Here is a 115,093-nt window from a genome sequence, read left to right on the forward strand (position 1 = left end):
GCCAGCCCCGACCACAGCGAGAAGGCCGACCTGTTCCAGATGCTCGACGCCGAGTCCTTCGGCATGGCCCTGACCGAGTCCTACGCCATGACCCCGGCGGCCAGCGTCAGCGGCCTGATCTTCGCCCACCCGGAGTCGAAGTACTTCACGGTCGGCCGCCTTGGCCGGGACCAGATCGAGGACTACGCCACCCGCCGCGGCCTGCCCCTGTCCGTCGTCGAGCGCTGGCTCCGCCCCAACCTCGCCTACGACGCCACCTGATCCCTTCACCCGGTGAGCGGACGCGCCGGACAAGATCGACGTCCATTCGGCCGATGCCCGGGCATCGGGTGGCCGGGCCGCCGTGACGACTTGCGTGATCGCCCCACCGCAGGGCCGTTCATCGCCTAACTTCCTTCCCAGCCCCCAGATCAGGCGGGGCCGGACGGTCTGCGGGTAGCACGCGACCGGGCAGCTCGGAGAAGGGACGTCACGTGCTCAACCGGACGGTGAAGGCCGCGGTGGTGGTGGCCACCGGCACATTGGCGCTGGCCGCCTGCGGCACCAACAGGACCGAGAGCGGTGCAGACGGCGCCGGCTGCGACACCAGCAAGGGCACCGTGACCGTGGGCGTCATCGCCCCGCTCAGCGGGAACCTGTCCGCGATCGGCCTTGGCGTCAGGTATTCCGCCCAACTCGCCGTGGATCAGGCGAACGCCAAGTGCGCCGTGAAGGGCTACAAGGTGGTCCTCGCCCCCGAGGACGACCAGGCATCACCGCAGATCGGACAGCAGGCCGCGACCAAGCTCAGCACCGACCCGACGGTTGTCGGCGTGGTCGGCACGCTCAACTCCTCGGTCGCGCAGTCCGTGCAGCCGGTGCTATCGCAGAAGAAGATCGTGATGGTCTCGCCGGCCAACACCACTCCGTCGCTGACCAAGGGAACGGATCCGAGCAACCCGAAGCGGCAGTTCGACAACTACTTCCGCGTCTGCACCACCGACGACCTGCAGGGGCCGTACGCGGCTGACTACCTGGTCAAGAAAGCCAGCAAGAAGAACATCGCCGTCATCCAGGACGGCAAGACCTACGGCCGGGGCCTGGCCGACGCCTTCACGGCGCAGGCAACCAAGGACGGCGCGAAGATCGTCGACCAGGAGCAGGTCGGCGAGAAGGACACCGACTTCTCCGGTCTGATCTCGAAGGTCCAGGCGACCAAGCCGGACGCCATCTACTACGGCGGCGAGTACGCCGTCGCCGGGCCGCTCAGCAAGCAGGCGGCCAGTCTTGGCATCACCATCCCGGTGATGGGCGGCGACGGCCTCTACGACCAGAAGTTCATCGACCTCGGCGGCAAGGAGGGCGACCTGGCGACCTCGGTCGGCGCGCCCACCGAGAAGCTGCAGAGCGCCAAGGACTTCGTGAAGGCCTACACCGCGAGCAAGTTCGCCGGTGAGTACGGCCCGGACGGCGCGTTCGCCTACGACGCCGCGAACGCGATCATCACCAGCGTGGCCAAGACGTTGGGCGACAACGGCAGGTGGGGCGCGGACCAGCACGACGCACTGCTGCGCAACGTCGGTTCGTACCAGGCCGCCGGCGCGACCGGGAACATCGCCTTCGACCAGTACGGCGACAGCACGAACAAGGTGCTGACCGTCTACCAGGTGACCAGCGGCAAGTGGGTGCCGGCGCAGACCGGCACCTTCGAGGGCTGACACACAACGGTGTGGGCGGCCGGCTTCGGCCGGCCGCCCACACCGTGGCAGAACACGCCGAGCTCAGTCGTCGACCGGCTTGGGCAGTTCGGTGAGCTTCGGGATCTCGGAACGGAACAGCGGCACCAGCGCGAGGATCGAGGCCACGCCGGCGACCCACAGGGCGCCGTGCAGGCCGAGCCAGACGGACAGGAATCCGCCCGCCGGCGAACCGAGTGCGGCGATGCCGAACATCAGCATCCGCATGGCGGCGTTCATCCGGCCCATCAGCCGGCGCGGCGTGACGGCCTGGCGCAGCGTGATCACGATGACGTTCGCCGTGCCGATACCAAGGCTGGTCAGGAAAAACGCGGCGACGAGCACCCCGGCCACGAACAGCTGCGGGCCGCCGGCCAGCGGGATCAGCACCGGAGCGGCGAACGCGACGAGCACACTGACCGAGTAGACCCGGCCGAGGCCGAACCGGGTGAGCGCGGTGTTGGCCAGCATGGCCCCCAGCAGGCCGCCGATGCCGCCCGCGGAGAGCACGATGCCGATGACTTCGACCGACAAGTTCAGGGTGCGCACCGCGTAGACGAGGAACACCGTCTCGATGAAGGTGAGGAAGAAGTTGTACGAGCCGCCCAGCAGCGCCAGCACCCGCAGGTAGCTGTTGCCGAACACCCAGACCAGGCCCTCGCGGGCGTCCCGGAGCAGGTTTCCCTTCTCCTTGGTGGGTTCCGGCCGCTGCTCCGGGGTGCGAATGGCCAGCAGCGAGATCACCGAGAGCAGGTAGGAGCCGGCGTTGACGGCAAGCGCGTACGGCGCGCTGAGCACCTGGATCAGCGCGCCGGCGAGACCGGGACCGGCGATCTCGGCCGCCGATGACGACGTGCCGAGCTTGCTGTTCGCCTCGACCAGCAGCCGGCGGTCGGCGACGACGGTGGGGATGTAGGACAGCCAGCAGACGTCGAACATGACCGCGCCGATGCCGACGAGCAGCGCGATGACGTCCAGCAGGCCGATGTTCAGCTGGTGCACCACCGTGAGCACGGGGACGAGGCCGAGAGCGGTGGCCCGCAACAGGTTCGACGCGATCATCAGCGGGCGGCGGGGATTGCGGTCGGCGACGATCCCGAACAACAGCGCCAGGAACAGATACGGCAACAGTTGCAGCAGCCTGAGCAGGCCGAGTTCCTCCGCGCCCGCGTTCAGCACGAGCACCGCCGTCAGCGGCAGACCGAGCAGACTGATCTGGGCACCGGCCAGCGACAGCGACTCACCCGCCCAGAACTTCAGGAAGTCGGCGTTGCGCCATAACTCGCCGAATCGTCTTCGCCCGCCGGCCGGCGCTTCCGGCGCGGGCTCGACGACCGTGCTCTCGCCACCCTCATCGCTTTGCACGCTGATTACTCCCCTCAGCGCGGAACCCTTACGTCCCGCGGACCTCACAGACCTGTACCCCGCGAATCACTCGCCCACCGGGGTGCCCGGCACCGCTGGGATGTCGGCGGGCAGCACCACAATAGTGGAATGGTCGTCCCGAAGGCCCAGTTCTCGGGGGGAACACATCATACCCTCGGACACCCTGCCGTACGTGGTGCGCGCCTCGATCGTGAAGCCGTCGGGAAAACGGGTTCCCGGCAGGGCCACCACCACGAGGTCGCCCACCGCGAAGTTCCGCGCGCCGCAAATGATCGACGCCGGCTCGGCCGTGCCGACGTCCACCCGGGAGTACCGAATGGGCTTCTTGAATCCGGTCAGCTCCTCGATCTCGAGCACCCGGCCCACCACCAGTGGTCCGACGATCTCGGCGGTGTGCACGTCGACCGCACCCGGCTGACCCTCGCCGTCGGCTTCGCGCAGGTCCGACAAACTCACTCGCATGGCGTGCGCCTCTCCACTTGCTTTGTGTCACTTCCGGATTCCCGCCGGGCCGCACACCATCCGGATCGGTGCGCGAACACACCAGGGGTCACCGACAGCGTAGCAAGCACGTTCCCGGCCACCCCCGTTCGGTGCGGTGAATCCGTCCCGGCCGGAAAGCGTAGCCGGGTCCGTTCTTCGCCGTATTTACGACCTGCCCTTCTCCAACATCAGCGCGGTCTTCTCCAGCACGTCGTCCGGGACCGAGAAGCAGGCCCGGACGATCGGCGTCCCGGGATCGTTCAGGCAGAACGCCTCGCCGGGGATGGTGGCGACCCCGGCGTGTTCGAGCAGATGGTCGGCGGCCTCCCAGCCGCTGGACACGCCGAGGCCTGAACAGTCGACGAACAGGTAGTACGCGCCTTCGGGCTCATTGGGCCGCATGCCCGCCGCGGTGAACGCGTCGGCCAGCAGGCGCCGCTTGCCGTCGTACATGGATCGCAACTGCTCGTAGTAGGAGTCGGGCAGCGCGAGCGCGTATCGGGCAAGTTGCTGCAGCGGTGTCGGCGCGCAGACCGACAACGTGTCGGCGGCCACCTGAATGGGAGCGAGGATCTCCGCCGGAGCGGTGACATAGCCGAGCCGCCAGCCCGGAATGCTGTACGACTTGGACAGCCCCGAAATCGTCACCGTGCGCTCGGCGAGCCCCGGCAGAGAACCCGGCGACAGGTGCGGCTGGTCGCCGTAGTAGATGTACTCGTAGATCTCGTCGGTGATGACCAGCAGGTCGTGTTCCCCGGCGATTTCGGCGATGTGGCCGAGTTCCTCGCGGTCGAACCGCCGACCGCTGGGATTGGCCGGCGTGCAGACGACGATGGCCCTGGTCCGGTCGGTCACCGCCGCGCGCAGCGAGTCCCGCTCCAGCCGGAAGTCGGGCGCGGCCAGCCGCACCGGCTGTGGCGTCAGCTCGAACAGCCGGATCGCCGAGAGGTGGTAGCCGTAGCACGGCTCCAGCACCAGGATGCCGTCACCCGGGTTGAACAGGGCGGCCAGGGTCGCGGTGAACGCGCCGGTCGCGCCGACCGTCGCCACGATCTGGTTGGCCGGGTCGGCCGTGATGCCGTTGTCCTTCGCGAGTTTCGCGGAGATCGCCTCCAGCAGGCCCGCGTCCCCGCGTGCGTAGCTGTAGGAGTGGTTCAGCTCCTCGAACCGAGCCGTCCCATGTTCGAGCAGCGAACTGGGCGGGGCCACCTGACACAGGCCCTGACCGAGGTTGATGCCGCCGACGGCCTCGCAACGGGCGGTCATGGATCGGATGGTGGACTGCTGCAGGCCCGCCATCCGGTTCGCGATACGTGTCATGAACTGCACTTCTCCTTCTGCTGAAGCCACCGACCGACGTGCCCGTCAGGCGGCCATCCACCCGCCGTCGACGGCGAGCACCGACCCGGTGACGTAGGACGACGCGTCCGAACTCAGGAAGACGGTGGCACCGACGAGGTCCTCGCCGGTGCCCCATCTGCCGGCCGGAATGCGGCTCAACAGGCCCTGTGCGCGGTCGGGGTCCGCCCGCAGCTCGGCGGTCAGCTCGGTCGCGATGTAGCCGGCGGCGATGGCGTTGACCGTGACCCCGTGCCGGGACCACTCGGCGGCCAGTGACCGGGTGAGCTGGATCAGCCCGCCCTTCGCCGTCGTGTACGCCACGACGTTGCGTCCGCCGGAGAAGCCCAGCACGGAGGCCATGTTGATGATGCGCCCGTAGCCGCGGTCGATCATCGCCCGGCCCGCGGCCTGAGACAGCACGAACGCGCCGGTGAGGTTGGTGGTCAGCACGCGCTGCCAGGTCTCGAGCGGGAACTCCGCCGCGGGGGCCCGCTCGATGATCCCGGCGTTGTTGATCACGATGTCGAGTGCGCCATGCTCGGCGCGCACGGCGTCGACGATCTCCTGCGCCCGTTCGTGTTCGGTGACGTCCCAGGCCACGCCGGTCGCATCGATCTGCAGTGCGCGCAGGCCGTCGACCGCTTCGTCAACGCCCTCCTTGGTGCGGCCGGTGATCACGACCCGTGCGCCGGCCGCGCCGACGCCCTCGGCCAACGCCCGCCCGATTCCCCTGGTGCCGCCGGTGATCAGCGCCGTTCTGCCGTGCAGGTCGAACGAGACACCCGCCATGTCGTGCCGCCACCCTTCCGGTTTCGCCGTGCCCGCCGCGGTCAGCCCGCCTTGCGTTCGGCTTCGATGGTCGTGCTGTGGTACCAGGGGTTTCCGGCCGCTTCGGAGATCAACTCACGGGAGGCGACGTTGGTGTAGCGGCCCAGTTCGAGGGTCAGCCGCTGGATGAAGTCGAGCGCACCGAAGAAATTGCGCAGGAAGCCCTGCTGGTTCAGTTCGACGCGGTGCACGAACACGTTCTTGTTCTGCGGGACCGGCGCGGTCAGCAGCCGTTCGAGGTTGTCGGTCTTCTTCTGCGTGTACTCGTCGCTGTCCGCGTCGCAGAACAGCAGGACGGTGTGCCGACGCTCGGGATCGCTCAGCGACGCGATCTCGCTGTGGCAGAACTCGTGGAAGTAGTTGCGGGTCGCCGGCACCATCGCGATCTCGTTGAGGTGCATCTTGCACAGCTTCAACAGGCTCTCGTGCCACTTCGGCGGGGCGACCAGGATGATGTTGGCGTCCCGGCTCGCCTCGGCGACCTGGCGCACGATCTCCGACTTCTCCTCGTCGAAGTCGGCCCGCAACTGCTCGGGCAGCACCGGCAGCTCGTCAAGGTGTTCCGGACCGAGCAGGCCGAACTTGACGAAGACGTCGACCAGGATCGCGAAGTACTGGGCGACGTGGAACAGCGGGTACTCGCGGTCGGGCTCGCGCAGCCGCCAGTACATGATGGAGATGTTGTTCTCCTTGCCCACCTCGGCCAGCCGGCCGCCGGAGGTCAGCAGCAGGACGCGGTGCCCGACGTGCAGCAGGCGCTGAACAGCGATGACGGGTTCGCTCGAGTGGCCGCTGTAGGAGCTGACGATGATGAGCGTCGCCTCGTCCTCGATCACCGAGTCCGGCACGAGGAAGTGGAAGTCGTAGTCGTTGACGACGTAGATGTCGAGGGCGAGGCCACGTTCGATGAGGTAGCCGCGAATCACGTCCGAGACGATCGCAGAGCAGCCCATTCCGGTGAAGACAATGCGTCTGAACTGACCGCTCATGATCTTCTTCACGAGCACGTCGTCCATGTCTTCGAGCGAGTACTCGTCGCCCTTGAGGAACCCGGCAAGGAACTCGTTATTGATGAATGAGTCGTACCTGACGATGCGTGATTCGTAGGACACAGTGAAGCCTTTCTTGCAGTGTTGTACGGCGCACTGGACGCCGGTCGCAGTCAGCGCCCGACGGTGTAGAACGGCACACCTCACCGGCCGACCACGGGCATGGGTCGACCTGGCGCGACCGCGTCACGAATCCTTGCGTTCACAGTGGATCGTCATAGATCCGAATCAGAAGCCTATTGTCGTGCAGGTCACGACGACAGAAGCGGCAGAAGACAAGAAGATAGGCATCAACCACCGCCTCCCCATGGCGGGAACCATTCTCGAAGATGGACGACGCCCCCACTTCCCCAGATTCGAACGAGGCCCAACTCCGGTACGGAGATTAGCAGCCGGGCTCACACCGTTCAAGACCGCGTCACGTCGTCATCCTTGCGGACGCAAGGGTGCCGACCGCACCCGTACACCACCATGCACAGTGTCAACAATGCCCCAGCCCTACCCGGAACGGCCGAACCCGCCGGCCGATTCAGCGACCCCGTCACCGCCGGCCGACCATGGGGCGACCCCAACCCTGGACCGCGGCCGCCACCACCATGGATGAGAAATCTTCGACGAAAGCGTGACCTTTGAGGGCCAACCGCAATGGTCGACGGCACTCTTGGGCCGAGCGGATCAACGGGGTGACCGCCATACGACAGCGTGACTATTTCAAGGGTGAGCATTTCTACGGACACCGAGCCCGCAACAGATCCGTAGTCATTCGACCTCGAACAGTGATCGGTCGGGCGCAACCCGCCGTGAACCTGCGACAGGTGGGATGACCATCGGCATACATATTACCTAGATTTAACCGAACACCCAACCTTTGATGACTGTACGTGTCCGCCTGATTACGAGATTCACATACCGGAACCAGGTAGCTGCTCAGCTACCGGAATGACCGCCCCTGATACGCTGGACGTGGTCGGTTCAGCTGGGGTGCTAACCAATCCTGCGCGCGTACCCGGGCATCCGTGCACCCGTTGTGGTCCGGAACCGCCGACCTATCACAGGCGTTGGAAGAGCCTTGTCGTGTCGACCTTCGGAGGGGGACGAACCAAGTGGCACGCCGGATACCTCTATCATTCGGACAAGAGCAGTTGTGGTTTCTGGAGCAGTTGAGACCGGGCACACCGACCTACAACATCGCGGTACTGTACCGGCTGCGCGGCCAGCTGGACCGGGGCTGGCTGAACCGGGCGCTGACCAGGGTGGTCGACCGGCACGACGTGCTGCGGGCCAGTTTCGGCGCTCAGGACGGCACGCCGTTTCAGACCATCGCCGCGCCCGGCCCGGTCACGCTGGCCTTCGACGACCTGACCGGCTTGCCCGTCGACGAACGTGATCCCGCTGCGCTGCGGGAGGCGGCGCTGGAGGCGGCGGAACCATTCGATCTGCGGATCGGGCCGCTCTTTCGGTTCCGGCTGATCCGCATCGACGCCGAGCACCACCTGCTGTCGATCGTCATTCATCACATCGTGTCGGACGGTTGGTCCTTCGGACTGTTCAACGCCGAGCTCTCCCAGGCCTACGAACAGTTGTCGCGTGGCGAGGAGTTCGGCACCGCCGCGTCGACCTCGCAGTATGAGGACTTCGTCAGCGCGCAGCGCGCCGCGGTGCGGGACAACCGCTACGAGTCCCAGCTGACCTACTGGGAGAACCAGTTGCGAGGACTGCCGGTCCTCGACCTGACCGCCGACCGGCCACGGCCGGCGCTGGCCGGTCACCAGGGCAGTGAGTGCCTCGTCGAGTTCCCCGGCGAGCTGCGCGAGGGGCTGCACACCCTCGCCCGCGCCCACGGCGTCTCGCCGTTCATGGTGCTCGTCTCGGTGTTCGGCCTGGTGCTCAGCCGGTACACCGGCGCCGAGGACATCCCGATCGGCACGACGATGCTCGGCCGCGTCGAGCCGATGTTCGAGCGGCTGATCGGCATGTTCGTCAACATGGTCGTGCTGCGGCTCGACCTGTCCAAGGACCCGACGTTCGGCGAGCTGCTCGACCGGGTCCGCGAGGTGACCCTCGCCTCGTACGACAACCAGGGCGTGCCGTTCGAGAAGGTGGTCAACCGGCTCAACCTGCCGCGTGACCCGAGCCGCAACCCGCTGTTCCAGGTCTGCGTCCAGACGCTGGACGACAACACCGGCGGTGACACACTGGCGTTGCCGGGAATCACGGCCACTCCCGTCGAGCAGCGCACCGACCGGTCGCGGTTCGACCTGTCGGTGACGTTCACCGACTCCTCGCGCGGCCTGAGCGCGTCGATGGAGTACTCCACTGAACTGTTCGACGCCTGGCGCATGGAGCAGTTGGGCCGCCACCTCAGCCGGGTGCTGGCCGCCGTCGTCGACGACCCGTCGGTGCGGCTGTCGGAGGTCCAGCTGGTCACCGCCGACGAGCGCGCCGAACTGCTGACGGCGGGCATCGGCCCGCACGACGAGCTGCGCGCCGCGCCGGTGCACGTGATCGTGGCGGAGCAGGCCGCGGCCACGCCGGACGCCGTCGCTGTCATGTTCGAGGGCGGCGAGCTGACCTACGGCGACCTCGATCGGCGTGCCGAGGTGGTGGCGCGCCACCTGCGCGCCGTCGGCGTGCAGCACGAGGAGATCGTCGGCGTGGCCATCGACCGGGGACTCGACGTCCTCGTCGCGGTGCTCGGCGTGCTCAAGGCCGGCGCGTGCTTTGTCATGCTGGACACCGATCACCCGATGAACCGGTTGCAGACCATTCTGGACGACGGCGACGTGACCGTCGTGCTCACCCGCTCCGACCTGGTGCCCTCCCTGCCGGAACCGGGGCGGCGACGGTACATCCGCGTCGACCTGGACTGGTCGGTCGTCGAAGAGGTGACGATCACCGGCGAGCTGTCGGAGTGGGCCACCCCGGACTCGCTCGTCTACGCCCTCTACACCTCGGGGTCGACCGGCAAGCCGAAGGGCGTGCCCATCGAGCACCGGGCGCTGATCTCGTACCTGACTTCGTTCGTCGAGATGTTCGGTCTCGGGCCCGGCGACCGGATGCTGCAGTTCGCCTCGCTCTCGTTCGACCTGTCCCAGGCCGAGATCTTCTCGGCGCTGATCACCGGCGCGACCCTCGTGTTCGCCCGCAGGGACACGCTGCTCTCGCCGGAGGCGCTCGCCACGCTGATCCGCCGCGAGCGGGTCACCTACATCGGCGCGCCGCCGGCCATGTTGGCGCTGCTCGAGCCGGAGCCCTACCCGGATCTGCGCAACGTGCTGGTCGGCGGCGAGGCGTGCCCTCCGGACCTGGTCAACCGCTGGAACCTGGAGGGCCGCAAGTTCGTCAACGGCTACGGGCCGACCGAAGCCACCATCGGCTGCACGATGTACGCGGCGCCGCGGATCACGTGGCGATCCTCCCCGCCCATCGGCCGACCGCTGCAGCACCGCAGGCTCTACGTCGTCGACCGCTGGGGTGCGTTGGCGCCCAAGGGAATACCGGGCGAACTGCTCATCGGCGGCGACGAAGGCCTTGCCCGCGGCTACATCAACCGCCCGGAGCTGACCGGCGAGCGGTTCGTCAAGGACCCGTTCTGGCCGGAAGGCCGCGTGTACCACAGCGGCGACCTGGTGCGCTGGACGTCGGACTGGCAGGTGGACTTCCTCGGCCGGGTGGACAACCAGGTCAAGCTCCGCGGCCTGCGCATCGAGCTGGAGGAGATCGAGACCGTGCTCGCCACGCACCCCGGTGTCGAACACGCCGCGGTGGCCCTGCGCGAGGACGCCGCGGGGCAGAAGGCGTTGTGCGGATATTTCGTCGCTTCCGCCGCCGGCGCGCCCTCACTGACCGAGCTGCGGTCCTACCTGGGCGAGCACCTGCCGTCCTACATGGTGCCGTCGGCCTGGACCGTGCTCGACGCGCTCCCGCTGTCAACGGCCGGCAAGATCAACCGTGCGGCGCTGCCGGCGCCCACCTCGTTCGTGGACGCCGAACGGGAGGTCATCGCGCCGGAAACCGTTGCGGAGCGCCATGTCGCGGCGGCCTTCGCCGAGGTGCTGGACGTGCCGACGGACCGGATCAGCGTCAACGACGACTTCTTCGAGCTGGGCGGCAACTCGCTGCAGGCGATGCGCGTGATCAGCCGGATCAACCGCGCGTTCGCCCTTGACCTCGGGGTCCGCGCGCTGTACGGGGCGCCGCGGCTACGGGACATCGCCGAGCGGATCGCCGACACCGCGACGGTCGCGCCGGCCGACCCGGACGATCCGGGCCTGACCGGCACCCCGATGACCACGGTCGAGCAGATCAGCGCGATCTTCGCCGAGGTCCTCGGCGATTCGGTGGCGACGGGCTCGGTGTCCAACAACAGCAACCTTTTCGACCTGGGCGGCGACGAGTCGTCGGCGCGCGCGGTGCTGGGGCTGATCGCGGACCGCACCGGGATCGTGCTCACCGAGCACAGCTTCTACCGGGTCGCGACGCTGGCCAACGCCGTTGAGGCGGAGCGCACCGCGCTGCAGGCCAGGGATGCGGCGGCGACCGCCGCCAAGGCACTGCTGGTGCCGCTGAACACGGTCGCCGGTGACGAACCCGCGCTGTTCTGCGTGCCTGGTGCTTCCGGGTCCGCGTACCAGTATGTCGGTCTCGCCCGGGAACTGGGCCGCGACCGGCAGATCATCGGTCTGGAGGCGCCCAGCCCCGAACAACACTGGACGCCGCTGGACACGGTGCCGGCGCTCGCGGCGGCGTTCGTCGCCGCGATCCGGACCCGGCAGCCGCACGGCCCGTACCACCTGCTGGGTTGGTCGACCGGCGGGCTGGTCGCCTACGAGATCGCCTGCCAGCTCGAGGCGCGGGGCGAGCGGGTGGCGTACCTCGCGGCGCTCGACACGCAGTTGCCGACCGGCTCGGACGTTCCCACGACACAGGAACTTCTCGAGCGGTTCGTCAACGACCTGGCCGACGCGGCACGGCAGCCGGCTCCCGACCTGGCCACCGTGCTCGCCGAGCCCAACGCGCAGCGGCGGTCCGACCTGCTCTTCGATCTGCTCAGCGGCACAGTGCTGCCGACCGAGATCGAACGGCACCGGCTGCGGCACCAACTGGCCGTGTTCCTGGCCAGCGGACTCGCGGCGCACACCTACCGTCCGACGAACGGCTTCACCGGCCGACTCACGGTGATCCGGACGGCCGACGCGCTGACCGTGGCCGAGGACTGGGCGGCGGTGACCGGCGGAGACGTCGCCGAGCTGATCGTTCCCGGTGGGCACCACTCGATGTGGGAGCCCAAGCACCTCGGCGATCTGGCGTCGACCGTCCGCGACAGCATCACCGTCGAGGCCCGGCCCGAAGGATGATCGTGACGCCCGTGGACACCTGCCGTCGGGTGTCCACGGTCGTCCACAATGGACTACGACGGTGCCCGAACCGCGTTGCCCGACTCGGTGCGGCCGAGGCGCTCGTGCACCATGTCGCTGACCGTCGGCCGGTCGATCTTGCCGTGGTTTCCCGTCGCGGGCAGCGAATCCTCCAGCAGCAGGAACCGGGGCACCATGTGCCTCGGCAGCTGATCCTTGAGGAACAGCCGGAACTCAGCCTCGTCCACAACCTCGGACGCCGTGTACGCGAGCGCGATGTCCTGCCCGATCTCGATGTTCGCCACTCCGACGGCGGCGCACGCCAGTATCCCGGGGAAGCGCACGGCGACCTCCTCGACCTCCGTGGGACTGACCCGGAAGCCGGACGACTTCATCATCGCGTCGCGACGGCCGACGAAATAGAGATATCCGTCCTCGTCCCTGGTGACGATGTCCCCGCTGAACACCACGGTCTCACCGGGAAACTGCGGCAGCGAGCGGAAACGCTTCGCGGTCTCCGCCGGGGCGTTCCAGTAGCCCTTGGCGACACAGCCGCCGCGGTGCACGAGTTCGCCGCGCTCGCCCGGCGCCACTTCGCGCAGTTCGTCGTCCAGTACGAGGATCTCGACGTCGGGAATCGCGCGCCCGATCGAGCCGGGGCGCCGGGACAGTTGCTCCGGTTCGAGGAACGTCGACCGGAACGCCTCGGTGAGCCCGTACATGAGGAACACTCGCGCCGCTGGGAACGTGCCGGTGACCTGCTCGATCATCCGCTCGGACACCGCGCCGCCCGACGAGCAGACGCAGCGGACCGCGGACAGGTCGTGCTCCGGCTTGCGCCGCAACAACCGCGGATCGAACATCCGGGTGATGATGACCGGCATCACCGGCAGCACGGTGATCCGCTCGGCCTCGACGAACCGGAACAGATCGGCGGGGAAGACCAGTTCGTACAGGCACAGCCGGGCTCCGGTGTGCAGCGACTGCCAGAGCTGGTTGAGGCCGTAGTCGAAGTTCAGCGACAGCACGCAGCCGATGCGGTCGTCCTGGCGGGTGCCGAGGTAGCGCGCGACGATCTGCGCGCCGTGCCAGATGTTGCGGTGGGTCACCATGATTCCCTTGGGGCGACCCGTCGACCCGGAGGAGTAGATGATCGCCGCCAGGTCCTCGCTGATGGCCCGCTGCGGCACGGCGTCGCCGCGGCCGCGCAGCCGGGGCAGCACGACCGCCGGCTCCGCGTCGGCGTCGGTGCCGAACAGCAACGGCAGTTCGGGCACCGAGTCCCGCAACTCGTCGGCCCTGATCTCGTCGGTGATCGACAGCCGCATGCCGGCGTCCCGGACGATGTGCTGGATGTTGTCGCGCCGCAGACCCGGCAGGATCGGCACGATCACCGCGTCGGCGAGCAGGATGGCCAGGATCGCCACCACCTGGTCGACCGATTTCGCCATGCAGACGCCGACCCGGTCGCCGCGCGCGACGCCGTTGGCCCGCAGTGCGGCAGCCGTGGCCAGCGACACCTCTTGCAGCTCCGCGAAGGTGAGCGACGCCGCGCCGTCGCTCACGGCCGTCGTGCTGCCGAAGGTGTCCGCGGCGCTGTGCACCAACGCATGCACAGTGAACAAGTGGGGCGTAGTCACCGAGACAACCTACCGTCAGCCCGTGGACGGCGACAGGAGAAAGTGGCGATCGCCGTGACGGTCAGCCGTGGGTGCCGACCTTCGAGAACTGGACCGGCTTCGGCAACGCGGTGGTGGTCAGCTGCCAGGAACCGACCAGTTCGTCGCCGTCGAACACCAACTCCGGCGGCGCCGGGCGGCTGAGGAACGCGGTCAGGCTGGCGGTGGGGCCGTATGCGCCGACGTTGGGCACGCTGAGCACGTCGCCGACCTGCGGCGTGGCGAGTTCGGTGCGCATCGCGAGCCGGTCGAGCGGGGTGCACAGCGGCCCGACCACGTCGGCCGTGAGCGGATCGCGGTCGCCGTCGGCGGAAAGGTTGTCGAACGTGGCGTTCGGCCGCAGCACCCGGCCGAGCCCGGCCATCCCACCGAGCACGTTGATGCCGGCGTCCACCACGATCACCACGCCGCCGGCGCGTTCCTTCACGTCGACGACGGTGGTGAGCAGGTGCCCGGCGGACGCGGTGATCCGCCTGCCGGTCTCGAACGCCACCCGTGGAGCGGATCCGGCGGTCCAGTCGGCGAGCAGGTCGGTGAGCCCGGTACGCAGGTCGGTCAGCTCGCATCCGGTCCCCCGCACCGCATACGGCCATGGGAACCCGCCACCGAGGTCGACGAACCTCGGCGCGGCGCCCGCGGCGTCGGACACCTTGTCGATGACCTGCTTGGCATGCGCGAACCCGGCCAGCAGGTGCTCGACGGTGCCCAGCTGCGAGCCGAGGTAGACGTGGCAACCCTCCACGACCAGCGCGCCGGCGCCGGCCGCCCGCCATGCGGTCACGGCTTCCTCGGGCTCGAAGCCGAACTGTCGGCCGTCGGCCATGGACAGCCCGGACGCGGGACGATCGGTCGGCTGCAACCGAAGCAGCACCCGCAGCGCCGATCCCGACCCGGTCGCGGCCCGGCCCAGTCGCGCCAACTCTACCGACGACTCGGCGGAGAAGTAGGTGACACCGCGCTCGACAGCGGCGGCCACCTCGGCATCGGACTTGCCGGGGCCGGTGTAGAGCACCTCGGCCGCGTCGAAGCCCGCGGCGAGCGCCACGTCCAACTCGCCGAGCGAGGAGACTTCCGCACCGCAGCCGGCGGCCCGCACCTGTGACACCAGCGGTTCGAGCGGGTTCGCCTTGAGCGAATAGAGCAGCTTGGAACGTTCCGGCAACGCGGCGAGCAACTCGGCGGTACGGGCCCGCACTTCGGCAAGATCGTAAACGTACAGGGGAGTTCCACAAAATTGCGCCGCGTGGAGTAGTCCGACCTGATCCATGCAGGGCACACCCTTCCAGGGGTCTTTACCATCCGTTACAACTCAAACATCTTGCGTCGCATGCACGGCGGAGTGTAGCGTGTAACATAACGATATTTCGTATCGGACTTTGGGGGGTCTGTGGCGTTCAAGTCGTTAGAGATGGCCAAGGTCGGCGCCGGCAATTTGCGGGCTCTTGAAATCGGCGTCACGTCCCGGTGCAACTTCCGGTGCGACTACTGCGGGGCCTACGACCTGCTCGAGCGAAAGATCCTCTCGGTCGACGACGTCGCCAGGGTGATCGACAGCCTGCCCGATCTCGAACGAGTCAAGCTCTCCGGCGGCGAGGTGCTGCTCGAGTTCGATATCTGCGAAGGTATCGTGAAGTACTGCACCGAGCGCGGAATCGCGACCCAGATCAACTCGAATGGCACAGTGCTCGACGACTCGAAGTTCGACCGGCTCGAGGCGGCCGGGCTCGGCGTGCTGCATTTTTCGCTGAACCACGTCGACGCGGCCAGCCATTCGGCATTCTACCGGGTGACCGAAAAGATGTTCCCGAAGATCGTCAAGGCGATCAAGCGGGCCGTCGAATCGACGTCCATCGACGCGGTCGTCGAGACGATCTTGTTCAACGAGACCGAGCACACCATGGCCGAGGTGCACACGTTCGCCGCGCAGGAACTCGGCGTCCGCAAGCACGAGATCCAGATGGAGATCCCGAGCCTGCACCAGGGCTACGAGAACACCCTCTCGCACGACCGGATCTGCGATTCCATCGCCCGGCTGGTCGAGAACCGCGACCCGAACTGCACACTGTTCTTCAGCTGCCTGTCGGCCTACTTCCGGCCGGGCACCGAGCACTGGAAGCGGCTGCAGCCACTGTTCCAGGACCCCGGCGTGATCTACTCGAGCTGCATCGAGGGCAAGGCGCAGCTGCACCTGCACTCCAACGGCGACGTGATGATCTGCGAGCTGGGCAACCCGGACGTGATCGGCAACGTGCTCACGACCGACATGTTGACGATCTACGAGTCCAGCCCGCGGCTGCAGGCGTTCATCCAGGCCAAGCACGAGGAGGAGACCTTCTCCTGCTTCCGGCACTTCGACAAGCCGGGGCAGAAGGAGGGCAGGACGGACGGTCCGAAACTGCTCGGCCTGCCGACACTGCGGAAATAGTGGCGCGGGAGCAGCCATCCGGGCCTGGCGTGATCCTCGGGTTGGTCGGCCACGACATCCACGTGGTCGCCAACCGGATCCTGGCCATCGGCATGGCGGAGAACGGGTTCCGGCCGTACAACATCGGCACCAACAACGACGTCGACGACTTCGCCGACGCGGTGCTGGAGACCGGAGCCCGTGCCGTGCTGGTGGCCTCGATCAATGGTGAGGGCGAGAAGTCGTGCGCCGGTTTCGGCGCACGCTTCGCCGAACGCGGACTCTCGGACATCTTGCTGTACATTGGCGGAAACCTGGTGATCGGCATCAGGCCCGCCGAACAGATCCAGCAGGTGTTCCGGTCCCACGGCTTCCATCGCGTGTTCCACCAACCGTCGAGCTTCCGGACGGTGTTCGACGCGCTCAAGCAGGATCTGGGTCATGTCGCCGCCAACTGACCGCGCGTGCATCGGGCACATCGCCGACGAACGCGCGCGGCTGATCGGGCGGTACGGCGCCGATGATCTGCACGTCGGCACCGCGGACGAGCACCTGCGCGCGCTGTCCCGCGCCAGGTTCGCGTCGCTGGCCTACCGGCGGCCACGGAAGCGGCCGTTCATCCAGCCGCGCGGCGGATTCCCGTCCGTGGCCAAGCAACGTGCGCTGACTGTGGCGTTCGACGAGGCAGGCGCCGACTTCCTCCCGCTCACCATCGACAGCCACACCCGGCACAACGACTACCGGACCGCATCGGACCTGCTGGCCGCCGGCCTGGCCGAGGACCGTGACCTGCTCAATGGCTACCCGTTGGCAAGTCACGGGGTCGAGCTGACCCGGCGCGTCTTCGAGGGCATCGAGCGGCCGATCAGCCTGCGACACGGCACACCGGACGCCCGGCTGCTGGCCGAGATCGCGCTCGCCGCCGGCATCACCGAGATCGAGGGCGGTGGACTGAGCTACACGCTGCCGTACTCCCGGGGGTTCCCGCTGGAACGGGCGCTGGTGCACTGGCAGTACGTCGACCGGCTCTGCGCGGTCACCGGCCCGGCGGACGCCCCGGTGCACCGCGAGTCGTTCGGACCGCTGACCGCGACGCTGGTCCCGCCGGTGATCACCGCCGTGGTCCAGCTCTGCGAGCTGCTGTTGGCCGCTGAACAGGGCGTGCGCTCGTTCGCGGTGAGCTTCGGGCAGACCGGCAGCTTCGAGCAGGATGTCGCGTTGGCCGACGTGCTCCGGCACATGTCGGCGAAGCTGTTGGCGCGCTTCGGTTTTCCCGATGTCCACGTCAGCCTCGTCTACCACCAGTGGATGGGTGCGTTCCCCACCGAGGCGTCGCTGGCCTGGCAGCTGATCGCGGTGTCCGCGGCGGTCAGCCGGCTGGCCGGCGCGGATAAGGTCGTGATCAAGACGCCGGAGGAGGCGCTGGGCATCCCGAGCATCGACGGCAACGCGGCCGCCGTTCGCGCGGTCCGCTACGTGCTCGACATGTTTCCGGACGCCACCACTGTCGACAACGACGCGATCGACGAGGAGCGGGACCTGATCGGCAGCGAGGTCGAACACGTGCTGGAGCACATCTTCGCGCTGCCGACGACCGCGCTGCTGTCGTCGGTGCACCAGGCGGTGCTCACCGGGGCGATCGACGTGCCGTTCGCGCCGCACGAGCAGAACGCCGGCCGGCTGATCACCGGACGCGGCTGCGACCGTCGGATCCGGATCCTCGACGCCGCCGCCGTGCCGATCTCCGCCGAGGACCTGCGGCGCGAGCGCCGGCTGCACGGCCAGCGGTCACCGGAGCAGGGCCAACTGTGGGAGCAACTGTTGCGCGACATCCGGCTACTGGTATGAGGACCTTGCTGGTCGACGTCGGCAGCACCGTGGTCAAGCTGTGCGAGCACGAACCGGGTCGCGGACTCGGCGCGGTGGAGATCGTTGCGCGCGAACCGGATCTGGTGCCCGGCGACCAGGTGCGCGCGCTGATCGAGGACCGCCGGGCGGGTGGTGCCGCCCCGACGGACCTGCGGATCTGCAGCTCGGCCAACGGCGGGGTGCGAGTCGGTGTCCTCGGCCTGTCCCGTCGGCACAGCGTGGCCGCGGCGAGCAGGGCCGTGGTGGCCGCCGGCGCCAACGTCGGGTACGAACGGCTGCTCGGCGCGGATCACCAGGCCGAGCCGGTGCCGGCGGTCGACCTGCTGGTGCTGGTCGGCGGCGTGGACGGCGCCGACCACCGGTACCTGTGCGAAGCCCTTGCCGACGCCAAGCTCGCCGACTTCCCGCACGACGTGCTGGTCTGGGCCGGGGCGGACGCGCCGGACATCGTCGCCGGGCTGCCGGTCGACCATGTGGTGGCCAACGTGCTCGACGGGCGGCTGAGTCCCGTCATGCAAGGACTCACCGACCTGCTGCACCACATATATCTCAGCGATCTCGTCGACCGCAAAGGACTGCGGGCGCTGGCCGGCATCTGCGACACGCCGATCTGGCCAACGCCAGCGGTGGTCGGACTGGCCGCGACGAGGCTGACCACCGAGCCGATAGTGCCGGCCGCGACGCCGTTCGTGCTGGTCGACGTCGGCGGCGCGACCACGGATGTCGTGTACTGCGCGGAACTTCGCGTCGAGCACACGATGCGGATCTCGCCCGGTGAGTCGATCGTCCGCCAGGTGTTCACCGACCTCGGCGTGGCCGGTTCACTGCCCGGACTCCGGCACCGGCTAGCCACCGACCCCGGCCTGTTCGAGTTGGTTGCCGCGGTGGCATCGGACCGGCATCGGGCGCTGTACCAGGACATCTGCGAGGGCGTCGAGGATGCGCTCACGCCGTCGACGGCGTTCCTGGCCTGTCTGTTCCTGGCACTTCGACGGATGACCGACGGCGCGGGACCGCACCTGCTCGATCCGGGCCGGGCCGCAGGCTTCGTGATCACCGGCGGGGCCTGGACCGGCACCCCTGAGCCGGCCATCCGCCAGGTGATCAGCGCCGCCTGCCGGCTGCCCGACGACCGGTGGAGCCTGCATGTCGACCGTGCCTACGAACTGTGGGCACACGGCCTGCTCGCCGTGCCCGCCGGTCCGCAGCCCGACCTGGCGGATCGACACGGGCGCGCCGCCGCACAGCAGCGCACCGCAGGTACTCGCGCCGGGCTGCGCCGGCCATGACGACAGGGCGGGATCGCGGAAGATTGGCGTATCCCCTCGACGGGCGAAAGCCAGTCGGTAACGTGAACCCATGGCCGATGACTTACTCGCTGACTTTCCTTGCCTGCGCGACATTCTGGACGCCGAGCTGGCCGAGGGTCCGGACGCGGGCGTCCAGCTGTCGATCTCGCACGCCGGCGTGACGCACGACATCTCGGTCGGTGGCAACGGCAACGGCGCGGCAATGACCGCGGCCACCGTCGTCCCGTGGACCTGCTCGTCGAAACCGATCGGCGCGATCGCGTTCGGCCGGGCCTGGGACGCCGGTCGGCTGCGCCCGGACGACCTCGTCGCCGACCACCTGCCCGACTACGCGGCCGCCGGCAAGCAGGCGGTGCGGATCCGAGATCTGCTCACCCACACCAGCGGTGTGCCGGACCCGCTGCTGAGCCTGGACACCGGCGACGCCACACTGCCGTCCTGGGCGGAGCTGGAGCCGATGATCTGGTCGGTGATCACCGCGTCCGAGCCGGTGCGGCCGCCGGGCACCGGGATGAACTACAGCCCGATCGCCAACTGGTTCACCCTGGACCGGCTGCTGGCCGCGATCGACGGCGGCGCGCCGGGCGACAGCTACCGCGCCACCTGCCGGCTGCTCGGGCTGTCCGCCACCCTCGGCGCCCCCGACCTGGATCCGGCGGCGATCGTGCGCTGTGTCGCCGTGCCCGAGGAGGAGACCAACCTGCGGCGGACGTCGGTCGCGGGCGCGCTGCCGCTGCCCGGCACCGGTGTCTGGGGCACCATGCGCGACCTGCGCGTCGTCGGCGACGCGCTGCTCGCCTGCGCCGAGGACGACGCGAACCCGTTGCTCGCGCCGGCCACGGTCGAGGCGATGACCTCCACACACTGGCTCGGCCAGTCCCGGCGGGTGCTGTCCACCACCGACTTCGACTACGGCCTCGGTTTCATGACGCTGCCGCACCTGTTCGGCAAGGAATGCTCGTACCGCACCTACGGTCACGCCGGTGGCAACAACTCCACCCTCCTGGTCGATCCGCAGTGGAACATCGTGATCGCCGTGTACTGGAACCGCAGGCTCTCCGACGTCCGTGCGGTCACCCGTCGGATCGCCCTGGTGGACGCCGTCTACCGCGACCTGCGGGCTCGGTGCTAGGCCGAGCCCGCGGCCCGTGTCGACCGGCGCCCTTACGGCGAAACGGTGAAGATCTGGCCGGAGATCCCGTCGGCGATGTCGATGTGCGCACGCGGCGGCACCGACTCGGGGGTGGCGTCCGGCCAGAAGCACTCCACGTAGCCCTCGCGGTCCGTGTAGTTGGCCTGGGTCCCGCTGGATGTCTTGCCGGGCACGGCGGACACCTCGTACGTGGTCACCGCCTCGTCGACCACAGAGGCTGAGCCGACCGCGTCGACCCGCCCCGGCGCGGCCTTGAGCACGGCGACAGCCGCCAGCCCGGTCGGTGTCAACGCCGGCAGTCCGGGCAGCTCGCCGTCCAACTGATCCAGATAGGACCGAACGTGCAGCTCGTACGGCGAGATCCCGTACGCGAGCTCGATCAGGTCGGGGATGCCGTCGCCGGCGGTGCGGGCGCCGACCTCCATGATCTGCGGCGGTGCGTCGCCCTCCAGCCGGATCTCCACGTGTGCCACGCCGTGGTCGAGGCCGATGGCCGCGCAGGCGCGCAGCGCGAGGTCCAGCACGTCCGCACGGCCGGAGTACACGCTCGGCACCCGGTGGCCGATCTCGGCGAAGTACGGCTTGGGGCCGAGGGTCTTGTCGGTCACCCCGATCACGGTCCGCCGCTCGTGGTGGTTGAGCACCTCGACCGACACCTCGTCGGCCAGCGTGCAGAACTCCTCCAGCTGGATCGCCCGGTTCTTCACGGTGAACACCGAGGAGTGCTCGTCGATGATCCGCTTGGCGTAGGCGTAGGCCTCCTCGGCCTCGCGCTCGTCGTTGACCAGTTGCACGCCGAGGCTGCCGCCGAACGCGGACGGCTTGACGACGCACGGCAGACCGATGTCGGCGACGGCCTTGCGCACCGCTTCGAGCCCGTCCACCTGGATGTAGCGCGGAGTGGCGACGCCCGCGGCGAGCAGCCGGTCCTTCATCCGGTTCTTGTTGATGGACGAGTCCTCGACGGCCGCGCGGGACAGGAACGGGATCCCGTAGTGCTCGGCGATGGCCAGCCCCGGCAGCAGGCCGGGGTCGAAGAACGGGACCACGCCGGCCGGGGTCATCCCGGTCCGCCGCTCGAACTCCAGTGTCGCGCGCAGCGAGTCGTCCGCGTCGCTGAAGTCGCCGATCAGGACGTGGTCGAAGAACTTGGCGCCGCGCACGGCGGGCGTGCGGGCGATCGTGGCGATCGGACCGTCGAACACCCGCAGGGCAGCTACGGCCGCGCGTTCCCGTTGTGCTGAGGCCGCACCGAACAACAGCAGGTATTGGCCGTTTTCCCGGGGAGATGAAGCCATGCGCCGTACAGTAGTACAGCGCCTGTGCACCAAGTATCACGCAAAGGGGGCTGAGTTGGACTACTTCACCGACCCGCTCGGCGGCCAGACCGACGGCCAGTGGGACGAGCTCGCCGACAACCGCTTCTACTCGTCGGCCTTCTGGCTGCGACTGGTCGCGCTGGAGCCGGGGGCGGTGTCGGGCGGCATCCACCTGGACGTGAGCAGCGGTGGCCGGGCGGCGGTTCCGGTCGCCGCGGTGGCCGATGTCGACGACCTGCCCAACCCACACCTGAAGTGGCCGCAACTGTTGGCCGAGCGCGGTCTGCCGAGCCCACCGGCGCACGGGCTGCTCGTCGGGCAACGCCGGGGCTACCTCGCGCACCTGCTGCGCACACCGGGAACCGACGAGGCGACGGCGGCCGCCGAACTGCTCGACGCGGTGCGGTCGCTGCCACTGCCGTCCGCCGACGGCGCACGCGTCGCGCTGTACCTGACGACTCCGGACGTGCTGGCGCTGCGCGCCGCCGGCGTGCGGACCATGCCGGTGGCACTGGCCGCCGATGCCTGGATCGAGATTCCGCAAGGCGGCTGGGAAGGCTGGCTCGCCGCCCGCTCGGGTAAGCTGCGACGCCGGATCCGCACGGAGGTCCGTAGGTTCGAGGAGGCCGGCTACCGGGTTGAGCGCCGTGCCCTGCCCGACGCGTACGCCGAGGTCGGCAGGCTGACCGCGCGCACCGAGCAGCGCTACGGCATTCCGGCCGACCCGGAGTCCTACATCGAGGGCTTCCGCAAGCACGCGGAGTTGGCCGGAGACCGGGCGGAGGTTCTGCTGTGCGCCGTCGGCGACGAGCAGCCGGTCGGCTGCATCCTCTACGTCCGCGACGGCGACACGGTCTACCTGCGGGCAGCGGGCTTCGATTACGACCGCCTGCGCGGCGTCGCCGAGTACTTCAACCTGGCGTACTACACGCCCGCGCACATGCCGGGCGTGCGCTGGCTACACGCCGGCATCGGCACCCCCGACGGAAAAGCCTTGCGGGGAGCCGAACTGCGCGCCCTGTGGCTCCTCGATCTCACCGAGGACAGTCCGCTTCTCGGTCGGGACGACGAGGTGCTGGCGCACAACAGCACGTTTCGGGCCCAGCTCGCCGACATGTCCCCGGTCGTCGCGGGTGCGCTGACCGAGGAGGACTGGAAACCCTTCTGCTGACGTCCGCCCCCGTCAGCGCAGGCGGAGCGGCAGCGTCTGCAGGCCGCGCATCAGCGTGCTGGGCCGCCAACGCAGTTCCCCGGGATCCCGGGCGAAGGCCAGCTTCGGGAACCGGTCCAGCAGCTTGCCGATCGCGATCTCGCCCTCCATCCTGGCGAGCTGGGCGCCGACGCAGTAGTGGATGCCGTAGCCGAACGCCATGTGGCCGGTCGCGTTGCGGGTGATGTCGAACCGGTCGGCGTCGTCGAACACGGCGGGGTCCCGGTTCGCCGACGCCAGCGAGACCATCACGAACTCCCCCGCCGGGATCAGCACGTCACCGAGCTGGAGCGGTTGCGTGGTGTACCGGTATGTCGCGATGTTCAACGGGCCTTCGTGCCGCAGCATCTCGTCGACGGCGCCGGGCATCAGCGACGGGTCGGCACGCAGCGCCGCCAACTGCTCCGGGTCGCGCAGCAGCATCGCCACGCCGTTGCCGATCAGGTTCACCGTCGTCTCGTGTCCGGCGACCAGCAGCAGGAACGCCGTCGACTGCAGCTCGGCCGAGGTCATCCGTTCGTTGTCGTCGCTGGGATTCACCAGTGCGGAAAGTAGGTCGTCGGCCGGGTTTTCCCGTTTCGACTCGACCAACCGGGTGAGATAGGCGGCCATCCGCATGGCGGCGTCCGCCATCTCCTCGTGTTGCGCGGCCGAGGTCATCGTGATGGAGACGTCGCGGAACTCGTCCTTGTCGCTGTCCGGCACGCCGAGCAGCTGACAGATGACCGTGGTCGGCAACGGAAACGCGTAGGCCGGCAGCAGGTCGACCTCGTCCTGGTCGGCCATGGCGTCCAGCAACTCGTCGGCAGCCTGCTCGACCCGGCCGCGCAGCTGCTCGACCCGGCGGCCGGTGAACGCCTTGTTCACCAGCGCGCGCAGCCGGGTGTGGTCCGGTGGATCGGTGTTGAGCATGTGTCCGGCCAGCGCCAGCTCGGCCTCGTAGGACTGGGGTTCCTCGGCCGTGGTGTGCCGTTCCAGCAACGGCACGGCGCTGACGATGTCCTTGCTGATGGTCGGCTCGGTCAGCACGGTGTGCACGTCGTCGTAGCGCGTCACGAGCCACACCTTGATGCCGCGCGGTAGGATCACCTCGTGCACTGGCTGCTCCGAGCGCAGCCGCCCGTACAGTTCGTGCGGGTTCTGCAGGAACTGCTCGTCCAGCGTCAGCAACGTCGCGAATCGTGCGTCACGCAACGGTTCCTCCCCCACACCGTGGACCCGACCAGGCGCATTTCTACCCCGGGACCGCCGGAGTTGTCGACCACACCCCGACCGCGCGACAGCGCACGGCACTTCGCCCAACAGGACGCTGGTCCGGCCCGTCGCACGCTATGTTCGCGGGAACGTATCGGGAGGTTGGCTCGACCATGGCAGACAGGCGCCAACACGGCTCACTGAGCCGGCAGCGGCTGGCCGGCGTCGCATTCGGCTGGCTGCCGGCCCAGCCGGCCACCCGGCGGCTGCTGGTCGTGTCGTTCATCGACTCACTCGGCACCGGCATGTTCCTCACCGGCTCCGCGCTGTTCTTCACCAGGGGCGTCGGCCTCACCGCGGGCCAGGTCGGCTTCGGCCTGTCACTGGCCAGCGTGGTCGGCTTCCTCTGCTCGGTGCCGATCGGCCGGTTCTCCGACCGGGTCGGCGCCCGGCCCATGCTGGTGGGACTGCAGTTCTGGCGCGGGTCGTGCTTCATCGCCTATCCGTTCGTGCACGACTTCGGCTCGTTCCTGCTGGTGGCCTGCCTGGCCGGGGCCGGGGAATGGGCCGCGCCGCCGGTGGTGCAGAGCCTGGTCGGCTCGCTGGTCGGCGACAAGTCCAGGGTGCGCACCATGTCCACGATCATGATCGTGCGCAACGTCGGCTTCACCCTCGGCGCGGCGACCGCGGCGTGGGCCATCGCGGTCGGCGGTGGATCGGTCTACCAGGTGTTGGTCTTCGGCTACGCCGCCACGTTCGTGGTTTCCGGACTGACGCTGCTGTTGCTGCGCGTGGACACGGCCAAGCTCGAGCGGACCGGCCCGGTGGCCAAGGACAGGCCCAGGAACCGGCCCGGACCACGGTATCTGGTACTGGCCGGGCTCAACGGCCTGCTGTACCTGCACGCGGTGATCCTCACCATCGGCCTGCCGCTGTGGGTGGCCACCGCGACGAAGGGTCCACCTCCGCTGATCGGCGCAATTGTCGTGACCAACACGCTGCTCGCGGTGGGGCTGCAGATGCGCCTGAGCCGTGGCGTCGAAGGCTTGCGATCGGCGGCGACGCGGCAACGCCGCGCGGGAATCGCCTTGGCCGTGTGCTGCCTGCTGGTCGCGTTGACCGGGACCACCAACCCCGCCGTGACCGTAGTTCTCGTGCTGGTCGCGACGGTCGCGCTGACCATCGGCGAGGTGTACCAGGCGATCGGTGGCTGGGGACTGTCCTTCGAGCTGTCGCCGGAGGCCAGTCGCGGCTATTTCCTTTCGGTGTACGGCCTCGGCTCCACCGGCGCGATGATCATCGGACCGTGGCTGCTGACGGCCGTGGTCATGCCGGCCGGCGAGATCGGCTGGGCGGGCCTGGCCGCTATGCTCGCGATCGTGGGGGCATGCGTGCCGATGATCGTAAGCCGGGTGTCCGTCGCCCCGCCGGCGCAACCCCTCCACCAGGGAGAGGACCAGATGGTCGCGAGGAAGGACCCCAGTGCCTGAACTGCTCCTCATCGGCGTCGGCATCACCGGCCGGCCGTATCTGGACGTCGCGCACCGGCTGGGCCTGCGGGTGCACGCCGTCGAAGCGCCGAGCCGGGCGGCCGCCCTCGACGGTGCGGTCGAGCATCTGACGCTGACCAGGGGCGAGACCGACGAGTGCTGGGTGGAAGCGGCCACGGCGGCGGCCGCGATCCGCCGGCCGGACGGTGTGGTGGCGTTCTCCGAACCACAGGTCCTGGCCGCCGCGCTGCTGACCGAGGAGCTGTCGCTGCCCGGCCCGTCGCTGCGTGCCACCGTGCTGTCCCGGAACAAGGCGCTGCAACGGGGTTGTTTCGCGGCAGCCGGGATTCGCCAGCCCGAATACCTGATCGCGCCGAGCCTCGCCGAGGCCGCCGACTGGGCCCGTGACCGTTTTCCCGTAGTGCTCAAGCCGCTGTCGTCCAGCGGCAGCCTCGGCGTCGAGCTGGTGGTCGACGAATCCGGTTTCGCCGACGCCGTCGAGCGCAGGGCCGGCGAGACACTGCTGGTGGAGCAGGCGATCGACGGGCCGGAGTACAGCTGGGAAGCGCTGGTCCGGGACGGGAAGGTCTGGCTGAGCAACCTCACCGCCAAGGAGACCACCGGCCCGCCGCACTTCATCGAGACGGGCCACCGGATGGGCCTGCCGGTTGACGACGCCGTCACCACGGCGGCGAACGAACTGGGCGGTAACGTACTCGCCGCGCTCGGCATGAGCACCGGCATCGTGCACCTGGAGTTCCGGCTCGCCGATGCCGGGCCCACGCTGATGGAGATCGCCGTGCGCACGCCCGGTGACCGCCTCATGGAGCTGCTCGGCCCCGTGTACGGCATCGACTGGTTCGAGATGGTGGTGCGGCTCGCCATGGGCATGCTGCTGCCGGACGCGCCGACCGGTCCGCTCGGCAGCGCCGCGGCCCACATCCCGCTGAGCGAGCCGGGTCGGATCACCGCCATCGACGGCGTGGACGCCGTCCGCGCGCATCCGGCGGTGATCCGGGCCGACGTGCTGGCCGAGGTCGGTGACGTGATTCCGACGGCCAAGTGGTCCGCGGACCGCCGGATCGTGGTGCTGGCGTCCGCCGCGGATCCGGACACGGTGGACGACGCCCTGTCCTTTGCCCGCCGGACCCTGCGGATCCACACCCGACCGAGCTGATCGGCGCCTACCGCGGTGAGAACACCGCGCCGAGGTGCTCGTACTCGGCCACGGTCGGCGGCAGGTCGACGATGATGTCGGTGACGCCGATGTCGGCGCAGGAACGCAGCCACTCGCGTACCTGCGCCGCGGAGCCGACCAGTTTGGGGGCATCGATGCCGCGGGTCGGCGCGCCGTACCAGAGCCGCTCGTCGTGCACGTCCTGCTGCTCGCCGAGGGCATAGCTGGCGGCGTGCTCGCTAGACACCACCTGGGACATGAACATCCGGCCGGCGATCACCTGCCGCCGGTCGTGCGGGTACAACTCGGCGGCGGCCGCCCAGGCCTGCTCCTCGGTGTCGCGCACCACAAAGCCGACCAACAGGGAAACGCGCTCGCCCCCTTGCTCCGATCGGACCCTGGCGATGTCCTTGGCCAGGGTTTCCCTCGGCCGGGCCATCATCAGCACGATGTCCGACGGCACCACACCCGGCGTCGACGAGGACGGCGTGACCACCAGCGGGCGCTCGACGTCCGCGTCGATCCGGCGGTCGATTTCGGCGCCCAGGTCGACCGAGAACTGGCCGAGCACGCGCCGTGCCGCCGCCTTGTCCTCGGCGCCGCCGCCCGCCCGGGACGACTTGGTCGCCCCCGCGACGATGTTCACGTGGGTGGGCCTGCCGAAGCGATAGCCGAGGTCAACCACCCGACGTGCCACCGATTCCGCGCTCTCCTGGTGCGGCCGGACCGCGACTATCGGCTGCAGCGCGGTGGAACAGGCGAGCACGTCGAACGCGGCCAGCCACGGGTCCATGGCGACCGGGAAGTCATAGACGAACGCGCCGACGATGCCGATCTTCTCCGCAGCGGCCAGATAGGCGGTCAACCGGTCGAGGTAGGTCCGCATCGGCAGCTTGCCGCCGACCCCGAAGTTCTCGGTGTGCGGCGGAACGATCAGGCTCACGGTGTTCCATTCGGTCACCACCATTACCTTACCAATCAAGGCGGTCCCGGATAAGCTTGCGTGCCAGGGGCGCCGTGACTTCGGGGGTGGGCATGCTCGTCGAGCACCGGAACTTCAGCATGGTCGAGTTCCCGGCGCGGGTGCTCACCATCGGCTCGGCCGACCCGGCCGCCGGCGGCCAGCCGCCGCACGAGGTGGAGCTGGACGCGTTCGCGCTGGGCGACAGGTGTGTCTCCGCGGCCGACTTCCACGCGTTTCTGCGCGATGCGCCCGCCGACGTCGATCACACGATGATCGACTGCATCGACCCGGGCTTTGTCGTCCACCGCGCCGACGGTTTCCGGCTGCGTCCGGGCTGCGCGGACTACCCGATGATCCAGATCAGCTTCTGGGCGTCGGCCGCGTACTGCAACTGGCTGTCCAGGACCGAGGGACTGCGTCCCGTCTACGACATCGGTGCGCGCGGCGCGGATCTCGACCGGGACGGCTACCGGCTACCCACCGAGGCCGAGTGGGAGGCGGCCTGCCTGGCAGGCCGGCGCGACGGCACGGACGTCGACCCGGACAGCTGGAACTGCGCGGACGCCGGCCCGACCGTGGTCAAGCTCCGCGCCGGCGAGACGCTGGCCGGTAACTTCCTGCCGGGGCACGGCGCGCCTGTGCCGGTGGGCAGCCTGCCGCCGGACGCCGCCGGTCTGTACGAGATGCTCGGCAACCTGCGCGAGTGGTGCCAGGACCGCTACGGCGCCTACTCCCCCGACCGTCAGCGCAATCCCAGCGGCGCGGCCCGTGGCGCGTTTCGGGTGGTGCGCGGCGGTTCGTTCATCGACCCGGCCGACTCGCTCGGGCCGGCCAACAGGCTGGCCGCCTATGAGGACACCAAGTGCGAGGTCTACGGCTTCCGGGTGGCGCTGCCCCGATGAGCGCCGACGTCACCACCGCAGAACTGCCGCTGTTCGCCGACGTGCCGCCGGGTGCCCTGCCCGGCGCGGCACCGACCGTCGGGTTCCGACTCGCGGTCGTGCCGACGACGGTCGCGCAGTACTGGTCTTACCTGGTCGACCAGGACCTGCACCGGGCAGCTTCGCCGTTGCTACACGGCTTTCCGGCCACCAGGGGCACCGGTCTGCGGAGTACCGCGACCGGCGCGGTGGAGTTCGACCGTGACCTGGCCGAACTGCCGGCCACGGGCGTGACCTGGGTCGGGGCGATGGCCTACTGCGAATGGTTGGGCGACCGCATCGGTACGCCGTGCCGGCTGCCCACCGTCGTGGAGTGGCACTACGCGGCGGCCGGTTCGCGCGGCCTGCGCTGGTCGCTCGGCGACGAATTCGACCGCAAGACCTACGCGCCGGCCGCGAGTCTGCCGCGCCCGGTCGGCGCCACGCCGGCGAACACGTTCGGCCTGAGGGACATGACCGGCAACGTGTTCGAGTGGTGCGCCGACCCGGTGACCGCGCCGGAGTCCGCCGGCGGCGGCATGCTCGGCTCCCGGATGATCAAGGGCGGTGCCTACACCGTGCGTAACCCGGAGAGCTTCGAGAACGCCACCGTGTTCTCCGCCGACGAGCTGAGCACCGTGCCATACATAGGTTTTCGTGTGCTCGGCGACACCGCCGACGGCTAGGGTGACCACGACGTGGTGGCCGCACGGCGAGGTCGGCCACAGCCATACCGCACAGCAGCGTTTTTTCACCGCATTGTTCTTCCCAATGGGACGGGGGACCGCAGATGGACGGTGTCGAGGTAACGCGAAGGCCCGTCTCCGACACATTGCGCGAGGTGCTGGTACGACACCTGCGGCGGGTGCCCGCCGACGTGGACTGGACCACGGTCACCCTCCCGGACCTGGGCCTGGACTCCATGGTGGCGATCGAGCTCGTCCTCGACCTCGAGGACACCTTCGGCGCGCAGTTCCCCGAGGACGCGTTGGTGCGCGAGACGTTCGAGACGTTCCAGTCGCTGGAGGCCGTGGTCAAGTGGATGGTCGACGGGTCATGACCGGGCAACGCCCCAGCTTCGATGAGTTCGTGGCCCCGCTGCGCGCGGATGCGCCCGCCCCGGACCGGATGCCATTGGCCGAGCTGCCCGTCGGCGACTACGCCCTGGTGACCTGGCTCGACGACGTGCACGCCCACAACCCGTTCGACGTCGCCGTCGAGGCGGAGATCGTCGCCAGGTGGGACACCGCGTCGCTGCGCGATGTCTACGCGCTGGTCTTCCCCGACGCCGACACCGACCTGCCAGGAGCCCCGTCGTCATGACCGTCGGCATCGACCTCGACCTGAGCACCGTTCGCGCCCTGTTCGACGCGGAGATCGAACACGGCCTGCAGTCCGGCGTGCAGCTGTCGATGTCCTACCGCGGCGAAGTGGTGGACATCGCCGCCGGGGACAACGGTGCGGGCGCGGCGATGACCATGGCCACCACGGTGCCGTGGACCTGCTCGTCCAAGCCGCTCGGCGCCATCGCCTTCGCCGCCGCGTGGGAGGCGGGCACGATCGACCTGGACACGCCGGTCGTCGAGGTGCTGCCGGAGTTCACCGGCGGTGGCAAGGAACTCGTCCGGGTGCGCGACCTGCTTACGCACACCACCGGCATTCCCGAGCCGATGATGTCGGTCGACCCGTCCGGCGCGAACGTGACGTCGTGGGCGGACATCGACGCGCTGATCTGGGCGGCGATCTGCGCCGCCAGGACCACGACGCTGCCCGGCGCCGCCATGATCTACAACCCGGTGACCAACTGGTTCGTGCTGGACCGCGTGCTGAACACGCTCGGCGGCGGCAGCTCCGGCGACAGCTACCGCGCCCTGTTCGACCAGCTCGGGCTGTCCGCCACCCTGGGCGCGGACTGGGCGCTGCCGGCCGAGCAGCGGGTGACCGTGGTCGCCGCGCCCGACCAGCAGTCCGGGCTGGAGGCGATGCAGTTGGCCAGCGCGCTGCCGCTGCCCGGTGTCGGGGTCTGGGGCTCGACGCGCGACCTGCGCGTGGTCGGCGAGGTGCTGCTGAACCGCGGCGCGCACAACGGCGGTTCGGTCATCGGCCGGGCGAGCGTCGAGGCGCTGACCGCGACGCACTGGCCCGGCACACCGTACCGATCGGTGGTCGACACCGACTTCGCGTACGGGCTCGGGGTGATGACGCAGCCGCTGGTGCTCGGCCGCCGCTGCTCCGCCCGCAGCTACGGCCATGCCGGCGGCAACACCTCCACCCTGCTGGTCGACCCGTTGTTCGACCTGGTGGTCGCCGTCTACTGGAACGGCCGGCTGAATGACGTCAAGACCGTCGCCCGGCGGTACGCGCTGGTCCGGGCCCTGTACACCGATCTCGGTATACAGCGGCTGCCGGTCACCAACGGCCCGGCCGCCGCACAGGAGTGGGAGGGCGAGAGATGAGCGCCGACAGCGCGACCGGCCGGCTGCCGGGTCCGAGCCTGGCCGGGCATGCCCGCTACCTCAAGGGACTGCTCGGCAATCCCTACGACGCCCTGCTCGAACTGCACCGCGTCTACGGTCCGGTGTGCCAGTTCGGCTTCGGCAACACCAAGTACGTGATGATGTTCGGCGCCGAGGCGAACCAGCTGCTGCTGTCCGACTCGCCGACGAAGCCGAGGTTCCTGCTGCGGGACGTGCTGGGCCTGCTCATCCCGGTGGTCGGCAGCTGCGCGATGGTGGTCAGCGACGGCGACGACCACCGGCGGCGGCGGTCGCTGGTCCAGCCCGCGTTCGCCTACCGGCGGCTGCAGAACTACGTGCCGACCATGCTCGACGAGATCCACCGGATGATCGACACCTGGCAGGTCGGCGAGACGGTCAACGCCTTCGCCGACGTGCGCTCGTGCATCCGCCGGATCGCCATCCGGTCGCTGTTCGGCGAGCGCCTCAAGCAGCACACCGACGAGATCGGCCACGACCTGCAGATCGCGCTGAACTACATCAACAGGTCGCCGTTCATGCGGTTCGACCACGACTGGCCGGGCACCGCATACCGGCGCGCGATGATCGCCCGTGGCCGGGTGGTCGCGCTGGTCGACGACGAGATCCGCCGGCGCAAGGCCGCGCCGGACGACCAGGGCGACGTGCTCGACGTGCTGGTCGGATCGTGCACGCACGGCGGCGAGAAGCTCAACGACATCGAGGTGCGCGACCAGGTGATCAGCCTGATCGCCTCCGGCTACGACTCCAGCAGTTCGGCCGCCGGGTGGGCGATCTCCGCGCTGCTCACCCATCCCGAGGTCTACGCCAAGGTGCGGGCCGAGGTGGATCGGGTGGCCGGCGACGACGTGCTGACCCACGAGCACCTCGAGGCGATGGACTACGTCGGCTGGACCATCAAGGAGATCCTGCGCCTCTACACGCCGGGCGTGCTGACCGGGCGGACCTCGGTGCAGGACTTCGAGTTCGCCGGGCACACCATCCGCAAGGGCACCAAGGTGCTCTACTCGCAGTACGTCACGCACCGGATGCCGCAGCTGTGGCCGGACGCCCTGGAACTCCGGCCGGAGCGGTGGGACCCGTCAGCGCCGGACTACCGGGAACCGGTGCCCTACAGCTGGGTTCCGTTCGGCGGCGGTCCCCGGCACTGCATCGGATTCACCTTCGCCGAGCTGGAGCTTCGCGCGCTGATCGCCGAGCTGGCCCGCCGGACCGAGCTGGCCCCGGTCGGCGACCCGATCCAGCCCACTGGCGTGGCGACCATGTGGCCCAAGGGCGGGGTTCCCGTTGCCGTAAGGGAAATCCGCCCGCCGGTGCTGGAGACCAGAACCCGCGCCTGAGTCCACTTCGGACGGAATCCGCGCCGATCAGTCAACGTGCAGCGCCGGCGTGCCCGCACGAGCACTGTGGGCCTGTGGGGTTCCAGAAGTCGGTCCACGCGTTCGACCTGCGGTAACGGACACGCGACGGGCAGGGCATGATCGCCAGCCGTGGCGTTGCGTCTGCTCTATCTGATCTTTCTCCGGCTGGTGGGCCTGGTGGTGCTGCTCGGCAGATCGTCGGCGTCCAAGGATGTCGAGTTGCTGGTGCTGCGCCACGAGGTCGCCGTGCTGCGCAGGGGTAACCCGAGACCTCGCTTGGACTGGGCTGACCGGGCTGTGGTCGCCGCGTTGGTCCGTCTGTTGCCTGCGAGGCTGCGGCTGCACCGGTTGGTCACCCCGGGCACGGTCCTGCGCTGGCATCGGCGCCTGGTAGCGGCGAAGTGGACCTATCCACACCGCCATGGCCGTCCACCCGTCGACGACGCGATCGCGGGGCTGATCGAGCGGATGGCCGCCGAGAACCACAACTGGGGTTACAAGCGGATTCAGGGTGAGCTGCTCAAGCTCGGCCACCGGGTCGGCGCTTCGACCATCCAGCGGATCCTGAAACGAGCACGCGTACCTCCCGCGCCGGACAGGCACACTGACACGACCTGGCGGCAGTTCCTGCGCACCCAGGCATCGACGATGCTGGCGTGTGACTTCTTCCACGTCGACTGCGCACTCACCCTGAAGCGCATCTACGTGTTCTTCGTGCTGGAGGTCGGCAGTCGCTACATCCACATCCTCGGCACCACAACGAATCCGGACGGCGGGTGGACCACGCAGCAGATCCGCAACCTCGTGATGGACCTGGGGGAGCGGGTCGGCAAGTTCCGGTTTCTCGTCCGCGACCAGGCTGGCCAGTTCGCGGCCTCATTCGACGCTGTTCTGGCTGATGTTGGCATCAAGGCGGTCAAGATTCCGCCGCGTTGTCCGCGGGCGAACTGCTATGCCGAACGGTTCGTCCGCACGGTCCGATCCGAGCTCACCGATCGCGTGCTGGTCCTGAACCGGCGGCATCTGGACACCCTGCTCGCCGAGTACGTCCGGCACTACAACGGTCGACGGCCGCACCGGTCCCGCGAGCTTCGCCCACCGTGGCCGGACTACCCCGTAGCGAACCTCGACTTCCAGCGGATCAAGCGACAGCGGCTCCTCGGAGGCCTGATCAACGAGTACGAACGGGCCGCGTAAAGCTACTGGTCAGCACCAGTGGCTGACTTTTGGAACCCCACAGGGCCAGCATCGCGTCCCGCGTGCCCAGATGACGATCGACTTCCCGAACGGTGTAGGCCCTGACGTGGCCACACCGGCCCTGAACGCCACCATCTAGATAGGCGGGTACCGGCGGGGCATTCAAACGCATCAGGCAGCGCGTCAGAGATACGCTGCAAAGAATCCCCAAGTGGGTGACACGAGTCTGGAGCAAAACGTTGACCCTGTTTCGCACAGGGTCAGGGCCGTGCTCCAGATTTGCTCCAGTTGAGCGTGCGACTGTCCACTTGGGACGGAGATACAAGATCGCCCCCAGTCCCGGGATTCCCAGGTCAGGGGGCGTATCTGTTGTATTCATATTGGGTGGAGCTGAGGGGACTCGAACCCCTGACCCTCACACTGCCAGTGTGATGCGCTACCAGCTGCGCCACAGCCCCGAAACGAGATTCGAAACCCGGGTTGGTAGGTCCCTCATCTCGTAGGGCAAACACTACACGACGGGGCCCGGGAAAGTGAAATCGGGGGGTGGGGTGGGGCGTTCACGCAGGTCAGGTGGGTGAACGCCCCGGGGCCCTGGGTCAGGCGTTGAGGAGCTTGTCGAGCCACTGGGGATCTTGGAGGGCCTGGATGGCGGTGGTGCCCTGCATGACGGTGGGGGTGCCCTGAAGGTTGACGGGCGGGGCGGAGGCGGTGGTGACCTGCTGGGTGACGAGGTTGTTGTACGCCCCCTTGTTCACGTCGTCGGCGAACTGGGGGGCGGTGATGCCCAGGCGCTTGCCGAGGCTGATGAGCTGGTCGTTGGTGTAGCCGGGTCCGCCTTCCTTGGGCTGCGCGGCGTAGAGGCTGGCGTGGAAGTCGGCGAACTTGCCCTGCTTGGCGGCGGCGATGGCGGCGTTGGCGGCCAGGGTGGAGTAGCCGGCGGGCTTGGTGTTGGCGTCGAGGATGTTGAGCAGGTGGTACTTGACCTGCAGCTGACCGTCGGCCATGGCCTTGGCCATCTGGGCCCCGCTGGCGGTCTCGAGCTCGCCGCAGTAGGGGCAGGTGAAGTCCTCGTAGACGTCGATCTTGACCTTGGCGGTGTCGGGCCCGCCAATGACGGTGCCGTCGTCGCCGACGGTGGTGGTGTACTGGCTGCTGGAGTTTGTGATCTTGATCCCGTCGGTGCCGGAGGCGGCCGGGGGCGCGGACTGCTGGGTGGTGATGATCACAGCGGCGATCACGGCCACGGCCACGACGATCACGGCGACGACGCCGATGGCGATGTTGCGGCGGTCGTTGCGGGCGCCGCGGGCGGCGGCGACGGCCCGGGCGGCGTTGGCCTTGTTCCGGTCGCGCTTGTGATTCTGGCCCGGGGCCGACTTCTGCTGACCCGCATTGGCCTTGTTCTGGTTTCGCTTGTTGTTCTGGGCCGCGCCCACGGTGAACCGTCCTCCTCGTCGCCGGCCGGCCCACTCGGCGGCCGAGTACCTGGCGAAATGCTACCGACGGAATCTTGGCGTTAGCTGAGAAGACCTTTTCGCAACGCCGATATGCACCGTTCGAGCGCGTCGGCGGCCGCCGGGATCAGGGGCGCGTAGCTGGCGAACGAGTGCACGAGGTGATCGAATCGCACGACCTCGGCCGGCACACCGGCCGCCTGGAGCAACCGGCCGTAGGCCTCGGCCTCGTCCCGCAGCGGATCGTGCCAGACGGTGGCGATGAAGGCCGGCGGCAGCCCGGAGAGATCCGGGACCAGCGCGGGGGCGAGGGTGGCGGGCGGCGGCCCGTCGACGTGCCCGGCGTAATGCCGCAGGAAGGCCTCGATGTCGGCGGTGCAGAGCACGGGCGCGTCGGTGTTCTCGGCCCGCGACGGAAAGTCGCCGACGCCGCCGGTCGACGGGTAGAGCAGCAGCTGGAACCGCAGGTCGGGCCCGCCCTGATCCCGGGCAAGCAGGGCGATGGCGGCGGCGAGGTTGCCGCCGGCGCTGTCCCCGGCGACGCCGATCCGGTTCGGGTCCCCGCCGATTTCGGCGGCGTGTTCGGCGACCCAGCGCAGCACGGCGTAGGAATCGTCGACGGCGGCCGGATAAGGGTGTTCGGGGGCCAGCCGATAGTCGACGGCGACGACAACGGCCTGGGCGGAGCGGCTGATTCGACGGCACAGATCGTCATGGGTGACCAGACCGCCGGTGCACCAGCCGCCACCGTGCATGAACACCACGACGGGCAGCCCGACGGCGCCGCGGACCGGCTTGTAGACGCGGACCGGCGCCGGCGTGGTTGTCAGGTCGGTCACCTCGCCGACCTGCACGACCGGGGTCATCCGCTGCCAGCGGCGGTTGAGGTCCTCGCGGACTTCGACCACGTCGGCGCCGGGAGCCGACACCCGGGCCACCGGGAAGGCCTCGACGAACTGGGCGAGTTCAGGATCGATCTGTGGCATGACGCTAAGGCTAGGCAACGCTTCCCAAGGCTTTCCTCAGAACCCCGGGTGGCTATTACCCTCCAATCGTGACCCAGGTTGACGAAACTGTGCAGAACGAGGTCGGCCACACCCACAACGACCTGTCCGGCGGCTGGCTGCGGCCGGCGGTGTTCGGCGCGATGGACGGCCTGGTGACCAACATCTCACTGGTGGCCGGGGTCGGCGGCGGTGGCGCGAGTGCGCACGTCATCGTGCTGACGGGCATGGCCGGCCTGGTCGCCGGGGCCTTCTCGATGGCCCTGGGCGAATACGCCTCGGTGCAGACGCAGAACGACTCGGTGCAGGCCGAGGTGGCCACCGAGCGCCGGGAACTGCGCGAGAATCCGGCCGCGGAAAAGGCCGAGCTGGTGCAGATGTTCACCGAAATGGGGTTGACGGAGTCGACCGCGACCCAAGTGGCCGAGGAAATTCACGCCGACGAGGAATTGGCCGTCCGGGTGCACATCGAGCAGGAGCTGGGCGTCAATCCGGACGACCAGCCCTCGCCGCTGGTGGCGGCGATCTCCTCGTTCCTGTGTTTCTCGATCGGCGCGCTGTTCCCGCTGCTGCCGTTCCTGTTCGGCTGGGAGTCGCTGCCGGCCGGCCTGGGCATCGGCGGCATCGGCCTGTTCGCGGCGGGCGCGGTGGTGGCCCGCTTCACGACCCGCCAGTGGTGGTTCAACGGCCTGCGCCAGCTGGGCTTCGGCGTGATCGCGGCCGGCGCGACCTACCTGGTGGGCATGCTGATCGGCGTGTCTGCGGCAGGCTAGCGGGGTGCGACTCCCCGATCTTCCGGTCCGAGCGGTGCTGGACGAGCTCAACGCCGCCCTGGCCGATCACGGCACGACGGTGCTGGTGGCCCCGCCGGGCACCGGCAAGACGACGCTGGTGCCGCTGGCGTTGCCGGGCCGGGTCGTCGTCGCGGAGCCGCGACGGCTGGCGGCCCGGGCGGCGGCGGCCCGGATGTCGGAGCTGCTGGGCGAGTCGGTCGGCGGCACGGTCGGCTACGCGGTGCGGGGCGACCGCCGGACCTCGAAGCAGACCCGGATCGAGGTGGTGACCTCGGGCCTGCTGCTGCGCCGCCTGCAACACGACCCGGAGCTGGCCGGCGTCGACGTGGTGTTGCTGGACGAGTGCCACGAGCGCCACCTCGACGCCGACCTGCTGCTGGCGCTGCTGCTCGACGCCCGGGCCGGCCTGCGCCCCGATCTCCACGTCCTGGCGACCAGCGCAACCGTTGCGGCGCAACGACTGGCGCAGATCCTCGGGCCCGACACCCCGGTCATCGAGGCCCACGCGCGGACGTTCCCGATCACCACGACGTACGTGCCGCCGGCGAGGAACGAGCGCCTGGAGCACCACGTGGCGCGGACAATCCACCTGGCACTGTCCGAAACGGACGGTGACGTTCTGGTTTTCCTGCCCGGTGTGGGGGAAATCCGCCGCGTCACGCAGCAACTGCCGAACCTCAACGTCCTCCCCCTGCACGGCCGGCTGGCGGCCAGGGCCCAGGACGAGGCGCTGCGCAAGACCGTCGAAAGACGGATCGTGCTGGCCACCGCGGTGGCGGAGTCGAGCCTGACGGTGCCGGGCGTCCGGGCGGTGGTCGACGCCGGCCTGGCCCGGTCGCCGCGGGCCGATCACCGCCGCGGCCTGTCCGGCCTGGTCACCACCCGCGTCTCCCAGGCGGTCGCCGACCAGCGGGCCGGTCGCGCCGGCCGTGAGGCCCCGGGCCACGTCTACCGGTGCTGGCCGGAGCACGAGCAGGCGACGCTCCCCCGCTACCCCGAGCCGGAGATCCGCACCGCCGAGCTGACCCGACTGGCCCTGGAGCTGGCCTGCTGGGGCACTCCGGACGGCAGCGACCTGGCCTGGTGGGACGCGCCGCCGCCGGGCGCCCTCGCCGCCGGCCAGCAGACGCTGCGGGCCCTGGGCGCCCTCGATGCCCACGGCGTCACCGACCGCGGCCGCCGGATCGCCGAGCTGGGCCTGCATCCCCGCCTGGGCCGGGCCCTGCTCGACGGGGCGCAGGCGCTTGGCACCCGGCCGGCGGCCGAGGTCGTAGCGCTGCTGGACGACGACAGCCAGGCCACCTCCAACGACGTCGAGACGGCCGTCCAGAGACTCCGCCGGGAGCAGCCGAAGGCCTGGCAGCGTGAGGCCACCAGGCTGGCCAAGCTGGTCGAGGGGCCGAAGAAGACCACCGACGACCCGGCCCTGATCGTCGCCCTTGCCCATCCGGAGCGGCTGGCGCGGCGGCGTGACCAGGGCTCGCGCAGCTACCTGATGGCCGGCGGCACCGCGGTCGAGACCGACGGCCCGAACGACAGTGAGTGGCTGGCCGTGGCGATCGCCGACCGGGAGCCGGGCCGCGCGCACGGCCGGATCCGGCTCGCCGCCCGGGCCGACCAGGAGCTGGCCGAACGGGCGGCCCCGGCGCTGCTGACCGAGGCCGACGAGGTGACCTGGGCCAACGGCGACGTCGTCGCCCGCCATGTCCGCAAGCTCGGGGCGATCGTGCTCGCCGAACGCCCGTTGGCCAATCCTGACCCGGATCAACTGCGCAAAGCGCTCACCGAGGGCCTGACCAGAGAGGGCATCGGCCTGCTCGGCTGGAGCCAGGACGCGACCCGGCAGCGGCAGCGCATGGAGTTCCTGCACGCCGCCCTCGGCGAGCCCTGGCCCGCGGTCTCGGATGACGACATCATCCGGAATGTCGACCTGTCGACCGCCCGTCGGCGCGCTGACCTGGGCCGGATCAGCGCCCAGCACGTGCTTCAGACCATGCTGCCCTGGCCGGCGGCGGCCCGCCTGGACGAGCTGGCCCCGGACCGGATCGAGGTGCCGTCGGGCTCCCGGATCCGCGTCGACTACACCGACGAGGGCCCGGTGCTGCCGGTGAAGGTGCAGGAGACGTTCGGCTGGACCGACACGCCCCGCATCGCCGACGGCCGCGTCCCGGTCCGGCTGCACCTGCTGTCCCCGGCCGGCCGCCCGGTGGCGGTCACCGGCGACCTGGCCTCGTTCTGGCGGCAGGGCTACCCGCAGGTGCGGGCCGAGCTGCGCGGGCGCTACCCCAAGCACCCGTGGCCGGACGATCCGCTCACCGCCACCCCTACTCGCCGCACGAAACCGCGCTGACCAGAGCATCCTGGTCGACGTGACGAACACGACCACCACCGACAAGCTGTTCCGGGTCGCCATCGCGATCAAGGGGCTGGACGGCCTTGGCCAGCTCGTGCTGGGCATCGTGCTGATCTTCGTCCCGCCCATGCTGATCACCGGGCTGGCCAACGAGGTGGTCACCCGGGACCTGCTCGGTGACCCGAACGGCACGCTGTCCACGCACCTGGAGACCGCCGCCCACAACTTCGCCGACGGCAGCAGCCGCGGCTTCGCCATCGGCTACCTGCTGCTGCACGCCGTCATCAAGCTCGGGCTGGTGGCGGCGCTGCTGCGCAAGATCATGCCGCTCTACCCGGTGGCCGTCGTCGTGCTCGGGGCCTTTGTCGTCTATGAGGTCTATCGGGCCGTTCGGACCCATTCGATCGCGCTGCCGATCTTCGCCGCCGTCGATGTGGTGATCATCGTGCTCGTCGTCCGCGAATACCTCCAGCTGCGCCGTGAGCGCTCCGCATCCGCGACGGAAGCTCACAACTGAACTGTCAACCAACCTGGCGCGTAATGGAGTGTGACGTAGTCGAGCACTGATCGATTGGACTCGGCCGCCTTGGATTTGTTAGGCAGTGCAGGCCGCCTCGACCTGAAGGGGACCTCTGACATGCGCCTGCGGGGATCATTGCGAGCGACCGCCGCACTCGCCGCGCTGGCACTGCTGGCCGCCTGCGGCGCCGGTGGTCCGGCCGACTCCCTGTCCGGGGCTGCCGCGCAGGGCAAGCTGACCATCGGCATCCGGTACGACCAGCCGGGCATCGGCGAGAAGACCCTCAACGGCCTGTACCAGGGCTTCGACGTGGACGTGGCCAGGTACGTGGCCAACGAGCTGGGCGTGGCCCCGGCCGACATCACCTGGAAGGAAGCCGAGCCCGCCGACCGGGAGACGCTGCTGACCAGCGGCAAGGTCGACATGGTTGTGGCCGCGTACACGATCAACGACAAGCGCAAGAAGCTGGTCGACTTCGCCGGCCCGTACTTCACTGTGGGCCAGGACCTGCTGGTGCGGCTGGACGACCCCACGATCACCGGGCCGCAGTCGCTCAACGGCAAGAAGCTCTGCTCGGTCGCCGGCTCCACCTCGGCCCAGCAGGTGAAGGACAAGTTCGCCCAGCAGACCCAGCTGGTGGAGTACAGCCGCTACTCCGACTGCGTCACCGCGCTGCTGGCCCGCATCGTCGACGCCGTCACCACCGACGACGTGATCCTGGCCGGTTACGCCGCGCAGAACCCCGAGCTGCTGCGGGTGGTCGGCAAGCCGTTCACCAAGGACTCCTACGGCATCGGCCTGCGCAAGGGCGACACCGACGGACAGCGCAAGGTGGACGCCGCGCTACAGAAGATGATCTCCAGTGGGGCCTGGCGGTCGGCGTTGCAGAGCAACGTCGGCAGCTCCGGCTACCAGATGCCCTCGCCGCCGGCCATCACCGAGGGCTGATCCGGAGTTAGGTTGGGGGCATGCGACTCCTGATCGGCTTCGACCAGTACCCGTTGGAACCGTTCGCCACGCTGCTGCCGGGCTGGGAGGTGGTCAAGACCTCCCCGGACCGCTTCGCCGAGCTGGCCGACGGCATGGACGTGCTGACCCCGATCGGGGCCAAGATCGACGCCGACCTGCTGGCCGGCGGCACCTTCCGGCTGGTCCAGCAGTTCGGCGTGGGCCTGGAGACGGTCGACATCGAGGCCGCGACCGCGGCCGGGGTGCTGGTGTCGCGGCTGCCCGGCGACGTCACCGGCAACGCCGACAGCGTGGCCGAGCACGCCGTGCTGCTGGCGCTGGCGCTGAGCCGCGAGCTGGACGGGGCCCGGCAGGCCCTGCGGGAGGGCCGGTGGTCGCAGCCGGTGTCGCGGGCGCTGTTCGACGGCACGGTGGCGATCATCGGGCTGGGCGCGATCGGCATCGCCACGGCCAAGCGGCTGGCCGGCTTCGGCCCCCGGCTGATCGCCGTGCGGGCGCGGCCGGAGCTGGGCGGCCCGGCCGAGGTCGATCAGGTGTACGGCGTGGACCAGCTGCCGGAGGTGCTGGCCCAGGCCGATGTGGTGATCAGCGCCCTGATGTTCGGCGAGCACAACCGGAACTTCTTCGACTCCAGCGCTTTCGCGGCGATGAAGCCGGGCGCGCTGTTCGTGAACGTGGCCCGCGGCGGGCTGGTCGACGAGGCAGCCCTGTTGGCGGCGCTGGAATCCGGGCATCTGGGCGGGGCCGGCCTGGACGTGCACGCGGTCGAGCCGGCCGATCCGGCCAGCCCGTTGGTCAATCACCCCAAGGTGATCGCCACCCCGCACATCGCCGGCGTGACCCAGCAGATGATGCTGCGCTCGCTGATCGCCTTCACCGACAACCTGAAGCGCTACGCGGCCGGCGAGCCTCTACTGTGGACGGTGAACGAGCCGTCACAGGGCGCGCAGGGCCGGCCACAGCACTGACCACGGCTGGTCGCGGCCGGCGCACAGGTAGATCGGCGAGCCCTGGTTGCTGTTGCGAATGCCCAGCTCGTTGTCCACCTTGCCCACCTGGGTGACCGTGGCGAAGTGCGGGCGGAAGTCGGCCATGCGGTAGGTGCCGACGTAGAGCACGGTGGTCGCGCTCTCCGGCGGCGTCCCGAAGTACCAGTAGCCGCGGTTGGCGCTGTAGGGCGCGGGCAGACCGCGGTCGGGGCCGTAGTGCGCCAGCGCGCTGGCCGCCCAGTAGGAGCCGCCCACGATGGCCGTGTGCTGGCGGACATCGGCGGGCAGCGCCTGGTAGGCGGCGGCGACGTCGTCGGCCATTTCCGGCCAGCCGATGCTCTCCATGCTCGTGTAGTACATGATGTCGCTCGCGCTGGCGGCGCGCAGGGCGTCGACCGGCCGGATCGGCAGCGAGACCAGCACCAGCGCGGCCGACACCAGGACCGCCGGCCACGCCACCCAGGGCAGCCAGCGCCGCCGGCCGTCCAGCCCGACCGCGCCGAACGCCCACAGCACCGGCAGGACGCCGGCCGGGTAGTACTGCCGGCCACCGGCGGCGATGAACACCACGACGATCGCGATCGCGGTGATGCCGAGGAACCGGAACTCCGGCGTTCGCAGCGTCCGCCACAGGCCGAACAGGCCGAGCGGGATGCCGATGAGGCCGGCGAACAGACCGAAGACCAGCAGGAAGCCGACGGGGCCGCCGCCGGTGGCCCGCACCTCGGCCGCGATCACGCCGCTCATCTCCAGCTGCGGCCAGCCGTGGGCGGCCTGCCACAGCAGCTGCGGCGCGGAGGTCAGTGCGGCGATCGCCGCGCCCAGCCACAACATCTTGCTGCGCAACAGATCCCGTGGCCCGGTGAGCAGGACGGCCACGCCGGCGACGAGCCAGAAGAAAACGATCAGCCACTTCACCTGCAACGCGACCGCGGTGACCACACCGGCCCACAGCAGCAGGATGTCGGCGCGGGTGCGGACCCAGCGCACCACCAACCAGATGATCACCGTCCACAGGAACGGATCCACTGTGGACGTCGCGAGCAGATGTCCGCTGGGACCCAACAACGGTGAGAGGGCGTAGCTGCCGGCCGCGATGGTCTGCGCCCGGCGGCTGCCGCCGAGCTCGCGGGCGATCATCGCCGTGACGAAGACACCGCCGACGGTCGCGAGAATCACCGGAACACGCAGCGCCACCAGGGATCCCGGCGCGAGAGTGTCGGCGGTCAACGCCAGGAACGGCACCAGCGGCGGCTGATCGACATAGCCCCAGTCCAGGTGATGACCGGCGGCCACGAAGTACAGCTCGTCGCCGAAGTAGCCGTAACGGCCGCTGGTCGCCAGCAACGCGACGGCCAGCAGGCCCGCGACGATCGCGACCGGCCGCACGGCCAGCGCGGAGACGGCCACGGCCGGCTTGGCGATGATGGTCATGGTGTCCTCGATCCGGGCCGCCCCCGCGCACCATCTAACGGGGACGATCCGAACCCGGACAACCCCTATAAACTCACAGGAAACGGAGAGTCGGCCACAGAACCGACCACGGCTCACCCCGGCCGGCGCACAGGTAGATCGGCGAGCCCTGGTAGCCGTTGTCGATGCCGAGCTTGTTGTCCACAGTCGCCACCCGGGTGACCGTGGCGAAGTGCGGGCGGATGTCGGCCACGTGGTTGTCGCCGACGTAGAGCACAGTGGTGGCGCTCTCCGGCGGCGTCCCGAAGTACCAGTAGCCGCGGTTGGCGCTGTAGGGGGCGGGCAGGCCGTGCGCCGGGCCGTAGAGCGCCAGCGCGCTGGCCGACCAGTAGGTGTCGCCGACGATGGCCGTGTGCGCGCGGACATCGTCGGGCAGCGCCCGGTACGCGGCGGCGACCTCGTCGGCCATCTCCGGCCAGCCGACGGTCTCCAGGTCGATGGCGTAGAAGCTCTTGTCGGCGCCGCGCAGCGAGGTCACCGGCATGAACGGCAGCGAGGCCACCGCCAGCGCGACCGAGGCCAGGAAGGCCGGCCAGACCACCCACGGCACCCAGCGCCGCCGGCCGTCCAGGCCGACCGCGCCGAACGCCCACAGCACCGGCAGGATGCCGCCGGCGTAGTACGGCCGGCCGCCGGTGACGATGAACACGACGATCAGCCCGATCGCCGTCAGGCCGAGAAACCTGAACTGCGGCAGGGAAAGCGTGCGCCACAGGCCATACAGGCCGAGCGGGATGCCCACGATGCCGGCGAAGAGCGCGAACACCATGAGGAAACCGACGGGCCCGCCGACCGTGCCCCGCACCTCGTCGGCGATCGCGCCGCTCATCGCCAGCTGCGGCCAGCCGCGGGCGGCCTGCCACAGCAGCTGCGGCACGGAGGTCAGCGCCACGATGGCCAACCCGAGCCACATCATCTTGCTACGCAACAGATCCCGTGGACCGGCCAGCAGGGCGGCCACGCCGGCGACGAGCCAGAAGAAGACGATCAGCCACTTCGCCTGGAGCGTGACGGCGGTGACAAGTCCGGCCCAGAGCAGGAGAGTGTCGGCGCGGGTGCGAACCCAGCGCACCAGCAGCCAGGTGATCACCGTCCACAGGAACGGGTCCACTGTGGACGTCGCCAGCAGATGTCCGCCGGTGACCAGGAACGGCGCGACGGCGTAACTGGCGGCCGAGATGACCTGGGCCCGACGGCTGCCGCCGAGCTCCCAGGCGATCATCGCCGCGACGAAGACGCCGCCGATGGTCACCAGCATCGCCGGAATTCGCAGCGTCACCACGGATCCCGGCGCGAGAGTGTCGGCGATCAACGCCAGGAACGGCACCAGCGGCGGCTGATCGACATAGCCCCAGTCCAGATGATGACCGGCGGCCACGAAGTACAGCTCGTCCCCGAAGTAGCCGTAACGGCCGCTGGTGGCCACCAAGGCGACACCGAGCAGGCCCGCGACGATCGCGACGGGCCGGACGGCAAGTGCGGCGACCGCCACGACCGGCTTGGGGGGTGTGGCCGTGGTCTCCTCGATCTGCCGCACTTGCCGTAGCCCCCCGATTCCGGCCGTCCCGAACAACCACCATCCAACTCGGACGGCCGGGCCCGCGGACAGCCCGAAAAGTGGTCGGCCGCCGATACTTTGGTAGGTCCCGCGCCGACTTATGTCGGATTGCCGCGCTGGGTATCGTCGGACGGTGACCGCACCACGCTGGCGCGACGCCTTTTTCCTGCTGTCGCCGTTCGCCACAGTGGTCCTGGTCATGCTCATGATCTGGATCGGTTACGGTCCGCCGCGCACGTTCTACGACTGGTCGCAGTCCCTGATCCAGGCGCCGGCGGCGATCGCGCTGCTCTGGCACCGCCGGTTCCCGCTGGTGGCGCTGGCGCTGTGCGTGGCCACGGCGATCGCCCAGGTGTGCTCGGCCTACACCGATCCGCTGCTGTTCGTCGGCTACTCGACCTCCAGCACCCAGTGGGTGCCGCTGGCCACCCCGTTCGCCATCGGCATCGCGGTCAAGCGGCAGCCGCGCTCATGGCCGACGTGGATCATGGTCGCGGCGCTGGTGGCGATCTCCACCCGGCCGTGGATCCCCTCCTTCGACACGGTCACCGGCGGCGTGTTCTTCACCGTGCTGCCGGCGCTGTTCGGGCTGTACATCCAGAACCGGGGCCAGCTGATCCAGGCCCTGACCGAACGGGCCGAGCGGGCCGAGCGGGAGCAGGAGCTGCTGGCCGAGCAGGCCCGGGCCGACGAGCGGGTGAAGCTGGCCGGCGAGATGCACGACGTGGTCACGCACCGGGTGAGCCTGATGGTGTTGCAGGCCGGGGCGCTGCGGATCACCGCCTCCGACGACGCCACCCGGGCCGCCGCCGAGGAGTTGCGCGAGGCCGGCTGCCAGGCCCTGACCGAGCTGCGGGACCTGGTCGGCGTGCTCCGCACGCACGCGGAGTCGGACGTGGCCGGGCCGACCGACGCCGTGCGGATGCCAGACCTGGCCGAGCTGGTCGCCGAGTCCGAGGGCGTCGGCATGGCCGTCGAGCTCATTGTGGACGGCAATCCCCTGCTCACGGCCCCGGTCGTGGGCCGCACCGCGTACCGCGTGGTGCAGGAGGCGCTGACCAACGTCCGCAAGCACGCGCCCGGGGCCCGGACCCGGGTGCACGTCCGCTACGGGGCCGACCGGGTCCGTCTCACCGTGCGCAACAGCGCGCCCGGCCAGGCCGTCGACCACGAGCTCGGCGACAGCGGCTCCGGCACCGGGCTGCTCGGCCTGCGGCAGCGGGTCGAGCTGGTCAGCGGCCGCTTCACCGCCGCCGCGCGACCCGACGGCGGCTTCGAGATCGATGCCGTACTGCCCGTGTTCGTACCAACAGCGGAGAGTCATGGCGGCTGACGAGATCAAGGTCCTGGTGGTGGACGACGAGCCCATGGTGTGCGCCCACCTGCGCACCATTCTCGGCTCCGCCCCCGACATCACCGTGGTCGAGACGGCCAACGACGGCGCCGCGGCGGTGGAGGCGGTGATCCGGCACCAGCCGCACGTCGTGCTGATGGACCTGCGCATGCCCGGAGTGGACGGCCTGACGGCCATCGAGCGCATCGCGGGCCTGCCGGCGCCGCCGGTGGTCGTGGCGCTCACGACCTTCGACGCCGACCAGTACGTCATCCGGTCGCTGCGGGCGGGGGCGGCCGGCTTCCTGCTCAAGTCGACGCCGCCGGAGGACCTGATCAGCCTGGTGCGGGTGGCGGCGGACGGGCACACGGTGCTGTCCCCGGCCGCGACCAAGCGGCTGGTCGCGGCCTCGGCGACCGAGATGGCGGCCCGGGACAAGGCCCTGTCGCTGGTCGCCGACCTGACCGAGCGGGAGGTCAACGTGCTGACCTGCCTCGGCGAGGGCCTGTCCAACGCCCAGATCGCGACCCGGCTGCACCTGTCGGAGGCGACGGTGAAGGGCTACGTGTCGAGGATGCTGGTGAAGCTGGACTGTGCCAACCGCACCCAGATCGGCCTGCTCGCCTACGACGCGGGGCTCGTCACCCGCTGAATCCCGTCGATCATCACGGCCAGCAGCCGGTCGAACAGCTCGGGCTCGTTCTTGGTGGCCTGCACCAGGCCGTGCACGAGGGCGGTGAGGTGGGCCCGCGTGATGTCGGGCCGCGCCACGCCGGCGGCCTGGGCCCGGCGCAGCACGCGGTCGCCGGCGGCCTGCGAGGCCGTGCAGGCCTCGTCGAACTCGACCAGGGCCTTGTCGCGCTCGCCGTCGCCGAGCAGCTGGGCCATCGCACCGGCGGCGACGCCGTGGTAGATCTTGCCGTGGTCGCAGATGGCGTTGATCCAGTTGATCAGCGCCTCGCATGGTTCCTGCTGGTCCAGCTCCTGTTCGGCGTACGCGGTGAGGCCGCGCAGCCGGTCGGCCAGCAGCGCCGCCAGCAGAACTTCGCGGGTGGGGAAGTGCCGGTAGAGCGTGCCGATGCCGACCCCGGCCCGGCGGGCGATGTCCTCCAGCGCGGCATCCTCCCCGCGCTCGGTGAACGCCTCGTGGGCGCAGGCCAGCAGCCGCTCGTAGTTGCGCCGGGCGTCGGCACGCATCGAATACTCCTTGCGCAAGCGGAGGCAGCCTCCGTATCGTGTTATCCGGAGGCCACCTCAGCTTAGGGGGACGAGCATGGATCTGGGCAGCATCGGCGTGTGGACGTTCGCGTTCGAGGGGCAGCCGGCCGGCGCGGTGCGGGCGGCGGCCGCGGAGATCGAGGAGCTCGGCTACGGGGCGATCTGGTTCGGGGAGGCGTTCGGGCGGGAGGCCCTCACCCAGGCCTCGCTGCTCCTGCACGCCACCGACCGGATCGCGGTGGCGACGGGCATCGCCCGGGCCTCGCTGCGTGACCCGCTGGCCATGGCGGCGGCGCAGCTGACGCTCACGGAGGCGTTCCCGGAGCGTTTCCTGCTGGGTATCGGCGGGCACCGGTCACCCAAGCAGCAGGCGGTGCCCATACTGAACGGGCTCATCGAGAACGACCCGCAGCCGCTGGAGACCATGCGGGACTACCTGGAGGCGATGGACAAGGCGCCGTTGTCGGGTTTCGACGTGCAGCCAAGGCGGGCCCTCGCGGCGCTGGGGCCGCGAATGCTGCGCTTGGCGGCGGACAAGACCATGGGCGCGCACCCGTACTTCGTGCCGGTGGAGCACACGGCCAAGGCCCGCGAGATCCTCGGTCCGGAGCCGCTGCTGGCGGTGGAGCAGGCGGTGTTCCTGGGCGACGACCGCGACGTGGCCAAGGCGCACGTCGGGGGCTACCTGGCGGCCCGGCATCAGACGAACAACCTGCGGCGACTGGGATTCACCGACGCCGACTTCGCCGACGGCGGCAGCGACCGGCTGGTGGACGCGATCACCGTCACCGGTGACACCGACGCCATCGCCAAGCGGGTGCGGGAGCACCTGGACGCCGGCGCGAACCACGTCTGCGTCCAGGTGCTCACCTCCGGCCGGCGCGTTCCGCTCGCCGAATGGCGGGAGCTGGCCGGCCTTATCCCACGTCCCGCCGCCTGAACCCGGCCAGCCCGGCGGCGGTCAGCGCCACCGTGATGACCACCAGCCACACCAGCGGGGTCGCGGTGAACGCGCCGCCGGGCAGCTTGGGCAGGTGGGTGAAGGGCGAGAGGTCCAGCGCCCACTGGCTGAGCTGGAACAGCGAACCCAGCTGGCCCAGCAGCAGGAACACGACCAGCGCGGCCCAGGCCAGCGAGGTCAGCCGGGGCAGCAGCCCGAACAACGCGGTGGCGATGCCGGCCAGCACCCACACCGCCGGCGCCTGGACCATGGCCGCCCCCAGCAATCGGGGCAGCTGGCCGCCGACGTCGCCGTCGGACAGACCAACGGCCAGGCCGATGGCGGCTCCCGCCACCGCCAGCAGGAAGGCGCTGCCCAGCAGCGCGAAGGCCAGATGGCTTGCCGCCCAACGGAGTCGCGCGACGGCGCCGGCCAGCACCGGCTCGGCCCGCGACGCCGTCTCCTCGGCCCGCAGCCGCAGCGCCGCCTGGATGGCGTACACCGAGACCGCGAGGCCGATGATGTCCAGGATGGCGGCCATGAACGAGTCCACAATGGACTGCTGACCGCCGATCTGGTGCAGCGCCTGGGTGATCTGCGGGCTGCTGTCCAGAATGCCCTTCAGGCTCTGGGAGATGCCGCCCAGCGCGCCGGCCATCACCACGATGCCGAAGGTCCAGCCGATCAGGATTCCCCGTTGCAGCCGCCAGGCCAGCCCGAACGGGCCGAACCGCCCCTGGGGCCGGCCGGCGCGCTCGGGCACCAGGCCGGCGCCGATGTCCCGCCGGCCCACCAGCGCGTAGGCGATGCCCAGCAGCACAACGGAAATCGCCACGTACAGGACCAGCACCCAGAACCGCTCGCCGGCGAACGGGCGCATCTGCTGCGACCAGCCGATCGGGCTGAGCCAGGACACCCAGCGCGGCCCGTCCTCGGCCGCCGAGTCGCCGGCCGCGCGCAGCAGGTAGGCCGCGCCGATCACGATGCCGCCGGTTCCGTTGGCCGCGCGGGAGCTCGAGCTGACCTGGACGGCGACCGCGGCCACCGCCGCGAAGAACCAGACGCAGCCGCCGACGCCCAGCCCCATCGCGAACGACCCGGTCGCCGGAAGTCCTTGCGCCGTCAGGGCGAGCCCGATCAGCAGCGCGTACACCACGCCGGCCCCGAACACCACGATCAGCGTCGCGGTCAGCTTGGCGTGCCGGCCGACGACCCCGGAGCCGAGCAGCTCGTGCCGGCCGGCCTCCTCGTCGGCCCGGGTGTGCCGCACGGTCGTGAACACGGCCATCAGCCCGACCAGAACACAGGCCACGGCCCCGTATTTCCACTCGGTCATGCCGCCGATCGTGTCCAGCCCCTGGGCCGGACCGCTCAGCGCCAGCACCGACGGGTTGCCGACGATCGAGGCCGCGAACTCCTGCCGCGACTGCACGGTCGGGTACAGCCCGGCGAAGCTGGACGCCGTCGCGGCCACGATCCCGGTGACGGCCAGAATCCACACCGGCAGCGCGATCCGCTCCCGGCGCAGCACCAGCCGCACCAGGGATCCGGTGCCCACCAAGGTGTTCATGCCTGCACCTCGTAGTGCCGCAGGAACAGCTGTTCCAGCGTCGGCGGCTGGCTGATCAGGCTGCGCACGCCGAACTCGGTCAGCTTGCGCAGCACCGCGTCCAGCTCGGCGGTGTCCACCTCGAACTGAACCTTGTTGCCCTGCGCGGAATAGTCGTGCACGCCGGCCATGGTGTCCACACCGGACAGCGGCGAGCCCAGCTCGGCGGTGATCGAGGTCCGGGTCAGGTGCCGCAGCTCGGCCAGCGTGCCGGACTCGACCGTCCTGCCGTTGCGGATGATGCTGACCCGGTCGCACAACGCCTCGACCTCGGCCAGCACGTGGCTGGACAGCAGCACCGTGCGGCCGTCCTGGCGCTCGCGGGCGACGCAGTCCCGGAACACCTCTTCCATCAGCGGGTCCAGGCCGGAGGTCGGCTCGTCCAGGATGAGCAGCTCCACATCGGACGCGAGCGCGGCGACCAGCGCGACCTTCTGCCGGTTGCCCTTGGAGTAGGTCCGGCCCTTCTTGGTCGGGTCCAGGTCGAAGCGCTCCAGCAGGTCCTTGCGGCGCTTGGGATCCAGCCCGCCGCGCAGCCGGCCGAGCAGGTCGATCACCTCGCCGCCGGACAGCGTCGGCCAGAGGGTGACGTCGCCGGGCACGTAGGCCAGGCGGCGGTGCAACTCGGTGGCGTCCCGCCAGGGGTCGCCGCCCAGCAGCTCGGCGCGGCCGCCGTCGGCGCGCAGCAGGCCGAGCAGAACACGAATGGTGGTGGACTTCCCGGCGCCGTTCGGGCCCAGGAAGCCGTGGACCTCGCCGGTGTTCACGGTGAGGTCGAGTCCGTCGAGCGCCTGGGTCCGGCCGAACGCCTTGCGCAGGCCCGACACCGAGATGGCGGTTGTCATGGTGCCAAGCTACACTCATTTCACAACTTCGTGAAGACAGTGAACCCAAGCGGGTGAGAGGATGGTCGAGTGACCGAGCGTGACGACGAGGCCGTGTCGAAGTTCATCGAGCGGTTCGCCCTGATGCTGTCCGAAGGCGGCGTGCCCCGCATGCCGGCCAGGGTGTTCGTCGGCCTGCTCGCGTCCGAGGAAGGTCAACTCACCGCCGGCGAACTGGCCGAGCTGCTCTCGGTCAGCCCCGCCGCCGTCTCCGGGGCCGTGCGCTACCTCACGCAGGTGCACCTGATCGTGCGGGAGCGCGAACCCGGCTCCAAGCGGGACCACTACCGCGTCCGCGACGGCAGCTGGTACGAGTCGGCCATGGACCGCGAGCGGCTGCTCTCGCTGTGGTCCGAGGCCCTGACCGACGGCGTCTCCGCCGTCGGCGCGGACACGAGAGCCGGCGCCCGGCTACGCGAGTCGGTGGAGTTCTTCGAGTTTCTCCGGGTCGAGATCCCGATCGTGCTGGACCGCTGGCGAGCCCGTAACGCCGCGGACTGAGCCGGCGATCATGCGGTGGTCACCATCCGGACCATCACCCCGGCGAGGGGCCGGTTCCCGCCCCCAGGAACCGGTTCCTCGCACCCCTCAAGATCAAGGGACCGATCCTCTCGTTGAACGTCATGAAGGGCCCCATCATGACGTTCAACGTCAGTAAGGGGCCCTTCATGACAAAAGTCGAGGCGGGGCGGAGTCGACGCCGCCACCGTCGGCGACCTCGTGGGCCCAGCCGACCAAGCCGGCGATGTCGATTCCGTACGGCCTCTCCCCGCGGTACGGCTCGATGTTGCCGGCTCCCCGGCGCAGCAGGGACATCGCCCCGGTGCGGTTGCCGCGGGCGGCGTGGGTGAGGCCGACGGCCAGCTGGGCCATGCCCCGCCACAGCTGGCGATGCGGTTCGTCCGCGGACTTCCACGCGTCCTCCAGCACCTCGTGGGCGTGGAACGGACGGCCGCGGTCGAGCAGGTCCTGGGCCTCGGCAAGCGTTTGCGGCGGGGTGCGGACGATGCCTTCCGGCTGGCGTTCGACGCCGGAGGCGCCGTGCGCCATCGGCCGGCCGAGCCCGTCGCGCGGACGCGCGTTGCGGGCCCGACCGGCCGCGTCCCGATCCCTCTCGTCGTCCATGGCCCGATTCTGTCAGGCGCGCATGACCGTGGCGATCGGGATGCGCGCCGCCCGCAGCGCCGGCACAAAACCGCCGAGCAGGCCGGCGATCAGGCCCGCGGCCACGCCAGCAACCCCGGCCTGCCATGGGAAAGCCAGATCGTGCAGGAACGACAACCGTGAGCTGCTGCCGAAAACCACGCCGGCGGCCCGCAGACCCAGCACCCCCACGCCGATCGCCAGCGCCGAGGTGAACAGGCCGGTCAGCAACGTCTCCGCGAGCACGATGCCGGCCAGCAGCAGCCTCGGTGTGCCCAGTGCCCGGCGCAGCGCGAACTCCTCCACGCGCTCGCCCACCGTGGCCAGGCCGACGTTGAGGATGCCGGCCACGCCGATCAGCAGCACCAGCCCCGCCATGCCGAGGAAGACCCACCGCATCAGGGCCAACTGCTCGGCGACGTGCTCCTTGGAGTTGATCGTCCGCACCTGGAGCTGGTCAGCCGGCACGCCGACCGCGGCCAGCCGGGCCTTGAGCGTCTGCTGCAACGCCGTCTCGGTCGGCGACATCAGGATGCGCAGCTGGGCGTTGCCGTCGACGGGCAGCCAGTTGGCCAGCTCGTCGTAGCGGACGTAGGCGGCGGGCGAGTAGCCGCCGTCGTCGACCACGCCGATGACCTGCGGCGTCGGATCGTTGGCCGCGCCGGTGATGTGCATCCGCGCCGGGATCTGGTAGCGCTGGAACGCCTCGGCTGCCTTGGTGTTGAGCACGATGCGCGGCGCGAGCGAGGGCGGCCCGTCGAAGTCCAGCCACTGCCCGGACTGGAGGCGGTAGGGCTGGAACTGGCGGACGTCGCCGGTCATCGAGTTCAGGCCGAGTTCGATCGCCTTGCCCGGCGGGCCTTGGGCGACGTCCTGGTCGGGCCCGCAGGGGCCGTAGCCCGAACAGTAGTAGCCGCCGCTGAACAGCTCGTCGATCGGGCCGCCGCCCTTGTTGATCGGCGTGACGTTCGGTTCGCCGATGACCGCGTGCGCGCCGCCGACCGCGACCGCGTGTTGCCGTCCCTGCAAGGCATCCAGCACGACCGCCGGAGCCTTGTCGTTCTGCGGCAGGTACATCTGCTGCGTGCCGTCGACGCCTTCGATCAGCTCGATGTTGCCCAGCGCCGCCTGCTCGGCGACCTGCGAGCCGGCCTGCACGGCCACGACCGCCAGCACACCGAGGAACAGGCTCACCATGGACAGCAGCGTGCGCAGCTTGCGGGACCGGATGCCCTGCATGCCGATGATCAGGGCCGAGCGCAGCTTGCCGGACAGCCGGATCACGCGGTCACCGCCCCGAGCACGCCGTCGGACAGGTGCAGCACGCTGCCCATGCGGGCGGCGTGATCACGGTCGTGGGTCACGAGAACCAGGCCGCAGCCCCGATCCGTGGCCGATCGCAGCACCTCCACCACCAGGGCCCCGGTCTCGGTGTCCAACGCGCCGGTCGGCTCGTCGGCCAGCAGGATCTTCGGATCCCGCACCAGGGCCCGGGCGATGGCCACCCGCTGCTGCTCGCCGCCGGACAGCCGGGCCGGGCGGTGCTTGGCCAGATGGGCGATGCCGACCTGCTCCAGCGCCGCCATCACCTTGGCCCGGCGCCTGCGGCGCGGCAGCCAGCCCTGGCCGTTGACCAGCGCCATCGCCACGTTCTGGGCCGCGGTCAGGTGCTTGAGCAGGAAGAACCGCTGGAACACGAAGCCGAACTCGCGGCTGCGCAACGCGGCCGCCCTGCGTTCGGAGATCCGGGTGATGTCGGTGTCCCGTAACAGATACTGTCCACCGTCCGGCCGGTCGAACAGGCCCATCAGGGACAGCAGCGTGCTCTTGCCGGAGCCGGAGCGGCCGAGCACGGCGATGCTCTGTCCACTGTGGAGCGTCAGGTCGACGCCGTTGAGAATGGCGCGCGGCTCTTCCTGGCCGGTCAGCGTCTTGGTCACGCCGGTCAGCCGGATCAGCGGTTCGGTCATCGGGTCGGACCGCCGGCCTGCTGCTGGGGCTGCGGCAGGTTCGGGCCCGGCACCGCGACCGTCTCGTCGCCGGTCAGGCCGGTCTTGATCTCCACGACCTTGCCGTCGGTGAGGCCGAGGGTGACGTCCTTGGTCTGGCGGCGGCCGTCCACCACCACGTCCACCTTGCCGCTGCCCTGGCTGCCGGCGACCGCTTCCACCGGCAGCGTCAGCACGTTCTGGGCGATGGCCGTGACCACCTGAAGCGTCGCGGTCACGCCGTTGATCATCTTCACGCCGGCCGGCGGCGTGCAGACCAGCCGCAGGCCGGTCGGGTCCGACTGCTGCTGCTGGGTCGACGGGCCGGGCGGGGCCGGGATGTTGGACGGCTGCTGTTCCTTCGGCGGCTGGGCCGCGGTCGTCGGCGACGGCGGGGCCGGCGTGCCGGCCGGCAGGGCGGCGATAGTGCCCAGCACCGTGCACTGGAACGGGCCGGGGCCGTCCTTGATCTGCGCCTGCACCGTGCCCGGGGCGCTCGCGATGCGGTAGGCCTGCGAGCCGTCGAGGTCGGCCACGATGCCGTAGCCCGCGTACTTCGCCGACGCCACCGGCATGCCCGCGGTCACCGTCGACTTGTCATCCACCAGCCGGCCGCTGAACGTCGAACCCGCCGGCACGTCCACCCGCGTCGCCTTGCCGTTGGCCCACACGTTGGCCACCGGGGTCGCCGTCGCCGGCGTGGCGTCGGGCTGCTTCACGTCCAGGTAGCGCACCTGGCCGTCGGCCGGGGCCGGCACCCCGAACACCGGGTCCAGCGCCACCTTGCCGGTGAGGCTCACCTGGTTGCTCAGGTCCTGGTGGGCCGGCTTCACCGTGGTCATCGTCGTGTCGCGGGCGACGAGGCCCGGCGTCTCCGGCGCGGGCCCGCCGGCTGAGCAGGCGGCCGTGAGCAGGGCAGCCGCGCACACGCAGGCGAGGACAGTTGTCCGCACTGATCCCCCATGGTCGGTTCATCGGAAATGGGTAACCCAACCAGATGACGCCCACCCACGGTGATGCGTTGCTCACTTGCGCGGGCCTTCTGCCGCCCCCACCCCGCCCACCGTGGGCCACGAAGGCCCGATACTGGACCAAGGCGCAGGGAAAGGGCATTTCCTGGCGTTTGTCTAGACCGCGATGTCCAGCCCGATCGATGCCAACGCCACTACCGCCAGCGCCACGACCACAGTGATCCGCACGGGGGAATGTCAACACCGCCGACCGCCGGAACGCGTCCCCTGGTGGAATAGTGCGGGCCATGCCGAGGAAGACCGCGGCGGCGCGGCGGGCCGAGGTGCTCGACGAGACGCTCACCCAGATCCGCGCGCTGGGCATGGCCGCCGTGCGGGTCGCCGATGTGGCCGAGGCCAGCGGCGTCAGCCCCGCCTTGATCATCTACCACTTCGGCACCAAGGAGCGGCTGCTGTCCGCGGCCCTGGTGCACGCCTGCGCCCGAGATCTGTCCACTTTGGACTCCATCGTGGCCGGCCCCGGCTCGCCCGCCGCCCGCCTGCTGGCCGCGCTGGACTGGTACTCCCCCACCGGTCCGGCCCGCGGCTGGACGATCTGGATCGACGCCTGGGCCGCGGCCGTCCGCGACCGAACCCTGGCCAAGGTGCTGGCCGATCTCCAGCGGCGATGGACCGACGCCATCGCGGCCGTGATCGACGACGGAGTGGCCGCCGGCGTGTTCCGCACCGCCGACCCCTCGGCCACCGCCGTCCGCCTCACGTCCTTCTTGGACGGTCTCGCCGTGCGCACCGTGGTTCACCACAACCGGCTGCCCCGGCGAGAGCTCCGTTCGTGGCTGATCCACCAGGTGGCCAGCGAACTCTCACTGGACGCCGAACTGTTGGCCAACGCGTAGCAAACCTTTTCTTGACACCTCATCGGAACCGCTCCCATACTGAATTGCAGTTCAGTACGGGGAGGTGACGGTGGCCGCGCTGCTGGAAGTGACGTGGACCGATCCGGTCACCGAACGCCAGGGCTATCTGGTCATCGACCGGCTGGTGCGTGGCGTCTGCTCCGGCGGGCTGCGGATGCGGGCCGGCTGCACCCTCGACGAGGTGCGCGGCCTGGCCGCCGGCATGACCCGCAAGGAAGCCCTGTACTACCGGCCGAACAACCGTTACGTCCCGCTCGGCGGGGCCAAGGGCGGCATCGACTGCGACCCGCACGATCCCCGTATGCGAGGTATCCTCACCCGCTATCTCCGGGGCGTCCGGGCGTTGCTCGAACGTCACTGGACCACCGGCGAAGACCTTGGCCTGCAACAGAAACTCATCGACGAGGTGATCACCGAGATCGGCCTGGAGAGCTCCATCCAGGCCGTCTACCCGCTGCTGCCGGACAAGGCCGCCGCCACCTCCCGCCTGCGCCGCGCCTTCGCCCTGGACGTCGACGGCGTCAGCCTCGGCGACCTCTCCGGCGGCATCGGCGTCGCCGAGGCCGTGTTGACCTCGCTGGCCGAGCTCGGCCGTCCCGTCGAGGGAACCCGCGCCGTGGTCCAAGGTTTCGGCTCCATGGGCGGCTCCACCGCCCGCTATCTGGCCCGGGCCGGCCTGCGCATCGTCGCCGTCGCCGACTCGCTCGGCGTCATCGCCAATCCCGCCGGCCTCGATGTCGAGCTGCTTCTCCGCTCCCGCAACGCTTTCGGCGAGATCGCCCGCTCCGCCCTACGGCCGGCCGACCGCCAACTCCCGCTGGGCTCCTGGCTCGCCGTCGACACCGACGTCCTCGTGCCGGCGGCTGTCTCCTACTGCATCACCCCGGCCAACCAGCACGAGATCACGGCTTCGCTCATCGTCGAGGCGGCCAACCTGCCCGTGCTGCCCGCCGCCGAGTCCCTGCTCACCGGCCGCGGCGTGCACGTGGTCCCCGACTTCGTCGCCAACTCCGCCACCAATGCCTGGTGGTGGTGGACCCTCTTCGGCGACGTCGACGCCTCGGTCGCCCAGGCCACCGACCAGATCCGCGGCGAGATGCGCCGCATTCTCACCACCGTCTTCGCCCTGGCCCGCGCCACCGGCGCCCCGCTGCGCCAGGCCGCCCTGGCCTTCACCGCGCAGCAGCTGGCCGCCGTCGACACCCGCTTCGCCACGGATGTGACCTGACCGTCGGGCAACGCCCCACCGCCCACACCCTCTTGCCGGCCTCGTTTTAGTCATCTAGACTAAAAGTGGGTCGACGACGAGGGGCGCCGATCCGACTGCCGGAGGGGAGACAACGATGGGGTACGGCCACTGGGACGACAACGCCTTCCACGCGGCGCGGACGTTCCGCGCCAGCCGGGGACTGGACGACTTCGGCTATACGGCTGACCTGCGCGATCAGGACTACTCGACGTGGCGGGCGCATCCGGCGCTCGATCCGCGGGACGCGTTCCGGGAGAGCCGGGACAGCGCCGAGCACGCCAACTCGCTGCCGATCGCCGTGCTGTTCGACGTCACCGGGTCGATGGGCACGGTGCCGCGGATCATGCAGGGCAAGCTCGGCCGACTGCACGGTCTGTTGCGCAGCAAGGGATACGCCGACGACCCCCAGATCATGTTCGGCGGCATCGGCGACGCCGACAGCGACCGGGCGCCGTTGCAGGTCGGCCAGTTCGAGTCGGACAACCGGATGGACGAGCAGCTGCGGCAGATCCTGCTGGAGGGAGGCGGTGGCGGGCAGAAGTCGGAGAGCTATGAGCTGGCTGCGTACTTTGTGGTCCGGCACGTGGCGACCGACGCGTGGGACAAGCGCGGCAAGAAGGGCTACCTGTTCCTGATCGGCGACGAGCTCAACAAGCCGCGGCTGGCCTCGCGGCACATCCGGGAGGTCATCGGCGACCGGGTCCGCGACGACATCTCGGTGCCGTCGGTGTATCGCGAACTCGCCTTGCGGTGGAACGTCTTCTACGTGCTGCCCCGGCAGTCGAGCTACTACGACGACCCGGAGATCGCCGCGCACTGGGCGTCGCTGCTCGGCGAGCGGTTTTTGCGGCTGGCGGACCCGGCCGCGGTGTGCGAGCTGATCGCCCTGGTGATCGGGGTCGGGGAGGGCCGGATCGACGTCGGCGGCGGGCTGGCCGATCTGCGCGATGTCGGTTCGCACGCGGAGGCCGCCGCCGTTCGCCGGGCCCTGGCGACGCGGGGCTGAGCATGCTGCTCGGGGATCAGCACGTGATCGTCGTCGACCTCGGGTTCGGCGACGCCGGCAAGGGTGCGACCGTGGACTGGTTGTGCGCCAACCATTCCGTGAGCGCCGTGGTGCGGTTCAACGGCGGTGCGCAGGCCGCGCACAACGTCGTCGCCGACGGCCGGCACCACCGGTTCGCCCAGTTCGGCTCCGGCACTTTCTCCGGCGTGCCAACGCTTCTGTCGCGTCACATGCTGGTCGAGCCGATCGCCCTGGCCCGGGAGTCCGAGGCGCTGGCCCGGCTCGGCGTCGCCGATCCCCTGTCGCTGCTGCACATCTCCGGCGACGCCTTGCTCACGACTCCCCTCCATGTGGCGGCGAACCGGGCGCGGGAGGACGCCCGGGGCGCCGCCCGCCACGGCTCGTGCGGCCTTGGCGTCGGCGAGACCGCCGCCTACGCCCTCGACCACCGCGCCCCCACCGTCGCCGACTGCCGTGATCCCCTGCTGCTGACCCGTCTTCTCGACCAGTTGGCCCAGCACTTCGCCCCTTTGATCGGCGACCGCTTCGACTCGATCACCGACCTCGTCGCCCTCTACCGCGAGTTCGCCGCCGCCGTCCGTATCGTGGACTCGACCGCGCTCGCCCGCTTCGCCGCCCGTGGCCGCCTGGTTTTCGAAGGCGCACAAGGTGTTCTGCTCGACGAGTGGCGTGGCCTGCACCCTCACACCACTTGGTCCACCGTGGAGCCTCGCCACGCCCGTGCCATGATCGCGGGCCTCGGCCACCGCCCGTATGTTCTCGGCGTCACCCGCACCTACCTCACCCGCCACGGTGCCGGGCCCTTCCCGACCGAAGACCCCGCTCTCGCCCTGCCCGAACGCCACAACACCACCGGCGAGTACCAGGGCGCTTTCCGCGTCGGCCATTTCGATCCCATCCTGCTGCGCTACTCCATCGAGGCCTGCCACGGCATCGACGGTCTCTCCCTCACTCACCTCGACCAACACCCCGGCGTGCAGACCGCCGTCGCCTACCTCACCGCGAACGGCGTCACCAACGCCCTGCACTGCGGCCCGTGGCAGGACCTCACGTACCAACAGCACCTCACCCACCTGCTCACCTCGGCCCGCCCCGTCCTGGAGGACCTCCCTCCAGATCCCACCCACACCATCGCCAGCCTGCTCCACACACCCGTCGCGCTCACCGCCTCCGGCCCCTCGCGCGCCGACCGCGTTCCCGTCACCGTGGCCGGTGCGGCAGGATAGTTCTTCGTGCCGCCCGAGACCGACTCCCCGATCCCGCCCCAGTCGGCCGTTTCGCTCGACGTGCTGGCCCTTCGCTTCTGGCCCGAGGACGAGACCATCCAGCTCGGCATCACCCAGCGCTCCGCCGACCCTTTCCTCGGCCGACTCGCCCTGCCCGGCGTCCTCCTCGCCCGCGGCGCTCGCCTCGCCGACGACGCCCACCGCGCCGTCACCACCAAACTCGACTTGCCCGCATCCGCCATCCGCGCCGTCGGTCAGCTCATCACTTTCGACGAGCCCAACCGCGATCCCCGTGGGCCGACGCTCTCCATCGCCATGTGGGCCGTGATCACTTCCGGCTCCCCCTCCACCCACTGGTTCCCCCTGGACGCGGCCCCCGCCCTCGCCTTCGACCACAACCGCATCGTCGCCGACTGCCGCCCCCTCCTCGCCGCCAAGCTCTGGTCCGATCTCCCCTTTACCCGCGCCCTCCTCGGCGACTCCTTCTCCGCCTCCCGCGCCGTCTCCGCCACCACCTCCCTCCGCGGCGAGCCCCCCAACGCCGCCAACCTCAACCGCCTCATGGCCAACATCCCCTCCCTCACCCGCACCCAAGACCGCGCCCGCGCCCGCCCCACCGGCCGCCCCTCCACCATCTGGACCTGGACCTAGCCCCCCGCAAAGGCATACGCGCCAAGCAAAACCCACGAAAGGCCAAGCAACCCAGAGCAATGGCCGAAGGCCGAGAGCCGAAAGCCAGAAGCCGAGGAGCAAAGGCCGAAGGCCGAGCAACACGGAGCAAGCGGCCCGTCCCGCCCCAGGCACAAGCAGCAAGAGCCACCCCCAAAGCCGCACCGGGGCAAGCGCAGCGAAGCCCCCACCCCAACCAGGCGAGCGCAGCGAAGCCGACCCACCCCCAGGGCGAGCGCAGCGAAGCCGACCCACCCCCAGGGCGAGCGCAGCGAAGCCCGACCCCCAATGGCGAGCGCAGCGAAGCCCCGGGCGACGGCGAGCGCAGCGAAGCCGGAGCCCGGCCGGGGGTGCAGGGGGGCGAAGCCCGCCCTGCCTTGGGGTGTGGGGCGCGAGCCCCACAAGGATCCCGAAACGACGAACGGCTCGCGCTCTCCGCGAGCACGAGCCGTCCAAGAGTGGCCTAACGTGGCACAACCCGAACACCCTGGTGCTGGCCGAAGGCCCTGAGATCAGCATCAAGCCGCCCAACCGTCGCTACGTCGGCACAGCTGACAGCGACCATCAACCCGGCCACCACCAGGCCAAACAAGTAATCGCTGACTACCAGGCCGGCACCACCGTCTACGAACTGAGCGACCAGTTCGGCATCGACCGCAAAACCGTCAGCCGGATACTCCAACGACACAACATCCCCATGCGCCGCACCGGCCTCACCGCCGAGCAAGTCGACCAAGCCGTCCGCCTCCACGAGAACGGCTGGTCCACAGCCCAGATCGCCGAACACCTCGACACCACCCAGCGGACCGTCCAACGCCGGCTCGCCGAGCGCGGCATCACGACACGGGCCGACCAGACCGGGGACGGCGCCTGATGGCCGCACCCACTCCGATCACGCCGACTCGATCAAGCACGGATCAGGCACCAGTCGTGCAGGCCGTCACCGTCATCATGGGCACCGTCGTCGGCCTCACCTTCCTCTTCGGCTTCGGCAACGTCCTCAACCTCGCACTCCGACTCGACGTCCCCATCTGGGTCGCGCCACTCGTCGCGCCCGCAGTCGACCTGTCCATCCTCGGCCTCCTGCTCGGCACCCGGCACCTCGCCCTCCACGGCGCCACCCCCGAACAGCTTCAGCCAGCCCGGCGACTGCTCATCTTCGCCAGCCTCACCACCCTCGCCTTGAACATCGCCGACCCACTGGTCACTGGCGCCTACGGCAAGGCCGCGTTCGACGCCGTCGGCCCACTCCTACTGATCGGCTGGGCTGAAGTCGGTCCCGGACTGCTTCAGGCCATCAGCACCATCAGCCACCAACCGAAGGAAATAGTCCACGCAAAATCCAGCCGCACCGATGCTGATACCGGCCTCACCAGCATGAACACCGTCGCGGCCGGGCAGAGCGAAGGACCTGACAGCGACACCACCAGCCGACCGGCGGCCATCGCGTCCGACGGCGATCTGATTAACCGCGCCCGGCGCGAAGACACCCGCCACTGGGCCACCCACCAGCGACCCATCTCAGCCGAGACCCTCCGCAAGAACCTGCGCATCGGCGCCGCGCGCTCACGGATGCTCGTCTCGATCGTCCGAGCCGAACGATCCAGCGACCGAAACGCCGACATGGTGACGGCTGGTCAATCACCGTCGGAATGACTGGATGCCATGCCGGGTGTCATGCTGTTGTCCCGGCGGCGACTCGCCTCCCATTCGACGATCAAGATGGCCAACGCACTAACCGCCTGCTCGTACTGCTCGGCAGTCATCGGCACGGTTTCAATCTGGTCGACCACGTGGTCCCGCCGACGGCGCTCGACCCGAGAATCATCACTCACACTGCCCATCATCAGCGGCACCACAGCATCGACCCGCATTGGCAGATAACTCGTCTGGGTTACTCGCCGCTCGTGATCAACGCCGGGTCGGTGACTACGTGACTTGGGCCAGGATCCGGTCTGATCGGAGCCTCGTCTCGTTGACCTGCGGGTACGTCGTGGTGGGCGGCCATCCACTGTGCCGAGCAGGCCGATTGCGGCGACCAGGCCGCTGCCCTTGCGCAGCGACCGCTGTAGGCGCACCGCGTGCCGATCGAGATGCTGGGCGCGAGCCCGAGGTTGTTCTCCAACAGGGCATACGCCGCGCCACGGTCGCTAACAGCGCTGAACACGCCGAAACCCGGTTAGAAGGCGCACCGGTGCCTCATGCTGGCCGCACTGCGCCCTTAGCGACCGGTGCTGTCGGTGAGCTCCTGACGGACCAGGTCGGCGAACCGCTCGTTGCGCACCGCCTCCCCCAACGGCACCCCGGCGGACCGTTCAGCGTCGATGGCCCGCTGGATCACCGGTAGCAGTTCGCGGACGACAAGCTTTTCCGCGGCCTCCGCATTCCAGATTATCTTCAGAATTCGGTCGCACTCTTTCTGTGCCGCTTTATTATTGGGCGGTAGTTTCACCGAGCCGACCAGTTTCTGTCGAATCATCGCCATCAGGTGATATTGGGCGGGTCGGTAACCGCGATTGATGCGCTGGTTCCGGATCAGCCACTCCAATCGGTACCAGGTTGCCGCGGCCGTGTAGTACAGGATCGGCGACTGGCCGGTGACGAACAGTTCAGTGCCGCGCGCCTTGACCAGTTCCTGGTAGTGACCTACCCGGGACGGTTCGTTCAGGAACATCGCCAGGTACGCGCGGCTGAGTTGGGCACGGCTGATGACCCGGGTCTTCTCCACATCCTTGCGTTCGCTGTACTGTTTCGCGCGACGTTCATAGAACAGTTGGTGTGGCTTGTCCCAGCCGAGGGTGAAGAAGTCCTCCAGTTCCTTGTGGAAGTCCTCCCGTGCGGCCAGGTCCTCGTCGCTGACCGGTGTCTGCTGGTTGGTTGCAGCCACGATGCCCTGGATCACGTCCTCGTCCACCGAGTGAACGATGTGGACGCTGACGAAAACCTGGTCGGTGAGCTGATCACGCTCATGGAACAACACGTGACAGGTCTGACAGCCATTCACGATCTGAAAATCATCCAACACGAAATCGTCACCGACTCGGTCCAGTTTCCGGGTCACAATGGTGATACCATTGTTCATCACGGCGAACCGCTGCCGCTTGACCGAATCCCGCAGGGTGTCCCGAATACCGCTGTTGACCCTGTTGTAGCCCTGGAAGGCGCGTACGTTGCTCTCGAACAGGTTCTCCCGCAGCTTTCCCGATCCGTCTTCCAATATCGTGCGGACCAACTCCGGCGCGGCGATCAGTCCCACGAAAGACTGTTCAACGCCGGGGGCCGCCGGCACGGCGAACTGTTTCGGCACCGGCAGGGTGACCCGGATTGTGCTGGTCGCCTGCTGGTACAGCATGCGCAGCTCCCGCCAGTTCACGCAGCGCACGTCGGTTGTATCGAATCGGTTGAGCTTGGCCAAATGCTTCTCGGCCGACCGCGCCTTGCGATTGACCATATCCGAGATCTGATCGCCGGTGGTCACATAACGGACGTGCAGTTGCGGTAGTTGGCCGGCCAGCCGGGCCGAGTTCTCGAACACGACGTCCAGGCAGTCACGCAGGCTGGCCACGTCGGCTGATATGTCGTACGGGATTTCGCCGGACCCACACAGGTGACCAAGATTATCCGCGAGATCCGAGATCACCTTGGTCTCGAACTTGCCACTGGTCTTGGCCTGGATGATCACAAACTGCACCTGCGGTCGCCTGCGGTTCATCGCCGCCCGCACTTCCGTCGGGTCCCGATACAGGTCCCCGTCGATCAGGACCGCGTACGCGTCGATGCCGAGATCGTTGCCGCCGCCGGTACGGTACGCGTCCGGGTTGAAGGAATCGTTGTAGTACGAACTGAGCACGCAATAGGCGGCGAACGCCTCGAACGCCTCGGACTCCGGTAGTTCGGTCAGGTCCTGGTCGGCTTGGAAGCCCTTGACCAGGCTCTCGATCACCTTCTCCACGGCGGGTCCACTCCTTGCACGGGCATCAGCTCTGCCGAGCGCGGGCGATGACTTCTTCGACGGTCAGCGGGCTCGACGGGTGGTAGCTCAGGCAGATCGGGGTGCAGATCTTCTGGAATGCCAAACTCTCGGCGACGGCGTAGAACTGGCCGGCGCCCAGCCGGGAGATGTCCGGCACCGAACTGGATTTCGCGGCTGCCATTTCCTTGGCCGCAGCGATCTGCGGCGGACTGTTGAGGAAGCCGAAGAACTGAGTGGCAGCGTTACCTGAAATCCGGTTGTGGATACCGCGCGGCGCCTGCGTGGCGAACACCAGGCCGAGCCCGTACTTGCGGGCCTGCGAGGCCAATGCGAGGGTGCTGTACGTGCTTGCGGTGAGCGAACCGGACGGGGCGATGGTCTGCGCCTCGTCCATGACCAGCAGGCCGCCGAGTGGCCGGTCACCGGCGGGATGCCGCTTGATCCAGGCGAACAGGGCCATCTGGAGTTGGTTGACGAAGCTCTGCCGTTGTTCCTCGGCGGGCAGGCCGATCAGGCTGATCACCGAGATCCGGGCGCGTTTCCCGGCAGCCGGAGTGAGCAGCACGCCTGGGTCCACCGGCTCGCCAACACCTCCGAACAACGGATCGTTGATCATGGCAGCGCGCAGGGTCTGCGCCATGTCCGCGGCCATTTCGTCTGCCTTGGCCAGTGGCGTGACGCCATCGGGCAGGTCACTGAGCAGATCCAGGAAATGGCTCAGCCCTCCGCCGGTCCTGTGCGCGAAGTACTGCAACGCCTGGTTGAGAACGGCGCGGGATCGCTCGGCCTTCGCGGTTGCGCCGTCGGCACGGGCACGCGGTGCGAGCGCGGCGACGGCCGTCTCGATAGCCTGGCGGAACTCGTCTGGGTCGTCCGCGACCGCGGCGAAGTCAGGCAACGGACGGAACGTCAACGGCCGGCCCGTTTCCCGGCGGGGCGTCCAGACCACCACGTCGGTGTTGCGAAGGTAGTCGTCGGCGCGGGCCGCGTCCTCGGGTCTCCAGGCGTCCGGTGGCTGCGGCCATGAGTCGCCCAGCCTGGCCAGGTCGTTGTTGGGGTCGAGCACGATCGCGGACACGCCCCGCAGCGCGCATTCTTCGACCAAACGGCGGATCAACACTGTCTTGCCCGACCCGGACCCGGCGAAGATCGCCGTATGCTTCCGCAACGATTCCAACGCGATCGTCACCGCCGTGCCGGTGTCCATCCGGTCGCCTACGTGCAGCGTCACCGGGTCCACGGTCACCGGTGCAGCCACGGATAATAGGTTGGTCGTGTCCGGATCGGCCATCGGCCAGGACATGTCGGACAACTGCGGCCCGGGAGTCGGTTCGGGTTCGGGGTGTGGCGGCTCCACATCGTCTGGTGGATCGCCGAACACCGCGCGCAGCAACGCGGTGTGGCTGGCCGGACGGCGGCTGAGCAACCATGCGTTGAACTCGGCCGGTGGCTGGGTCGCGGCCAGTCGCTCCAATGCCGCGAACGTGCGGAGGCCGATCTCCAATGTCTCCCTCGGCAGCCGGACCACAACCCCGCCTGCCGCCTCGAATTCCTGGACCTTCTGTCGGGTCTTACCGCCGTTCGACCAATCACCGGTGCGCAGTAGGTAGACCTTACGTTTCGGCGCCGCCGGGTCCAAGCCGGTGGTATTCAGGACTCGGTCAATCCGGTTGATCACCGCTCTCGCGTCCGTCCACGCGATCGCCCGAAACGACCAATAAATCTTGTCCTCGGTGCCCTCGTCTACGATCCGTTGCAGTTCGGCGTGCAGGGCCGGATTGCCGGCGGCCATCGTCTCCGTCGGCACCTCATACTGGATACATTCTTCGCCTTGTTCGGCGACCCACCGATCCAAGGCGCGGCACAAGAGGTCCGGTATGCGCTGATCCTCCTGGTACGGGTCGAACGCCTTAGCGATCTCCGCAATCACGCCGGCATCGTTCACCAGGGCGGCCAACTGCCGGTCTATTTCGATGAGCGCGCCATGATCGACCGGAACCATTGCAGGCCCCGGGCGCGGCGCGGCTGCGTCGACGCGGCTCGACTCGGAGAAGCTGCTCAGTTCGGTGACCTCATTCGCGTCCAGGCACACCTGGATGTGGGTGTCGACCTGGCGAATGAGGCCGCGAGCGGTGAACCGGACCGCGTCGGCGAACGCCTCCCACCGTACTGGCCAACTCGGATAGGGCGGAACGAAGCCGACCTTTTTGAATTTGAGCGCGAACCGTCTTTCGATGAGCGCCTGCCCAACTGCCGCCGTCGGGATGGTGTCCAACTGCTCGGCACGGCGGAACCGTTGCTCGACAGAGCCCGGCGCATAATCCCGGATGCCCTGCCAGACCAAATCCATACAGGCGACCAGAACCAGTGACCGGCGGGTGGCTTCGCGCAGCTCCATGAGCCCGCTGCCGACATCCTCGAACAGCCGCCGCCTAGGCAATCCTATCGAGTCCGACACATTGTAGGACGCGGCTTCGGATATGACGCTGTCGGTTCCTCGTTCCGACTGTTTTATCAGTGTATCGATTTGATCCAGCGCGATCACACTTGGCCCGGTGAGCGCGATCAACTTGAACAGTTCGCCGACCATTTCGTGCGATGTCCTAGGTTCGACACGAAGGCCCCATTCGGCTCGTTCGCCAACAACCGATTCGCTTTCCGACGACAGGTAGGCTATGCCGACCTCCCGGATCGTCACCGAATCGCTTGCCAGCAACGCCAAGGCTCGCAGGGTGTGCCCGCATTCGAATGCGAGCCGCCGATCAACCTGGTCCAGCGCCTCTACCATGTCATCAAGTCCGGACCGGGTTGGTTTGTCCAGTCCCACGAGTTGCCGATGCAAGGGTTCAGGCAAATTGAGTTTCCGGGACAGTTCTCGCCGCAGGATGACGCCCTGTTCCAAACCGTCACTGCCGAGCTGGAGCAGACCGCCGAGCACGTCAAGCACGACCTTCTGCCAGAAAGATCGTTCGTGCCGTAGTTCGAGGGCGAAAAAGTAGCCGCCCGCCGCGCTGATTCGCTTCCGCACGGTGGCAACGAGATGGGTCTTGCCCGAACCGGGCCGCCCGGTGACGACCACGCCGATCGGGCTTTCCGCGTCACTGGCCTTGGCGTCGGCGAAGCCAGTCATGACCGTCCGTAACGCCCGATCGTTGAGACCGTCGACGTGCGCCGCAGGCTCCGTCCACACGCTTTCCCTAGTGGGTGCCCAGTTGGTCTTGGCCAGTTCCGTCAGTGCGGCGCGCTCGATCTCCTTCATGACTGTTCGATCGACAACAGGTGCACGTCCTCTCCGCCGGTGCGCAGCGCGGCAGCCCGGTCGGCCGGGGTCAGCGTTTTCTGGTTGAACTCGGGATTGAGCCGCACTTTCGGTTCCAAGGCTAGCTGCAGAAGGGCGGCGTCCAGATCGGAACGCGCCACGTCGGCGAAGGCGCGCCGCAGCCGAGTCAGGCTGACCCCGGCACCGGGGGCGGTAGCCAATTCGGTGTACGCGGCGCGGATTCGGTCAGTGATATCAACGGCCGGGGCGCTCGACTCGTCGTCGAGGACGAAGATGTCCGCGATACGCAGGTCGGATCGTGCCATGAAAGCGGCGAACCGGCGGGTCAGCGCGTATTGCAGCCGGGTAGCTTTGGGCGCACCCTTCGGGGTGGGGCTGCCCAGTTCGTCGCCGCAGCGCCGCCAACCCTCGTCCGTCAGTTCGTGTACCCATGCCCGGTATCGACCGGTCTGCCACGCCTTGATGTAGCCCAATTCGACCAGGTGTTCCCGCTCCTCTTTCTTGATCTTGATGCCCAGTTCGTCGGCGAGGTTGGCATTCGACGCCTCGCGGATCAGGGTCATCAGCGCGAGCAGCGCGGATCGTTCCGGCAGGGTGAGGTGCGGGTCCGCCATGGGTCCCAACGTACCTGGATACCGACATAACGGGGAGAGTCGTCGCCGGAATGACGCAATGATCTCAACGGGCCGTGATGCTAGGCATCGACACGAAAGGAGTAGTTGCGGGACGAGCCGGCGCAGGAGCCAACGCGCAGGAGCACATGGACCCGGTCGGCGGCGAGCGGACCGCGATCCGGGAGGATGCGCCTGACACCGGCGGGTGTTGAGCGGTGTTCTGCATGAGGACCTGCGAGGTGATCAGCGGCGCCTACCGTGAGGACGATCGACCGGGATGTCGACCGGTTCCTGCACGGCGGCAGTGAGCACGAACGAGCAGAACCGATGTGGACCGAGTGGTCCGCGCTTAGCGTCATGTCCACGGCGACAGCAGCCAGGTCGGGTGCGAATGTCGCGTGTGGACGGTGGTGCGCCTGGGATGGTGCAACACAAGTTGATCCCTTGGCCGGCACCACTGTGGTGGACAAGGCTCCCCGTCCGTGCAGAAAGACCGCCCCGGTGATCATGGCGCTCGATGTCGACCAGGCCGAGGTCGACCTGGCGGCCGGCGGGCTCGCGTGTCCGCGGTGTGCCGGCCGGTTGCGGCCCTGGTCGTGGGCACGGGCGCGGCGGATCCGGCTGCTCGACGGTGCCGTGGTGGCGCTGCATCCTCGGCGCGCCCAGTGCGTGGCGTGCCGCAGCACGCAACTGCTGCTGCCGGCGTCATGTCTGCCCCGGTGGGCGACGCCGGTGATGCTGGCCGTGCTCGTCGCCGTCGGCACCGGCATAGGTGTCGGCGCGCTGGTCATCCGGCTGACCGGCACCACGTTGCAGGAGGACTGGTCAGTGATCGGCGTCTTCACCGCCACCGCGCTGGTGCTGGTCTTCCTGGTGACCGCGCTGTCCTGGCCGGCCCTGCGGAGCGCCAGCGTCCCGCCGAGATGCGCGTCGAATGACGCTTTAAGCATTCACTACTCTCGGCACGTCACCCGAACGGCGCTACTTCCCGAGTCCGGGTAACGCAGCGAAGTCAAGCCTCGATGCTGGACGTGAGTTGTCACCGAGCACCGGCGACACGACCGAGACGGAATTCAGCCGGCTCCGTGCCTGCCATCCCGAACGGGGTGGTGAATGCGATGTCGCGCGCCCCAAAATGCGCTCAGGAACGGAGGACGGTCGATGTCGGAAACCGTCGATCCCCATCGCGATGACGCTGCTTCCGATGGCGCCCAGAGTGGTCACCTCAGGGACATCTGGACCCAGCCGCCGACCTTCGGCCAGCAACACCATGCCGAACTGCCACATTCCGACAACGGCTTCGCTGCGTACATCGAACCGGACGTCGTCATCGATCCGAAACAGATCCGCATCGGCCTCTGGGGATCACCGCGGTCAGGGAAGACAACCTACCTCGCCGCGCTCCGGGTCGCCGCGCTCGACGCGGTCGGGGGCTACGACTGGGTCGTGTCCGGGCGCAACCGGGCGTCGCAGGAATTCATCATCGACAAGGTGAACCAGCTGGTCGACAAGTTGGAGTTCCCGCCACCGACGCTGGGCGTGAACGAGCTGGCGTGGAACTTCCACGGCAACCGCGAGTCCCGCGCCGGCAACTGGTTCGCGCGTCTCATCGAACGCATGACCGCGAACGGATCCGGTGACCCCGACATGGACTTCGAGGTCCACCTGCAGGACGCCGCCGGCGAGACATACGGGGACAAGGCGCTCCGGGAGCACTTCGACTCGATGATGCGCCACCTCATGCACGCCCACGGGATCGTCTACCTCTTCGACCCCATCGGCAACTCGCAGGAGGACGTCACCAGCTTCAAGTTCTTCTTCTCGACACTGGAGCATCTCTCGGCCCGGATGCGCGACGAGGGCATGCTCGAACGGGGCCTCCTGCCGCAGGACGTCTCCGTCTGCGTGACCAAGTTCGACGACCCCGGCGTGCTCAAAGCCGCCATGCAGGCGGGCGTCGTGTACCAGGAGAACGAGGGCGCGATTCCCAGGGTGCCGCCCGAGATCGCGGCGGACTTCCTGGCAAGCATCTGCGTCGACGACCGGTCCCGCTTAGTACTCAACTCGCTGAAGAAATACTTCCAGAAGGACAGGATCCGCTATTTCGCGACCTCGTCCATCGGTTTCCACGTCGACCCAAAGCGCGGATTCGACTTCGACGATCTCACCAACGTGGACACCACCGACGGCGTCCCCAAGCTCCGCTCCGCGCCGAATCCGATCAACACGCTCGAACCCATCATCTCACTCGCACAGCGAATCCAACGCCGATTGGAGACGCGGTGAGGCTTGCCGTCCAAGGGCGTCCGATCGTCGCGTCCTGGTCCGTGTCGACCAAGACTCCGGGCCGGATGATGGGGTACGAGGTCGACAGCGCCGCTAGCGACACCGAATTCGCTCGTCACCTGATCGGCCTCGGCCAGATCACCACGCCCGACGGCGAGCGTCAGGGCCGCCCTGACCAGTTGCCGTGGGTGACGTTCGCCGGACGCGCGGTCGTATCCGTGAACTGGTCGGACGAACTGGACGGCACCGGCCACCACATCACCCCGACCCGTACCGTCTGGGCGAGTTGGCCGGCGATCGCCGAGGAGCCGACGAGCTACACCGCGCTGTACGAGGGCGTGGCCTCGCTGGGCTGGCCGAGAGTCGACGCAGGACCGGAGAAGGCGGACCGGCATCGGGTCGATCTCGTTCTGCCCGTCTCCGATTGGACCACGATCGCCGGAAACATCGACCAGGTGGGATTCGGGTTTTTCGCCGCCATCGCGGCGTACCTGGTGGACGCCCGGTTGGTGGCCATCGTGAACGGGAACGCGTCGCTGCACCAGCGGATCGCCTACTTCGACGCGGTGCTGGCACTGCTTCCGTACGGGGCTCGGAACTGCCTGCACGCATCCACCTGGGCCCCCTACCACGCCAGCCACCACGCTCAGCTGTCGTTCTCCGACGACGGCCGGCCGGACCAAGTCTCGATCACGTCCAACGACGTCGTCCAGCCCGATCTCCGGACCGCCAGGGCACGGGACTACTTCCGCGCGCTGACGCATGCCCACCGGGAGAACTCCACTGTGGATATCGTCCAGCACCTGCTCCGCTCGACGGCGCCACTGGCCGGTGTCGAAGAGATATCCCTGGCACAGCTGGACGAGCTGCGACTGCCAACGATCGTCCTCGACGAGGTACGCCGCGGCACCGCCACCACCGCTCGGGTGGAGCGTGTGCTGGACGAGCGGCCGGACCGGCAGGACGTTCGACCCGAGCTGCTCAGGGATCTGGCTCGCAAGACCATCGCCGCGCCAGAAGGCGAGCGGTCACATGCTCGGAAAGTCCTGGCTCGCCAATGGCGTCTCGACGCAAGCGACGCGGTCGGAAAGCTGTTCCGCGAACATGCGGACCGGGGGGAGGCCATCAACCCCGGGTGGCTCGAGCTGAGTCGTACCTCGGCCAAAGGCAACCCGAAGTCCTCGGCCGCCTTCGTGTCCGCCGCGCTCGGTCCACCCGAGGTCGCGGCGGACAGCGCGGCGCGTGCCCCACTGGTCGCGCTGGTGATCGACTACCTGTCCTCGGCCCGGCGTGGCAAGGATGCGCTGCTACCGATCCTGGCCGCCCAGCGCTACGTGGCCCTGTCGACGGTGGAGATGCTCTCGGGCGGTGCCAAGGTGCCGGGCCGATTCGGCCCGCACGCGACCCTGTTGCGGCTGCTGAAGAAGGAGGAGCGGCACTGGCTCCGTCCGGTGCTCGTAGTCGCCAAGGGCAAGCCGGACCGGATCGACGATCGTGACCTCCACGATCTCGTCGCACTGGGTGTCCCGGCGGTCGCGACCCTGTTCCGGGTCGCTGTCCGAACCCTGCCGGCGGATCAGGCGATCGAGGTCTGTTGGACGGTGCTCAACCGACACTACCTGGGCAGGTACACGGCCGACGCGATCGCGCTGGCCTGGGTGCTGCTCGGGATACCGGGTCTGGGACCCGTGCTCACAGAGATCAGCAAGGCACACATCGACTTCCTGGCCCTCGTGACCGGCGACGCGCCCCGTCACCTGCGGGTGGATGACGAGCCGTCACCGGAATATCGCACGACCCTCAGCCAAGCGGCGTCACGTGTGGACGGTGACCACCGCACCGCAATGGGCCGGGTGCTGGCCGAATATCTCGCGAACTGTTTCCAGCCGGCGACCCTGCGCGTGGTGACTGCGCTGTCGGCTGCGGTCCACGGGCTTGAGCACGGGATCCTCGACCGCTTCGCCGCGATGCTGAACAACGGCGAGATCGGCCGGATCCGCGCGTTCGCGCTGCCGCCGGAGTGGCACCGGGCGCTCATCGGTCGGCCCGACTTGCTCTGGTACCGCCAACTGACCACCTTGGACGAGCTTGTCCGCTCCGCGACGATCGACGAGATCGTCGGCAGCGTCACCGCGATCGCCCAGCACACCCACCTCGCCGACGAGGTCGTGCCGCCGCTAGTCGAGTTCGCTCGACGGCACCACGAGTCCGAAGTGGACTTAATGCTGGAGAAGCTCTTCGCCCGGAACGAGACGACCCAGGTGATCGTGACGCGGGTCCGCGACGCGATCCTGAACGGTCATTGTGGTAGCGAGGTGAGCACGCGTATGGCCACGTACATCGACAACCGCCGGAACTGGTACACCTGGCTCGGTGCCCGGTGAACGGCCTGGGCATGATGCGCGGCCTGAGCGTCGCCGGCGTCGCGGTGCTGTTGCTGGCCTCATCCGCCATCACCTCCTGGGCCGATCCGTCGCGCGCGGACATTCTGAACTCGATCGGCGCCGACGCGGTCGCGGCGGACTACGTGGTGCTGGTGGACACCTCGGGATCCATGGCGGCAGACGGCCGGTACAGCAGCGTGGTGCACTCGCTTACCGGGCTGTTCGACGCGATGTCGCCCGGCGACCACGTCTCGGTGTACACATTCGACGACGCGGTGACTCCGGTGTATCTCGGGCCGGCCGAGCCAGCGGCGACCATCCTCGGCAAGCTGCCGGCCGGGCCGAATCCCACCGGTGCAACGGACCTGGGCAAGGCGATCGGCACCGCGCTGGATACGCTGGAGCAGCCGAGCGCGGCACCAGTGGCGAACGTGGTGCTGGTGACGGACGGGGCACACGAACCGCCGCCCGGCTCGCCCTACCCGCAATCGACCGGGCCGGCGTGGGACGCGTTGCGCCAGCGGGCGAGTCGGTTCACGGCGTCGACGGTGTCCGCGTACGCGGTGCCGTTGGGTGATCATGCCTCAGGTGCGGCGCTGCTCAAGTCGGTCTTCCCCGACGCCGTGGTGCTGGATCCGGAGAACGTGCAGGACCTGCACGACTACCTGGCCCGAACCAAGGCCACAGTGGAGTTGGCGAAAGCGAGAACGCTGCTCGCCGAGGACACCGGCAAGTCACTCAACGCTTCCTGGAAATTCGCCGGTGCAAAGGTCTCGGTCACCCTGAAGTCGAAGACCAGGCACGTGCCAATCGCCGTGAGCGGGCTCGCCTTGACGGCGGGCGACGGCGACGTTGTGGCGAAGCTCGACACCAGCACCGTCCAGGTGGCACCAGGCCAAGAGGTCACGCTCAAGGGATCCGTTGCCTACCAACCGTCCAGCGGCCTGACGTATCAGCACACCGAATCCACCACCACGGCGATCACGGTGCACGGCGACCTTTCGTCACCGTGGACGGCGGGGCTCCAGCCGGACATCCGACTCGGCCTCCCGGAAAAGTTCGAGGCGGCGTCACCGCCGCAGACGTTCTCCACCGCGGTCGGCTCCCCGTGGTTCATTCCGGTCGCCGTGCTCGCACTCGCGGCGATGGCGGCCGGGATCACGGCCGTGTTGCGCCGACGCGGCCAGGTGCTAAGCGGCGTACTGGTCGTGCGGGGCGGCGACGGTGACACCGTGCTGGCCAAGTTCCCGTTGTCCGGCACGACGACGACCCTCGACAACCCGGCGCTGCCCGGACGCGGCGAGGTCGCCGCGGTCCGCCGCCGCGGCCGGACGAACATGCGGATCTCCTACAGCTCGGCGCCGGGCGCACGGCCCGCGGTCAGTGGCCTGTGCGGCCCTGGCGGATCGCTCGTGCTCGGGGGCCTCTTCTTCGCGCACGTCAAGATTGGAGGGTGAGTGATGGACATCTTCAAACTGGGTTTTTGGCTGGTCGTCTACATCGTGATGCCGGCCATCATGCTGACGATGCTGGCCGCCGGCTTCGTGGTCGCCTCCCGGGCCACGGAGCAGAGCCGGCTGTCGGCACGGGCGGGCGTTGGCGGCGGCCTGGTCGTGTTCGCGATCTACTTCGTGACCACGACGGACAGCTCGCGACCGCCTGCATTCGGCCTGGACAGCCACTTCGACGGCTCATGGCTGCCGATCGTCGCCGGCTTCGTCTGCGGTCTCGGCGTGCTGTCCGCGGTGCAGGCGACCAGGCTGCAGAGCGGGTTCGTCGGACTGCTCACGTTGTTCCTGGCCGCGACCAGCTCGATCGCGCTGTACGGCTACTTCTTCGCCTCGCCGAGCCGTGCCTTCGCCGTCTCGTTCGCCCTCAGCTCGATGCTCGGAATGATCTTGTACGTCGTACTCTTCGGCAAGGGCGTCCGAGAGCTGTTGCGCAGATAGGAGAAACGGTGTCGATGCTGCCGGAGCTGCCGAACCAGATCATCAACAGCCTGTTCAACCTCGACCAGGGCGAGCACCAGGAAAAGTACTGCCGTAACTGCGACCGGATTACCGAACAGGTCAAGATCAGCTTCAGCGACCTGCCCGGACTCCGCGACTACGAGGTCGAGCGCCTGCTCGGCCGGGTGCTGGATTTCGTCCCCGGCATCAAGCTGCTCGCCGGCCGGCCCAGCGCGTGCCGGTGCGGTGCGGTGAACAGATGAAACCGGGTGGCGTCGGCCGGGTTCGTGGTCAACAGTGGCCCCATGCACACCGCCGTGGTCGTCGATGGAGTGAGCGACCAGATCGCCGTCGAGACGCTGGCGGCGCGGCACGGGCGGGACCTGGCCGGGGAAGCCATCGTCGTGCAGGCGACCGGCGGTGCCCACGGGATGCGCCGGCACCTCAGGAGCTTTGCCGGCAAGCGGGTCGCGGGGTTGTGCGATGCCGGCGAGGAGCACGTGGCGCGACGAGCCCTCCACGAGAATCCGGAACCAGCGGCACGACCGGCCTCCCGAAGGGCGTGATGCTCGACCACGCCAACATCGACTATGGCGGACATGGGACGCCACGCCTTGGACCTCGAGCCAGCCGACCGTGCCTGCTATTCCTGCCGCTCTTCCACGTCAACGGCATCGTGGTCAGCGTCCTCATGCTGCTGCTCGCCGAGGCCAGCGTCGTCATCGCTTACCGGCTCCACCCGCAGACCTTCTCGACGTCGTCGAGCAGCACCGCCCCACCTAATTCAGCGCGGTGCCAACGATCTACACCATGCTCACGGCGCTACCCGCCGGCATGCGGCCGGACACCTCGTCCCTGCGGTTCGGGATCTGCGGCGCGGCGCCCGCCCCGCCCAAGCTACTGGCCCGGTTCCAGACCCGGTACGGGTTTCCGCTCATCGAGGGTTATGGGCTGTCCGATGGAACCTGCGCCTCGACCATCAATCCCATCGCCGGCCCCCGGCGCGCCCGGACCGCCGGGATCGCTTTCCCAGGGCAGGAAATCCGGGTCTTCGACGCGAACGGCGTCGCCGTTGAGTCCGGCATGGACGGTGAATTCGTCGTCAGAGGCCTCAACGTCATGCGCGGCTACCTCGGCCGACCGAACGACACCGTCCGGGCCGTCGTCAACGGCTGGCTGCACACCGGCGATGTCGATGTCAGCACCTCGACGCAGACAGCGGCTACAAGAGACCGACAGCGCTGATCGTTCTCGACACCATCCCGAAGAACGCGGTCGGCAAGATCAACAAGGCGGCGCTGCGGGCAGGTCACCCAGCCGCCGAACAGGCCAGACCTCCTCCAGGAGCCGCACACGTTGCGGTCCCAGCGTGTGCCAGTTCGGTGGGTTGAGCCACACGCTCCATGTAACGAAAAGGACACGAGCCGCTGGCTCGTGTCCAAAACGTCCCGTGTTCGGGTTGTGAAACATAGTGGAGGTGCCGGGAATCGAACCCGGGTCCTCTGTCGCCTCATCAGGGCTTCTCCGTGTGCAGTCCGCTGTGTCTCTGCTCGGCCCCACCGTTCACGCGGACGAGACGGTGTGACGGGCCCAGTCGCTGTGGTTGTCCCGCAGTCCCCCGCGACCGGGTTCTGCGGTTGAGCCTCCTAGCTGATGCCGGCTACCGGGTCGGAGGCGCTCCCGGGCCGACAGACTCACTCAGGCTGCTCAGGCAGCGAGAGCGAAGTCAGCGCGGCTGTTAGTCTTGGCGCTTATTTTTTTGCGGCGACGCTCAAGGTGGTCTCTCGCCTGCACCTACACGCTTCCCCTGACTCAACGCACAAAGTCGAAACCGTTCACCCCCTGGTCGTGGGTCTGTCACCGGTAAGCATAACGTCTCCGGGCTTCGGGTTCATCCCGGTTCAGGCGAGGGCGGAGCCGCCGGCGATGAGGGTGACGGAGATGGCGGCGAGGGCGAGGCCGAGGCGTTGGACGCGGCCGGTGCGTTCGCCGAGGACGAGGCGGGCCATGAGCACGGTGGCGGCGGGGTAGAGCGAGGTCAGGACGCTGACGATGGCGAGTAGGCCGGTGCGCAGGGCGAGTAGGAACGCGGTGTTGCAGACGGCGTCGAGCAGGCCGGCGGTGAGGGAGAGGGCGACGGCGGAGCGTTCCGGCATGCGGAATTGGCCGGCGGCGATGGCGGCGGCGAGGACGAGGGCGGTGGCGGTGCCGCGGGAGACGACGAGGGGCCAGAGGCCGCTGTCGTGGGGGAGCCGGTCGAGCAGCACGAAGTAGAGGGCGAAGGCGGCGCCGGAGCCGATGGTGAGCCAGCCGACGCGGGCGGTGAAGCGGACGGGGCCGGCTTCGTCGACGGCGGTGCGTTCTTCGCGGCTGACGAGGATGACGGCGATCACGGCGAGCAGGGCGCCGCCGATGGCGATGGCGCCGAGTTGTTCGCCGGTGACGAGCCCGAAGATCAGTGGCAGGCCGGCGACGAGGAGCGCGGTGAGGGGGCTGACGACGTTCATGGGCCCGGCGGCGAGCGCGCTGTAGAACCAGATGATGGCCAGGCCGTTGGCGGCGCCGCCGATCATGGCGATGAGCAGGTCGTATCCGCCCAGGTGGCCGCCGGTGATGGGGGCGACGAGCAGGAGGCCGGCGAGGCCGACGGGGTAGGTGAGCAGCACTACGCGCAGGACGTGGGTGCGGCGGGAGGCGAGTCCGCCGACGAAGTCGCTCAGTCCGTATCCCAGCGCCGCCACCAGCGCAAACACCATCGATCCCACGGTCACATCATCCAACAACCGGGGTATTTGCGGAATCCTTACCCACCTGCCGGACGGATCACACCTCGACTAGTCCATTCGAGTGAACCTGGCGGCGGCGCGTCAGAGTTGGCCGGGAAACCTGTCCTTCACAGTGAGGCCGTCCACTCCCGCATCGGGCGGCCCCAGCGGAGGCCCCCGTTCACCCCCAGGTCTACACCGGACGGGGGCTTCTTCACGCCGAGCCGCCTACAGGCCGAGCGGCCGGGCCGGCGTGTCGTGCAGGACCCGCCGCAGGAATTCGTCGCCGAGCTCCCACGACGCGATGGCCCACAGCTGGGTCGCGTAGTCGTAGGAGCCGACCTGGACATGCGCCTTCGCACACCGAGCTCCGGGTACACCAGCGGCGCGAAACCCTTTACCCCGAACGACTTCAGCACGGCCAGCCGTTCGGCCTCGGGCAGTCGGCAGTGGATCGGCCACGCCACTCCATAGTGGACGGTCGCCTGGTCGAACTAGGCCCACACCTCGTCCATCACCCGGGTGGGCAGGAAGTGCACGTGCAGGTCGACGATCCCGGCCAGTCCCAACGACTCGACCCACCCGGCGATCTCGCTGTCCCCGGCGGGTGAATCGACGACGCCGGCCGGCGGGATGTCCCCACCGGCCGGCGTCACGTCCTCGTCCGAGCTCAATCCCGGCGGCCCTTGGCCCAGCGGCCCACGGCGCGCTGGGTCTCGCGCTCGGCGTCCCGTTTGGCCAGCGACTGGCGCTTGTCCCAGGTCTTCTTGCCCTTGGCCAGGGCCAGCTCGACCTTGACCTTGCCGTCCTTGAAGTACATCGACAGCGGCACCAGGCTCAGGCCGCTCTCCTTGGTCTTGCCGATGAGCTTGAGGATCTCGGCCTTGTGCAGCAACAGCTTCCGGTTGCGGCGCGGCTCGTGGTTGGTCCACGTGCCCATCTCGTACTCGGTGATGTGCAGCCCGCGCAGCCAGACCTCGCCGTCGTCGACGGTGGCGAAGGCGTCCACAAGGGACGCCCGCCCCGCCCGCAGGCTCTTCACCTCGGTGCCCATGAGAACGACACCGCACTCATAGGTGTCCACGATGGAGTAGTCGTGGCGCGCCTTGCGGTTGGTCGCGATGGCCTTGCGGCCCTGTTCCTTGGGCATGGTCTGATTTTACGTCCGGGCGACAACCGGTTACTACAGCCGCACGTACAGCCGCAGGGTGATGTAGCCGGTGATGGCCGAGATGACCACGGCGACCCCGAGCAGGATCGGCGAGATGGCCACCACGTCCAGCAGGTCCAGCCGGGGCAGCACGCCGGAGGCGATCGGTCCGGACAGGGCGCTGTCCAGGAAGAACACCTTGGCCGCGCCCAGCCCGACGATGCCGAGGATGGAGCCGATGATGCCGGCGACCACGGCCTCGATGAGGAACGGCAGCTGCGTGTACCAGCGGGTGGCGCCGACCAGGCGCATGATGCCGACCTCGACCCGACGGGTGAACGCCGACACCTGGATCGTGTTGGATATCAGCAGCACCGCCGCCGCCGCCTGGACCAGGGCGATCAGGAACACCGCGTACCGGACGCTGTCGAGGATGCCGAAGAAGCGCTGGAGGAACACGCCCTGGTCGTCGACGGTCTTCACGCCCGGCTTGCCGGTGAACGCCTTGACCAGCACGTCGGCCTTGCTCGGATCGGTCAGCTTGACCTGAAGGGTCGCCGGCAGCGACTCGGGCCGGGTCAGCCGCAGCAGCTCCGGCTCGGCCTGGAACAGCTGCTGGAAGCGCTGGAAGCTCTGGTCCCGGTTCTGGAAGGTGACCGTCTCGACGTTGCTCGAGCCCTGGAGCTGGCGCTGGAGGTCGGCGCAGATCGACGACGAGCAGTTCTTGTCGTTGGCGCTGATGTCGTCGGTGAGGCTCACCATGACCTGCACCTTGTCGGAGTAGATCAGCTGCATCTTGTCGATCATGCGGACGATGAGCAGACCACCGCCGAGCAGGCCGAGCGAGATCGCCGTGGTCAGGATCATCGCGATGGTCATCGTGATGTTCCGGCGCAGCCCGGTGATCACTTCGCTGAAGACGAAACTGGCACGCATCGGGGTTGACGTTCCTTGGCTCGGGGATTCTCGAGCGCCCGCGGGGGACGGGCGCGGCGGTGGCTAGCGGCCGATTCCGTAGACGCCCCTGGCGTCGTCGCGGATGACCCTGCCGTGGTCGAGCTCGACCACCCGCCGCCGCATGGAGTCGACGATGGAGTGGTCGTGCGTGGCCATCAACACCGTGGTGCCGGTGCGGTTGATCCGCTCCAGCAGCAGCATGATGTCCTGGCTGGTGTCCGGGTCCAGGTTTCCGGTGGGCTCGTCGGCGATGAGCACCAACGGCCGGTTGACGAAAGCGCGGGCGATGGCCACCCGCTGCTGCTCGCCGCCGGACAGCTCCGTGGGCATCCGGTCGGCCTTGCCGTCCAGGCCGACCAGCTGGAGGACTTCGGGCACGACCTTCTGGATGGTGTGCCGGGGCTTGCCGATGACCTCAAGGGCGAAGGCGACGTTCTCGGCGACCGTCTTGGTCGGCAGCAGCCGGAAGTCCTGGAAGACGCAGCCGATGGACTGGCGCAGCCGGGGCACGCGGCGCCGGGCCATCTTGGCCACGTCGAAGTTGGACACGTAGACGCGCCCCTTGCTGGGCACCTCTTCGCGCAACAGCAGTCGAAGGAAGGTCGACTTCCCCGAGCCGGACGGGCCGATGAGGAACACGAACTCGCCCTTGCCCATCTCGACACTGACGTTGTCGAGCGCGGGCCGGGTGGAGGTCTTGTAGACCTTGCTGACGTGTTCGAGCCGGATCACGGTTGGGGAGCGTACCCGCGACCGTTATCCCGTCGACATCTAGCCCCGTCCGGGTGAGGTTTTGACAGGTTTACCTCACGCCGATTTAACGAATATCGGGCATTCGCTCACTGTCCGGAGCTGCGCCGCCACCGGATGCCGGCCTCCAGGAAACCGTCGATGTCGCCGTCGAGCACCGCGGTGGGGTTGCTCACCTCGAACTCGGTGCGCAGGTCCTTGACCATCTGGTACGGGTGCAGCACGTAGGAGCGCATCTGGTTGCCCCAGCTGGAGCCGCCGTCGCCCTTGAGCGCGTTGATCTTGGCCTGCTCCTCCTGGCGGCGGCGCTCCAGCAGCTTGGCCTGGAGCACGGCCATGGCCGAGGCCTTGTTCTGGAGCTGGGAGCGCTCGTTCTGGCAGGAGACCACGATGCCGGTGGGGATGTGGGTCAGCCGGACCGCCGAGTCGGTGGTGTTGACGCCCTGGCCGCCGGGGCCGGAGGAGCGGTAGACGTCGACCCGCAGGTCCTTCTCGTCGATGTCGACGTGGTCGGTCTGCTCGACCACCGGCACCACCTCGACCCCGGCGAAGGAGGTCTGGCGGCGGCCCTGGTTGTCGAACGGCGAGATGCGCACCAGGCGGTGCGTGCCCTGCTCGACCGACAGCGTTCCGTAGGCGTAGGGGGCCTTGACCTGGAAGGTCGCCGACTTGATGCCCGCCTCTTCGGCGTAGGAGGTGTCGTAGACCTCGGTCGGGTAGCCGTGCCGCTCGGCCCAGCGCAGGTACATGCGCATCAGCATCTCGGCGAAGTCGGCCGCGTCCACGCCGCCGGCCTCGGACCGGACGGTGACCAGGGCCTGGCGCTCGTCGTACTCGCCGGACAGCAGGGTGCGGACCTCGAGCTGGTCGATGTCCTCGCGGAGCTTGGCCCGCTCGGCGTCGGCCTCGGCCACGCTGTCGGCGTCGTCGGCGTCCTCGGCCAGCTCATAGAGCACGGAGACGTCGTCGAGGCGCTGCCGCACGCCGCTGACGCGGCGCAGCTCACCCTGCTTGTGCGACAGCTGGCTGGTGACCTGCTGCGCCTTCTCGGCGTCGTCCCACAGGTCCGGACGGGCCGCCTCGGCCTCCAGGCGCTCGATGTCCGCGCGCAGCTTGTCCAGGTCCATGACGGCCTCGACGCTGGCGAGAGTCGCGGAAAGTTCCTTGAGGTCGGCTTCGACGTCCGGGTTCACAACAAACAAGATTACGTCAGTTAGGAGTAACCCGGCGCGTTCGGGGTCCACCGCGCCGGCACCCGCATGGGGGTCCGGGGGCTTGCCCCCGGCGTGGGGGCGTGGGGGCCGGGCCCCCACAAGGCACCGAGCTGAGGCGACGTGGTCCGCGCTTTCCGCGGACACACGCCTCCTCAATCTCGGCCTCAGCTCGTGGGGATGCTCTCCAGGAGCTTCAGCACGGCCTTGGCGTGGGCCAGCGCGAACTCGGCGACCGCCTTGGCGTACGGGTCCTCCGCCGTCTTGGCGGCCGACCGGTGGGTCTCCTGCTCCGCCCCGTAGACCACCTTGGCCGACTCGACCAGACCGGCGCGCTGCTTGGGCGTCAGCGAGCTGGCGTGCACGAGCCGCAGGATCAGCGGCGAGCGCAGGTGGTCGGGTCCGGGTTCGGTGGTCAGCCAGGTCTTGAAGGCCTTCTTGCCGGCAGCGGTGATCACGTACTGCTGGCTGGAGCGCGGGCCCTGCTTGCCCAACTTGAGCAGGCCCTGCTCGGCCAGCGCCGGCAGCTCCCGGTAGACCTGGCTGCGGGTCACGCTGAAGAACGCGCCGAAGCGCTCACCGGCCGCCGTGACCAGCTGCCCGCCGGTCTTGGGACCGTCGTGCAGCAATCCGAGCAGTGCAGCGGCAGTTGCGTTCAGTTCAGACACACCACTACGGTGCCACGGCAACGAGCGGCTGTCCACAATGGTCTGCCGTTCAGTCCACAGTGGCTGATCACCGAATGGCCTTGCCGTTGCGCCGTCCGGAGCAGCGAACGCGCGCTTCGTTACCCAATCGGCGCAAGAATCCGGCTGGTGGAGGGTGGCGGGGCACTGGGGGTAAGCCGCAGAATCCCCCGGGTGACCGCTCCGACCACCACATCCTCATCCTGCCAACGACGGGCGCGGATCCGTTCCGCCGTTGGGAGGAGCTAGCCGATGTTCGGCTTCCTGGTTCGCCGACTGATCAATTACATCGTGCTCTGCGTGGTGGCGACATTCCTGTCCTTCACGCTGTCCTCGATCTCGTTCGACCCGTTGAGCCTGCTCAGGCAGCACAACCCGCCGCCGCCGGCCGCGACCATCGAGGCCAAGCGGGTGGAGCTGCACCTGGATCAGCCGATCCCGCTGCGCTTTCTGACCTGGGGCGAAGGCGTGCTGCGCGGGGACTTCGGCCAGACCACCACCGACCACAAGATCACCGACGAGCTGTGGCGCCGGGTCGGCGTGAGCCTTCGGCTGTTCCTGCTGGGCATCACCATCGGCATCGCGCTGGGCGTGCTGATCGGCGTGGGCAGCGCGGTCCGGCAGTACAAGCTCTTCGACTACATATCGACTTTCTTCTCCTATGTGATCCTGGCGACTCCGGTGCTGGTGCTCGGGCCGCTGGTGAAGCAGGTGGCGCAGGCGATCAACAACGCCACCGGCAGCGAATGGCTCCAGTTCACCGGGGAGTACAGCGGAACGCTCGACGCGGACGCCGGCTGGCTGGCCGCCTTCGACGAGCGGTTGCGCTTCCTGATCGTGCCGACGGTGACCATCGTCCTGGGCCAGATCGCCTACTACAGCCGCTATCAGCGCAGCGCGATGCTGGACGTGCTGGGCAGCGACTTCCTGCGCACCGCCCAGGCCAAGGGCCTGACCCGGCGGCGCGCGTTCTTCAAGCACGGCCTGCGCACCGCGCTGATCCCGATGGCCACGTTGTTCGCCTTCGGTTTCGGCCTGCTGGTGGTGGGCGGCGTGTTCACCGAGAGCATCTTCAACTGGCAGGGCATGGGCGCCTGGCTGGTGCAGGGCATCAACGACCAGGACACCAACGTGACCGCCACGGTGACGTTGTTCGTGGCGGTCTGCGTGCTGTTGTCCGGCTGGCTGTCCGATGTGCTGTACGCGCTGCTCGACCCGCGGATCCGGGTGTAGGGGGCAAGAGTTCATGAGCACAACTGTGAATCCGGCCGCGACGGCCGAGGCCGCGCCGAGCCGGCCGGTCTCCCGCGGCGCCCTGGTGCGCCGCCGCTTCATGCGCAACCGCTGGGCGCTGGGCGGCATCATCGTGATCGTCCTGCTGTACCTGGTGGCCTTCAGCTATCCGCTGTTCTCCCCGTACAGCTACGAGTTCCACGACACGAGCCTCACCTACGACCCGCCGTCGCTGACCCACTGGTTCGGCACCGACAACATCGGCACCGACATGTTCGTGGCCTGCATGCGCGGACTGCAGAAGTCGCTGACGATCGGCCTGCTGGTGGGCGTGATCTCGACCGCGTTGTCGGCCGTGGTCGGCGCGGCGGCGGGCTTTTTCGGCGGTGTGACCGACCGGGCCCTGATGTGGATCGTCGACCTGCTGCTGGTGCTGCCGTCGTTCCTGATCATCTCCATCGCCAGCCCGCTGTTCAAGGGATCGAGCTGGCTGATCCTGGTGGTGCTGCTGGTGCTGTTCCAGTGGATGATCACCGCCCGGATCGTGCGCGGCATGACGCTGACCCTGAAGACCCGGGAGTACGTGAGCGCCGCCCGGTTCATGGGGCAGTCGCCGTGGCGCACCATCTTCAAGCACATCGTGCCGAACATGTCCTCGCTGCTGATCGTGGACGCGACGATCAACGTGGGTAGCGCGGTGCTCCAGGAGTCCGGCCTGAGCTACTTCGGTTTCGGCGTGCAGCCGCCCGACGTCTCGCTGGGCACGCTGATCGCCACCGGCACCGGGTCCGCGCTGACCTTCCCGTGGCTGTTCTACGCGCCCGCGGTGCTGCTGATCATCACTCTGCTGTCGGTCGCCGTGGTCGGCGACGGCCTGCGCGACGCGCTGGACCCGACGGCGACCCGCGCTCGCCGCCGGGAGAAGCGAAAGGACAAGCTGGCATGAGTTCCTCGGAGATCGCGCTGGACGAGGGGCTGCTCACCGGCGCGGAAGCCGGTCCCGTGCTGGAGGTCAGCGACCTCGACGTGTCCTTCCCCAGTGAGGCCGGCCGGGTGCACGCGGTGCGCGGGCTGACCTACCAGGTGTCGCGGGGCGAGGTGCTGGGCATCGTCGGCGAGTCCGGCTCCGGCAAGTCGGTGTCCTCGCTGGCGGTCATGGGGCTGTTGCCCGAACAGGCACGGATCACCGGTTCCATCCGCTTCCAGGGCCAGCAGCTGCTAGGGCTTTCCGATGTGCAGCTGTCGAAGATCCGGGGCCGCCGGATCTCCATGGTCTTCCAGGACCCGCTGTCCGCGCTGACGCCGGTGTACACCGTGGGCGACCAGATCGCGGAGGCGCTGCTCATCCACGGCAAGGGCCGGCTGACCAGGCAGGCCGCGGCCAACCGCTCGGTGGAGCTGCTGGACCTGGTCGGCATCCCGAACGCCTCGGCGCGCTCCAAGGCGTTCCCGCACGAGTTCTCCGGCGGCATGCGCCAGCGCGCGGTGATCGCCATGGCCATCGCCAACGACCCGGACCTGATCATCGCCGACGAGCCGACCACCGCGCTGGACGTGACCGTGCAGGCGCAGGTGCTCGAGGTGCTCAAGACGGCCAAGGAGGTGACCGGGGCCGGCATCGTGATCATCACCCACGACCTGGGCGTGGTCGCCGGCTTCGCCGACCGGCTGATGGTGATGTACGCCGGCAGGGCCGTGGAGTCCGGCCACGTCAACGAGGTCTACCAGCAGCCGCGCATGCCCTACACGCTCGGCCTGCTGGGCTCGCTGCCCCGGCTGGACGCGGCCGAGAAGCTGCCGCTGGTGCCGATCTCCGGCCAGCCGCCGTCGCTGGTGGACCTGCCGACCGGCTGCCCGTTCGCGCCGCGCTGCCCGATGGCCGTCGACGACTGCCTGACCGAGGAGCCGGAACTGTCCGAAGTGGACAGCACCAGCGGTCACCGCGCGGCCTGCATCCGCAGCGCCGAGCTGGCCGCCACCGAGGCCGCGGTCGAGGAGATCGACGGCGTCGACGCCAGCAACGCGGCGGCGATCGAGGCCGCGGTGGAGGTGTTCGGCGCGGAGCTGGTCGAGGAGCCCAAGGCGGCGCTGCGGCCGCGGACCGAGCGCCCGACCGTGCTGGCGGTGGACTCGCTGGTCAAGCACTTCTCGGTGACCAAGGGCGTGGTGCTCAAGCGCAAGGTCGGCACCGTGCACGCGGTGGACGGCGTCAGCTTCGAGGTGCGCGAGCAGGAGACGCTCGGCCTGGTCGGCGAGTCCGGCTGCGGCAAGACCACCACGCTGATGCAGATCCTCGGCCTTGAGCGGCCGGCCGGCGGCAGCATCTCGGTGCTCGGCAAGGACGTGTCCACTCTGGATAGCAAGGGGCGCAAGGCGATCCGCCGGGACATGCAGGTCGTGTTCCAGGATCCGTTGGCCTCCTTGGATCCTCGGATGCCGATCGGCGACGTGCTGGCCGAACCCATGCAGGTGCACGGTTTCGACACTACGCACATCCGCAAGCGAATTCCGGAGCTGCTGGGCCTGGTCGGCCTGCGGGCCGAGCACGCCGACCGCTACCCGGCCGAGTTCTCCGGCGGGCAGCGGCAGCGCATCGGCATCGCCCGGGCGCTGGCGCTTGAGCCCAAGTTGCTGGTGCTGGACGAGCCGGTGTCGGCGCTGGACGTGTCCATCCAGGCCGGCGTGATCAACCTGCTGGACAAGCTGAAGGCCGAGCTGGGCCTGTCCTACCTGTTCGTCGCGCACGACCTGTCGGTGGTGCGGCACATCGCCGACCGGGTGGCGGTGATGTACCTGGGCAAGATCATCGAGATCGGCGACGTGGACTCGGTGTTCGGCGCGCCCAGCCACCCCTACACCCAGGCCCTGCTGTCGGCCATCCCGATCCCCGACCCGGTCAAGGAGCGCCAGCGCGAGCGCATCATCCTGTCCGGCGACCTGCCCAGCCCGGCCAATCCGCCCAGCGGCTGCCGATTCCGGTCCCGCTGCTTCCTGCACGCCACACTGTCCGATTCGGACAAGAGCAAGTGCGTCGAGGTGGAGCCGCCCCGCGAGTCCCAGGGCGACGACCACGAGGTGGCCTGTCATTTCGCCCGGACGAAACAGGTGGTCTGATCACGATGAACCGAAAGCTACTGGGGGCGCTGGCCGTGGCCGCGCTGGTGGCCACGGCCTGCGGCGGCGGGAACTCCGGCGGGGGCACGCTCAAGTCCGACGCGTCGGCCGCCGGGCACAACGACATCAATCCGCAGCCGTCGGACAAGATCAAGCAGGGCGGCATCCTGCAGTGGCCGCTGGACGCGTTGTCGGACAACTGGAACTTCTGGCAGGCCGACGGCAACACGCAGGGCACGCCGGTGATGATCAACGCCATGCTGCCGTGGCTGTTCGTGGCCAAGGCCGACAACACGCTGGAGCTGAACAAGGACTACCTGGTCTCGGCCGACCTGGTCTCGACCAGTCCGCAGGTGGTCGAGTACAAGATCAACCCGAAGGCGAAGTGGTCCAACGGCCGGGCCATCTCCTGGGAGGACTTCCAGGCCCTGTGGAAGGACTGCAACGGCAAGGACACCGCCTTCCAGTGCAACAGCACCACCGGCCTGGAGAACATCGGCGACGTCCAGCGCGGGGCCGACGACCAGGACGTGAAGGTCACCTTCGCCAAGCCGTTCGGTGAGTGGCAGAGCCTGTTCTCCCCGCTGATCCCCAAGGAGCTCGGCGTCAGCGCCGACGAGTTCAACAAGGGCTGGGTGGACGGGCCGAAGATCACCGCCGGCCCGTTCACGATCGGCAAGATCGACCTGACCGCCAAGACGGTGGCCGAGGTGCCGGATCCCGCCTGGTGGGGCCAGAAGCCGCACCTGGACCAGATCCTGTTCAAGGTGGTCGGCCGGGACGCCCTGCCGGACGCGCTGGCCAGCGGGGCGATCGACTTCTACGCCATCGGCTCCAACGTCAACCTGTACCAGCGGGCCAAGGCGCTGTCCGGCGTGACGATCCGGCAGTCCACCGAGTCCCAGTACAACCTGTTGGACTTCAACGGCTCCGAGGGCTCGGCCCTGCACGACCAGGCCACCCGGGTGGCGGTGGAGCAGGGGGTGGACACCCAGGCCATCGCCAAGGCCCTGCTCGGCCCGATCAGCGCCGACCCGACGCCGCTGGGCAACCACTTCTTCGTCAAGGGCAGCAAGAGCTACCAGGACAACTCCGCGCCGATCAAGTTCGACGCGGAGGCGGCCAAGAAGAAGCTGGACGAGCTGGGCTGGAAGCAGAACGGCGCGTTCCGGGCCAAGGACGGCAAGGAGCTCGCCCTCAACTACGTGGTCGACGCCGGCAACCCGACCAGCACCGCCGTGTTCAACCTGGTGCAGGCCCAGATGAAGGCCATCGGGGTCGACGCGAAGCTCAACAGCGTGCCGGTGGCCGAGCTGTTCAGCAACTACGTCAACCGCGGCGCCTACGACGTGGTGCTGTACCGCTTCGTCGCCCAGGCGCAGCCGCTGTCGTCCAACGCGTCGACGTTCTACTACACCCCGGGCAACACCCAGTCCAACTACAGCGCGATCGGCAACGACACCATCAACAAGCTGCTCGACGAGGCCGGCGCCGAGCTGGACGAGACCAAGCGCACGGATCTGATCCAGCAGGCCGACACCGAGATCTGGAAGGAGGGGCACATCCTGCCCACCTACCAGGTGCCCGGCGCGTACGCCGTGCGCGACACCCTGGCCAATTTCGGCGCCTTCGGCTTCGCCGTGAACCCGGTGGACTACGTCGACATCGGCTTTCTGAAGTGAGCAGACACGGGATTTCGTGACGGCCTGGCCCGGCGACCGCGAGTCGCCGGGCCAGCGTCGCGAAGGGGGAGATTTCACCCAAGGTGCGCGCCGGGCCACCGGCCGTCACCGTGGGGGCAGGCCATCCGATCGACGAGGTCGCATCGGTACCGAGTAACAACGGAGGTCAGTTCGATGGGCAGAAGGAAGGTGCTGGCGCTGGCGGCGCCGGTCCTCGCGGCGGCGCTCGCGCTGAGCGCCTGCGGCGGGGGTGGGGGCGGCGGCCAGCTGCCCCAGGCCGACACCAAGGCCGGCGTCAACGACATCAACCCGCAGCCGGACAGCAACATCAAGGACGGCGGCACGCTCCAGTTCGCCATCGACTCGCCGTCCGCGAACTGGAACCAGAACGAGGTCGACGGCAACGACGTCGCCAGCGCCCGGATGTCCAACACGATCATGCCGTGGATGTTCACCGAGGCCGCCGACGGCACGCTCAACGTGAACACGAACTACCTGACCTCGGCGGACGTGGTGTCCACCACCCCGCAGGTGCTCGAGTTCAAGATCAACCCCAAGGCCAAGTGGTCCAACGGCCGGGCCTTCTCCTGGGAGGACTTCCAGTGGCAGTGGAAGGCCCAGAACGGCACCAACAAGGACTACCAGCCCAACAGCACCACCGGCTACGAGGACATCTCGAACGTCGAGCGCGGCTCGGACGACCTCGACGTCAAGATCACCTTCTCCAAGCCGTTCGGTGAGTGGAAGTCGCTGTTCAGCCCGCTGTACCCGAAGGAGTTGAACTCCGACCCGAAGGAGTTCAACTCGGGCTGGGTGGACGAGCCGAAGATCACCGCCAACGCGTTCAAGATCGGCAAGATCGACCAGACGGCCAAGACCGTCGAGGTCGTGAAGGACCCGAACTGGTGGGGCAAGCCGGCCCACCTGGACAGCATCCTGTTCAAGGTGCTGACCCGTCCGTCGATGCCGGACGCGATGGCCTCGGGCGCGATCGACGTGGCCGACACCAACGCGCTGCTGGACGCCATCACCCGCTACAAGGCCATGCCGAACGTCACGCTGCACCAGGCCCTGGCGCCGGACACCGTGCACCTGACGCTCAACGGCGGCAAGGACCGGCTGCTGGCCGACCAGAAGCTGCGCCAGGCCGTGTTCCTCGCGGTCGACCGGCAGTCCATCGCCAACGCCGAGATCGGCAAGATCACGCCCAACCCGCCGCTGCTGGGCAACCACATCTTCGCCCAGGGCACCAAGGAGTACAAGGACAACTCCGGTGACGTGAAGTTCAGCGTGGACGCGGCCAAGAAGGCCCTGGACGACCTGGGCTGGAAGCAGAGCGGCCAGTTCCGGGCCAAGGACGGCAAGGAGCTGGACCTGACCTACGTCAGCTCAAGCACGCCGGCCTCCGACGACACCGGCAAGATCCTCCAGCAGCAGCTGGCCCAGGTCGGCATCAAGGTCACCATCAACGCGGTGCCCACCGCCGACTTCTTCTCGAAGTACATCAACGTCGGCAACTTCGACCTGACGACCTTCCGCTGGATCGCCGGCAGCTCGCCGGCCTCGGGCCAGAAGGGCGCCTACTCGATCGACCTGCAGAACCCGGCCAACGTGCAGCAGAACTTCGGGCACGTCGGCAGCGAGGCCATCAACGACGCCTTCGACAAGGCCGTGGCCGAGCTGGACGACCAGAAGCGGGTCGACGCGGTCAACGCCATCGACAAGCAGCTCTGGGACATCGCCGGCGAGCTGCCGCTGTACCAGGTGCCGGGGGCCACGGCCACCAAGAAGAACGTCGCCAACTACGGCGCGATGGGCTTCGCCACCAACCCGATCGACTACGCCGCCATCGGCTTCACCAAGTCGTAGTCGCTTCACCGACAAGCGCCCGGCCGGGTTCTCCCGGCCGGGCGCTGTGCTGTCTGTCGGCGAATCCGAGCCCTGCTTACGTCAAGGGCCGGGACGGGGGCTCAGTGACCACACCGCACCGACCCCCAGTAGTCAGTGCGGGGCGACGTGCCGCCGCGTCCCGGCGCTGTCCATGACACACAATGCCGCTGTCGGCTCGCTGTCTTGGCCCCGCCGCCCCGCGCTGACCTGGGGAATTACTTGGCCCAGCCGATGTCCTGGTAGCGGTAGTTGGCCAGGCCCGAGTTGCCGAAGTTGGCCAGGCCGTTGCGCACGGCCACGATGGAGGGCCGCTGGTAGAGCGGCAGCGAGTGGCCCAGCGCCCACACCTGCTTGTCCACCTCGTTGAGCAGGGCGTAGCGCTTGGTCTGGTCCAGTTCGGAGGACGCCTGGTCGAGCAGCTTGTTGATGCTGGCGTCGCCGATCCGGCCGGAGTTGCCCAGCGCCTGGTCGCCGGTGGTGAACCAGCTCTGGGCGTTGTTCACCGGCGGCGCGCTGTCGCCCATCTGCGCGAAGTTGGCGATGTCGAAGTCGCCGGGCGTGATGTGCTCGTCGAAGAAGGTGTTCGGGTCGTCCTGCACGATCTGCAGGTCGACGCCGATCGCCGCGAGCTGCTGCTGCACCAGCTGGGCCTCGTCCAGCCCCGACTTCACGCCGGCCGGGATGGCGTCGCGGATGGTCAGCTGCTTGCCGTTCTTGCTGCGGACCTTGGCCCCGGGGGCCAGCGTCCAGCCGTCGGCGTCGAGCTCCTTCTTGGCCTCGTCCGGGTTGTAGAGGTAGCCGGCCGAGTTGTCCTGGTAGCCGGGGAAGCCCGGCAGGAAGATGTGGTTGCCCAGCGGCTGCGCGTTCGGGATCAGCTGGCTGATCTCGGCCTTGGCGATCGGGTCGCGGTCGATGCCCTTGATGATCGCGACCCGCAGCTTCTGGTCGTTGAGGATGGAGTTGCCGGCCCCGTTGAACACGATCTCGCGGTAGTTGGGCAGGTTGGCCCGCCGCAGGGTCACGTTCTTCATGGTCGAGGTGCGCTTGTAGGCGTCGATGTTGGACGCCACGCTCGCGAAGTCGAAGGCCCCGCTGGCCAGGCCGTCCACCTCGACGGTGGCGCTGGAGTAGTACTTGAAGACGATCTTGTCCAGCTTGGGCTTGTCGCCCCACCAGTTCGGGTCGGGCACGACCGTCACGTTGTTGCCGGTCTTGTCCAGGTTGCTGACCTTGAACGGCCCGGCGGTGACCTTGGGCGCGTCGACCCAGCCGTGGTTGAACTCCTCCGGGCTGGAGGTCATCGACTTGGGGTAGAGCACGTTGAACAGGTTGGCCCACTCGGCCAGCTTGGGGCTGTAGGTGACGGTGAAGTCGTAGTCGTCACTGCCCTTGCTGATGTCGGAGATGCTCGCGTAGCCGGCCGTGCTCAGCGGCTGGTAGGCGGTGTTCTTGCCGTTGAGCGCCTGCCACTGGGACTTGTAGTCCTCCCAGGTGATGGGCGTGCCGTCGCTCCACTTGGCCTTGGGGTTGAGCTTGTACTCGGCCTTCTGCGGGTCGTTGGAGATCAGCTTGAACGACTCGACGTAGTCCGGGTTCGGGCCCCAGGTCCCGGAGGCGTCGGCGATCGCCGGCGTCGGCTCGAAGGACTGGACGACCGGCGGGATGTCGCCGCTGCTGGCGTCGATGGCCAGCATGTTGAAGTTCGCCGGATAGGCCTGCACACCCCACTGGAGGATGCCGCCGTCCTTCACCTGGTCCCGTGGCGTCGGGTTGGTGTCGTTCTGTCCGATCTGCTTGGTGGGCGGCGGCGCGGAGGAACCGGCCGATCCCCCACAGGCCGACAACAGCAGCGCGGACGCGGTTGCCGTAACGGCGACCGCGAGCAGCGCGCGTGGCGTTCTACTCACGAGCATGCCTTCCCCTTGAAGCCCCCAGTTCCCAGTTCGCCACCCTATGAGGGCGCGTGCCGAGTCTTGCGCGTTTCCCACCCTGCGGGAACCTACGGATGGCGGGCTGGGCAGGATGTCACCTCATGGGCTTTCGGACGCGCGCTGTACGCCACTGCCTGGCCGCCGTGGCCCTTGTCCTGGTCGTCTGCGGCGCTGTGGCCGCTTTCTCGGCCCTCACCCTCTCCTCGGCCCGGGCCGAGCTGGCCCCGCTCACCGCCCGCGGGCAGGCCCGTGTCGTCGCCGTCGGCCACGATGCGGAAACCGCCACCATCACGTGGACCCCGCCCGCTGCTGCCCCGGCCCAGGCCACCGTCGAGCTGGACGCCACCCCGCCCGCCGTCGGCGCCACCGTGCCCGTCGGCTACGACCCGGCGAATCCCTCGCACGCCGTCATCCCCGGCGCCGCGGCCCTCATCGCCGCCGACCGCTCCAGCGGCGAGCTCCTGTTCATCGCCATCACCGCCGTCGTCATGCTCCTCGTCACGCTGGTCCGCTTTCTCTCCCGCCTGGGCCTGACCCGCCGGGGGGCGGTCCAGGTCCCCGTCCGCCGCGTCCGCATCCAGTCCGGCCTCTTGGCCCGCTCATGGTTGGAGACCGAGGACATCCCGCGCCGCTGGGTCCCCGTCTACTTCGAGCCGGCCCTCGTCACCCTCCCCACGCCCACCACCATCACCTTCTTCGGCGACCCCCACCGCAGCCGCCTCGTCGCCGCCCGCATCGACGACACCGTTCTCTACCCCTCCGGCCGGGTCCGCCACGACGACCCTCACGGCCGCCGCGTCGACAATCCCTCGGTGGTCGACGACTCCGTCCGCGCACGCACGGCGACCACCTCCGGCCTGCTCCCCCAACTCCGGGCCGACGCCGTCCTGATCGTCCCGGCTCCCTTGATCGGCTTCCTGTGGGCTTTCCTGGACGGCGGCGGCGTCTGGAGTTGGCTCGGCGCAACCCTCATCACCGCCGCCTTGGCCCTGTGGCTTGCCGCCCTTCGGGGTTCCGACCCATCGTGACGCACACCACAGGTGGCTCTCCGCCCCAGGATTGCGGTGTTCCGGTGTCCCCGATCGGGTTGGAACGTCACCCCTCGTAGCCTCGTACGCCCATCCTGGTGTTCCGATCATCCTCCGAATCGGTGGAGTTGGCCTTGCCCTCTTCGGGCTTCGCCTTTGTCACGGGACCATCACCGCGGGTGGGCGGCTGTCCACCGGAGGTGATGGGCGGAGGTGCACCTGTGGGCATGAAGTGGATGGAGCACAAGGTCGTGAAGAACGCCCGTGCTTGGGCCTCAGGGGGCATTCCCGGCCAGGCCGGCAAGGACGAGTGCGTGGTGTGCGGCAAGCAGATCCGCAAACACCGCAAAGTCACCGGCGAGGGCCGTGTCTGCTCCGTGGCCTGCGCCCACTTCTGGGTAGAAAACATGAGCTGAGAATTTTCCCCCCGTGCGCCGGCCACCCCCGGCGCACCCTTTTTCCCCCACCAACACCCCCACCCGGCCTGCGCAGCAACGCCCCCCACGCCAGGGCGAGCGAAGCAACGCCCGACCCGCAGGCGAGCGAAGCGAAGCCCCGGGCGACGGCGAGCGAAGCGAAGCCGGAGCCCGGCCGGGGGGTGCAGGGGGGCGAAGCCCGCCCTGCCTCGGGGTCTGGGGCGGGAGCCCCAGTGTAAAAGCGAAAAATCCCTGTCTGCGCTTTTCGCAGACAGGGATCTCCCAGATTTGTAGCGGGGACAGGATTTGAACCTGCGACCTCTGGGTTATGAGCCCAGCGAGCTACCGAGCTGCTCCACCCCGCGTCGGTGTCTTGATGTTTACTACTCTAGCCGACCCGTCCAACCATTTACAAATCGCCCCCCACCACCCCACCTGACCAGCCCCAATACCAACCCAGCACCACCAGACCCAGCAACCACCCCCCAAACCAGGGCGACCGCAGCAAGCCCACACACACCAGGCGAGCGAAGCGAAGCCGACCCCCAGGCGAGCGAAGCGAAGCCGACCCTCCCTCAGGGCGAGCGAAGCAACGCCCGACCCGCAGGCGAGCGAAGCGAAGCCCCGGGCGACGGCGAGCGAAGCGAAGCCGGAGCCCGGCCGGGGGGGTGCAGGGGGGCGAAGCCCGCCCTGCCTCGGGGTCTGGGGCGGGAGCCCCAGTGTAAAAGCGAAAAATCCCTGTGCTGTCTTACAGCACAGGGATCTCCCGGATTTGTAGCGGGGACAGGATTTGAACCTGCGACCTCTGGGTTATGAGCCCAGCGAGCTACCGAGCTGCTCCACCCCGCGTCGGTAATAGGAACTATACGGGGTGGTTGCCGCTGGATGCAAATCAGGTGTCGCTCACGTGACGGAGGTCATCGTCCGCCGGTGCTGGGTGGCGGGTTGCTGCTGGTGGGGGTGCTGCCGCCGGCGGCGGTGAACTCCTTGGTGGCGTCGTCGAGGGCTTTGTAGGCGTTGCCGAGGGCTTGGAAGTCGCCGCTCTGTTGGGCGGCCTTGATGGCGGCGAGGGCGGCTTGGATGTCGGCGACGGCCTTGGCCATGTCGGGGCTGGTGGGTTGCCCGGTTGTGGTGGTGGGGCTGGTGGTGGTGTTGCCGCCGGTGTTGCCGGCGCCGCCGCCGGTGGTGGTGCCGCTGAGGGCTTGGTTGAGCGCGTCGGTGAAGGTGTTGGCGAAGCCGATGCCGTTGTTGTAGCTGACGAGCACCCGGGACAGCTGTGGGTAGGACGTCTGCGAGTTGCTGGCCTGGCTTTGTTCGACGTACACGGGTTCGACGTAGAGCAGGCCGCCGCCGACGGGCAGCGTCAGCAGGTTGCCGTATTTGATGTTGGTTGTCTGCTGTCGGAACAGGTTGAGCTGGTTGCCGTTGGTGGTGATGAACTGGGTCTGCATCTGCTTGGGACCCGGTGTCTGCGTGTCGGTCGGCAGTTTGAGCACGGTTATCTTGCCGTAGTTGGGTCCTGGGTCGGATGCCACGGAGACGTAGGCGGACATGAAGTCTCGGCCGAGGAACACCAGCGGGCTGGTCAGCTGGAAGCTGGCGGTGCCGGCGCCGCCTTGGACGGGGTTGCCGGACATCACGTAGTAGGGCGGCTGCGGCGAGGTCTGCTGCTGGATGGCCTGCGTGCTGGTGGGGTTGTCGACCGCGGTGGGGTCGCTGGGCACGCTCCAGAAGCCGACGCTGGAGAAGAAGTTCTGCGGCGTGGTGACGTGGTACTTCGCGAGCAGTCCTCGCTGGACCTTGAACAGGTCTTCCGGGTACCGGAAGTGGGCGCGCAGTTCGGGGCTGATGTCGCTGCTGGGCAGCACGGTGCCGGGGTAGACCGCTTCCCACGCCTTGAGCACGGGGTCGGTGTCGTCGACCGAGTAGAGCTTCACCTGTCCGGTGTAGGCGTCCACTGTGGCCTTGACCGAGTTGCGGATGTAGCCGACGCCCTGGTTGGGCTGGCGCGGCCCGGTTCCGTTGGCGTTGAGCGAGTCGGAGGTGGCGTCGCCGAGCTGGGTCTGCTGCGAGTACGGGTAGTTGGTGAGCGTGGTGTACCCGTCGATGATCCACTCGATGTTGCCGTTGACGACCGCGGGGTACGGGTCGCTGTCGAGGGTCAGCCAGGGCGCGACGTTCTTCACGCGGTCGGCCGGGTCCCGGTAGTACATGATCTTCGAGTTGTCGGTGATGGCCGAGTTGAACAGGATGTTCCGCTCGCCGTAGTACGCCGCGAACACCAGGCGGTTGAACCAGTTGCCGATGGAGACGCCGCCGCTGCCCTGGTAGGTGTACTTGGTGACGTCGGTGTCGTATTCCTGGCCCTGGCCGGGGTTCTGCCCGTCGGGCCCGCCGACGATCACGTAGTCGCCGGTGTCGCCCTGCAGCTCGCCGTAGTAGATGCGAGGCTGCGTCACGTTGATCGCGCCCTCGGCGACCTTGCCGTCGGTGTTGAGCTCGCTGACGGTGAAGTCGGGGTAGCCCTGGGAGTTGACGGTGCTGGCCTTGGCCGCCACGAAGCCGTTGCCGTGGGTGTAGACCAGGTGCTCGTTGATCCAGTTCTTCTGGCTGTCGGCCAGCCCGTTGGTGTTCATCTCGCGGGCGGCGACGATGTAGTCGCTGGTGACCCCGTTGACCGTGTAGCGGTCGATGTCCAGCTTGGGCGGGAAGTCGTAGAAGTTGCGGCCCTGCTTGAACTGCTTGAACGTCTGGTAGAGCACGCTGGGGTCGAGCAGCCGCACGTTGGACACCGTCGGCACGTCCGACTTGATCTGGTCGGCGGTCGCGGTGGGCTGGTTGCTGTAGTCCTTGTACGTGACCTTGTCGCTGCCCAGCCCGAAGGCGTCCGTGGTGGCCGCGATGTTGTACGAGATCGGCACGGCCTCCTTCTCGTTGGCGTTGGGCGCGACCGAGAACTGCTGGAGGACCGCGGGCCAGGCCACGCCGATCAGCAGGCTGGACAGCACCAGCAGCGCGGTGGCGATGGCCGGCAGTTGCAGGTTGCGCAGGAACGCGCCGGCGAAGAAGGCGGCCGCGCAGAACACGGCGATGCACAGCAGGATCAGCTTGGCCGGCATGACCGCGTTGAGGGCGGTGTAGTTGGCCCCGAAGGCCTGCTGGTTGCTCTGCGAGAACAGCAGGTCGTAGCGGTCGAAGTAGTAGGCGACCGCCTTGAACAGGACGAAGACGCCGGCGATCACCGACAGCTGGATGCGGGCCGGCCCGGACAGCTGGCCGCCGCGGCCGGCCAGCCGGATGGCGCCGTACAGGTAGTGGGTGATCAGCGCGGCGAAGAAGGACAGCGCGGCCGCGACGAACAGCCAGTTCAGCACCCACTCGTAGAACGGCAGGGTGAACACGAAGAAGCCGACGTCGATGTTGAAGATGGGGTCGGTCTTGCCGAAGCTGGTGCCGTGCAGGAACAGCTGGGCCTGCTGCCAGTCGTTGACCGCGGTGACCGCGGACAGGAAGCCGATCACGCCCGGGATGCCCAGGCCGAACAGCTTGAGCCGGCGGCTGATGACCATGCGGTAGCGCGACACCGGGTCGTCCGGGCCGGACAGCGGCACGAACACCGGGCGGGTGCGGTAGGCCAGCAGCAGGTTGGCCCACACCACGCCGCCGACGATCAGGCCGACGGCCAGGAACAGCACCACCTGGGTGAGCAGCTTCGTGGTGAACACCGACTGGAAGCCGACCTCGCCGTACCAGAGCCAGTCGATGTAGGTCGACAGCACCCGGGAGCTCAGGATCAGCCCGATCAGCACGATCACGCCGACGACGATCAGGATGCGGCTGCGTCGGGACAGCGTGGGTAGTCCGACGGGAGGCCGGTTTGCCACGGGGCACGCTCCTACGGTTGCGGTCGGCGTATCGGGTCGCGGCCCGCCCGGGCCGTTCCACCTGTGACAACTCTACGGACGGTGTCCTGAGTTCCTCGGGCGGGACACCCGCGGGGGCGGGCGGTCATCGGAACTGTCGGGGTCGGATGGGACGATGGGGGGCGTGCCTTCTCTTGACGACGCCGACGAGACCCGGCCGACGCTGCTGCCCGCCCTGGCCCGCGAGGTCGAGGAGTTCGTCTCGGCCGCCGGCTGGGATCAGGCGCCGCAGCTGTTCGCGCTGGTGCCGACGGCCGAGCTGATCGCTCAGCAGCCGGAGCTGCGCAGCCAGCTGGATCCGGCCGCCGCGCTGACGCCGATCGCGCAGGAGGAGCTGCCGGGCGAGGATCTCGGGGACGCGCTGGCCAGCATCGTGTGGCCGGACGCGGTGACCGGCTGCGCCGTCGCGCAGGAGATCGTCGTGCTGCCGCCGGACGCCGAGGCCGAGATCGAGGCCGTCACCGACGACAGCTCCGTGCTGCGCCGGGTCGCCGCCGAGCACCCGCAGCGCCGGGAGGCCCGGCTGGTCGCGGCCGTGCTGCGGGACGGCACCGCCGCCTGCGTGCTGCGCCTGCGCGGCGACCAGGAGCGTCCCGACGAGATCGTCGAGCATCCCGAGCTGGCCCCCAATCTCACCGGCGCCCTGCTGGAGACCCTGCGCCCCTAAGCGGCTCTGATGTCATGAAGGGCCCCATACTGACGTTGAACGTCAGTATGGGGCCCTTCATGACGTTGAAGGTCAGCAGCCCGGGGTGGGCTTGTGCTCCTTGAGGGCGTTCAGGGCGTCGACGGCGCCGGCCAGGGTGCTGACCTTGATCAGCTTCAGGCCGGCCGGGGCGTGCTCCTTGGCCTCGGCGCAGTTCTCGGCCGGCGACAGGAACACCGTCGCGCCTGCCTCCTTGGCCGCGATCATCTTGAACGGGATGCCGCCGATCGGCTTGACGTTGCCCTGGTCGTCGATCTCCCCGGTGCCGGCGATGTCGCCGCCGTCGTTCAGGTTGTCCGGCGTCAGCTTGTCGATGATGGCCAGCGCGAACATCAGGCCGGCCGACGGGCCGCCGACGTCGGCGAGGCTGATCTTGACCTGGAACGACACGTCCGGCCGGTCGATCGGCCCGATGCCCATGAAACCCCAGGTCCGGTCGTCGCTGTGGCCGAGCGTGATGGTCGCCGTCTGCTCCGGCGAGCTGCCGTGCTGGAAGGTCACCGGCACCGCCTGGCCCGGCTTGGTGTTCTTGAGCGCGTCCTGCACCTGCTGCGAGGTGGTGACCTTGGCCCCGTTCACCGCCAGCAGCCGGTCCCCCGCGTTGAGCACGCCGGTCACCGGGCTGCCCTGGCTGATCGAGCCGACCAGCACCTTCACCTCTTTCGGATACAGGTAGAGCAGCGCGGCGGTCTGGGCGTTGGACTGCGAGTCGGTGAACTGCTGGACGTTCTCCTTCTGCACGTCCTGCTGCGACTCGCCCGGCTTGAAGTACTCCTCGCGCGGCGCCAGCGAGTAGCGGCCGGACGCCCACAGGCCGAGCGCCCCGAACAGGGTGATGCTGTCGGTCAGCGACACCGTGACCATGCGCAGCTCCCCCTTGGTGGGGAAGGTCTGCTGGCCCTGCACCGAGATCACCGTCGTGCCGTCCACGCTGCCCAGCGTGTTGAACGTCGGGCCCGGGCCGATCGCGACATAGGGGATCGAGACCACGCCGCCGAGCAGACCGATGGCCGCCACGAGCACGAAGCTCCACACCAGGGTCCACGTCCGCCGGGCCGGGCCGCCGCGACGGGGCCGTGGCGGCTGCGGCTCAGCGGTGTCCTGACCAGGCCGCTCAGTTTGCTGGCTCACGACACGACAGGGTACGCAGTGCTTTTGCCGCGCGTTCCGCGCGGGGCGAGGCCGCTCGTGACCGCGGCCTCGCGGCGTTCGCCCAGCGCGCACAGCTTGGGTCTGGCTGGCCGCGTACCGTGGAGACATGACCGATCTGCCGTTCGGGTTCACTCCGTCACCGAACCCTGACGACCGCGGCGAGGGCTCCTCCTCGGGCGGCAACACACCGCCCGGAGGGATGCCGCCCGGGGGCGTCCCCTTCGACATGGGCCAGCTCGGCCAGATGCTCAGCCAGCTGGGTCAGATGCTCAGCCAGGCTCAGTCATCGGGCGGGGGGCCGGTCAACTACGAGCTGGCCAAGCAGATCGCCATGCAGCAGCTGGCCCAGTCCGGCGGTCACGCCGGCGCCGACCAGTCCGGGGCGGTCGCCGACGCCGTGCACCTGGCCGAGATGTGGCTGGACCCGGCGACCACGCTGCCGGCCGGCGCGCGGGTCGCCAAGGCCTGGTCGGCCGTGGACTGGGTGAACGAGACCCTGCCCACCTGGCAGCGGCTGTTCGACCCGGTCGCCCAGCGGGTGTCCGGAGCGTGGGTGGAGGCCCTGCCCGCGGAGGCCAAGGCCGCCGCCGGGCCGATGCTGGCGATGATCGGCCAGATGGGTGGGATGGCGTTCGGCTCCCAGCTCGGCAGCGCCCTTGCGCAGCTGGCCGCCGAGGTCCTCACCTCGACCGAGGTCGGCCTGCCTCTCGGGCCCGAGGGCACCGCCGCGCTGCTGCCGGCCAACATCGAGAAGTTCACCGGCGGCCTGGAGCGTCCGGCCAGCGAGGTCATCGTCTTCCTGGCCGCGCGGGAGGCCGCCCACCAGCGGCTGTTCGCGCACGTGCCGTGGCTGCGGCAGCGGCTGCTGGGCACCGTCGAGGAGTTCGCCCGCGGCATCAAGGTCGACACCTCCGCGCTGGAGCAGCTGGCCACGCAGGTCGACCCCAGCAACCCCGCCAGCATCGAGGAGGCCATGCAGTCCGGCCTGCTCGAACCGCAGACCACCCCCGAGCAGAAGGCCGCCCTCACCCGGCTGGAGACCCTGTTGGCCCTGGTCGAGGGCTGGGTCGACGTGGTCGTCGCCGACGCCGTCGGCGAGCGCCTTCCCGGCGCCGAGGCCCTGCGCGAGACCCTCCGCCGCCGCCGTGCCTCCGGCGGGCCCGCCGAGCAGACCTTCGCCACCCTCGTCGGCCTCGAACTGCGCCCCCGCCGCCTCCGCGCCGCCTCCGCCCTCTGGCGGCTGGTTGGCGACCAGCACGGCATCGAACGCCGGGACGGCCTCTGGGCCCACCCCGACCTCATCCCCACCGGCGAGGACCTCGACGACCCCATGGAGTTCTCCGAGCGCCTCGGCGGCTCCGCCGAGCTCGGCGACGACCCCATCGCCGAGCTCGAGCGCACCGAACGCGAGGAGAAGGAACGCGGCGAGAACGGCCCCCACCAGGACTGACCCGGTCTCCCACCAGCTAGTTCACGCCGGCCACCGTATCCAACGGCGGCCGGCGTTTCCCTGCCATGGCCGTCAACCTCGGTCCATGAACGACCACCCCGCAACGAGCCCTGCTGAACCCTCCCCATCAACCGGACGCGTGTTCACCCACCGCCCGCCGATCCGGCCCTCGCCCCTCACCAGGCGAACCGTGGCTGCGAGCGCCGGGCTCGGGGCCGGGCGGCTCGGCGGTGAGGGCGGGACGCGTTGCGGCTGGGGCCGCGAAGGCGGACTTGGTGTCAGGTGGCGGCGGTCAGTCGTCCTCCTCGCCGATGCCCCAGCCGGCCGCCGCCGACAGGCCCTCGAGGTAGCCGACCGCGCGGTCAGTGCGCGGATAGTTCTGCACCAGCTTCCAGAAGCTGGGCCCGTGTCCGGGCACCAACAGGTGCGTCAGCTCGTGCACCAGCACGTAGTCGAGCACCCACGACGGCACCTCGCGCAGCCGTTCGCTCACGCGGATCGTGCCGTCGGCGGGCGTGCAGGACGCCCAGCGCGTCCGCATCGGCGGCACCCACCGCACGCTCTTGGGCGTCGCCCGGTTGCCCAGATGTCGCGCCGACAGCTCGGCGCACCGCGACAACAGCGCCTCGTCCGACTGTCGCGCCGGCGACCGCCGCTTGGTCTCACTCCGTTGCAGACGCGCGAGCATCTCAGCCACCCAATGCTCCTCCTCGGCCCGGGTCATCCGGGCCGGGAGCAGCACGATGACCGTGTCACCCTCCCGATATGCCGTCACCGTGCGACGACGTCGCCGGCTGCGGCGAACCTCCACCTGTGGATCAGCCACGCGTTCACGGTAAGGCCAAGCACCGACAATTCACCCCGGGTCGTGTCGGTCCGCACTGCGACCGGCCCCGGGTTCCCTCTCCGGGGTGGTTGCGCACCCCCGGCCGTAACCACCGCCCGCGACCACGTTTGCGCTGCTGGGCTGGGCTGTTCGGGGCGTCGCGCCGACGCCGGACACCAACTCGGGTGGCCCTGTCAAGTGCCGTCAGCGAGTGGCGAACGCCGTCAAATAGTCCGAATCGGACGAACTGTCAATCGACCGATGGTGAACTGTGGACTGCCTACCCGGCTGGTGGACAGTCGGTTGGCACTCGACGCCGCTCGCGGCAGCCTGCATGCATGGACGAAACGCAGCCGCCGAACGAGACGCGGCCACCCGGAGCACTGCCGCGGCGCCCCCGCGTGCTGCCGGGGCTCGCCGTGCTCCGGCGCGGCGACCACCAGGTGCAGATCGGCATCGACCCCCGGCACGGCGTGCTGCTCGACAACCTGCCCGAGGGCCTGATCGACCTGTTGCCGGCGATGACCGGCACGGCGACCGTGCCGGAGCTGCTGGACCGGTGCGCCGACGAGCGGTCCCGGCAGGCGGCGATGTCGATGTTGACCTCGCTGGCCGACGCCGGCCTGCTCGACGACGCCTCGCCCGAGGACAGCGCCGGCCTGCCGATGCCGGCCCGGCTGTCGGCGGACGCGACGGCGTGGTCGCTGCGGACCGGCCACCCGCGCCGGCGGTTGTCCCTCAACCGACAGCAGGCGGTGGTGGCGGTGCGGGGCGAAGGCCGGCTGGGCGTGGCGATCGCGTGCCTGCTCGCGGCGGCCGGCGTCGGCTGGATCGACTTCGGCGCGGACGGTCAGGTCCGGCCCGAGGACACCGGCACCGGGTATCTCGACACCGATGTCGACGCGACCAGGCAGGAGGCGGGCGTGGCCGCCATCCGCCGAGCGGCCTGCACGGTGCGGACCGGCCGGCTGCCGTCGCCCCGCAAGCCGGACCTGACGGTGCTCACCGACGCGGTGGTGCCGGTGCCGATCCGGACCGCCACGCTCCAGGCCGAGGGTGTCCCCCACCTGCTCACGCGAATGCGGGACGGGACCGGCATCGTCGGCCCGCTGGTCATCCCGGGCCGGACCAGTTGCTCGCACTGCATGGATCTGCACCGCCGCGACCTGGATCCGGCCTGGCCGAGGCTGGCCATGCAGCTCGCCGGCCGGCCGCAGCCGGGCGAGCTGGCCGCCACCCAGGCCACCGCCGGCTTCGCCGCGGCCCAGGCGCTGCTGATGGTGGACTGGTGGCTGGGCGGGGGGCCAGAGCCGGCGCTGGCCAACGCCAGCATGGAGATCGACGCCGCGGCCGGCGCGGTGATCACCAAGCCGTGGCCGCCGCACCCCGACTGCCGCTGCGGCGCGGTACCGGCCGAGGAGGCTAGCGTGTAGAGCGACAGCCGGGGTGGACGAGATCACTCACGCCCACCCCCAGCTCAAGGGGAGAATCACCGGGTGACCGAGATCCCGCGCAACGCCGTCCAGCGGACCGCGAAGCTAGCCAGCCTGCCGATCGGCGTCGCCGGTCGGGTGGTCGGCGGCTGGGGCAAGCGGCTGATCGGCCAGAGCGCCGAGGAGGTCAGCTCTCAGCTGAACGCCAAGACCGCCGAGCAGCTGTTCGCGGTGTTGGGGCAGCTCAAGGGCGGCGCGATGAAGTTCGGCCAGGCGCTGAGCGTGTTCGAGGCGGCCGTTCCGGACGAGCTGGCCGCGCCCTATCGGGACGCGCTGACCAAGCTCCAGGCGGCCGCACCGCCGCTGGAGGCGCGCAGCGTGCACCGGGTGCTCGCCGAGCAGCTGGGCGCGTCGTGGGCCAAGCGCTTCCAGGAGTTCGACGACAAGCCGGCCGCCGCGGCCAGCATCGGGCAGGTGCACCGGGCCGTCTGGCACGACGGCCGCGAGGTCGCGGTCAAGGTGCAGTACCCGGGCGCGGACGAGGCGCTGCTGTCCGACCTGAAGCAGTTGCAGCGGTTCAGCCGGCTGTTCCAGGCGCTGGTGCCGGGCGCGGAGATCAAGCCGCTGCTGGCCGAGCTGCGCGAGCGCATGGTCGAGGAGCTGGACTACCGCACCGAGGCCGCCAACCAGCGCACCTTCGCCAAGGCCTTCGACGGCGACGAGCACGTGCTGGTGCCGAAGGTGGTGGCCAGCGCGCCGATGGTGATCGTCTCCGAATGGGTGACCGGCCGACCGCTGGCCACGATCATCCGCGACGGCGACCAGACGACCAGGGACCACGCCGGCACGCTGCTGTCGGAGTTCCACTTCTCGTCGCCGGCCAAGACCGGGCTGCTGCACGCCGATCCGCACCCCGGCAACTTCATGCTGCTGCCGGACGGCCGGCTGTGCGTGATCGACTTCGGTGCGGCCGCCCGGCTGCCCGACGGCCTGCCCCGCACGCTGGGCCTGATGACCCGGCTGTCGCTGGAGCACCGGTCCGAGGAGCTGCTGGAGCTGCTGCGGGCCGAGCATTTCGTGCGGCCGGACAGCGAGGTCGCGCCGGACGACGTCGTCGCCTACCTCGGGCCGTTCGTCGAGCCGCTGCGGACCGAACGCTTCACGTTCACCCGGAAGTGGCTGCAGAAGCAGGCCGAGCGCATCGGCGACCTGCGGGGCCAGGACTTCCGCACCGGGCGCTCGCTCAACCTGCCGCCGCAGTACCTGCTCATCCACCGGGTGACGATGGGGGCCACCGGCATCCTGTGCCAGCTCGGCGCCGAGGTGCCGGCGCGGGCGATCGTGTCCCGCTGGCAGCCGGGCTTCGCCGACTGAGACGCAGTGTCCCCCGAGTTGTCCACAGGCTGTGGATAACTAGGGGGCCGGTAACGCGGAGTTGTCCACAGTTGCCGAATCGGTATTCCGCGGATTCGGCCGCGGCCCGACCATCGAGGTCATGACCCCGATCTCGCCGGCCGCCCTGGCCGCGCTCGCGGACGGCGCGCCCGACGGCGTGGTCCGTGCCGCGGAGCTGCGCGCCGGCGGTGTGCCGGGCCCGGAGATCGCCGCCAGGTGCCGCCCCGGCGGGCCGTGGCAACGGCTGCTGCCGGGTGTGCTGCTGCTGTCCGGCGCCGAGCCCAGCCGTCGGCAACGGTTGCGCGCGGCGCTGGTGTACGCCGGTGAGGAGGCGGCGATCACCGGCCTGGACGCCGCGGGGCTCGATCACGACCTGGGCGTGCGCGCCGTCGGTGACGTGCACGTGCTTGTGCCGGCGGCCAAGCGGCCCACTGCCTTCGGTTATCTCGTGGTCGAGCGGACCACGAGGATGCCCACGCCGACCGAGCGGGACGGGCTCCGCTATGCGCCGGTCCCCCGCGCCGTGCTCGACGCCGCCCGCCGAGAGTGCGACGCCATCCGCCTGCGGGCCCTGCTCTCCGGGCCCGTTCGGCATGGCCTGTGCGGTGTCGCCGAGCTTCGGGCCGAGCTCGACGCCGGCAACCAGAACGGCTCCGCCGCTCCTCGGGCCGCCCTGCGAGCGGTGTCGGACGGCGTGGTCTCCCTGACCGAAGGGCTGGCGCGGAAGGTCGCTCGCGGCGCGCTGTTACCGCCGCCTCGGTGGAACGTCCCCATCCGCGACGTCACCGGCGCCCTGCTCGGCGTTGTCGACGCTTGGTGGGACGAGGTGGCGCTCGGCTGGGAGGCCGGCGGCCAGCACTTCCGTCTCGGCCCCCATCCCCCGGGCCGCGACGCCCGCCTCTCCGCCGCCGGTGTGATCATGCTTCGGACCGTGCCCGAGGTCTTGCGCCGGGACCCCGACGGCGTGCGGCGCGACCTGGTGGACGCCTTCCGCCGCGCCGCCAACCGCGTCCGCCCGCCCGTCCACGCCCTCGCCGACCAACTCCCCGGCGGCTAGGCCCGCCCGGCCGACAGTCAGCAGCCCGAACCCGCTCAGCCGAGGCCCGGGCTGGGAGCGGGCCGGTTCGGGTCACCAGTACTCGGCCGGCAGTTTGCCCTCGATGTCTCGGACGTGGGCTCGGGCGCAGGTCGGGCACAGCCAGCGCTGGGCGCCGCGCTCGCGCTCCGACACCCAGGCCAGTGCCTCGGCCGGCGCCGCGGCCAGGTCGCGGCGGCGGCCGCAGATCGAACAGCTCACCAGCTCGTTGTCTGCCACGCCCCGACGCTAGGACAGTTCCCCGCACCGCGGGCCGCCAGTTGCGCCGCCGACCGGGCGAACCATCAGACATGCGCGCCGAGCCGCCGCACCGCCCGAAGGGGCAGCACGGCGGCTGAACTGGATTCAGTTGTCGCGAGGCTGCGCCCCAGCCTCGCCAGCAAGCCGGGCCTCGACCTCCGCCGGCGAGAGTGCTCGGTCCCGTCTAGGACCTGGCACGGCCCCACACACCGATTCGACCATCGCCAACGCAGGAGAGCGCGAGGCCCCGCCGGTGCTTCGCACGGTTGCTGGATTTCGCCCGCCGCCCCCCGACGCAACCACCCACCCGAGCCGATGCGGCGGGCTAAATCCAGCAAGGGCGAGGCGCCGGCTACCCGGGGGCCGAGCCGCGACGCCGAAGGCGGCGCCACAAGCACAGCGCCCAGCCGCGGCACTACCCGAAAGGGCAGTGCCGCGGCTGGACCGGAGCTTGTTGTGTCAGACGGCGTAGCGGGAAGCCGCCCGCTCGGCGCGCCTGGCGGCCCAACCGGCGACCTTGCGCCACCGGGCGGTGGCGCTCAGCCGGCGGGCCAAGCGTTGCTCCTCGGCTACCTGGCGTACTTCATGCAATCGGATCCGGGCGAGTTCTTGGTCGAGCAACATGACTGAGGTTCCCTCGGGTTCGTAGGACGAGATCATCGGGATGTCGGCGTCGTATCGGACGGTGTTCACGCGGCTGCCTCCTGGTTTCCTGTGGTCGCGGCATCCGCCTCGGCGAGGCGGTCGCTCTTGCGCGGGCGACCACGGGGCCGCTTGCGGGCGATGACCGCACCGCGCTCGAAGATCTCGCCGCCCCAGACGCCCCACGGCTCACGCCGGGCAAGGGCGGCCGCGAGGCACTCCGTCCGCACGGGGCAGGTGGTGCAGAGCACCTTGGCCTGCTCCAGCTCGGCGGGAGCGTCGGCGAACCACAGGTCCGGGTTGTTGGCCCGGCAAGGCAGGTCGAGCCCGGCACCCGGCGCGGTGTCGAGCAGCTCCGCGACACCGGCGCCGGTCGGCGCGGTGAAGTCGGGCAGCACAGTTCCCTCTATCGGAACGGTGGCGGTGAACATGGTGGACTTCCTCCCGTTTTCGGTGGTGCTCATGCAGGTGGTGGCGGTGGTGCTGTCGTACGTCGGGGCGTGCATGTCCCTGCCGTTCGAGTTGTGCCGAAAAAACCACGAAGGCCGCGGTCCCGTTCCCGGGTCCGCGGCCTTCGTGAGCCGTAAGTCCTGACGCTGCCGTCAGGTACTTCGCTCCTGCGCGAACCAGAGAAGAACGTGCTTGCGGACCTTCACGAACGCCGGCCGACCGGTGGCAGGCAGACCAGTGCTCTGCTCACCATTGGTCAGGGCGCGCTCGACCGGGCCGGCCGTCCACGGCCGGTTCTGATCGACGGAGACACGAGAGGTGATCCCCTTGCCGCACAGGGCAAGGGCCCCGGCCTGCGGGTAGGCGGCGGGTGCCATGAGGATGTTGATGCCGTTGCTGCCCATGTCGTCCGCCTCCAAACCAGGGTCTCGTCGTGCCAGAGTCACGTGTTGTCGTGTGGTCTTGTCTTGTTCGGGCGTCTCGCGCCCGGCCTATGCAGGCTATTGCCCCTGCGCTGGGGCGTGCAACCGGTTTTTGAAAAGTTCCTACGGAACTTCTCGCGAGTCAGGTGGAGCCTACCCCCGCATCGCCTCTGACCAGGGCGATCACGTCGGCGCCGTACTTGTCGAGCTTGCTCGGACCGATGCCGGAGATGGCCACCAGCCCACTGGTGTCGGCCGGCCGCTGCTCGGCGATGGCGGTCAGCGTGGTGTCGGTGAACACCACGTAGGGAGGAACCCTCAGCTGCCCGGCCTTGGCCTTGCGCCACTCCTTCAGCCGACCGAGCAGCTCTTCGTCCACATCGGACGGACAGTCGGCGCACCGCCCCAGCTTGATCGCCTGGGTGTTGACCAGCGTGTCCCCGCAGACCCGGCACTCGACCCGGAACGCCCGCCGGGTCGGCGCGGCCTCCCGCAGCTGGCCGCCGACCGGTCGGGCGGCCGGATGGTCCTCGGGCAGCAGCCCGTGGAGGAAGCGGCTGCGCCGCCGGGTCCGCCGGCCGCCGGGGGTCCGCGACAGCGACCACGACAGCCACAGATGTTCACGCGCCCGGGTGACGCCGACGTAGAGCAGCCGGCGTTCCTCCTCGATCGCCGCATCGTCGCTGTCGGCGTGCTGGATCGGCATGGTGCCCTCGGTCAGCCCGATGAGGAACACGGCGTCCCACTCCAGCCCCTTCGCCGCGTGCAGCGACGCCAGGGTGACGCCCTCCACCGTCGGCGGGTGCTGGGCCTCGGCCCGCATCTCCAGCTCGGCCACGAACCGCGGCAGGTCCGCCCCCGGCACCACCGTGTCGAGCTCCTCGGCCAGTTCGACCAACGCCAGCAACGACTCCCAGCGCTCCCGCTGCGCGCCGCCGGCCGGCGGCTCCAGCGACAGGCCGTGCGGCTTGAGCAGCTCACGGACCAGGGTCGGCAGCTCGGCCTCGGGCGCGTCGTTGGCGGCCGACCGCAGCGACACCATCGCCTGCCGGATCTCCGGCCGGTTGAAGAACCGTTCGCCGCCACGCACCTGGTATGGGATCTGGGCCTCGGTCAGCGCCTGCTCGTACACCTCGGACTGGGCGTTGACCCGGAACAGGACGGCGATCTCGCTGGCCGGCACGCCCTTGCGCAGCAGCGCCCCGATCCGCTCCGCGACCGCCTGGGCCTCGGTGGGCTCGTCGTCGAACTCGGAGAACATCGGCTCCGGCCCGGGCTGCCGGTGCCCGATCAGGCGCAGCCGCGAGCCGGCCGGCCGGTCCCGGGCCGCGCCGATCACCCGGTTGGCCAGGGACACCACCTCGGGCGTCGACCGGTAGTCGCGCTCCAGCCGCACCACCACCGCCTCCGGGAACCGCCGCGGGAAGTCGAGCAGCGGCCGGGGCGAGGCGCCGGCGAAGGAGTAGATGGTCTGGTTGGCGTCGCCGACCACGGTCAGGTCGTCGCGCCCGCCGAGCCAGGCGTCGAGCACCCGCTGTTGCAGCGGGGTCACGTCCTGGTACTCGTCGACCACGAAGCAGCGGTACCGGTCGCGGAACTCGATGGCGACGTCGGAGTGCTCCTCCAGGATCGCCGCGGTGTGCAGCAGCAGGTCGTCGAAGTCGAGCATCCGGGCCCGGGTCTTGAGCTGCTCGTAGCCCTGGTAGACGCGGGCGACCTGGTCGGCCGGCAGCGGGACGTCACGCCGGGCCTTGGCCACGGCCGCCGGGTAGTCGTCCGGCGTGACCAGCGAGGCCTTGGCCCACTCGATCTCGCTGGCCAGGTCCCGCAGCGACTCGGCGCTGGTCGGCGCGCCGAGCCGGTTGGCCGCCTGGCCGACCAGCCGGAGCTTGCCGTCGAGCAGGTCCCACGGGGCGTCGCCGATGACCCGCGGCCAGAAGTAGCGCAGCTGCCGCAGCGCGGCGGCGTGGAAGGTGACCGCCTGCGCGCCGTGCACGCCCAGCGCCCGCAGCCGGGTCCGCATCTCGCCGGCCGCGCGCTTGGTGAAGGTGACGGCGAGCACCTGACCGGGGGCGACGTGGCCGCGGTCCACGAGGTGGGCGATGCGCCGGGTGATCGTCCTGGTCTTGCCGGTGCCCGCGCCGGCCAGCACGCACACCGGTCCCCTGGGTGCGGTGACCGCGCCGAGCTGCTCCGGATCCAGGTCTTCGAGGAGTCGACCTTCGGCGTCCATGCCTGGCATCCTCGCAGAGGCCCCCGACAGGAAAAGCGGAGCGGGGCGGAACCGGTCCGGCCACCGGCCTTATCCTGGACACATGGCTGGTAAGCAGGAGGACAAGGCGGCCGCCAAGGAGGCGGCGCGGGCCAAGCGCGCGGAGTCGCGGGCCCGGCGCAGTCAGATCTTCGAGGCGTTCAAGATGCAGCGCCGCGAGGACAAGGCCCTGGTGCCGCTCATGCTGGCGGTGCTGTTGGGCGTCGCCGCTGTCGCGTTCCTGATCGGCCTGATCTGGGACATGCAGTGGCTGTTCCTCGGCCCGGGTGTGGTGCTGGGCGCGCTGGGTGCGGTGTTGCTGTTCGGACGGCGCGTGTCGCGCACCGTGTACAAGAAGGCCGACGGCCAGCCCGGCGCGGCCGGCTGGGCCCTGGACAACCTGCGCGGCAACTGGCGGGTGACCCAGGCGGTGGCCGGCACCACGCAGCTGGACGTCGTGCACCGGGTGCTGGGGCTGCCCGGCGTCATCCTCGTCGCCGAGGGCGCGCCGCACCGGGTGAAGTCGCTGCTCGCGCAGGAGAAGAAGCGCCTGTCGCGGGTCGTGGGCAGCACGCCGATCTACGACATCGTCATCGGCAACGAAGAGGGCGAGGTGCCGCTGCGCAAGCTTCAGCAGCACATGATGCGGCTGCCCCGCAACATCTCCAAGGCCGACGTCGACCGGCTGGAGAAGGGCATGGCCGCGCTGGCCAGCCGCGGCGCCGCGCTGCCCAAGGGCCCGCTGCCGCAGGGCGCCAAGATGCGCAACGTCCAGCGCACACTCCGCAGGCGGTGACCGTACGAACGACGAAGGCGGCCTTGGTGGCATTGAGAGCCACCAAGGCCGCCTTCACGTTGTAAGGGAGCAGCGGTGAGGCGACTGGCGCCATGTCACCGCATGCGGACGACGACGGTGCCGACCAGGCGGTCGTGCAGGCCCCGGTAGTCGTAGTCCCAGACCACAGCTGGGATGATCACGCCGACCAGCAGGGTGCGCACGATCGCGCGGGGCACGCCGACCATGGCCGAGCCGTCGATGCGGGCGACCCGCACGCCCATGGCGTACATGCCGGGGGTGAAGCCGAAGAAGGACACCGCGATCACGCCGATCAGGAACCAGGTCAGCAGGCTCCAGTTGCGCGGCAGGTCCGGCATGGTGAACAGGGCGGTGATCAACCCGGCCAGCACGCAGTCGATGAGCATCGCCACGGCGCGCCGCGCGGTCGAGGGGATCGAGCCGACGCCGGACTCCGGCAGGCCGAACCGCTCACCGCGGTATCGCCGCTCGGCGCTCCCCGCGGCCTCGCCCGGCTCCTGGGCCGCGCGGGGTCCCGACATCCACGAACCGGTCCACCTGTTCACCCCCTCAGGGTAAGGCCGCCGTCACAGCACGATGGTGCCGAGGTGACCCACTACCCTTTTCGCGGTCTCGTTAACACCCGCGAAACACCCGGGTGACTGACGGGCAACACCACCCGCCTAGCTTCGTCACGAAAACAGCCGGCTTCTGGCCGGGACGGGCTACGAGCCGAAGGAGCCAACGAGGGTGTTCACCAATCCCGACGAGGTCCTGCGCTTCATCTCCGACGAGGAAGTGAAGTTCGTCGACGTCAGGTTCAGCGACCTGCCTGGCATCATGCAGCACTTCACCGTGCCGGCAGCGTCGTTCGACGCGGACGCCATCGCCGAGGGCCTGGCCTTCGACGGCTCGTCGGTTCGCGGGTTCCAGCAGATCCACGAGTCGGACATGCTGTTGCTGCCCGACCTGGCGACCGCGCGGATCGACCCGTTCCGCATCGAGAAGACCCTCATCGTCAACTTCTTCGTGCACGACCCGCTGACCCGCGAGCCCTACAGCCGCGACCCGCGCAACATCGCGCGCAAGGCCGAGCTGTTCATCGCCGAGAACGGCGTGGCCGACACCGCCTTCTTCGGCGCCGAGGCCGAGTTCTACCTGTTCGACTCGGTCCGCTTCGACAGCGCGGAGAACGCCTCCTTCCACGAGATCGACTCGATCGCGGGCTGGTGGAACACCGGCGCGGACGAGGAGGGCGGCAACAAGGGCTACAAGGTCAAGTACAAGGGCGGCTACTTCCCGGTCTCCCCGACCGACCACTTCGCCGACCTGCGCGACAAGATCACGCTGAACCTGATCGGCTCCGGCTTCACCGTCGAGCGGGCCCACCACGAGGTCGGCACCGCCGGCCAGGCCGAGATCAACTACAAGTTCAACTCGCTGCTGCACGCCGCGGACGACCTGCAGCTGTTCAAGTACATCGTCAAGAACACCGCGTGGCAGGCCGGCAAGACCGCGACCTTCATGCCCAAGCCGCTGTTCGGCGACAACGGGTCCGGCATGCACTGCCACCAGTCGCTGTGGAAGGACGGCGCGCCGCTGTTCTACGACGAGTCCGGCTACGGCGGCCTGTCCGACACCGCCCGCCACTACATCGGCGGCCTGCTGCACCACGCGCCGAGCCTGCTAGCCTTCACCAACCCCACGGTGAACTCCTACCACCGCCTGGTGCCCGGCTTCGAGGCCCCGGTCAACCTGGTGTACTCGCAGCGCAACCGCTCGGCGTGCATCCGGATCCCGATCACCGGCGAGAACCCGAAGGCCAAGCGGGTCGAGTTCCGCTGCCCGGACTCGTCCGGCAACCCCTACCTGGCCTTCGCCTCGATGCTGATGGCCGGCCTGGACGGCATCAAGAACAAGATCGAGCCGCCGGCCCCGGTCGACAAGGACCTCTACGAGCTGCCCCCGGAGGAGGCCAAGGAGGTCGCCCAGGTGCCCGGCTCGCTCGGCGAGGTGCTGGACAACCTGGAGCGCGACCACGACTTCCTGCTCGAGGGCGGCGTGTTCACCCCGGACGTGATCGAGACCTGGATCGCGCTCAAGCGTGAGAACGAGATCGACCCGCTGCGGCTGCGCCCGCACCCGTACGAGTTCGCGCTGTACTACGACGTGTGATCGGGGGCGGGGTTCACCCCGCCGGCCCTAGACGTCACGCAGAAGCCGGGTCCGTCTCCACGGGCCCGGCTTTTGTTTGTCGCACAACAGAAAGTGACACACAGGCGTAACAAAGAGGCCGATTCGGTCGGGTTGGATGAACAGCAGGTGCTGTGCAGGAGGTGGCGAAGTGGCCGAGCCCGTTCGCATGGAGTCCACTCGTGACGTGGTCGTCTCCGTCCCCGTGTACGACGCGGTCCGCGGCCTGAGCCGGACCTGGCCGGCCAACTACCGGCTGAACTTCGACGTCACCCCGCACGGCGAGGTGATCATCCGGGGCGACAAGGCGGGCCTGCGGGGCCTGGCCGTGCAGCTGCTGGCGCTGGCCCAGCAGGACGTGCCCGACCGCTACCACCACCGCATCGACGACTTCATGCTGGAGGTCGACCGCGGCTCGTTACCGGTGCGGATAGAGCAGGCAGGCTGACCGCAGGGCCCCGAGGGCGACCCTCTAGTGTCTCGCCCGTGGCCGATAACGACGCAAACCTGCTGTCCACTCACTTCTTCGACTCCGCCGCCGAGGCGACCGAGGCGGTGCGTGCCGCGGACCTGCTTGGTCTGGGCGTCGCGCTGTCCAACCGTCTCGTCCCGGACACCGACTCCGACGACGACGGCTCGTTCGTCGAGGAGTGGGTGGTCGACGTCTTCGCCAGCGTTCCCGAGGCGGAGGCCGACAGTGAGGCCGAGGTGGCCTGACACTGCCCGAGGTGGGGCGTGCCGGCACGCCCCACCCCAGTTCTCCCGTCACGGCACCGAGATGACCACCTTGCCGCGCACGTGGCCGGCGGGAAGTGGTGCGGCAGCGCACCCCGCAGGTAAGCCCTCGCGGATCTTGTAGTCCACCGGGTTCACGCTGGCCGCCCGCACCGCAACCAGCACCTGGTCCGGACCGACCAGCGGGTCCGGCAGGTCCTGGAGCGACAGCACGCCCGCGTCGCCGAACTCGTTCTAGGCGATTGCCTTCAACTCAGCCTCCGTCGTAGAAGATCCGCTCCACCACAGTGCGCGCCCTGCGGGTGGTCCGCCGGTAGTCGTCCAGGAATTCCCCCGGATCGGTGCCCTGCGGGTAGCCCAGCGCCGCGGCGACCGAGGCCAGCTCCCGCCCCGAGGTCGGCACCTGGTCGGTCGGCTTGCCCCGGACCAGCGTCACGGCGTTGCGCGCCCGGGTCGCCAGCAGCCACGCCGCCGTCATCGCCTCGGCGTCGGCCGTGCTGATCAGCCCCAGCTCGGCGGCGTAGGCCAGGCCCTCGGTCGTCGATGTCGTGCGCAGCCTCGGCGCGTCGCCGGCGTGCTGGAGCTGGAGCAGCTGCACGGTCCACTCGATGTCGGCCAGCCCGCCCCGGCCCAGCTTGGTGTGCGTCATCGGGTCCGCGCCGCGCGGCAGCCGCTCGGCGTCGACCCGGGCCTTGATCCGCCGGACCTCCCGCACCATCGCCGGATCCAGCCCGCCCTTCGGGTACCGGACGGGGTCGACCATCTCGCAGAACCGGCGGCCCAGGTCCTCGTCGCCGGCCACGTTGCTGGCCCGCAGCAGGGCCTGCGCCTCCCAGACTTCCGACCACTGGGCGTAGTAGGCCCGGTAGGAGTCGAGGGTCCGCGCCAGCGGGCCGTTGCGGCCCTCGGGTCGGAGATCGGCGTCGACCACCAGCGGCGGGTCCTGGCTCGGCGCGGCCAGCAGGCGGCGCACCGCCTCGGCGATTCCGGACGCGTACTTCACGGCCTCGGCATCCGTCGCGCCGTTGCGGGGTTCGCAGACGAACAGCACATCGGCGTCCGACCCGTAGCCCAGCTCGCGCCCGCCGAGCCGGCCCATGCCGACCACGGCGATCGTCGCCGGCGGCGGCGTCCCGTCCGACGACCGCAGCGCCACGTCGAGCGCCGACTGCAACACCGCCAGCCACACGCCCGACAGCGCCGCGCACACCTCCTCGACCTTGATCAGCCCGAGCAGGTCGGCGCAGGCGACACGCAGCAGTTCGTGCCGTCGCAGCGACCGCGCGGCCGCGACGGCCTGCGTGAGGTCCGCGTGCCGGCCAACCGCGCTGCGCAGCGATGTGCCGACTTCGGTCGGATTGCGGTGCGCCAGCGACGCCGTGTCGGACAACAGGCGCAGCACCTCCGGCGCACGAACCAACAGGTCCGGCACCAGCTTTGACGTGCTGAGCACGACAGCGAGCCGCTCGACGACGGCCCCCTCGTCCCGCAGCAGGCGCAGATACCAGGGCGTGTCGGCCAACGCCTCCGACACCCGTCGATACGCCAGCAGACCGCCGTCGGGGTCCGGGGTGTTGGCCAACAGGTCGAGCAGGACCGGCAGCAGCGTCGTCTGGATCGCCGCACGGCGCGAGACGCCCGACGTCAACGCCTCGATGTGCCGCAGCGCGCCGTCCGGAGCGGTGTAGCCGAGAGCGGCCAGCCGGGCCGTGGCCTCCTTGGTCGTCAGCCGCATCGCCTCGGTCGGCACGCGCGCCACGGATTCCAGCAGCGGCCGGTAGAACAGCTTCTCGTGCAGGCGGCGCACCCGGTTGCTGTGCCGGCGGAACTCGGCCAGCAACACATCCCCGGCCGCGCGCCGGCCGTCCGGGTAGAGCCCCGCGGCCCGCGCG

General features: G+C 69.2%; 100 protein-coding genes, 3 tRNA genes, 1 other RNA gene and 3 pseudogenes (1 of these 107 cut by a window edge). 59 read left to right on the forward strand and 48 right to left on the reverse strand.

Annotation, left to right across the window (positions count from 1 at the left end; genetic code table 11):
• Both ACIG5F_RS40250 and ACIG5F_RS40255 read left to right on the forward strand, forming a co-directional pair.
• Positions 1 to 261: vitamin B12 dependent-methionine synthase activation domain-containing protein (locus ACIG5F_RS40250; protein WP_396525356.1), on the forward strand; the 261-nt coding region annotated here is incomplete at its 5' end.
• Between the two features lie 212 nt (positions 262 to 473).
• Positions 474 to 1,697 carry a branched-chain amino acid ABC transporter substrate-binding protein gene (locus tag ACIG5F_RS40255; protein ID WP_396525357.1) on the forward strand — a complete coding sequence of 408 codons (1,224 nt, stop codon included), beginning with the start codon at positions 474 to 476 and terminating at the stop codon, positions 1,695 to 1,697.
• Positions 1,698 to 1,760: 63 nt separating this feature from the next.
• On the opposite strand, the gene ACIG5F_RS40260 is transcribed toward ACIG5F_RS40255, so the two are convergent.
• The 5 genes and pseudogenes from ACIG5F_RS40260 to ACIG5F_RS40280 all read right to left on the reverse strand — a co-directional run bounded on the left by ACIG5F_RS40260 (position 1,761) and on the right by ACIG5F_RS40280 (position 6,865).
• On the reverse strand, positions 1,761 to 3,080 hold the full coding sequence (locus ACIG5F_RS40260) for an MFS transporter (RefSeq protein ID WP_396525358.1): 1,320 nt from the start codon (positions 3,078 to 3,080) through the stop codon (positions 1,761 to 1,763).
• A gap of 81 nt (positions 3,081 to 3,161) precedes the next feature.
• Positions 3,162 to 3,488, reverse strand: a pseudogene (locus ACIG5F_RS40265) (phenylalanine--tRNA ligase subunit beta); the annotation flags it as partial.
• A 261-nt stretch (positions 3,489 to 3,749) separates the two neighbouring features.
• Positions 3,750 to 4,904, reverse strand: coding sequence for a pyridoxal phosphate-dependent aminotransferase (locus tag ACIG5F_RS40270; protein WP_396525359.1), 1,155 nt, complete (start codon positions 4,902 to 4,904; stop codon positions 3,750 to 3,752).
• Positions 4,905 to 4,949: 45 nt separating this feature from the next.
• Positions 4,950 to 5,714 (reverse strand): glucose 1-dehydrogenase, encoded by a 765-nt coding sequence (locus ACIG5F_RS40275; RefSeq protein WP_396525360.1) that lies wholly within the window; start codon positions 5,712 to 5,714, stop codon positions 4,950 to 4,952.
• 41 nt (positions 5,715 to 5,755) lie between these two features.
• The gene (locus ACIG5F_RS40280; protein WP_396525361.1) at positions 5,756 to 6,865 is read right to left on the reverse strand and encodes an SIS domain-containing protein; all 1,110 of its coding nucleotides are present in this window, start codon (positions 6,863 to 6,865) and stop codon (positions 5,756 to 5,758) included.
• A gap of 1,040 nt (positions 6,866 to 7,905) precedes the next feature.
• Between ACIG5F_RS40280 and ACIG5F_RS40285 the strand changes: the two genes are divergently transcribed.
• Positions 7,906 to 12,159, forward strand: coding sequence for an amino acid adenylation domain-containing protein (locus tag ACIG5F_RS40285; RefSeq protein WP_396525363.1), 4,254 nt, complete (start codon positions 7,906 to 7,908; stop codon positions 12,157 to 12,159).
• 53 nt (positions 12,160 to 12,212) lie between these two features.
• On the opposite strand, the gene ACIG5F_RS40290 is transcribed toward ACIG5F_RS40285, so the two are convergent.
• Positions 12,213 to 13,799, reverse strand: coding sequence for an AMP-binding protein (locus ACIG5F_RS40290; protein ID WP_396525364.1), 1,587 nt, complete (start codon positions 13,797 to 13,799; stop codon positions 12,213 to 12,215).
• Between the two features lie 61 nt (positions 13,800 to 13,860).
• Positions 13,861 to 15,105: a type III PLP-dependent enzyme gene (locus ACIG5F_RS40295; protein WP_396525366.1), complete on the reverse strand. Its 1,245-nt coding sequence runs from the start codon at positions 15,103 to 15,105 to the stop codon at positions 13,861 to 13,863.
• A 141-nt stretch (positions 15,106 to 15,246) separates the two neighbouring features.
• On the opposite strand from ACIG5F_RS40295, the gene ACIG5F_RS40300 reads away from it, so the two are divergent.
• The 5 genes from ACIG5F_RS40300 to ACIG5F_RS40320 all read left to right on the forward strand — a co-directional run bounded on the left by ACIG5F_RS40300 (position 15,247) and on the right by ACIG5F_RS40320 (position 20,553).
• Complete coding sequence (locus ACIG5F_RS40300; RefSeq protein ID WP_396525367.1) at positions 15,247 to 16,263, forward strand: radical SAM/SPASM domain-containing protein; 1,017 nt, start codon at positions 15,247 to 15,249, stop codon at positions 16,261 to 16,263.
• A gap of 29 nt (positions 16,264 to 16,292) precedes the next feature.
• Positions 16,293 to 16,700, forward strand: coding sequence for a methylaspartate mutase subunit S (gene glmS, locus ACIG5F_RS40305; protein WP_396525368.1), 408 nt, complete (start codon positions 16,293 to 16,295; stop codon positions 16,698 to 16,700).
• A complete protein-coding gene (locus ACIG5F_RS40310; protein WP_396525369.1) occupies positions 16,684 to 18,090 on the forward strand; it encodes a hypothetical protein in 1,407 nt (468 codons plus the stop codon). Before glmS ends, ACIG5F_RS40310 begins: the two co-directional genes overlap by 17 nt.
• Entirely contained in the window at positions 18,087 to 19,400 is a 1,314-nt protein-coding gene (locus ACIG5F_RS40315) for a glutamate mutase L (RefSeq protein WP_396525370.1), read from the forward strand. The genes ACIG5F_RS40310 and ACIG5F_RS40315 overlap by 4 nt, the downstream gene beginning before the upstream one ends.
• A 70-nt stretch (positions 19,401 to 19,470) precedes the next feature.
• Positions 19,471 to 20,553, forward strand: coding sequence for a serine hydrolase domain-containing protein (locus tag ACIG5F_RS40320; protein ID WP_396525371.1), 1,083 nt, complete (start codon positions 19,471 to 19,473; stop codon positions 20,551 to 20,553).
• A 32-nt stretch (positions 20,554 to 20,585) separates the two neighbouring features.
• On the opposite strand, the gene ACIG5F_RS40325 is transcribed toward ACIG5F_RS40320, so the two are convergent.
• Positions 20,586 to 21,872 (reverse strand): acetyl-CoA carboxylase biotin carboxylase subunit family protein, encoded by a 1,287-nt coding sequence (locus ACIG5F_RS40325; RefSeq protein ID WP_396525372.1) that lies wholly within the window; start codon positions 21,870 to 21,872, stop codon positions 20,586 to 20,588.
• Positions 21,873 to 21,927: 55 nt separating this feature from the next.
• On the opposite strand from ACIG5F_RS40325, the gene ACIG5F_RS40330 reads away from it, so the two are divergent.
• Positions 21,928 to 23,064: a GNAT family N-acetyltransferase gene (locus ACIG5F_RS40330; RefSeq protein WP_396525373.1), complete on the forward strand. Its 1,137-nt coding sequence runs from the start codon at positions 21,928 to 21,930 to the stop codon at positions 23,062 to 23,064.
• A 12-nt stretch (positions 23,065 to 23,076) separates the two neighbouring features.
• On the opposite strand, the gene ACIG5F_RS40335 is transcribed toward ACIG5F_RS40330, so the two are convergent.
• A complete protein-coding gene (locus ACIG5F_RS40335; RefSeq protein ID WP_396525374.1) occupies positions 23,077 to 24,297 on the reverse strand; it encodes a cytochrome P450 in 1,221 nt (406 codons plus the stop codon).
• A gap of 173 nt (positions 24,298 to 24,470) precedes the next feature.
• Between ACIG5F_RS40335 and ACIG5F_RS40340 the strand changes: the two genes are divergently transcribed.
• Positions 24,471 to 25,787, forward strand: coding sequence for an MFS transporter (locus ACIG5F_RS40340; RefSeq protein WP_396525375.1), 1,317 nt, complete (start codon positions 24,471 to 24,473; stop codon positions 25,785 to 25,787).
• Positions 25,780 to 26,964, forward strand: coding sequence for an ATP-grasp domain-containing protein (locus ACIG5F_RS40345; RefSeq protein WP_396525376.1), 1,185 nt, complete (start codon positions 25,780 to 25,782; stop codon positions 26,962 to 26,964). Before ACIG5F_RS40340 ends, ACIG5F_RS40345 begins: the two co-directional genes overlap by 8 nt.
• A gap of 7 nt (positions 26,965 to 26,971) precedes the next feature.
• Here the strand turns inward: ACIG5F_RS40345 and ACIG5F_RS40350 are convergent, their stop codons facing one another.
• The gene (locus ACIG5F_RS40350; RefSeq protein WP_396525377.1) at positions 26,972 to 27,925 is read right to left on the reverse strand and encodes an LLM class flavin-dependent oxidoreductase; all 954 of its coding nucleotides are present in this window, start codon (positions 27,923 to 27,925) and stop codon (positions 26,972 to 26,974) included.
• Positions 27,926 to 27,981: 56 nt separating this feature from the next.
• Between ACIG5F_RS40350 and ACIG5F_RS40355 the strand changes: the two genes are divergently transcribed.
• The 7 genes from ACIG5F_RS40355 (at position 27,982) to ACIG5F_RS40385 (ending at position 33,901) form a co-directional block, all read left to right on the forward strand.
• Positions 27,982 to 28,830 (forward strand): formylglycine-generating enzyme family protein, encoded by an 849-nt coding sequence (locus tag ACIG5F_RS40355; RefSeq protein WP_396525378.1) that lies wholly within the window; start codon positions 27,982 to 27,984, stop codon positions 28,828 to 28,830.
• A complete protein-coding gene (locus ACIG5F_RS40360; RefSeq protein ID WP_396525379.1) occupies positions 28,827 to 29,534 on the forward strand; it encodes a formylglycine-generating enzyme family protein in 708 nt (235 codons plus the stop codon). Before ACIG5F_RS40355 ends, ACIG5F_RS40360 begins: the two co-directional genes overlap by 4 nt.
• Before the next feature lie 104 nt (positions 29,535 to 29,638).
• Positions 29,639 to 29,908 carry an acyl carrier protein gene (locus tag ACIG5F_RS40365; RefSeq protein WP_396525380.1) on the forward strand — a complete coding sequence of 90 codons (270 nt, stop codon included), beginning with the start codon at positions 29,639 to 29,641 and terminating at the stop codon, positions 29,906 to 29,908.
• Complete coding sequence (locus ACIG5F_RS40370; RefSeq protein WP_396525382.1) at positions 29,905 to 30,171, forward strand: hypothetical protein; 267 nt, start codon at positions 29,905 to 29,907, stop codon at positions 30,169 to 30,171. Before ACIG5F_RS40365 ends, ACIG5F_RS40370 begins: the two co-directional genes overlap by 4 nt.
• On the forward strand, positions 30,168 to 31,304 hold the full coding sequence (locus tag ACIG5F_RS40375; protein ID WP_396525383.1) for a serine hydrolase domain-containing protein: 1,137 nt from the start codon (positions 30,168 to 30,170) through the stop codon (positions 31,302 to 31,304). The genes ACIG5F_RS40370 and ACIG5F_RS40375 overlap by 4 nt, the downstream gene beginning before the upstream one ends.
• The gene (locus tag ACIG5F_RS40380) at positions 31,301 to 32,683 is read left to right on the forward strand and encodes a cytochrome P450 (RefSeq protein WP_396525385.1); all 1,383 of its coding nucleotides are present in this window, start codon (positions 31,301 to 31,303) and stop codon (positions 32,681 to 32,683) included. The genes ACIG5F_RS40375 and ACIG5F_RS40380 overlap by 4 nt, the downstream gene beginning before the upstream one ends.
• A 150-nt stretch (positions 32,684 to 32,833) precedes the next feature.
• The gene (locus ACIG5F_RS40385) at positions 32,834 to 33,901 is read left to right on the forward strand and encodes an integrase core domain-containing protein (protein WP_396525386.1); all 1,068 of its coding nucleotides are present in this window, start codon (positions 32,834 to 32,836) and stop codon (positions 33,899 to 33,901) included.
• 385 nt (positions 33,902 to 34,286) lie between these two features.
• Here the strand turns inward: ACIG5F_RS40385 and ACIG5F_RS40390 are convergent.
• The 3 genes from ACIG5F_RS40390 to ACIG5F_RS40400 all read right to left on the reverse strand — a co-directional run bounded on the left by ACIG5F_RS40390 (position 34,287) and on the right by ACIG5F_RS40400 (position 36,344).
• Positions 34,287 to 34,359 (reverse strand) — tRNA-Ala (locus ACIG5F_RS40390).
• 141 nt (positions 34,360 to 34,500) lie between these two features.
• Positions 34,501 to 35,340, reverse strand: coding sequence for a DsbA family protein (locus ACIG5F_RS40395; RefSeq protein ID WP_396525388.1), 840 nt, complete (start codon positions 35,338 to 35,340; stop codon positions 34,501 to 34,503).
• 80 nt (positions 35,341 to 35,420) lie between these two features.
• Positions 35,421 to 36,344: an alpha/beta hydrolase gene (locus ACIG5F_RS40400; RefSeq protein WP_396525389.1), complete on the reverse strand. Its 924-nt coding sequence runs from the start codon at positions 36,342 to 36,344 to the stop codon at positions 35,421 to 35,423.
• A gap of 68 nt (positions 36,345 to 36,412) precedes the next feature.
• Between ACIG5F_RS40400 and ACIG5F_RS40405 the strand changes: the two genes are divergently transcribed.
• From ACIG5F_RS40405 to ACIG5F_RS40425, 5 genes are all read left to right on the forward strand, one after another.
• Entirely contained in the window at positions 36,413 to 37,135 is a 723-nt protein-coding gene (locus ACIG5F_RS40405) for a VIT1/CCC1 transporter family protein (RefSeq protein WP_396525391.1), read from the forward strand.
• A 4-nt stretch (positions 37,136 to 37,139) separates the two neighbouring features.
• A complete protein-coding gene (gene hrpB, locus ACIG5F_RS40410; protein WP_396525393.1) occupies positions 37,140 to 39,506 on the forward strand; it encodes an ATP-dependent helicase HrpB in 2,367 nt (788 codons plus the stop codon).
• Positions 39,507 to 39,525: 19 nt separating this feature from the next.
• Positions 39,526 to 40,026, forward strand: coding sequence for a DUF2127 domain-containing protein (locus ACIG5F_RS40415; protein ID WP_396525394.1), 501 nt, complete (start codon positions 39,526 to 39,528; stop codon positions 40,024 to 40,026).
• Between the two features lie 120 nt (positions 40,027 to 40,146).
• Positions 40,147 to 40,977: a glutamate ABC transporter substrate-binding protein gene (locus tag ACIG5F_RS40420; protein WP_396525396.1), complete on the forward strand. Its 831-nt coding sequence runs from the start codon at positions 40,147 to 40,149 to the stop codon at positions 40,975 to 40,977.
• Between the two features lie 20 nt (positions 40,978 to 40,997).
• Positions 40,998 to 41,966: a 2-hydroxyacid dehydrogenase gene (locus tag ACIG5F_RS40425; RefSeq protein ID WP_396525398.1), complete on the forward strand. Its 969-nt coding sequence runs from the start codon at positions 40,998 to 41,000 to the stop codon at positions 41,964 to 41,966.
• Here the strand turns inward: ACIG5F_RS40425 and ACIG5F_RS40430 are convergent.
• Both ACIG5F_RS40430 and ACIG5F_RS40435 read right to left on the reverse strand, forming a co-directional pair.
• Positions 41,934 to 43,421, reverse strand: a complete 1,488-nt coding sequence (locus tag ACIG5F_RS40430; protein ID WP_396525400.1) for an ArnT family glycosyltransferase — start codon at positions 43,419 to 43,421, stop codon at positions 41,934 to 41,936. The two genes, ACIG5F_RS40425 and ACIG5F_RS40430, sit on opposite strands and share 33 nt — an antisense overlap.
• Positions 43,422 to 43,494: 73 nt before the next feature.
• Entirely contained in the window at positions 43,495 to 44,997 is a 1,503-nt protein-coding gene (locus tag ACIG5F_RS40435; RefSeq protein ID WP_396525402.1) for a glycosyltransferase family 39 protein, read from the reverse strand.
• 154 nt (positions 44,998 to 45,151) lie between these two features.
• Here ACIG5F_RS40435 and ACIG5F_RS40440 point away from each other — a divergent pair, with 154 nt between their 5' ends.
• Positions 45,152 to 46,351, forward strand: a complete 1,200-nt coding sequence (locus ACIG5F_RS40440) for a sensor histidine kinase (RefSeq protein WP_396525403.1) — start codon at positions 45,152 to 45,154, stop codon at positions 46,349 to 46,351.
• Positions 46,341 to 47,003, forward strand: a complete 663-nt coding sequence (locus tag ACIG5F_RS40445; RefSeq protein WP_396525404.1) for a response regulator — start codon at positions 46,341 to 46,343, stop codon at positions 47,001 to 47,003. The genes ACIG5F_RS40440 and ACIG5F_RS40445 overlap by 11 nt, the downstream gene beginning before the upstream one ends.
• On the opposite strand, the gene ACIG5F_RS40450 is transcribed toward ACIG5F_RS40445, so the two are convergent.
• Positions 46,976 to 47,548 carry a TetR/AcrR family transcriptional regulator gene (locus tag ACIG5F_RS40450; RefSeq protein WP_396525405.1) on the reverse strand — a complete coding sequence of 191 codons (573 nt, stop codon included), beginning with the start codon at positions 47,546 to 47,548 and terminating at the stop codon, positions 46,976 to 46,978. The two genes, ACIG5F_RS40445 and ACIG5F_RS40450, sit on opposite strands and share 28 nt — an antisense overlap.
• A 76-nt stretch (positions 47,549 to 47,624) precedes the next feature.
• Between ACIG5F_RS40450 and ACIG5F_RS40455 the strand changes: the two genes are divergently transcribed.
• A complete protein-coding gene (locus ACIG5F_RS40455; protein WP_396525407.1) occupies positions 47,625 to 48,509 on the forward strand; it encodes a TIGR03620 family F420-dependent LLM class oxidoreductase in 885 nt (294 codons plus the stop codon).
• Here ACIG5F_RS40455 and ACIG5F_RS40460 read toward each other — a convergent pair.
• Positions 48,487 to 50,079: an ABC transporter permease gene (locus ACIG5F_RS40460; protein WP_396525409.1), complete on the reverse strand. Its 1,593-nt coding sequence runs from the start codon at positions 50,077 to 50,079 to the stop codon at positions 48,487 to 48,489. The two genes, ACIG5F_RS40455 and ACIG5F_RS40460, sit on opposite strands and share 23 nt — an antisense overlap.
• On the reverse strand, positions 50,076 to 50,963 hold the full coding sequence (locus tag ACIG5F_RS40465) for an ATP-binding cassette domain-containing protein (protein WP_396525410.1): 888 nt from the start codon (positions 50,961 to 50,963) through the stop codon (positions 50,076 to 50,078). Before ACIG5F_RS40465 ends, ACIG5F_RS40460 begins: the two co-directional genes overlap by 4 nt.
• A gap of 69 nt (positions 50,964 to 51,032) precedes the next feature.
• On the opposite strand from ACIG5F_RS40465, the gene ACIG5F_RS40470 reads away from it, so the two are divergent.
• Positions 51,033 to 51,503, forward strand: coding sequence for a GbsR/MarR family transcriptional regulator (locus ACIG5F_RS40470; RefSeq protein WP_396525412.1), 471 nt, complete (start codon positions 51,033 to 51,035; stop codon positions 51,501 to 51,503).
• Positions 51,504 to 51,668: 165 nt separating this feature from the next.
• Here ACIG5F_RS40470 and ACIG5F_RS40475 read toward each other — a convergent pair whose 3' ends face one another.
• Genes ACIG5F_RS40475 through ACIG5F_RS40490 form a run of 4 tightly spaced genes read right to left on the reverse strand, consistent with a single transcriptional unit; the run spans position 51,669 to position 55,086 of the window.
• Complete coding sequence (locus tag ACIG5F_RS40475; RefSeq protein ID WP_396525413.1) at positions 51,669 to 52,127, reverse strand: DUF309 domain-containing protein; 459 nt, start codon at positions 52,125 to 52,127, stop codon at positions 51,669 to 51,671.
• A 12-nt stretch (positions 52,128 to 52,139) separates the two neighbouring features.
• On the reverse strand, positions 52,140 to 53,429 hold the full coding sequence (locus tag ACIG5F_RS40480; protein ID WP_396525415.1) for an ABC transporter permease: 1,290 nt from the start codon (positions 53,427 to 53,429) through the stop codon (positions 52,140 to 52,142).
• The gene (locus ACIG5F_RS40485) at positions 53,426 to 54,115 is read right to left on the reverse strand and encodes an ABC transporter ATP-binding protein (RefSeq protein WP_396525417.1); all 690 of its coding nucleotides are present in this window, start codon (positions 54,113 to 54,115) and stop codon (positions 53,426 to 53,428) included. Before ACIG5F_RS40485 ends, ACIG5F_RS40480 begins: the two co-directional genes overlap by 4 nt.
• Positions 54,112 to 55,086: an efflux RND transporter periplasmic adaptor subunit gene (locus ACIG5F_RS40490; RefSeq protein ID WP_396525418.1), complete on the reverse strand. Its 975-nt coding sequence runs from the start codon at positions 55,084 to 55,086 to the stop codon at positions 54,112 to 54,114. Before ACIG5F_RS40490 ends, ACIG5F_RS40485 begins: the two co-directional genes overlap by 4 nt.
• Before the next feature lie 305 nt (positions 55,087 to 55,391).
• On the opposite strand from ACIG5F_RS40490, the gene ACIG5F_RS40495 reads away from it, so the two are divergent.
• The 7 genes from ACIG5F_RS40495 (at position 55,392) to ACIG5F_RS40525 (ending at position 61,848) form a co-directional block, all read left to right on the forward strand.
• Complete coding sequence (locus ACIG5F_RS40495) at positions 55,392 to 56,000, forward strand: TetR/AcrR family transcriptional regulator (protein ID WP_396525420.1); 609 nt, start codon at positions 55,392 to 55,394, stop codon at positions 55,998 to 56,000.
• Between the two features lie 70 nt (positions 56,001 to 56,070).
• Positions 56,071 to 57,249 carry a Glu/Leu/Phe/Val dehydrogenase dimerization domain-containing protein gene (locus ACIG5F_RS40500; RefSeq protein ID WP_396525422.1) on the forward strand — a complete coding sequence of 393 codons (1,179 nt, stop codon included), beginning with the start codon at positions 56,071 to 56,073 and terminating at the stop codon, positions 57,247 to 57,249.
• Positions 57,250 to 57,364: 115 nt separating this feature from the next.
• Positions 57,365 to 58,276: a hypothetical protein gene (locus ACIG5F_RS40505; protein ID WP_396525423.1), complete on the forward strand. Its 912-nt coding sequence runs from the start codon at positions 57,365 to 57,367 to the stop codon at positions 58,274 to 58,276.
• 2 nt (positions 58,277 to 58,278) lie between these two features.
• Positions 58,279 to 59,523 (forward strand): adenylosuccinate synthetase, encoded by a 1,245-nt coding sequence (locus ACIG5F_RS40510; RefSeq protein ID WP_396525424.1) that lies wholly within the window; start codon positions 58,279 to 58,281, stop codon positions 59,521 to 59,523.
• Positions 59,524 to 59,529: 6 nt separating this feature from the next.
• A complete protein-coding gene (locus ACIG5F_RS40515; RefSeq protein ID WP_396525425.1) occupies positions 59,530 to 60,174 on the forward strand; it encodes an NUDIX hydrolase in 645 nt (214 codons plus the stop codon).
• A 508-nt stretch (positions 60,175 to 60,682) separates the two neighbouring features.
• Positions 60,683 to 61,066, forward strand: coding sequence for a helix-turn-helix domain-containing protein (locus ACIG5F_RS40520; RefSeq protein ID WP_396525426.1), 384 nt, complete (start codon positions 60,683 to 60,685; stop codon positions 61,064 to 61,066).
• Positions 61,067 to 61,122: 56 nt separating this feature from the next.
• A complete protein-coding gene (locus ACIG5F_RS40525) occupies positions 61,123 to 61,848 on the forward strand; it encodes a hypothetical protein (RefSeq protein ID WP_396525427.1) in 726 nt (241 codons plus the stop codon).
• Here the strand turns inward: ACIG5F_RS40525 and ACIG5F_RS40530 are convergent.
• The 4 genes from ACIG5F_RS40530 to ACIG5F_RS40545 all read right to left on the reverse strand — a co-directional run bounded on the left by ACIG5F_RS40530 (position 61,830) and on the right by ACIG5F_RS40545 (position 68,059).
• The gene (locus tag ACIG5F_RS40530; protein ID WP_396525428.1) at positions 61,830 to 62,066 is read right to left on the reverse strand and encodes a hypothetical protein; all 237 of its coding nucleotides are present in this window, start codon (positions 62,064 to 62,066) and stop codon (positions 61,830 to 61,832) included. The genes ACIG5F_RS40525 and ACIG5F_RS40530 overlap by 19 nt on opposite strands.
• Positions 62,067 to 62,413: 347 nt before the next feature.
• Positions 62,414 to 64,144 carry an AIPR family protein gene (locus ACIG5F_RS40535; RefSeq protein WP_396525429.1) on the reverse strand — a complete coding sequence of 577 codons (1,731 nt, stop codon included), beginning with the start codon at positions 64,142 to 64,144 and terminating at the stop codon, positions 62,414 to 62,416.
• A gap of 25 nt (positions 64,145 to 64,169) precedes the next feature.
• The gene (locus ACIG5F_RS40540) at positions 64,170 to 67,424 is read right to left on the reverse strand and encodes a helicase HerA domain-containing protein (RefSeq protein ID WP_396525430.1); all 3,255 of its coding nucleotides are present in this window, start codon (positions 67,422 to 67,424) and stop codon (positions 64,170 to 64,172) included.
• Positions 67,421 to 68,059: a hypothetical protein gene (locus ACIG5F_RS40545; protein ID WP_396525431.1), complete on the reverse strand. Its 639-nt coding sequence runs from the start codon at positions 68,057 to 68,059 to the stop codon at positions 67,421 to 67,423. Before ACIG5F_RS40545 ends, ACIG5F_RS40540 begins: the two co-directional genes overlap by 4 nt.
• Before the next feature lie 444 nt (positions 68,060 to 68,503).
• On the opposite strand from ACIG5F_RS40545, the gene ACIG5F_RS40550 reads away from it, so the two are divergent.
• From ACIG5F_RS40550 to ACIG5F_RS40590, 9 genes and pseudogenes are all read left to right on the forward strand, one after another.
• Complete coding sequence (locus ACIG5F_RS40550; RefSeq protein ID WP_396525432.1) at positions 68,504 to 69,061, forward strand: hypothetical protein; 558 nt, start codon at positions 68,504 to 68,506, stop codon at positions 69,059 to 69,061.
• Positions 69,062 to 69,220: 159 nt separating this feature from the next.
• Entirely contained in the window at positions 69,221 to 70,345 is a 1,125-nt protein-coding gene (locus tag ACIG5F_RS40555) for a hypothetical protein (protein ID WP_396525433.1), read from the forward strand.
• Between the two features lie 338 nt (positions 70,346 to 70,683).
• Positions 70,684 to 72,729 carry a hypothetical protein gene (locus ACIG5F_RS40560; RefSeq protein WP_396525434.1) on the forward strand — a complete coding sequence of 682 codons (2,046 nt, stop codon included), beginning with the start codon at positions 70,684 to 70,686 and terminating at the stop codon, positions 72,727 to 72,729.
• On the forward strand, positions 72,726 to 74,186 hold the full coding sequence (locus ACIG5F_RS40565) for a VWA domain-containing protein (protein WP_396525435.1): 1,461 nt from the start codon (positions 72,726 to 72,728) through the stop codon (positions 74,184 to 74,186). Before ACIG5F_RS40560 ends, ACIG5F_RS40565 begins: the two co-directional genes overlap by 4 nt.
• Before the next feature lie 3 nt (positions 74,187 to 74,189).
• Entirely contained in the window at positions 74,190 to 74,678 is a 489-nt protein-coding gene (locus tag ACIG5F_RS40570) for a hypothetical protein (RefSeq protein ID WP_396525436.1), read from the forward strand.
• 8 nt (positions 74,679 to 74,686) lie between these two features.
• Complete coding sequence (locus ACIG5F_RS40575; protein ID WP_396525437.1) at positions 74,687 to 74,941, forward strand: hypothetical protein; 255 nt, start codon at positions 74,687 to 74,689, stop codon at positions 74,939 to 74,941.
• A 42-nt stretch (positions 74,942 to 74,983) separates the two neighbouring features.
• Positions 74,984 to 75,244: a hypothetical protein gene (locus ACIG5F_RS40580; RefSeq protein ID WP_396525438.1), complete on the forward strand. Its 261-nt coding sequence runs from the start codon at positions 74,984 to 74,986 to the stop codon at positions 75,242 to 75,244.
• Positions 75,244 to 75,348: pseudogene (locus tag ACIG5F_RS40585) on the forward strand (hypothetical protein); the annotation flags it as partial. The gene ACIG5F_RS40580 and the pseudogene ACIG5F_RS40585, both read left to right, overlap by 1 nt.
• Positions 75,349 to 75,470: 122 nt before the next feature.
• Positions 75,471 to 75,923, forward strand: coding sequence for an AMP-binding protein (locus tag ACIG5F_RS40590; RefSeq protein ID WP_396525439.1), 453 nt, complete (start codon positions 75,471 to 75,473; stop codon positions 75,921 to 75,923).
• A 224-nt stretch (positions 75,924 to 76,147) separates the two neighbouring features.
• On the opposite strand, the gene ssrA is transcribed toward ACIG5F_RS40590, so the two are convergent.
• The 8 genes and pseudogenes from ssrA to ACIG5F_RS40630 form a co-directional block, all read right to left on the reverse strand.
• Positions 76,148 to 76,521: a transfer-messenger RNA gene (ssrA, locus tag ACIG5F_RS40595) on the reverse strand.
• 58 nt (positions 76,522 to 76,579) lie between these two features.
• Positions 76,580 to 77,434 (reverse strand): EamA family transporter, encoded by an 855-nt coding sequence (locus ACIG5F_RS40600; protein ID WP_396525441.1) that lies wholly within the window; start codon positions 77,432 to 77,434, stop codon positions 76,580 to 76,582.
• Positions 77,435 to 77,814: 380 nt separating this feature from the next.
• A pseudogene (locus ACIG5F_RS40605) lies at positions 77,815 to 78,078 on the reverse strand (amidohydrolase); the annotation flags it as partial.
• 35 nt (positions 78,079 to 78,113) lie between these two features.
• Positions 78,114 to 78,593 (reverse strand): SsrA-binding protein SmpB, encoded by a 480-nt coding sequence (gene smpB / locus ACIG5F_RS40610; protein WP_396525443.1) that lies wholly within the window; start codon positions 78,591 to 78,593, stop codon positions 78,114 to 78,116.
• A 33-nt stretch (positions 78,594 to 78,626) separates the two neighbouring features.
• Positions 78,627 to 79,529, reverse strand: coding sequence for a permease-like cell division protein FtsX (ftsX, locus tag ACIG5F_RS40615; RefSeq protein ID WP_396525445.1), 903 nt, complete (start codon positions 79,527 to 79,529; stop codon positions 78,627 to 78,629).
• 63 nt (positions 79,530 to 79,592) lie between these two features.
• Positions 79,593 to 80,282, reverse strand: coding sequence for a cell division ATP-binding protein FtsE (ftsE, locus tag ACIG5F_RS40620; RefSeq protein WP_211763538.1), 690 nt, complete (start codon positions 80,280 to 80,282; stop codon positions 79,593 to 79,595).
• Positions 80,283 to 80,389: 107 nt separating this feature from the next.
• Positions 80,390 to 81,493: a peptide chain release factor 2 gene (gene prfB / locus ACIG5F_RS40625; protein WP_396525447.1), complete on the reverse strand. Its 1,104-nt coding sequence runs from the start codon at positions 81,491 to 81,493 to the stop codon at positions 80,390 to 80,392.
• 185 nt (positions 81,494 to 81,678) lie between these two features.
• Positions 81,679 to 82,179 (reverse strand): PadR family transcriptional regulator, encoded by a 501-nt coding sequence (locus ACIG5F_RS40630; RefSeq protein WP_211763540.1) that lies wholly within the window; start codon positions 82,177 to 82,179, stop codon positions 81,679 to 81,681.
• Between the two features lie 270 nt (positions 82,180 to 82,449).
• Between ACIG5F_RS40630 and ACIG5F_RS40635 the strand changes: the two genes are divergently transcribed.
• From ACIG5F_RS40635 to ACIG5F_RS40655, 5 genes are all read left to right on the forward strand, one after another.
• Positions 82,450 to 83,430: an ABC transporter permease gene (locus ACIG5F_RS40635; RefSeq protein WP_396525449.1), complete on the forward strand. Its 981-nt coding sequence runs from the start codon at positions 82,450 to 82,452 to the stop codon at positions 83,428 to 83,430.
• 13 nt (positions 83,431 to 83,443) lie between these two features.
• The gene (locus ACIG5F_RS40640) at positions 83,444 to 84,376 is read left to right on the forward strand and encodes an ABC transporter permease (protein ID WP_396525450.1); all 933 of its coding nucleotides are present in this window, start codon (positions 83,444 to 83,446) and stop codon (positions 84,374 to 84,376) included.
• Complete coding sequence (locus ACIG5F_RS40645) at positions 84,373 to 86,544, forward strand: dipeptide ABC transporter ATP-binding protein (protein ID WP_396525452.1); 2,172 nt, start codon at positions 84,373 to 84,375, stop codon at positions 86,542 to 86,544. Before ACIG5F_RS40640 ends, ACIG5F_RS40645 begins: the two co-directional genes overlap by 4 nt.
• A gap of 5 nt (positions 86,545 to 86,549) precedes the next feature.
• Positions 86,550 to 88,226, forward strand: coding sequence for an ABC transporter family substrate-binding protein (locus ACIG5F_RS40650; protein ID WP_396525454.1), 1,677 nt, complete (start codon positions 86,550 to 86,552; stop codon positions 88,224 to 88,226).
• Positions 88,227 to 88,400: 174 nt separating this feature from the next.
• The gene (locus ACIG5F_RS40655; RefSeq protein WP_396525456.1) at positions 88,401 to 90,095 is read left to right on the forward strand and encodes an ABC transporter family substrate-binding protein; all 1,695 of its coding nucleotides are present in this window, start codon (positions 88,401 to 88,403) and stop codon (positions 90,093 to 90,095) included.
• 236 nt (positions 90,096 to 90,331) lie between these two features.
• On the opposite strand, the gene ACIG5F_RS40660 is transcribed toward ACIG5F_RS40655, so the two are convergent.
• Positions 90,332 to 92,029 (reverse strand): ABC transporter family substrate-binding protein, encoded by a 1,698-nt coding sequence (locus ACIG5F_RS40660; protein WP_396525458.1) that lies wholly within the window; start codon positions 92,027 to 92,029, stop codon positions 90,332 to 90,334.
• A gap of 119 nt (positions 92,030 to 92,148) precedes the next feature.
• On the opposite strand from ACIG5F_RS40660, the gene ACIG5F_RS40665 reads away from it, so the two are divergent.
• A complete protein-coding gene (locus ACIG5F_RS40665) occupies positions 92,149 to 93,075 on the forward strand; it encodes a hypothetical protein (RefSeq protein ID WP_396525460.1) in 927 nt (308 codons plus the stop codon).
• Between the two features lie 227 nt (positions 93,076 to 93,302).
• Positions 93,303 to 93,491, forward strand: coding sequence for a hypothetical protein (locus ACIG5F_RS40670; RefSeq protein ID WP_396525461.1), 189 nt, complete (start codon positions 93,303 to 93,305; stop codon positions 93,489 to 93,491).
• Positions 93,492 to 93,782: 291 nt separating this feature from the next.
• On the opposite strand, the gene ACIG5F_RS40675 is transcribed toward ACIG5F_RS40670, so the two are convergent.
• The 3 genes from ACIG5F_RS40675 to ACIG5F_RS40685 form a co-directional block, all read right to left on the reverse strand.
• A tRNA-Met gene (locus ACIG5F_RS40675) sits at positions 93,783 to 93,856 on the reverse strand.
• A gap of 410 nt (positions 93,857 to 94,266) precedes the next feature.
• A tRNA-Met gene (locus ACIG5F_RS40680) sits at positions 94,267 to 94,340 on the reverse strand.
• A 68-nt stretch (positions 94,341 to 94,408) separates the two neighbouring features.
• The gene (locus ACIG5F_RS40685; protein ID WP_396525463.1) at positions 94,409 to 97,375 is read right to left on the reverse strand and encodes a UPF0182 family protein; all 2,967 of its coding nucleotides are present in this window, start codon (positions 97,373 to 97,375) and stop codon (positions 94,409 to 94,411) included.
• A gap of 154 nt (positions 97,376 to 97,529) precedes the next feature.
• Between ACIG5F_RS40685 and ACIG5F_RS40690 the strand changes: the two genes are divergently transcribed.
• Complete coding sequence (locus tag ACIG5F_RS40690; protein WP_396525464.1) at positions 97,530 to 98,081, forward strand: PPA1309 family protein; 552 nt, start codon at positions 97,530 to 97,532, stop codon at positions 98,079 to 98,081.
• Between the two features lie 72 nt (positions 98,082 to 98,153).
• On the opposite strand, the gene ACIG5F_RS40695 is transcribed toward ACIG5F_RS40690, so the two are convergent.
• A complete protein-coding gene (locus ACIG5F_RS40695) occupies positions 98,154 to 99,251 on the reverse strand; it encodes a PDZ domain-containing protein (RefSeq protein WP_396525466.1) in 1,098 nt (365 codons plus the stop codon).
• Positions 99,252 to 99,378: 127 nt separating this feature from the next.
• Here ACIG5F_RS40695 and ACIG5F_RS40700 point away from each other — a divergent pair, with 127 nt between their 5' ends.
• Positions 99,379 to 100,722 (forward strand): zinc-dependent metalloprotease, encoded by a 1,344-nt coding sequence (locus ACIG5F_RS40700; RefSeq protein ID WP_396525468.1) that lies wholly within the window; start codon positions 99,379 to 99,381, stop codon positions 100,720 to 100,722.
• A gap of 292 nt (positions 100,723 to 101,014) precedes the next feature.
• Here the strand turns inward: ACIG5F_RS40700 and ACIG5F_RS40705 are convergent, their stop codons facing one another.
• Complete coding sequence (locus ACIG5F_RS40705) at positions 101,015 to 101,548, reverse strand: M48 family metallopeptidase (RefSeq protein WP_396525470.1); 534 nt, start codon at positions 101,546 to 101,548, stop codon at positions 101,015 to 101,017.
• 338 nt (positions 101,549 to 101,886) lie between these two features.
• Here ACIG5F_RS40705 and ACIG5F_RS40710 point away from each other — a divergent pair, with 338 nt between their 5' ends.
• The 3 genes from ACIG5F_RS40710 (at position 101,887) to ACIG5F_RS40720 (ending at position 105,433) form a co-directional block, all read left to right on the forward strand.
• Positions 101,887 to 102,981 carry a TOMM precursor leader peptide-binding protein gene (locus ACIG5F_RS40710; protein WP_396525471.1) on the forward strand — a complete coding sequence of 365 codons (1,095 nt, stop codon included), beginning with the start codon at positions 101,887 to 101,889 and terminating at the stop codon, positions 102,979 to 102,981.
• A gap of 63 nt (positions 102,982 to 103,044) precedes the next feature.
• A complete protein-coding gene (locus ACIG5F_RS40715; protein WP_396525473.1) occupies positions 103,045 to 104,355 on the forward strand; it encodes an ABC1 kinase family protein in 1,311 nt (436 codons plus the stop codon).
• A gap of 121 nt (positions 104,356 to 104,476) precedes the next feature.
• A complete protein-coding gene (locus tag ACIG5F_RS40720; protein ID WP_396525474.1) occupies positions 104,477 to 105,433 on the forward strand; it encodes a hypothetical protein in 957 nt (318 codons plus the stop codon).
• Positions 105,434 to 105,505: 72 nt separating this feature from the next.
• Here the strand turns inward: ACIG5F_RS40720 and ACIG5F_RS40725 are convergent, their stop codons facing one another.
• From ACIG5F_RS40725 to ACIG5F_RS40745, 5 genes are all read right to left on the reverse strand, one after another.
• Positions 105,506 to 105,691, reverse strand: coding sequence for a hypothetical protein (locus ACIG5F_RS40725; protein WP_396525475.1), 186 nt, complete (start codon positions 105,689 to 105,691; stop codon positions 105,506 to 105,508).
• A 480-nt stretch (positions 105,692 to 106,171) separates the two neighbouring features.
• Positions 106,172 to 106,405 carry a hypothetical protein gene (locus tag ACIG5F_RS40730; RefSeq protein ID WP_396525477.1) on the reverse strand — a complete coding sequence of 78 codons (234 nt, stop codon included), beginning with the start codon at positions 106,403 to 106,405 and terminating at the stop codon, positions 106,172 to 106,174.
• Positions 106,402 to 106,785, reverse strand: coding sequence for a WhiB family transcriptional regulator (locus ACIG5F_RS40735; protein ID WP_396525498.1), 384 nt, complete (start codon positions 106,783 to 106,785; stop codon positions 106,402 to 106,404). Before ACIG5F_RS40735 ends, ACIG5F_RS40730 begins: the two co-directional genes overlap by 4 nt.
• 171 nt (positions 106,786 to 106,956) lie before the next feature.
• The gene (locus ACIG5F_RS40740) at positions 106,957 to 107,208 is read right to left on the reverse strand and encodes a hypothetical protein (RefSeq protein ID WP_396525478.1); all 252 of its coding nucleotides are present in this window, start codon (positions 107,206 to 107,208) and stop codon (positions 106,957 to 106,959) included.
• 160 nt (positions 107,209 to 107,368) lie between these two features.
• Positions 107,369 to 109,459, reverse strand: a complete 2,091-nt coding sequence (locus tag ACIG5F_RS40745) for an ATP-dependent DNA helicase UvrD2 (protein ID WP_396525479.1) — start codon at positions 109,457 to 109,459, stop codon at positions 107,369 to 107,371.
• An 82-nt stretch (positions 109,460 to 109,541) separates the two neighbouring features.
• Here ACIG5F_RS40745 and ACIG5F_RS40750 point away from each other — a divergent pair, with 82 nt between their 5' ends.
• On the forward strand, positions 109,542 to 110,273 hold the full coding sequence (locus tag ACIG5F_RS40750) for a DUF4191 domain-containing protein (protein WP_396525481.1): 732 nt from the start codon (positions 109,542 to 109,544) through the stop codon (positions 110,271 to 110,273).
• Positions 110,274 to 110,368: 95 nt separating this feature from the next.
• Here the strand turns inward: ACIG5F_RS40750 and ACIG5F_RS40755 are convergent, their stop codons facing one another.
• Entirely contained in the window at positions 110,369 to 110,839 is a 471-nt protein-coding gene (locus tag ACIG5F_RS40755) for an RDD family protein (RefSeq protein WP_396525483.1), read from the reverse strand.
• A 184-nt stretch (positions 110,840 to 111,023) separates the two neighbouring features.
• On the opposite strand from ACIG5F_RS40755, the gene glnA reads away from it, so the two are divergent.
• The 3 genes from glnA (at position 111,024) to ACIG5F_RS40770 (ending at position 113,183) form a co-directional block, all read left to right on the forward strand.
• Positions 111,024 to 112,448 carry a type I glutamate--ammonia ligase gene (gene glnA / locus ACIG5F_RS40760; protein ID WP_396525485.1) on the forward strand — a complete coding sequence of 475 codons (1,425 nt, stop codon included), beginning with the start codon at positions 111,024 to 111,026 and terminating at the stop codon, positions 112,446 to 112,448.
• A 169-nt stretch (positions 112,449 to 112,617) separates the two neighbouring features.
• Complete coding sequence (locus ACIG5F_RS40765) at positions 112,618 to 112,914, forward strand: hypothetical protein (protein ID WP_396525487.1); 297 nt, start codon at positions 112,618 to 112,620, stop codon at positions 112,912 to 112,914.
• Positions 112,915 to 112,952: 38 nt separating this feature from the next.
• Positions 112,953 to 113,183: a hypothetical protein gene (locus tag ACIG5F_RS40770; RefSeq protein ID WP_396525489.1), complete on the forward strand. Its 231-nt coding sequence runs from the start codon at positions 112,953 to 112,955 to the stop codon at positions 113,181 to 113,183.
• A 48-nt stretch (positions 113,184 to 113,231) separates the two neighbouring features.
• On the opposite strand, the gene ACIG5F_RS40775 is transcribed toward ACIG5F_RS40770, so the two are convergent.
• Positions 113,232 to 113,414 carry an alcohol dehydrogenase catalytic domain-containing protein gene (locus ACIG5F_RS40775; protein WP_396525490.1) on the reverse strand — a complete coding sequence of 61 codons (183 nt, stop codon included), beginning with the start codon at positions 113,412 to 113,414 and terminating at the stop codon, positions 113,232 to 113,234.
• A gap of 40 nt (positions 113,415 to 113,454) precedes the next feature.
• Positions 113,455 to 115,093 carry the 3' portion of a bifunctional [glutamine synthetase] adenylyltransferase/[glutamine synthetase]-adenylyl-L-tyrosine phosphorylase gene (locus ACIG5F_RS40780; protein ID WP_396525491.1) on the reverse strand. Its footprint extends 1,304 nt past the window's final position, so only the last 1,639 of its 2,943 coding nucleotides appear in the window; its start codon lies beyond the right edge, outside the window; it ends in the stop codon at positions 113,455 to 113,457.

This window comes from Kutzneria sp. NPDC052558 (assembly GCF_044547355.1).
Lineage (GTDB): Bacteria > Actinomycetota > Actinomycetes > Mycobacteriales > Pseudonocardiaceae > Kutzneria.

Excerpts from the sequence above, each read along its gene's own strand:
- ACIG5F_RS40660 (WP_396525458.1), bottom strand. The coding sequence starts at position 92,029 with ATGCTCGTGAGTAGAACGCCACGCGCGCTGCTCGCGGTCGCCGTTACG.
- ACIG5F_RS40665 (WP_396525460.1), top strand. The coding sequence starts at position 92,149 with ATGGGCTTTCGGACGCGCGCTGTACGCCACTGCCTGGCCGCCGTGGCC.
- ACIG5F_RS40460 (WP_396525409.1), bottom strand. The coding sequence starts at position 50,079 with ATGAACACCTTGGTGGGCACCGGATCCCTGGTGCGGCTGGTGCTGCGC.
- ACIG5F_RS40450 (WP_396525405.1), bottom strand. The coding sequence starts at position 47,548 with ATGCGTGCCGACGCCCGGCGCAACTACGAGCGGCTGCTGGCCTGCGCC.
- ACIG5F_RS40580 (WP_396525438.1), top strand. The coding sequence starts at position 74,984 with ATGCACACCGCCGTGGTCGTCGATGGAGTGAGCGACCAGATCGCCGTC.
- ACIG5F_RS40700 (WP_396525468.1), top strand. The coding sequence starts at position 99,379 with ATGACCGATCTGCCGTTCGGGTTCACTCCGTCACCGAACCCTGACGAC.
- ACIG5F_RS40380 (WP_396525385.1), top strand. The coding sequence starts at position 31,301 with ATGAGCGCCGACAGCGCGACCGGCCGGCTGCCGGGTCCGAGCCTGGCC.
- ACIG5F_RS40735 (WP_396525498.1), bottom strand. The coding sequence starts at position 106,785 with ATGTTCACCGCCACCGTTCCGATAGAGGGAACTGTGCTGCCCGACTTC.
- ACIG5F_RS40570 (WP_396525436.1), top strand. The coding sequence starts at position 74,190 with ATGGACATCTTCAAACTGGGTTTTTGGCTGGTCGTCTACATCGTGATG.
- ACIG5F_RS40375 (WP_396525383.1), top strand. The coding sequence starts at position 30,168 with ATGACCGTCGGCATCGACCTCGACCTGAGCACCGTTCGCGCCCTGTTC.
- ACIG5F_RS40555 (WP_396525433.1), top strand. The coding sequence starts at position 69,221 with ATGTCGGAAACCGTCGATCCCCATCGCGATGACGCTGCTTCCGATGGC.
- ACIG5F_RS40300 (WP_396525367.1), top strand. The coding sequence starts at position 15,247 with ATGGCCAAGGTCGGCGCCGGCAATTTGCGGGCTCTTGAAATCGGCGTC.
- ACIG5F_RS40365 (WP_396525380.1), top strand. The coding sequence starts at position 29,639 with ATGGACGGTGTCGAGGTAACGCGAAGGCCCGTCTCCGACACATTGCGC.
- ACIG5F_RS40420 (WP_396525396.1), top strand. The coding sequence starts at position 40,147 with ATGCGCCTGCGGGGATCATTGCGAGCGACCGCCGCACTCGCCGCGCTG.
- ACIG5F_RS40750 (WP_396525481.1), top strand. The coding sequence starts at position 109,542 with ATGGCTGGTAAGCAGGAGGACAAGGCGGCCGCCAAGGAGGCGGCGCGG.
- ftsX (WP_396525445.1), bottom strand. The coding sequence starts at position 79,529 with ATGCGTGCCAGTTTCGTCTTCAGCGAAGTGATCACCGGGCTGCGCCGG.
- ACIG5F_RS40295 (WP_396525366.1), bottom strand. The coding sequence starts at position 15,105 with ATGGATCAGGTCGGACTACTCCACGCGGCGCAATTTTGTGGAACTCCC.
- ACIG5F_RS40465 (WP_396525410.1), bottom strand. The coding sequence starts at position 50,963 with ATGACAACCGCCATCTCGGTGTCGGGCCTGCGCAAGGCGTTCGGCCGG.
- ACIG5F_RS40510 (WP_396525424.1), top strand. The coding sequence starts at position 58,279 with ATGCTGCTCGGGGATCAGCACGTGATCGTCGTCGACCTCGGGTTCGGC.
- ACIG5F_RS40545 (WP_396525431.1), bottom strand. The coding sequence starts at position 68,059 with ATGGCGGACCCGCACCTCACCCTGCCGGAACGATCCGCGCTGCTCGCG.
- ACIG5F_RS40445 (WP_396525404.1), top strand. The coding sequence starts at position 46,341 with ATGGCGGCTGACGAGATCAAGGTCCTGGTGGTGGACGACGAGCCCATG.
- ACIG5F_RS40430 (WP_396525400.1), bottom strand. The coding sequence starts at position 43,421 with ATGACCATCATCGCCAAGCCGGCCGTGGCCGTCTCCGCGCTGGCCGTG.
- ACIG5F_RS40315 (WP_396525370.1), top strand. The coding sequence starts at position 18,087 with ATGAGGACCTTGCTGGTCGACGTCGGCAGCACCGTGGTCAAGCTGTGC.
- ACIG5F_RS40530 (WP_396525428.1), bottom strand. The coding sequence starts at position 62,066 with ATGCGGGTCGATGCTGTGGTGCCGCTGATGATGGGCAGTGTGAGTGAT.
- smpB (WP_396525443.1), bottom strand. The coding sequence starts at position 78,593 with ATGCCCAAGGAACAGGGCCGCAAGGCCATCGCGACCAACCGCAAGGCG.
- ACIG5F_RS40655 (WP_396525456.1), top strand. The coding sequence starts at position 88,401 with ATGGGCAGAAGGAAGGTGCTGGCGCTGGCGGCGCCGGTCCTCGCGGCG.
- ACIG5F_RS40505 (WP_396525423.1), top strand. The coding sequence starts at position 57,365 with ATGGGGTACGGCCACTGGGACGACAACGCCTTCCACGCGGCGCGGACG.
- ACIG5F_RS40340 (WP_396525375.1), top strand. The coding sequence starts at position 24,471 with ATGGCAGACAGGCGCCAACACGGCTCACTGAGCCGGCAGCGGCTGGCC.
- ACIG5F_RS40670 (WP_396525461.1), top strand. The coding sequence starts at position 93,303 with ATGAAGTGGATGGAGCACAAGGTCGTGAAGAACGCCCGTGCTTGGGCC.
- ACIG5F_RS40540 (WP_396525430.1), bottom strand. The coding sequence starts at position 67,424 with ATGAAGGAGATCGAGCGCGCCGCACTGACGGAACTGGCCAAGACCAAC.
- ACIG5F_RS40710 (WP_396525471.1), top strand. The coding sequence starts at position 101,887 with ATGGACGAAACGCAGCCGCCGAACGAGACGCGGCCACCCGGAGCACTG.
- ACIG5F_RS40310 (WP_396525369.1), top strand. The coding sequence starts at position 16,684 with ATGTCGCCGCCAACTGACCGCGCGTGCATCGGGCACATCGCCGACGAA.
- ACIG5F_RS40275 (WP_396525360.1), bottom strand. The coding sequence starts at position 5,714 with ATGGCGGGTGTCTCGTTCGACCTGCACGGCAGAACGGCGCTGATCACC.
- ACIG5F_RS40320 (WP_396525371.1), top strand. The coding sequence starts at position 19,471 with ATGGCCGATGACTTACTCGCTGACTTTCCTTGCCTGCGCGACATTCTG.
- ACIG5F_RS40650 (WP_396525454.1), top strand. The coding sequence starts at position 86,550 with ATGAACCGAAAGCTACTGGGGGCGCTGGCCGTGGCCGCGCTGGTGGCC.
- ACIG5F_RS40720 (WP_396525474.1), top strand. The coding sequence starts at position 104,477 with ATGACCCCGATCTCGCCGGCCGCCCTGGCCGCGCTCGCGGACGGCGCG.
- ACIG5F_RS40455 (WP_396525407.1), top strand. The coding sequence starts at position 47,625 with ATGGATCTGGGCAGCATCGGCGTGTGGACGTTCGCGTTCGAGGGGCAG.
- ACIG5F_RS40425 (WP_396525398.1), top strand. The coding sequence starts at position 40,998 with ATGCGACTCCTGATCGGCTTCGACCAGTACCCGTTGGAACCGTTCGCC.
- ACIG5F_RS40475 (WP_396525413.1), bottom strand. The coding sequence starts at position 52,127 with ATGGACGACGAGAGGGATCGGGACGCGGCCGGTCGGGCCCGCAACGCG.
- ACIG5F_RS40640 (WP_396525450.1), top strand. The coding sequence starts at position 83,444 with ATGAGCACAACTGTGAATCCGGCCGCGACGGCCGAGGCCGCGCCGAGC.
- ACIG5F_RS40690 (WP_396525464.1), top strand. The coding sequence starts at position 97,530 with ATGGGGGGCGTGCCTTCTCTTGACGACGCCGACGAGACCCGGCCGACG.
- ACIG5F_RS40270 (WP_396525359.1), bottom strand. The coding sequence starts at position 4,904 with ATGACACGTATCGCGAACCGGATGGCGGGCCTGCAGCAGTCCACCATC.
- ACIG5F_RS40745 (WP_396525479.1), bottom strand. The coding sequence starts at position 109,459 with ATGGACGCCGAAGGTCGACTCCTCGAAGACCTGGATCCGGAGCAGCTC.
- ACIG5F_RS40600 (WP_396525441.1), bottom strand. The coding sequence starts at position 77,434 with ATGGTGTTTGCGCTGGTGGCGGCGCTGGGATACGGACTGAGCGACTTC.
- ACIG5F_RS40485 (WP_396525417.1), bottom strand. The coding sequence starts at position 54,115 with ATGACCGAACCGCTGATCCGGCTGACCGGCGTGACCAAGACGCTGACC.
- ACIG5F_RS40495 (WP_396525420.1), top strand. The coding sequence starts at position 55,392 with ATGCCGAGGAAGACCGCGGCGGCGCGGCGGGCCGAGGTGCTCGACGAG.
- ACIG5F_RS40325 (WP_396525372.1), bottom strand. The coding sequence starts at position 21,872 with ATGGCTTCATCTCCCCGGGAAAACGGCCAATACCTGCTGTTGTTCGGT.
- ACIG5F_RS40400 (WP_396525389.1), bottom strand. The coding sequence starts at position 36,344 with ATGCCACAGATCGATCCTGAACTCGCCCAGTTCGTCGAGGCCTTCCCG.
- ACIG5F_RS40370 (WP_396525382.1), top strand. The coding sequence starts at position 29,905 with ATGACCGGGCAACGCCCCAGCTTCGATGAGTTCGTGGCCCCGCTGCGC.
- ACIG5F_RS40740 (WP_396525478.1), bottom strand. The coding sequence starts at position 107,208 with ATGGGCAGCAACGGCATCAACATCCTCATGGCACCCGCCGCCTACCCG.
- ACIG5F_RS40360 (WP_396525379.1), top strand. The coding sequence starts at position 28,827 with ATGAGCGCCGACGTCACCACCGCAGAACTGCCGCTGTTCGCCGACGTG.
- ACIG5F_RS40635 (WP_396525449.1), top strand. The coding sequence starts at position 82,450 with ATGTTCGGCTTCCTGGTTCGCCGACTGATCAATTACATCGTGCTCTGC.
- ACIG5F_RS40645 (WP_396525452.1), top strand. The coding sequence starts at position 84,373 with ATGAGTTCCTCGGAGATCGCGCTGGACGAGGGGCTGCTCACCGGCGCG.